This is a genomic window from Streptomyces sp. NPDC015346 (genome assembly GCF_043078785.1).
Classification (GTDB): Bacteria; Actinomycetota; Actinomycetes; order Streptomycetales; family Streptomycetaceae; genus Streptomyces.
In genome coordinates this window covers 114,856-230,198 of sequence record NZ_JBIBTW010000005.1, presented here as the reverse complement: position 1 = coordinate 230,198, position 115,343 = coordinate 114,856, and the positions used below count along the sequence as shown (strand labels likewise).

The 115,343-nt window shown below is 71.1% G+C and carries 104 protein-coding genes and 5 tRNA genes (1 of these 109 running past the window's edge); 76 read left to right on the top strand and 33 right to left on the bottom strand.

What is annotated here, in order from left to right; genetic code table 11:
* Together ACF06X_RS20090 and ACF06X_RS20085 are read right to left on the bottom strand one after the other, a co-directional pair.
* On the bottom strand, positions 1-1,044 hold the 5' portion of the coding sequence (locus ACF06X_RS20090; protein WP_392289026.1) for a PQQ-dependent sugar dehydrogenase. Its footprint begins 33 nt before the window's first position; only the first 1,044 of its 1,077 coding nucleotides appear in the window; its start codon is at positions 1,042-1,044; its stop codon lies off the left edge, out of view.
* A gap of 153 nt (positions 1,045-1,197) precedes the next feature.
* Positions 1,198-2,196 carry an aldo/keto reductase gene (locus ACF06X_RS20085; RefSeq protein ID WP_392288609.1) on the bottom strand — a complete coding sequence of 333 codons (999 nt, stop codon included), beginning with the start codon at positions 2,194-2,196 and terminating at the stop codon, positions 1,198-1,200.
* Between the two features lie 75 nt (positions 2,197-2,271).
* Between ACF06X_RS20085 and ACF06X_RS20080 the strand changes: the two genes are divergently transcribed.
* The 6 genes from ACF06X_RS20080 to serA all read left to right on the top strand — a co-directional run bounded on the left by ACF06X_RS20080 (position 2,272) and on the right by serA (position 12,197).
* Positions 2,272-3,234: a 2-hydroxyacid dehydrogenase gene (locus ACF06X_RS20080; RefSeq protein ID WP_392288608.1), complete on the top strand. Its 963-nt coding sequence runs from the start codon at positions 2,272-2,274 to the stop codon at positions 3,232-3,234.
* 493 nt (positions 3,235-3,727) lie between these two features.
* Complete coding sequence (locus tag ACF06X_RS20075) at positions 3,728-6,610, top strand: putative bifunctional diguanylate cyclase/phosphodiesterase (RefSeq protein ID WP_392289025.1); 2,883 nt, start codon at positions 3,728-3,730, stop codon at positions 6,608-6,610.
* A 222-nt stretch (positions 6,611-6,832) separates the two neighbouring features.
* A complete protein-coding gene (locus tag ACF06X_RS20070) occupies positions 6,833-8,683 on the top strand; it encodes an acetolactate synthase large subunit (protein WP_392288607.1) in 1,851 nt (616 codons plus the stop codon).
* A gap of 32 nt (positions 8,684-8,715) precedes the next feature.
* The gene (ilvN, locus tag ACF06X_RS20065; protein WP_158990801.1) at positions 8,716-9,240 is read left to right on the top strand and encodes an acetolactate synthase small subunit; all 525 of its coding nucleotides are present in this window, start codon (positions 8,716-8,718) and stop codon (positions 9,238-9,240) included.
* A 128-nt stretch (positions 9,241-9,368) separates the two neighbouring features.
* Positions 9,369-10,370, top strand: a complete 1,002-nt coding sequence (gene ilvC / locus ACF06X_RS20060; protein ID WP_392288606.1) for a ketol-acid reductoisomerase — start codon at positions 9,369-9,371, stop codon at positions 10,368-10,370.
* Positions 10,371-10,607: 237 nt separating this feature from the next.
* Positions 10,608-12,197 carry a phosphoglycerate dehydrogenase gene (gene serA / locus ACF06X_RS20055; protein ID WP_383226580.1) on the top strand — a complete coding sequence of 530 codons (1,590 nt, stop codon included), beginning with the start codon at positions 10,608-10,610 and terminating at the stop codon, positions 12,195-12,197.
* A gap of 209 nt (positions 12,198-12,406) precedes the next feature.
* Here serA and ACF06X_RS20050 read toward each other — a convergent pair whose 3' ends face one another.
* Complete coding sequence (locus tag ACF06X_RS20050) at positions 12,407-13,519, bottom strand: PucR family transcriptional regulator (protein WP_392288605.1); 1,113 nt, start codon at positions 13,517-13,519, stop codon at positions 12,407-12,409.
* 181 nt (positions 13,520-13,700) lie between these two features.
* On the opposite strand from ACF06X_RS20050, the gene ACF06X_RS20045 reads away from it, so the two are divergent.
* Positions 13,701-14,627, top strand: coding sequence for a proline dehydrogenase family protein (locus ACF06X_RS20045; RefSeq protein WP_392288604.1), 927 nt, complete (start codon positions 13,701-13,703; stop codon positions 14,625-14,627).
* A gap of 30 nt (positions 14,628-14,657) precedes the next feature.
* On the top strand, positions 14,658-16,289 hold the full coding sequence (gene pruA, locus ACF06X_RS20040; protein ID WP_392288603.1) for an L-glutamate gamma-semialdehyde dehydrogenase: 1,632 nt from the start codon (positions 14,658-14,660) through the stop codon (positions 16,287-16,289).
* Between the two features lie 94 nt (positions 16,290-16,383).
* Here the strand turns inward: pruA and ACF06X_RS20035 are convergent, their stop codons facing one another.
* The 4 genes from ACF06X_RS20035 to ACF06X_RS20020 are packed head-to-tail and all read right to left on the bottom strand — an operon-like array spanning position 16,384 to position 19,673.
* Positions 16,384-16,881 carry a hypothetical protein gene (locus ACF06X_RS20035; RefSeq protein ID WP_392288602.1) on the bottom strand — a complete coding sequence of 166 codons (498 nt, stop codon included), beginning with the start codon at positions 16,879-16,881 and terminating at the stop codon, positions 16,384-16,386.
* Positions 16,878-18,320, bottom strand: a complete 1,443-nt coding sequence (locus ACF06X_RS20030) for a hypothetical protein (RefSeq protein WP_392288601.1) — start codon at positions 18,318-18,320, stop codon at positions 16,878-16,880. Before ACF06X_RS20030 ends, ACF06X_RS20035 begins: the two co-directional genes overlap by 4 nt.
* A gap of 6 nt (positions 18,321-18,326) precedes the next feature.
* A complete protein-coding gene (locus tag ACF06X_RS20025; RefSeq protein WP_392288600.1) occupies positions 18,327-18,746 on the bottom strand; it encodes a hypothetical protein in 420 nt (139 codons plus the stop codon).
* A gap of 39 nt (positions 18,747-18,785) precedes the next feature.
* On the bottom strand, positions 18,786-19,673 hold the full coding sequence (locus ACF06X_RS20020) for an alpha/beta fold hydrolase (RefSeq protein WP_392288599.1): 888 nt from the start codon (positions 19,671-19,673) through the stop codon (positions 18,786-18,788).
* Between the two features lie 123 nt (positions 19,674-19,796).
* Here ACF06X_RS20020 and ACF06X_RS20015 point away from each other — a divergent pair, with 123 nt between their 5' ends.
* The 4 genes from ACF06X_RS20015 (at position 19,797) to ACF06X_RS20000 (ending at position 23,231) form a co-directional block, all read left to right on the top strand.
* On the top strand, positions 19,797-20,339 hold the full coding sequence (locus ACF06X_RS20015; RefSeq protein WP_392288598.1) for a GNAT family N-acetyltransferase: 543 nt from the start codon (positions 19,797-19,799) through the stop codon (positions 20,337-20,339).
* A 280-nt stretch (positions 20,340-20,619) separates the two neighbouring features.
* Complete coding sequence (locus tag ACF06X_RS20010; RefSeq protein ID WP_392288597.1) at positions 20,620-20,754, top strand: hypothetical protein; 135 nt, start codon at positions 20,620-20,622, stop codon at positions 20,752-20,754.
* Between the two features lie 103 nt (positions 20,755-20,857).
* A complete protein-coding gene (locus ACF06X_RS20005; protein ID WP_158990825.1) occupies positions 20,858-21,898 on the top strand; it encodes a 3-isopropylmalate dehydrogenase in 1,041 nt (346 codons plus the stop codon).
* Positions 21,899-22,142: 244 nt separating this feature from the next.
* Complete coding sequence (locus ACF06X_RS20000; protein WP_392288596.1) at positions 22,143-23,231, top strand: branched-chain amino acid aminotransferase; 1,089 nt, start codon at positions 22,143-22,145, stop codon at positions 23,229-23,231.
* Between the two features lie 77 nt (positions 23,232-23,308).
* On the opposite strand, the gene ACF06X_RS19995 is transcribed toward ACF06X_RS20000, so the two are convergent.
* Positions 23,309-24,760, bottom strand: a complete 1,452-nt coding sequence (locus tag ACF06X_RS19995; RefSeq protein WP_392288595.1) for a cytosine permease — start codon at positions 24,758-24,760, stop codon at positions 23,309-23,311.
* 138 nt (positions 24,761-24,898) lie between these two features.
* Here ACF06X_RS19995 and ureA point away from each other — a divergent pair, with 138 nt between their 5' ends.
* The 5 genes from ureA (at position 24,899) to ACF06X_RS19970 (ending at position 30,414) form a co-directional block, all read left to right on the top strand.
* Positions 24,899-25,597, top strand: coding sequence for an urease subunit gamma (gene ureA / locus ACF06X_RS19990; protein ID WP_392288594.1), 699 nt, complete (start codon positions 24,899-24,901; stop codon positions 25,595-25,597).
* Entirely contained in the window at positions 25,597-27,279 is a 1,683-nt protein-coding gene (locus ACF06X_RS19985; protein WP_392288593.1) for an urease subunit alpha, read from the top strand. Before ureA ends, ACF06X_RS19985 begins: the two co-directional genes overlap by 1 nt.
* A 10-nt stretch (positions 27,280-27,289) precedes the next feature.
* The gene (locus ACF06X_RS19980) at positions 27,290-28,306 is read left to right on the top strand and encodes an agmatine/peptidylarginine deiminase (protein ID WP_392288592.1); all 1,017 of its coding nucleotides are present in this window, start codon (positions 27,290-27,292) and stop codon (positions 28,304-28,306) included.
* An 89-nt stretch (positions 28,307-28,395) separates the two neighbouring features.
* On the top strand, positions 28,396-29,010 hold the full coding sequence (locus ACF06X_RS19975; protein ID WP_392289024.1) for a TetR/AcrR family transcriptional regulator: 615 nt from the start codon (positions 28,396-28,398) through the stop codon (positions 29,008-29,010).
* 75 nt (positions 29,011-29,085) lie between these two features.
* Positions 29,086-30,414 carry an MFS transporter gene (locus tag ACF06X_RS19970; RefSeq protein WP_392288591.1) on the top strand — a complete coding sequence of 443 codons (1,329 nt, stop codon included), beginning with the start codon at positions 29,086-29,088 and terminating at the stop codon, positions 30,412-30,414.
* Between the two features lie 39 nt (positions 30,415-30,453).
* Here ACF06X_RS19970 and ACF06X_RS19965 read toward each other — a convergent pair whose 3' ends face one another.
* Entirely contained in the window at positions 30,454-31,158 is a 705-nt protein-coding gene (locus tag ACF06X_RS19965) for a hypothetical protein (RefSeq protein ID WP_392288590.1), read from the bottom strand.
* A 561-nt stretch (positions 31,159-31,719) separates the two neighbouring features.
* On the opposite strand from ACF06X_RS19965, the gene cimA reads away from it, so the two are divergent.
* Both cimA and ACF06X_RS19955 read left to right on the top strand, forming a co-directional pair.
* The gene (cimA, locus tag ACF06X_RS19960; RefSeq protein ID WP_392288589.1) at positions 31,720-33,342 is read left to right on the top strand and encodes a citramalate synthase; all 1,623 of its coding nucleotides are present in this window, start codon (positions 31,720-31,722) and stop codon (positions 33,340-33,342) included.
* 59 nt (positions 33,343-33,401) lie between these two features.
* Positions 33,402-34,745 (top strand): hypothetical protein, encoded by a 1,344-nt coding sequence (locus ACF06X_RS19955; protein WP_392288588.1) that lies wholly within the window; start codon positions 33,402-33,404, stop codon positions 34,743-34,745.
* 25 nt (positions 34,746-34,770) lie between these two features.
* Here the strand turns inward: ACF06X_RS19955 and dnaN are convergent, their stop codons facing one another.
* Complete coding sequence (gene dnaN, locus ACF06X_RS19950) at positions 34,771-35,883, bottom strand: DNA polymerase III subunit beta (protein ID WP_392288587.1); 1,113 nt, start codon at positions 35,881-35,883, stop codon at positions 34,771-34,773.
* Between the two features lie 10 nt (positions 35,884-35,893).
* On the bottom strand, positions 35,894-36,481 hold the full coding sequence (locus tag ACF06X_RS19945) for a TetR/AcrR family transcriptional regulator (protein ID WP_392288586.1): 588 nt from the start codon (positions 36,479-36,481) through the stop codon (positions 35,894-35,896).
* Between the two features lie 94 nt (positions 36,482-36,575).
* Between ACF06X_RS19945 and ACF06X_RS19940 the strand changes: the two genes are divergently transcribed.
* Complete coding sequence (locus ACF06X_RS19940; protein WP_392288585.1) at positions 36,576-37,031, top strand: DUF4267 domain-containing protein; 456 nt, start codon at positions 36,576-36,578, stop codon at positions 37,029-37,031.
* A 118-nt stretch (positions 37,032-37,149) separates the two neighbouring features.
* Here ACF06X_RS19940 and ACF06X_RS19935 read toward each other — a convergent pair whose 3' ends face one another.
* On the bottom strand, positions 37,150-37,764 hold the full coding sequence (locus ACF06X_RS19935) for a YceI family protein (RefSeq protein WP_392288584.1): 615 nt from the start codon (positions 37,762-37,764) through the stop codon (positions 37,150-37,152).
* Between the two features lie 243 nt (positions 37,765-38,007).
* On the opposite strand from ACF06X_RS19935, the gene ACF06X_RS19930 reads away from it, so the two are divergent.
* The 5 genes from ACF06X_RS19930 (at position 38,008) to ACF06X_RS19910 (ending at position 46,962) form a co-directional block, all read left to right on the top strand.
* Positions 38,008-38,529: a hypothetical protein gene (locus ACF06X_RS19930; RefSeq protein ID WP_392288583.1), complete on the top strand. Its 522-nt coding sequence runs from the start codon at positions 38,008-38,010 to the stop codon at positions 38,527-38,529.
* A gap of 166 nt (positions 38,530-38,695) precedes the next feature.
* Positions 38,696-42,544, top strand: coding sequence for an endo-alpha-N-acetylgalactosaminidase family protein (locus tag ACF06X_RS19925; RefSeq protein ID WP_392288582.1), 3,849 nt, complete (start codon positions 38,696-38,698; stop codon positions 42,542-42,544).
* A 108-nt stretch (positions 42,545-42,652) separates the two neighbouring features.
* The gene (locus tag ACF06X_RS19920) at positions 42,653-45,010 is read left to right on the top strand and encodes a polysaccharide lyase 8 family protein (RefSeq protein ID WP_392288581.1); all 2,358 of its coding nucleotides are present in this window, start codon (positions 42,653-42,655) and stop codon (positions 45,008-45,010) included.
* A gap of 143 nt (positions 45,011-45,153) precedes the next feature.
* Complete coding sequence (locus ACF06X_RS19915) at positions 45,154-46,737, top strand: acyl-CoA carboxylase subunit beta (RefSeq protein WP_392288580.1); 1,584 nt, start codon at positions 45,154-45,156, stop codon at positions 46,735-46,737.
* Between the two features lie 15 nt (positions 46,738-46,752).
* Complete coding sequence (locus tag ACF06X_RS19910; RefSeq protein ID WP_392288579.1) at positions 46,753-46,962, top strand: acyl-CoA carboxylase subunit epsilon; 210 nt, start codon at positions 46,753-46,755, stop codon at positions 46,960-46,962.
* A gap of 133 nt (positions 46,963-47,095) precedes the next feature.
* Here ACF06X_RS19910 and ACF06X_RS19905 read toward each other — a convergent pair whose 3' ends face one another.
* The 8 genes from ACF06X_RS19905 to ACF06X_RS19870 form a co-directional block, all read right to left on the bottom strand.
* On the bottom strand, positions 47,096-47,677 hold the full coding sequence (locus ACF06X_RS19905; RefSeq protein WP_050791473.1) for an ATP/GTP-binding protein: 582 nt from the start codon (positions 47,675-47,677) through the stop codon (positions 47,096-47,098).
* On the bottom strand, positions 47,658-48,227 hold the full coding sequence (locus ACF06X_RS19900) for a DUF742 domain-containing protein (RefSeq protein ID WP_392288578.1): 570 nt from the start codon (positions 48,225-48,227) through the stop codon (positions 47,658-47,660). The genes ACF06X_RS19905 and ACF06X_RS19900 overlap by 20 nt, the downstream gene beginning before the upstream one ends.
* A gap of 93 nt (positions 48,228-48,320) precedes the next feature.
* Positions 48,321-48,734 (bottom strand): roadblock/LC7 domain-containing protein, encoded by a 414-nt coding sequence (locus tag ACF06X_RS19895; protein ID WP_005311461.1) that lies wholly within the window; start codon positions 48,732-48,734, stop codon positions 48,321-48,323.
* Positions 48,735-48,741: 7 nt separating this feature from the next.
* Complete coding sequence (locus ACF06X_RS19890; protein ID WP_392288577.1) at positions 48,742-51,951, bottom strand: nitrate- and nitrite sensing domain-containing protein; 3,210 nt, start codon at positions 51,949-51,951, stop codon at positions 48,742-48,744.
* Between the two features lie 339 nt (positions 51,952-52,290).
* The gene (locus tag ACF06X_RS19885) at positions 52,291-52,875 is read right to left on the bottom strand and encodes an ATP/GTP-binding protein (RefSeq protein WP_392288576.1); all 585 of its coding nucleotides are present in this window, start codon (positions 52,873-52,875) and stop codon (positions 52,291-52,293) included.
* A complete protein-coding gene (locus ACF06X_RS19880) occupies positions 52,856-53,263 on the bottom strand; it encodes a DUF742 domain-containing protein (RefSeq protein ID WP_356894192.1) in 408 nt (135 codons plus the stop codon). The genes ACF06X_RS19885 and ACF06X_RS19880 overlap by 20 nt, the downstream gene beginning before the upstream one ends.
* 130 nt (positions 53,264-53,393) lie before the next feature.
* Complete coding sequence (locus tag ACF06X_RS19875) at positions 53,394-53,807, bottom strand: roadblock/LC7 domain-containing protein (protein ID WP_030325548.1); 414 nt, start codon at positions 53,805-53,807, stop codon at positions 53,394-53,396.
* 9 nt (positions 53,808-53,816) lie between these two features.
* Positions 53,817-57,587 carry a nitrate- and nitrite sensing domain-containing protein gene (locus tag ACF06X_RS19870; RefSeq protein WP_392288575.1) on the bottom strand — a complete coding sequence of 1,257 codons (3,771 nt, stop codon included), beginning with the start codon at positions 57,585-57,587 and terminating at the stop codon, positions 53,817-53,819.
* Between the two features lie 548 nt (positions 57,588-58,135).
* On the opposite strand from ACF06X_RS19870, the gene ACF06X_RS19865 reads away from it, so the two are divergent.
* The 10 genes from ACF06X_RS19865 to ACF06X_RS19820 all read left to right on the top strand — a co-directional run bounded on the left by ACF06X_RS19865 (position 58,136) and on the right by ACF06X_RS19820 (position 62,872).
* A complete protein-coding gene (locus tag ACF06X_RS19865) occupies positions 58,136-58,324 on the top strand; it encodes a hypothetical protein (RefSeq protein ID WP_392288574.1) in 189 nt (62 codons plus the stop codon).
* A 122-nt stretch (positions 58,325-58,446) separates the two neighbouring features.
* Positions 58,447-59,232: a fumarylacetoacetate hydrolase family protein gene (locus tag ACF06X_RS19860; RefSeq protein WP_392288573.1), complete on the top strand. Its 786-nt coding sequence runs from the start codon at positions 58,447-58,449 to the stop codon at positions 59,230-59,232.
* Positions 59,225-60,703, top strand: a complete 1,479-nt coding sequence (gltX, locus tag ACF06X_RS19855) for a glutamate--tRNA ligase (protein WP_392288572.1) — start codon at positions 59,225-59,227, stop codon at positions 60,701-60,703. The genes ACF06X_RS19860 and gltX overlap by 8 nt, the downstream gene beginning before the upstream one ends.
* A 131-nt stretch (positions 60,704-60,834) precedes the next feature.
* A complete protein-coding gene (locus ACF06X_RS19850; protein WP_392288571.1) occupies positions 60,835-61,506 on the top strand; it encodes a DUF4241 domain-containing protein in 672 nt (223 codons plus the stop codon).
* Between the two features lie 22 nt (positions 61,507-61,528).
* Positions 61,529-62,251 (top strand): HAD family hydrolase, encoded by a 723-nt coding sequence (locus tag ACF06X_RS19845; protein ID WP_392288570.1) that lies wholly within the window; start codon positions 61,529-61,531, stop codon positions 62,249-62,251.
* Between the two features lie 92 nt (positions 62,252-62,343).
* Positions 62,344-62,415, top strand: a tRNA-Gln gene (locus ACF06X_RS19840).
* Between the two features lie 41 nt (positions 62,416-62,456).
* Positions 62,457-62,529 (top strand) — tRNA-Glu (locus tag ACF06X_RS19835).
* Positions 62,530-62,617: 88 nt separating this feature from the next.
* Positions 62,618-62,690 (top strand) — tRNA-Glu (locus tag ACF06X_RS19830).
* Positions 62,691-62,706: 16 nt separating this feature from the next.
* A tRNA-Gln gene (locus ACF06X_RS19825) sits at positions 62,707-62,778 on the top strand.
* 21 nt (positions 62,779-62,799) lie between these two features.
* Positions 62,800-62,872: transfer RNA gene (locus ACF06X_RS19820), tRNA-Glu, on the top strand.
* A gap of 164 nt (positions 62,873-63,036) precedes the next feature.
* Here the strand turns inward: ACF06X_RS19820 and ndgR are convergent.
* The gene (ndgR, locus tag ACF06X_RS19815) at positions 63,037-63,753 is read right to left on the bottom strand and encodes an IclR family transcriptional regulator NdgR (RefSeq protein ID WP_005311436.1); all 717 of its coding nucleotides are present in this window, start codon (positions 63,751-63,753) and stop codon (positions 63,037-63,039) included.
* A 140-nt stretch (positions 63,754-63,893) separates the two neighbouring features.
* Between ndgR and leuC the strand changes: the two genes are divergently transcribed.
* The 4 genes from leuC to ACF06X_RS19795 all read left to right on the top strand — a co-directional run bounded on the left by leuC (position 63,894) and on the right by ACF06X_RS19795 (position 67,068).
* The gene (gene leuC / locus ACF06X_RS19810) at positions 63,894-65,318 is read left to right on the top strand and encodes a 3-isopropylmalate dehydratase large subunit (protein WP_392288569.1); all 1,425 of its coding nucleotides are present in this window, start codon (positions 63,894-63,896) and stop codon (positions 65,316-65,318) included.
* A 6-nt stretch (positions 65,319-65,324) separates the two neighbouring features.
* Positions 65,325-65,918, top strand: coding sequence for a 3-isopropylmalate dehydratase small subunit (gene leuD / locus ACF06X_RS19805; protein WP_392288568.1), 594 nt, complete (start codon positions 65,325-65,327; stop codon positions 65,916-65,918).
* A 104-nt stretch (positions 65,919-66,022) separates the two neighbouring features.
* Positions 66,023-66,250, top strand: coding sequence for a hypothetical protein (locus tag ACF06X_RS19800; RefSeq protein WP_215066552.1), 228 nt, complete (start codon positions 66,023-66,025; stop codon positions 66,248-66,250).
* Positions 66,251-66,393: 143 nt separating this feature from the next.
* Entirely contained in the window at positions 66,394-67,068 is a 675-nt protein-coding gene (locus ACF06X_RS19795; RefSeq protein ID WP_392288567.1) for an HU family DNA-binding protein, read from the top strand.
* A 189-nt stretch (positions 67,069-67,257) separates the two neighbouring features.
* Here the strand turns inward: ACF06X_RS19795 and ACF06X_RS19790 are convergent, their stop codons facing one another.
* Positions 67,258-67,467 carry a hypothetical protein gene (locus ACF06X_RS19790; RefSeq protein WP_392288566.1) on the bottom strand — a complete coding sequence of 70 codons (210 nt, stop codon included), beginning with the start codon at positions 67,465-67,467 and terminating at the stop codon, positions 67,258-67,260.
* Positions 67,468-67,477: 10 nt separating this feature from the next.
* Entirely contained in the window at positions 67,478-68,125 is a 648-nt protein-coding gene (gene cofC, locus ACF06X_RS19785) for a 2-phospho-L-lactate guanylyltransferase (protein WP_392288565.1), read from the bottom strand.
* A 161-nt stretch (positions 68,126-68,286) separates the two neighbouring features.
* Between cofC and ACF06X_RS19780 the strand changes: the two genes are divergently transcribed.
* The 3 genes from ACF06X_RS19780 to ACF06X_RS19770 all read left to right on the top strand — a co-directional run bounded on the left by ACF06X_RS19780 (position 68,287) and on the right by ACF06X_RS19770 (position 71,289).
* A complete protein-coding gene (locus ACF06X_RS19780) occupies positions 68,287-69,039 on the top strand; it encodes a lysophospholipid acyltransferase family protein (protein ID WP_392288564.1) in 753 nt (250 codons plus the stop codon).
* Positions 69,036-70,037, top strand: coding sequence for an NAD(P)H-dependent glycerol-3-phosphate dehydrogenase (locus tag ACF06X_RS19775; RefSeq protein WP_392288563.1), 1,002 nt, complete (start codon positions 69,036-69,038; stop codon positions 70,035-70,037). Before ACF06X_RS19780 ends, ACF06X_RS19775 begins: the two co-directional genes overlap by 4 nt.
* Positions 70,038-70,149: 112 nt before the next feature.
* Positions 70,150-71,289 carry a D-alanine--D-alanine ligase family protein gene (locus ACF06X_RS19770; RefSeq protein WP_392288562.1) on the top strand — a complete coding sequence of 380 codons (1,140 nt, stop codon included), beginning with the start codon at positions 70,150-70,152 and terminating at the stop codon, positions 71,287-71,289.
* A gap of 60 nt (positions 71,290-71,349) precedes the next feature.
* On the opposite strand, the gene ACF06X_RS19765 is transcribed toward ACF06X_RS19770, so the two are convergent.
* Positions 71,350-71,841, bottom strand: coding sequence for a DUF3515 domain-containing protein (locus tag ACF06X_RS19765; RefSeq protein WP_392289023.1), 492 nt, complete (start codon positions 71,839-71,841; stop codon positions 71,350-71,352).
* Positions 71,842-71,864: 23 nt separating this feature from the next.
* Positions 71,865-72,098, bottom strand: a complete 234-nt coding sequence (locus ACF06X_RS19760) for an Lrp/AsnC family transcriptional regulator (protein WP_158990895.1) — start codon at positions 72,096-72,098, stop codon at positions 71,865-71,867.
* Positions 72,099-72,328: 230 nt separating this feature from the next.
* On the opposite strand from ACF06X_RS19760, the gene ACF06X_RS19755 reads away from it, so the two are divergent.
* Together ACF06X_RS19755 and thiD are read left to right on the top strand one after the other, a co-directional pair.
* Positions 72,329-73,291: a thiamine-phosphate kinase gene (locus ACF06X_RS19755; RefSeq protein WP_392288561.1), complete on the top strand. Its 963-nt coding sequence runs from the start codon at positions 72,329-72,331 to the stop codon at positions 73,289-73,291.
* Positions 73,288-74,085: a bifunctional hydroxymethylpyrimidine kinase/phosphomethylpyrimidine kinase gene (gene thiD, locus ACF06X_RS19750; RefSeq protein WP_392288560.1), complete on the top strand. Its 798-nt coding sequence runs from the start codon at positions 73,288-73,290 to the stop codon at positions 74,083-74,085. Before ACF06X_RS19755 ends, thiD begins: the two co-directional genes overlap by 4 nt.
* 151 nt (positions 74,086-74,236) lie before the next feature.
* Here the strand turns inward: thiD and rpmB are convergent, their stop codons facing one another.
* Positions 74,237-74,422, bottom strand: coding sequence for a 50S ribosomal protein L28 (gene rpmB, locus ACF06X_RS19745; RefSeq protein ID WP_003957616.1), 186 nt, complete (start codon positions 74,420-74,422; stop codon positions 74,237-74,239).
* 229 nt (positions 74,423-74,651) lie between these two features.
* On the opposite strand from rpmB, the gene ACF06X_RS19740 reads away from it, so the two are divergent.
* The 9 genes from ACF06X_RS19740 to mutM all read left to right on the top strand — a co-directional run bounded on the left by ACF06X_RS19740 (position 74,652) and on the right by mutM (position 83,902).
* Positions 74,652-76,241 carry a DAK2 domain-containing protein gene (locus ACF06X_RS19740; protein WP_392288559.1) on the top strand — a complete coding sequence of 530 codons (1,590 nt, stop codon included), beginning with the start codon at positions 74,652-74,654 and terminating at the stop codon, positions 76,239-76,241.
* A gap of 141 nt (positions 76,242-76,382) precedes the next feature.
* Positions 76,383-78,587, top strand: coding sequence for an ATP-dependent DNA helicase RecG (gene recG, locus ACF06X_RS19735; RefSeq protein WP_392288558.1), 2,205 nt, complete (start codon positions 76,383-76,385; stop codon positions 78,585-78,587).
* A 74-nt stretch (positions 78,588-78,661) separates the two neighbouring features.
* Positions 78,662-79,246: a 16S rRNA (guanine(966)-N(2))-methyltransferase RsmD gene (gene rsmD / locus ACF06X_RS19730; protein ID WP_392288557.1), complete on the top strand. Its 585-nt coding sequence runs from the start codon at positions 78,662-78,664 to the stop codon at positions 79,244-79,246.
* A gap of 26 nt (positions 79,247-79,272) precedes the next feature.
* Positions 79,273-79,764: a pantetheine-phosphate adenylyltransferase gene (gene coaD / locus ACF06X_RS19725; RefSeq protein ID WP_392289022.1), complete on the top strand. Its 492-nt coding sequence runs from the start codon at positions 79,273-79,275 to the stop codon at positions 79,762-79,764.
* A gap of 109 nt (positions 79,765-79,873) precedes the next feature.
* Positions 79,874-80,959, top strand: a complete 1,086-nt coding sequence (locus ACF06X_RS19720; protein WP_392288556.1) for an ATP synthase F0 subunit B — start codon at positions 79,874-79,876, stop codon at positions 80,957-80,959.
* Between the two features lie 71 nt (positions 80,960-81,030).
* The gene (locus ACF06X_RS19715) at positions 81,031-81,750 is read left to right on the top strand and encodes a YceD family protein (RefSeq protein ID WP_392288555.1); all 720 of its coding nucleotides are present in this window, start codon (positions 81,031-81,033) and stop codon (positions 81,748-81,750) included.
* 2 nt (positions 81,751-81,752) lie between these two features.
* Complete coding sequence (rpmF, locus tag ACF06X_RS19710; RefSeq protein WP_030496967.1) at positions 81,753-81,926, top strand: 50S ribosomal protein L32; 174 nt, start codon at positions 81,753-81,755, stop codon at positions 81,924-81,926.
* A gap of 19 nt (positions 81,927-81,945) precedes the next feature.
* Entirely contained in the window at positions 81,946-82,842 is an 897-nt protein-coding gene (gene rnc, locus ACF06X_RS19705; RefSeq protein WP_392288554.1) for a ribonuclease III, read from the top strand.
* Between the two features lie 181 nt (positions 82,843-83,023).
* Positions 83,024-83,902 (top strand): bifunctional DNA-formamidopyrimidine glycosylase/DNA-(apurinic or apyrimidinic site) lyase, encoded by an 879-nt coding sequence (gene mutM / locus ACF06X_RS19700; RefSeq protein ID WP_392288553.1) that lies wholly within the window; start codon positions 83,024-83,026, stop codon positions 83,900-83,902.
* Between the two features lie 13 nt (positions 83,903-83,915).
* Here the strand turns inward: mutM and ACF06X_RS19695 are convergent, their stop codons facing one another.
* Positions 83,916-84,299, bottom strand: a complete 384-nt coding sequence (locus ACF06X_RS19695; RefSeq protein ID WP_392288552.1) for a winged helix-turn-helix transcriptional regulator — start codon at positions 84,297-84,299, stop codon at positions 83,916-83,918.
* 184 nt (positions 84,300-84,483) lie between these two features.
* Between ACF06X_RS19695 and ACF06X_RS19690 the strand changes: the two genes are divergently transcribed.
* On the top strand, positions 84,484-84,705 hold the full coding sequence (locus ACF06X_RS19690; protein ID WP_392288551.1) for a hypothetical protein: 222 nt from the start codon (positions 84,484-84,486) through the stop codon (positions 84,703-84,705).
* A 43-nt stretch (positions 84,706-84,748) separates the two neighbouring features.
* Here ACF06X_RS19690 and ACF06X_RS19685 read toward each other — a convergent pair whose 3' ends face one another.
* A complete protein-coding gene (locus ACF06X_RS19685) occupies positions 84,749-85,006 on the bottom strand; it encodes a hypothetical protein (protein WP_392288550.1) in 258 nt (85 codons plus the stop codon).
* Between the two features lie 126 nt (positions 85,007-85,132).
* Complete coding sequence (locus tag ACF06X_RS19680; protein ID WP_392288549.1) at positions 85,133-86,095, bottom strand: CAP domain-containing protein; 963 nt, start codon at positions 86,093-86,095, stop codon at positions 85,133-85,135.
* Positions 86,096-86,296: 201 nt separating this feature from the next.
* Here ACF06X_RS19680 and ACF06X_RS19675 point away from each other — a divergent pair, with 201 nt between their 5' ends.
* From ACF06X_RS19675 to ACF06X_RS19660, 4 genes are all read left to right on the top strand, one after another.
* The gene (locus ACF06X_RS19675; protein WP_392288548.1) at positions 86,297-86,578 is read left to right on the top strand and encodes an acylphosphatase; all 282 of its coding nucleotides are present in this window, start codon (positions 86,297-86,299) and stop codon (positions 86,576-86,578) included.
* A gap of 395 nt (positions 86,579-86,973) precedes the next feature.
* Complete coding sequence (locus ACF06X_RS19670) at positions 86,974-87,189, top strand: hypothetical protein (RefSeq protein ID WP_158990924.1); 216 nt, start codon at positions 86,974-86,976, stop codon at positions 87,187-87,189.
* A 194-nt stretch (positions 87,190-87,383) separates the two neighbouring features.
* On the top strand, positions 87,384-91,220 hold the full coding sequence (locus ACF06X_RS19665; RefSeq protein ID WP_392288547.1) for a chromosome segregation SMC family protein: 3,837 nt from the start codon (positions 87,384-87,386) through the stop codon (positions 91,218-91,220).
* A 215-nt stretch (positions 91,221-91,435) separates the two neighbouring features.
* Positions 91,436-92,869 carry a sugar porter family MFS transporter gene (locus tag ACF06X_RS19660; RefSeq protein WP_392288546.1) on the top strand — a complete coding sequence of 478 codons (1,434 nt, stop codon included), beginning with the start codon at positions 91,436-91,438 and terminating at the stop codon, positions 92,867-92,869.
* 49 nt (positions 92,870-92,918) lie between these two features.
* Here ACF06X_RS19660 and ACF06X_RS19655 read toward each other — a convergent pair whose 3' ends face one another.
* Entirely contained in the window at positions 92,919-93,890 is a 972-nt protein-coding gene (locus ACF06X_RS19655) for an LLM class flavin-dependent oxidoreductase (protein WP_392288545.1), read from the bottom strand.
* Between the two features lie 58 nt (positions 93,891-93,948).
* Positions 93,949-95,403: a cytosine permease gene (locus ACF06X_RS19650; RefSeq protein ID WP_392288544.1), complete on the bottom strand. Its 1,455-nt coding sequence runs from the start codon at positions 95,401-95,403 to the stop codon at positions 93,949-93,951.
* A 167-nt stretch (positions 95,404-95,570) separates the two neighbouring features.
* Here ACF06X_RS19650 and ftsY point away from each other — a divergent pair, with 167 nt between their 5' ends.
* Complete coding sequence (gene ftsY, locus ACF06X_RS19645; RefSeq protein ID WP_392288543.1) at positions 95,571-96,797, top strand: signal recognition particle-docking protein FtsY; 1,227 nt, start codon at positions 95,571-95,573, stop codon at positions 96,795-96,797.
* A gap of 182 nt (positions 96,798-96,979) precedes the next feature.
* Here ftsY and ACF06X_RS19640 read toward each other — a convergent pair whose 3' ends face one another.
* Entirely contained in the window at positions 96,980-97,633 is a 654-nt protein-coding gene (locus tag ACF06X_RS19640) for a bifunctional DNA primase/polymerase (protein WP_392288542.1), read from the bottom strand.
* Positions 97,634-98,051: 418 nt separating this feature from the next.
* Here ACF06X_RS19640 and ACF06X_RS19635 point away from each other — a divergent pair, with 418 nt between their 5' ends.
* From ACF06X_RS19635 to ffh, 5 genes are all read left to right on the top strand, one after another.
* A complete protein-coding gene (locus ACF06X_RS19635) occupies positions 98,052-99,527 on the top strand; it encodes a hypothetical protein (RefSeq protein ID WP_392289021.1) in 1,476 nt (491 codons plus the stop codon).
* 342 nt (positions 99,528-99,869) lie between these two features.
* Positions 99,870-101,213: an ammonium transporter gene (locus ACF06X_RS19630; protein WP_392288541.1), complete on the top strand. Its 1,344-nt coding sequence runs from the start codon at positions 99,870-99,872 to the stop codon at positions 101,211-101,213.
* The gene (locus ACF06X_RS19625; RefSeq protein WP_365720671.1) at positions 101,210-101,548 is read left to right on the top strand and encodes a P-II family nitrogen regulator; all 339 of its coding nucleotides are present in this window, start codon (positions 101,210-101,212) and stop codon (positions 101,546-101,548) included. The genes ACF06X_RS19630 and ACF06X_RS19625 overlap by 4 nt, the downstream gene beginning before the upstream one ends.
* A gap of 21 nt (positions 101,549-101,569) precedes the next feature.
* On the top strand, positions 101,570-104,098 hold the full coding sequence (locus ACF06X_RS19620; protein WP_392288540.1) for a [protein-PII] uridylyltransferase: 2,529 nt from the start codon (positions 101,570-101,572) through the stop codon (positions 104,096-104,098).
* A 131-nt stretch (positions 104,099-104,229) separates the two neighbouring features.
* Complete coding sequence (gene ffh / locus ACF06X_RS19615) at positions 104,230-105,765, top strand: signal recognition particle protein (protein WP_392288539.1); 1,536 nt, start codon at positions 104,230-104,232, stop codon at positions 105,763-105,765.
* An 80-nt stretch (positions 105,766-105,845) separates the two neighbouring features.
* Here ffh and ACF06X_RS19610 read toward each other — a convergent pair whose 3' ends face one another.
* Positions 105,846-106,634 carry a class I SAM-dependent methyltransferase gene (locus ACF06X_RS19610; protein ID WP_392288538.1) on the bottom strand — a complete coding sequence of 263 codons (789 nt, stop codon included), beginning with the start codon at positions 106,632-106,634 and terminating at the stop codon, positions 105,846-105,848.
* Positions 106,635-107,060: 426 nt separating this feature from the next.
* Here ACF06X_RS19610 and ACF06X_RS19605 point away from each other — a divergent pair, with 426 nt between their 5' ends.
* The 12 genes from ACF06X_RS19605 to ACF06X_RS19550 all read left to right on the top strand — a co-directional run bounded on the left by ACF06X_RS19605 (position 107,061) and on the right by ACF06X_RS19550 (position 115,160).
* Complete coding sequence (locus tag ACF06X_RS19605; RefSeq protein ID WP_030759473.1) at positions 107,061-107,654, top strand: hypothetical protein; 594 nt, start codon at positions 107,061-107,063, stop codon at positions 107,652-107,654.
* Between the two features lie 182 nt (positions 107,655-107,836).
* Complete coding sequence (gene rpsP, locus ACF06X_RS19600) at positions 107,837-108,277, top strand: 30S ribosomal protein S16 (RefSeq protein ID WP_158990950.1); 441 nt, start codon at positions 107,837-107,839, stop codon at positions 108,275-108,277.
* Between the two features lie 2 nt (positions 108,278-108,279).
* Positions 108,280-108,519 (top strand): RNA-binding protein, encoded by a 240-nt coding sequence (locus ACF06X_RS19595; RefSeq protein WP_005311361.1) that lies wholly within the window; start codon positions 108,280-108,282, stop codon positions 108,517-108,519.
* A gap of 99 nt (positions 108,520-108,618) precedes the next feature.
* Positions 108,619-109,203 (top strand): ribosome maturation factor RimM, encoded by a 585-nt coding sequence (rimM, locus tag ACF06X_RS19590; RefSeq protein WP_392288537.1) that lies wholly within the window; start codon positions 108,619-108,621, stop codon positions 109,201-109,203.
* The gene (gene trmD, locus ACF06X_RS19585; protein ID WP_392288536.1) at positions 109,200-110,021 is read left to right on the top strand and encodes a tRNA (guanosine(37)-N1)-methyltransferase TrmD; all 822 of its coding nucleotides are present in this window, start codon (positions 109,200-109,202) and stop codon (positions 110,019-110,021) included. Before rimM ends, trmD begins: the two co-directional genes overlap by 4 nt.
* Positions 110,022-110,150: 129 nt before the next feature.
* The gene (gene rplS / locus ACF06X_RS19580; RefSeq protein ID WP_158990956.1) at positions 110,151-110,501 is read left to right on the top strand and encodes a 50S ribosomal protein L19; all 351 of its coding nucleotides are present in this window, start codon (positions 110,151-110,153) and stop codon (positions 110,499-110,501) included.
* 71 nt (positions 110,502-110,572) lie between these two features.
* Positions 110,573-111,535, top strand: a complete 963-nt coding sequence (gene lepB / locus ACF06X_RS19575) for a signal peptidase I (protein WP_392288535.1) — start codon at positions 110,573-110,575, stop codon at positions 111,533-111,535.
* Positions 111,528-112,592 (top strand): signal peptidase I, encoded by a 1,065-nt coding sequence (lepB, locus tag ACF06X_RS19570; RefSeq protein ID WP_392288534.1) that lies wholly within the window; start codon positions 111,528-111,530, stop codon positions 112,590-112,592. The genes lepB (ACF06X_RS19575) and lepB (ACF06X_RS19570) overlap by 8 nt, the downstream gene beginning before the upstream one ends.
* Complete coding sequence (gene lepB, locus ACF06X_RS19565; RefSeq protein WP_392289020.1) at positions 112,507-113,424, top strand: signal peptidase I; 918 nt, start codon at positions 112,507-112,509, stop codon at positions 113,422-113,424. Before lepB (ACF06X_RS19570) ends, lepB (ACF06X_RS19565) begins: the two co-directional genes overlap by 86 nt.
* Positions 113,425-113,487: 63 nt before the next feature.
* Positions 113,488-114,240, top strand: coding sequence for a signal peptidase I (gene lepB / locus ACF06X_RS19560; protein ID WP_392288533.1), 753 nt, complete (start codon positions 113,488-113,490; stop codon positions 114,238-114,240).
* A 38-nt stretch (positions 114,241-114,278) separates the two neighbouring features.
* Positions 114,279-114,797 carry an NUDIX hydrolase gene (locus ACF06X_RS19555; protein WP_392289019.1) on the top strand — a complete coding sequence of 173 codons (519 nt, stop codon included), beginning with the start codon at positions 114,279-114,281 and terminating at the stop codon, positions 114,795-114,797.
* Positions 114,798-114,851: 54 nt separating this feature from the next.
* On the top strand, positions 114,852-115,160 hold the full coding sequence (locus ACF06X_RS19550) for a DUF2469 domain-containing protein (RefSeq protein WP_005311352.1): 309 nt from the start codon (positions 114,852-114,854) through the stop codon (positions 115,158-115,160).
* The last annotated feature ends 183 nt before the right edge of the window (positions 115,161-115,343 follow it).

The following is a 115,343-nucleotide window of genomic DNA, read 5'->3' as shown; positions in this document are numbered from 1 at the left end:
GCCCGCTTCCGGCGTGCCCCGGGTGTCCGTCTCGCTCGTGGTCAGCCAGAGCCGGCCGTCACCCGCCGCCAGGACCGTGCGCAGCCGGCCGTGCTCCTCCACCAGGAACGCCTCCGGCTCCCCGGAACGCTCCGCGCCCGACAGCGGAACGCGCCACAGCCGCTCGCCCCTCAGTCCGGCCATCCAGATGGCGCCCTCGGCATAGGCGATACCGCTCGGCGAGGCCTCCGACGTCCTCCACTGGGCCACCGGGTCCACGAAGTCGGAGACCCCGCCCCGCCCCTCCACCTTCGGCCAGCCGTAGTTCGCGCCCGGCCGGATCAGATTCAGCTCGTCCCAGGTGTTCTGGCCGAACTCGGCGGCCCACAGCCGCCCGTCCCCGTCCCAGGCCAGTCCCTGCACATTGCGGTGGCCGTACGAATAGACCACCGAGCCCGGGAAGGGATTGCCCGGCGCCGGTCTCCCCTCCGGTGTCATCCGCAGGATCTTCCCGCCCAGCGACTCCACGCTCTGCGCGAGACCCGTCTCGCCCCGCTCGCCCGTCCCCGCGTACAGCATCCCGTCCGGGCCGAACGCGATCCGCCCGCCGTTGTGCACGACCCCCTTCGGGATCCCGGAGAGGACCACCTCGGGCGGCCCCAGCCGGTCCCCGCCCCCGCCCCCGTACCGCATCCGGACGATGCGGTTGTCCGACTCGGCGGTCAGGTACGCGTACACCCAGCCGTCCCGCCAGGCGAGGCCCATGAGGCCGCCCTCGCCCCGGGGCACCACCCCCGGCACCTCTCCGACCCGCGTCTTCGCCCCCGTCCGCGCGTCCACCCGGGTGATCGTCCGCTCGTCGCGCGAGGAGACCAGCAGATCCCCGCCGGGCAGCGCGGCCAGGCCCCAGGGCGACTTCAGGTCCTCCGTGAGCGTGCCGGCGACGCGTACCGCCGGAGCCGCGGGCGAGGCGGCCGGGGACGTCGGGGACGCCGGGGACGAGGCGGTGGGGGAGGGCGTCCCGGCCGGCGGCCCTGGCTCACCCCCCGAGGAACACCCCGCCATCAGCACCAGCGCGGCGGCACCCCACAGGACCCTCACAGCACGTCGTCGGACCACGGCTCCGACCCCCTTCCCGGTCTCCGGCGGCTTCCCTCTCACCTCTAGTACACCGCCCGACCCGATCAGGTTCCCGCCCACGGCTCCACGCCGCGCGGATCAGTCCCACGACCCCCGCGGCGCCGGCAGCCTCGCGATCTCGGACAGATCCGCCGGCGTCAGCACCAGCTCGGCCGCCCGCGCGTTCTCCACCGCCCAGCGCTCCCGCTTCGCCCCCGGGATCGGCACCACCTGCGGGCCGCAGCCCAGCACCCACGCCAGCGCCACCTGCGCCGGCGTCACCGCCCGGCCGTGCCGGGCCGCCACCCGCCGCAGCCCCGCCACCAGCGGCTGGTTGGCCGCCATCATCTCCGCCGTGAAGCGCGGGTGCCGGGCCCGCGGATCGTCCGGCTCGAACCCGCCGCCCGGGGTCAGCGTCCCGGTCAGGAACCCGTTCCCCAGTGGCATCGCGGCCAGGAAACCGACGCCGCGCGCCTCGCACCACGGCAGCAGCCGCTCCAGAGCCTCCGGCGACCACACCGACAGCTCGGCCTCCACCGCGCTCACCGGGAAGACCTGCTGGACGCGTTCCAGCTGGCGGATCGTTCCCTCGTACGGATCGGCCCGGCCCCGTCGCGTCGCCGTGGCCCCCACCGCGCACAGTCCGAGCGCCCGCACCTTGCCCGCCGCGACCAGCTCGGCCATCGCGCCCCAGGTCTCCTCGACCGGCACCTCGGGATCCGCCCGGTGCAGCTGGTAGAGGTCGATCACATCCGTCTGCAGGCGCCGCAGCGAGGCGTCGCAGGCCCGCCGTACGTACCCGGGCCGGCCGTTGGCGACCACGTGCTGGTCGCCCACCAGCAGACCGCACTTCGTCGACACGAAGACATCGGCCCTGCGCTCCTTGAGGACCCGCCCCAGCAGCAGTTCGTTCGTGAACGGCCCGTACATGTCGGCGGTGTCGAGCAGGCTCACCCCGGCGTCCAGCGCCGCGTGCACCGTGCGCAGGGAGCGGTCGCCGCGCTGCTGCGAGGCGCTGTAGGCCCAGTTCATCGGCATACAGCCCAGGCCGACCGCGCCCACGTCGAGCGCCGCCGCCCCGATTGTCCTGCGCTCCACCTGCCGGTACCCCTCCCTGTGCCGTCCCCCAAAGTAACCAATGCGGTACGGGATTCTTCGCATAGCCTCCCGGTCATGAGACTCGATGACACGACCGCTGACGTGTGGCTTCCGATTCCCGCGGACGAGATAGAAGGGCTCCCCGAGCCGGGCGCGTCGGGCCTGGCCTACCGCTTCTGGGACGGCGGCCGCGACTTCCCCGCCGACCCGGCGCGCTGCGTCTTCTACGTGGTCCCGTACATGAAGGGCTCGGAGATCGCCGTCCGGCCGCTCTCCGCGATGACCTCGGTGCGCGCCGTCCAGACGCTCTCGGCGGGCATCGACCACGTGACGCCCGGACTCGGCCTGCTGCGCCCCGGCGTCGAACTGTGCAACGCCAAGGGCGTCCACGAGGCGAGCACCGCCGAGCTCACCCTCGCCCTGATCCTCGCCTCCCTGCGCGGCATTCCCGGCTTCGTCCGCGGCCAGGACGCCGAGGAGTGGCGCGCCGGTTTCTATCCGGCGCTCGCCGACAAGTCCGTACTGATCGTCGGGTACGGGTCGATCGGCGCCGCCATCGAGGACCGGCTCGCGCCGTTCGAGTGCGCGCGGGTGGTGCGGGTCGCACGCTCCGCACGCACCACGGAGCGCGGTCCGGTGCGGCCGCTGTCGGAACTGCCCGCCCTGCTGCCGCAGGCCGACGTGGTCGTCCTGTCCACTCCGCTCACGCCGGAGAGCCACCACCTCGCCGACGCGGCGTTTCTCGGCCGGATGAAGGACGGCGCCCTTCTGGTCAACGTCGCCCGCGGTCCGGTGGTGGACACCGCCGCGCTGCTCAAGGAGGTCGAGAGCGGCCGGATCCGCGCCGCGCTCGATGTCACCGACCCCGAACCGCTCCCGCCCGGCCACCCGTTGTGGCACGCTCCCGGTGTCCTGGTGACGCCCCATGTCGGCGGTTCCACTTCGGCGTTCATGCCCCGTGCCACCCGGCTGATCGCGGCCCAGCTGACCCGGTTCGCGGCGGGGGAGCGGCTGGCGAACGTGGTGCTCACCACCTGAGCCGCGTCCGCCGCTCCTCCCCGACGGCGTGCGCCCCTCGGTGCGCCCGCCGTGAGCCCCCGGACCGTCACGGAGAGTACAGCAGCCCTGTCGCTCTGTGACGGTCCTGGTGTATCGTCCCGGAGCGGGGGGCTGCGTCGAGCACGGGATGACGCCGGGGAGTGAAGTGACGGATCATCAGAGTCCGAGGGGGGCGACGGGTGAAGTACGGCCGATGGACCGACGATCCGACGCGGCGGGGCCGCCGTCGACGACCCTCGCGCGCGACGACGCCGCAGGGCCCGCGGCGCCCGCAGCGCCCCGCCCCCACCTCCGCCGCGGCCCCGCCGCCGCCCTCCCCGCCCAGGCCCACCGGCGTACTACCTCTGCGGACGACTCCGCCGACCCGGCGCACGCGCGCGGTGGTGACGACGCCCCCCGCGCGCGCGGCGAGCGCCCCGGCATGCCGGAGGGGACCGGCCGCGACGGTGCCGACGAGACCCCGGAGGCCGCGATGAGCACCCGCGGGGCGCTGATCGAGCGCGGTCCCGCCACCGGAGGCGCCGCCGCCCCGGAGACCCGCCCCGGGCCCCGAGGGCCCGCTCCCGCCCGCTCCGGGACCACCGCCGTCCTCGCCCAGATCGTCCTCGGCGTGATCTGCGCGGGCTACGCGACGGGAGCCGCGCTCGGCTGGGGATCCGAGCGGTTGGCTCTCGTGATGGGGGACTTCGGCCTCAGCGCCGCCGCCCTCGCCGCCTGCGTCTCCTGCTCCGTCTACGCCCGCGTCCGGGAGAGCCGCTTCCGTCCCGCCTGGCTGCTCTTCGCCTTCTCCTCCGCCATGGCGGCCGCCGGGAACGCCGTCTGGGGGTGGTACGAGGTCGTGCTCAGCCGGGACGTGCCCAGCCCGTCCGTCGCCGACCTCTTCTTCCTGCTCTTCGCGCCACCCGCGATCGTCGGCCTGCTGGTGCTCGCCAAGAAGCCCGTCACCCGGGCCGGCTGGGTCTGTCTCGCGCTCGACGCCTGGCTCATCGGCGGCTCGCTGCTGACCCTGTCGTGGAGCCTCGCCCTCGCCCACACCGCGCACTTCCAGGGCGAGAGCGTCGCCCGCGCCGCGCTCTCGCTGGCCTACCCGCTGCTGGACATCGTCCTCGTCAGCATGGTCCTCGCCCTGCACTTCCGCCGGTCCAACGTGAACCGCTCCGCGACCAACACCGCCATCGCCGCCCTCGCCCTCACCGTCCTGTGCGACGCCCTCTTCACCTCCCCGCTGCTGCGCGAGAACTACACCTCGGGCCAGCTGCTCGACGCCGGGTGGTTCGCGGGCTCGCTGCTCCTCGCGTACGCCCCCTGGGGCGCGCGCCGCAGCGTCGACGGAGCCGTCCCGCCGCGCGGTCAGCGCCTCCACAGCCGCCCGGTGGCCGGCTCGCTGGCCGCGCTCACCCCGTATCTCGCCGCGGCCGTCTGCACGCTCGGCATCCTGTACAACGTCGTCGAGGGACGCAGAGTGGACCGCGTGGTCGTCTTCACCGGCTGCACGGTCGTGCTCGCCCTCGTCGTACGGCAGGGCATCATGCTCCTCGACAACATCGCCCTCACCCACGAACTGGCCCAGAAGGAGAACCACTTCCGGTCCCTGGTGCAGGGCTCCAGCGACGTCATCATGATCGCCGCGCCCAGCGGCATACTCCGGTATGTGAGCCCCGCCGCCGCGGGGGTCTACGGGCGGGACGCCGAGGAGCTGATCGGCTCCGAACTGGCCTCCCTCATCCATCCCGAGGATCTCGGCGGCGTGGTCCACGAAGTGCGCCGGTTCCTGGCCGCCTCCCCCGCGGAGGAGCCCACGACCCGGATCGAATGCCGCTTCCGCTCCGGCCGCGGCGACTGGCTCAACGTCGAGTCCACGGTCAACCGCCACCAGGGCGGGCTCATCTTCAACAGCCGGGACGTCACCGAACGCGTGCGCCTCCAGGCGCAGTTGCAGCACAACGCGGAGCACGACCCGCTCACCGACCTGCCCAACCGGGCGCTGTTCACCCAGCGCGTCCGCCAGGCCCTCACCGGCCGCCGCTCCACCGACCCCGGCACCGCCGTGCTCTTCATCGACCTCGACGGCTTCAAGGGCGTCAACGACCGGCTCGGCCACCAGGCCGGCGACGAGCTCCTCGTCCAGGCCGCCCGTCGCCTCCAGGACTCGGTACGGTCCGGGGACACCGCGGCCCGACTCGGCGGGGACGAGTTCGCCGCGCTCATCCTCGGCGACGGCGGGCGGGACCAGTCCGACCGCGAGTGCCAGGTCCACGAGATCGCCGACCGGCTCCGGCTCACCCTCTCCCAGCCGTACCGCCTCGAAGGCGGGAACGAGGTGCGGGTCGCCGCCTCCATCGGCGTCGCCTTCGCCGAGCCCGGCATCACCGCCGGCGACCTGCTGCGCAACGCCGACCTCGCCATGTACCGGGCGAAGGCGGCCGGCAAGGACCGCGTCGAGATGTACGCCCCGCAGATGCAGGCGGAGGTCGTCCGCAGGACCGAAGTGGCCACCCGGCTGCGCACCGCGCTGCACGACGGAGAGTTCGCCCTGCTCCACCAGCCCGTGGTCGACCTCACCACCGGCCGGATCACCGCCGTCGCCGCCCAGGCCCGCTGGCGCTCCGCCCAGGGCATCCTCTTCACCCCCGCTGAGTTCCTGCGCGTCGCCGAGGACAGCGAGCGCACCGCCGAGCTCGGCCGCTGGCTCCTGGAGCAGGCCGTCGAGCAGGCCGCCGAACGGGCCGGAATCGGCCACCGCACGCCGGTCTCCATCCGGCTCTCCGCCCGCCGCCTCCTCGACCGCTCCCTGCCGCTCGGCTCCGTCGAGGCCCTGCTGACCCGGCACGCCCTCCCCTCCGGATCCCTGATGATCGAGCTCGCCGACAGCGACCCGAGGATCTCCTTCGACGAGCTCGAACAGCGTCTGGTGGCCCTGCGCCGGCTCGGCGTACGGATCGCCCTCGACGGCTTCGGCAGCGGATACGCGGCGATCAACGCCCTGCGGCGGCTCCCCGTGGACGTACTGAAACTGGACAGAGGCCTGGTCGAGGGCGTCGTCGAGTCCGCCCGGCTGCGCAAGATCACCAGCGGCCTGCTGCGGATCGCCGCCGACCTCGGGCTCCAGTCCGTCGCCGACGGCGTCGACGTCCCCGAGCAGGTGCTCGCCCTGCGTGCCATGGGCTGCACACACGGTCAGGGCATGGCCTTCTCCGGCCCGCTCGACGAGTACCGGCTGCGCCGCGCGCTCGTACGGGACGAGTACCCGCTCCCCGGCGCCGTCCCGGTCCCGGCCGGCGACCGCCCCCCGATCCGTCCCGCGATCCATCCCCCGATCCGCTCAAATAATGAGACGCCTGTCCCACCCACTTGACACTGACAGTGCGTCGGGGGGAGGGTCAGTGCCATGCGCACCCGAATTCTCGTACTTGGAAAGCGCGTCGGCTGAAGCGGGGCCATGAACGGCCCGGCTTGAACGCTACCGACGCGCTCCCCTCGCTTGCCTCCCGGCACGAGGGGTTTTTTGTTGCACCGGCTCCCGCCAAACCCTCGCAAAACCCTCGCAAAAACCCTCTGCTTCGAGAAGAGAATGCTGATGACCGAGCAGGCCACCGGGCACCATCCGCAGCCGCGGGCCCGTAGCGGCGGACAGTCCGCCACCATCGTCGAGCACGTCACGGGTGCGCAGTCCCTCATCCGTTCTCTCGAGGAAGTGGGGGCCGACACCGTCTTCGGTATTCCGGGCGGCGCCATCCTCCCCGCGTACGACCCGATGATGGACTCCAAGAAGGTCCGCCACATCCTGGTCCGCCACGAGCAGGGCGCGGGCCACGCCGCCACCGGCTACGCGCAGGCCACCGGCAAGGTCGGCGTCTGCATGGCGACCTCCGGACCGGGCGCCACCAACCTGGTCACCCCGATCGCCGACGCGCACATGGACTCCGTCCCGCTGGTCGCGATCACCGGCCAGGTCGCCTCGAAGGCCATCGGCACGGACGCCTTCCAGGAGGCGGACATCTGCGGCATCACGATGCCGATCACGAAGCACAATTTCCTGGTCACCAAGGCCGAGGACATCCCGCGGACGATCGCCGAGGCGTTCCACATCGCCTCCACCGGCCGCCCCGGCCCGGTCCTGGTCGACATCGCCAAGGACGCCCTCCAGGCGAAGACCGTCTTCAGCTGGCCGCCGCAGACCGACCTGCCCGGCTACCGCCCGGTGACCAAGCCGCACGCCAAGCAGATCCGCGAGGCCGCCAAGCTCATCACCGCCGCCAAGCGGCCCGTCCTGTACGTCGGCGGCGGCGTCCTGAAGGCCGGCGCCACCACCGAGCTGAAGGTCCTGGCCGAGCTCACCGGCGCCCCCGTCACCACCACCCTGATGGCGCTGGGCGCGTTCCCCGACAGCCACCCGCTGCACGTGGGGATGCCCGGCATGCACGGCGCGGTCACCGCCGTCACCGCGCTGCAGAAGGCCGACCTGATCGTCGCCCTCGGCGCCCGCTTCGACGACCGCGTCACCGGCAAGCTGGACAGCTTCGCCCCGTTCGCCAAGATCGTCCACGCCGACATCGACCCGGCGGAGATCGGCAAGAACCGCGCCGCCGACGTCCCGATCGTCGGTGACGCCCGCGAGGTCATCGCCGACCTGGTCCAGGCCGTCCAGGCCGAGTACAGCGAGGGCAACAAGGGCGACTACACCGCCTGGTGGAGCGACCTCAACCGCTGGCGCGAGACGTACCCGCTCGGCTACGACCAGCCGGAGGACGGCAGCCTCTCGCCGCAGCAGGTCATCCAGCGCATCGGCCAGCTCGCCCCGGCCGACACCATCTACGCGGCCGGCGTCGGCCAGCACCAGATGTGGGCCGCCCACTTCATCAACTACGAGAAGCCGGCCACCTGGCTGAACTCCGGCGGCGCCGGAACGATGGGGTACGCGGTCCCGGCCGCCATGGGCGCCAAGGCCGGCATGCCGGACCGCCCGGTCTGGGCGATCGACGGCGACGGCTGCTTCCAGATGACCAACCAGGAGCTCGTCACCTGCGCGCTCAACAACATCCCGATCAAGGTCGCCATCATCAACAACGGCGCCCTCGGGATGGTCCGCCAGTGGCAGACCCTCTTCTACAACCAGCGCTACTCCAACACCGTGCTGCACTCCGGCCCGGAGGCCACCGGCCTGGAGCCCTCCAAGGGCACCCGCATCCCGGACTTCGTCAAGCTGTCCGAGGCCATGGGCTGTGTCGCGCTGCGCTGTGAGGACCCGGCCGACCTGGACAGGGTCATCGCCGAGGCCAACGCCATCAACGACCGCCCGGTCGTCATCGACTTCATCGTCCACGAGGACGCCCAGGTCTGGCCGATGGTCGCCGCCGGCACCTCCAACGACGAGGTCATGGCCGCCCGGGGCGTGCGCCCCGACTTCGGCGACAACGAAGACGACTGAGACGAAGAGCCGTAGGAAGAGGAACGACGCACATGACTAGGCACACGCTCTCCGTCCTGGTGGAGAACACCCCCGGCATCCTCGCTCGGATCGCCGCGCTGTTCTCCCGCCGCGGCTTCAACATCGACTCGCTCGCCGTCGGTGTCACCGAGCACCCCGACATCTCCCGCATCACCATCGTGGTCAATGTCGAGGACCTGCCCCTGGAGCAGGTGACCAAGCAGCTCAACAAGCTGGTCAACGTCCTGAAGATCGTCGAACTCGAGCCCAGCGCCGCGATCCAGCGCGAGCTCGTCCTGGTGAAGGTCCGTGCCGACAACGAGACCCGCTCCCAGATCGTCGAGATCGTCCAGCTGTTCCGCGCCAAGACCGTGGACGTCTCCCCCGAGGCGGTCACCATCGAGGCCACCGGTTCGAGTGACAAGCTGGACGCGATGCTCAAGATGCTGGAGCAGTTCGGCATCAAGGAGCTCGTGCAGTCCGGCACGATCGCCATAGGGCGTGGTGCCCGGTCCATCACGGACCGGTCCCTGCGCTCCCTCGACCGCAGCGCCTGACCCCTCACGGACCGCCGGGCGGTCAACCGCCGGTCCGTCCGGCGGTCCGCCTGGCGAGACCCGAAAACCTTCCTTCCGCTCCCCGCCGTACGGTGGGACGCAACACCAGCACATCAAGGAGATTCCCAGTGGCCGAGCTGTTCTACGACGACGACGCCGACCTGTCCATCATCCAGGGCCGCAAGGTCGCGGTGATCGGTTACGGCAGCCAGGGCCACGCCCACGCGCTGTCGCTCCGTGACTCGGGTGTCGACGTCCGCGTCGGTCTGCACGAGGGCTCCAAGTCCAAGGCCAAGGCCGAGGAGCAGGGCCTGCGCGTGGTCACGCCCGCCGAGGCGGCCGCCGAGGCCTCCGTCATCATGATCCTCATCCCGGACCCGATCCAGGCCACGGTCTACGAGGAGTCCATCAAGGACAACCTGAAGGACGGCGACGCGCTGTTCTTCGCCCACGGCTTCAACGTCCGCTTCGGCTTCATCAAGCCCCCGGCCAACGTGGACGTCGCCCTGGTCGCCCCGAAGGGCCCGGGCCACCTGGTCCGCCGCCAGTACGAGGAGGGCCGCGGCGTCCCCGCGATCGCCGCCGTCGAGCAGGACGCGACCGGCAACGCCTTCGCCCTGGCGCTCTCGTACGCCAAGGCCATCGGCGGCACCCGCGCCGGCGTCATCAAGACGACCTTCACCGAGGAGACCGAGACCGACCTGTTCGGTGAGCAGGCCGTCCTCTGCGGTGGCGCCTCCGCGCTGGTGAAGGCGGGCTTCGAGACCCTGGTCGAGGCCGGCTACCAGCCGGAGATCGCCTACTTCGAGTGCCTGCACGAGCTGAAGCTCATCGTCGACCTCATGTACGAGGGCGGCCTGGAGAAGATGCGCTGGTCGGTCTCCGAGACCGCCGAGTGGGGCGACTACATCACCGGCCCGCGCATCATCACCGACGCCACCAAGGCCGAGATGAAGAAGGTGCTCACCGAGATCCAGGACGGCACGTTCGCCAAGAACTGGATGGACGAGTACCACGGCGGTCTGAAGAAGTACAACGAGTACAAGACCCAGGACGAGAAGCACCTCCTGGAGACCACCGGCAAGGAGCTGCGCAAGCTCATGAGCTGGGTGAACGACGAGGAGGCGTAAGCCTCTCGGCACGGGGCCGGACACAGTGTCCGGCCCCGTGCCGCATCGTTGGACACGCCGTCCAACCACGGACGGGTGATCCTTCCAACGAGGCGCAGGGAGTGCGCCGAAGCGGCACTACACTTTCAACCACATTCGCGTTCAGGCCCACAGCGTCGTGCGCTTTCACGCGGCAAGCCCCCTCCACCGCCTGCGGCCGTCGGGACGGCCGTCCGCACTGGACTTGTGAGGACTCACGTGAGCTCGAAACCTGTCGTACTCATCGCTGAAGAGCTGTCGCCCGCCACCGTCGACGCACTGGGCCCGGACTTCGAGATCCGGCACTGCAACGGCGCGGACCGCGCCGAGCTGCTCCCCGCCATCGCCGATGTGGACGCGATCCTGGTCCGCTCCGCGACCAAGGTCGACGCGGAGGCCATCGCCGCCGCCAACAAGCTCCGGGTCGTCGCCCGTGCCGGTGTCGGCCTGGACAATGTCGACGTCTCCGCCGCCACCAAGGCCGGCGTCATGGTCGTGAACGCCCCGACCTCCAACATCGTCACCGCCGCCGAGCTCGCCTGCGGCCTGCTCGTCGCCACCGCCCGCAACATCCCGCAGGCCAACACCGCCCTGAAGAACGGCGAGTGGAAGCGCTCGAAGTACACGGGCGTCGAGCTGAGCGAGAAGACGCTCGGCGTCGTCGGCCTCGGCCGCATCGGCGTCCTGGTCGCCCAGCGGATGTCCGCGTTCGGCATGAAGATCGTCGCGTACGACCCCTACGTGCAGCCGGCCCGCGCCGCCCAGATGGGGGTGAAGCTGCTGGCCCTGGACGAGCTCCTGGAGGTCGCCGACTTCATCACCGTCCACCTGCCGAAGACCCCGGAGACCCTCGGTCTCATCGGCGACGAGGCGCTGCACAAGGTCAAGCCGAGCGTCCGCATCGTCAACGCCGCGCGCGGCGGGATCGTCGACGAGGCGGCGCTGTTCTCCGCCCTCAAGGAGGGCCGGGTCGCCGGCGCCGGTCTCGACGTGTACGCGAAGGAGCCCTGCACGGACTCCCCGCTCTTCGAGCTCGACCAGGTCGTCTGCACCCCGCACCTCGGCGCGTCCACGGACGAGGCCCAGGAGAAGGCCGGTATCGCGGTCGCCCGCTCGGTGCGCCTCGCGCTCGCCGGCGAGCTGGTCCCGGACGCGGTCAACGTCCAGGGCGGTGTCATCGCCGAGGACGTCAAGCCGGGTCTGCCGCTCGCCGAAAAGCTCGGCCGGATCTTCACCGCGCTCGCGGGCGAGGTCGCGGCGCGCCTCGATGTCGAGGTGTACGGCGAGATCACCCAGCACGACGTGAAGGTGCTCGAACTCTCGGCGCTCAAGGGCGTGTTCGAGGACGTGGTCGACGAGACCGTGTCGTACGTCAACGCCCCGCTGTTCGCGCAGGAGCGCGGTGTCGAGGTCCGTCTGACGACGAGCTCGGAGTCGCCCGACCACCGCAACGTGGTCACCGTGCGCGGCACGCTCTCGAGCGGCGAGGAGGTCGCGGTCTCCGGCACGCTGGCCGGCCCCAAGCACCTCCAGAAGATCGTCGCGGTCGGCGACTACGACGTGGACGTCGCCCTCGCCGACCACATGGTCGTCCTGCGCTACGAGGACCGTCCGGGCGTCGTCGGCACGGTCGGCCGGATCCTCGGCGAGGCCGGTCTGAACATCGCGGGCATGCAGGTGGCCCGTGCCGAGGAGGGCGGCGAGGCGCTCGTCGTCCTCACCGTGGACGACACCGTCCCGCCGGCGGTGCTCGCGGAGATCTCCGAGGAGATCGGCGCCGCCTCGGCCCGCTCGGTGAACCTCGTCTGACAGATGTGCCACCCGTACCCGGGTGCTGGACGATCGTCTTACACGCTCGTCCAGCACCCGGGTACGGTGCTGTCATGGGACATCGCGAAGATCTGCTCGAGGGCGCCAAGTAGATGGTGGACCCGGAGACGGCCCCGACGGCGGACGACCTGACGGAGGGGCTCAAGGTCCTGATGGGGGAGCGGGGCTGAGGGGGGAGCGGGGCTCGGCTACAGCTTGGCGGACTTCAGGGACATGTGGAGCAGCAGACGGTCCTCGCCGTCGTCCAGGTCCAGGCCGGTGAGCTGTTCGACCCGGGACAGCCGGTAGTAGAGGGTCTGACGGTGGACGCCGAGTGCGGCCGCCGTGCGGCCCGCCTGGCCCGCGTTGTCGAGGAACACCTCGGCCGTGCGCGCCAGTTCGGCGTGGGCGGGGGCGAGCAGCGGCGCGACGGCGGGGTCGATCTCCGGGTGGTAGAGCGCCGCGAGGAGGCGGTACGGGCCGATCCGGGCCCACTCCGCGACCGGGCCGAGCTTCGGCTGCGCCGTGGCCGCCCGGGCCGCCGTGCTCGCCTCGCGCCAGGCCGCCGGGAGCTCCGCGAGACCCCGGCGGGGCGTCGCGACACCGGCCGGGGAGCCGGCGCGCAGTCGGTCCGCCGCCGCATGGGCCGGAGTGAGGTCCTCGGGCGAGCGCAGCCGTACGAGGAGCGCCAGGGACTCGCTCTCCGGGAGTGTGGCGACCGCCGCCGCGCTCGCGACCGTGCCCGCCGAGGGGGCGTCGCCACGCCAGGGGGTCACGCAGACGACGGTGTGCAGGCCGTCCGCGTTGGGGCCCAGGGCCGTCCGCAGGGCCGCGAGGGCCATGTCGCTCTGCCAGCCGCGCTCGGCGGTCAGTACGGCGGCGAACGCGCGGGAGAGGTCGGCGCCCGCCCGTTCCTCGTCCGCGAGCAGCCCGCCGATCCGGGTCGCGACCTCCATCGCCGCCGTGAGCTGCTCGTGCGTCGGCCCCGGCTCGGCGTCCAGCAGCCAGACGTAACCGAGGACGACGCCCCGGTGCCGTACCGGCAGACAGATCCGGTCACGGAGCACCCCCGCGTCCGGCGCCGCCGGGATCCGCACCGGGCCGGTCGCCCGGGTGATCCCGAACCCCTCGAACCAGGCGCGGACCGCCGGGGTCGACCTCCTGGTCAGGATCGACCGGGTCCGGACGGGGTCCATCGCCGTGTCGTCCTCGCTGTCGTGCGCGCCGAAGGCGATCAGGCCGAAATCGCGGTTCTCCAGGGTCGCCGGGGCGCCGAGGAGCGCCGAGATCTCGTCCACGAGGTCCTGGTAGTCGCCCTTCACGGCCCTATTCTCGCACCCCCTCAGACATATGTATGAGAGGCGGCTCGCGGATGCGTGACAGCTGTCGATGGCCGAGGATCGGAGCGATCCTTAGGTTTCACGGTGGTTATCCGTGCTGTTCCCGGTAGATCACGAAGATCGGGTACGGCACCTTTCGTCACCTTGCCCTCTGGAGGTCCCCGTGCTGGGTCCCGTGATCCTCGCCGCGTCCCGCAGCGACAAGATGCGCCGCTTCGTGTCGGCCGCCCCCGGGACCAAGCAGGTCGTCGACCGGTTCATCGCGGGCGAGACGGTCGACGACGTCATCCCGATCGTCCGGGACATCACCGGCCGGGGCCTGGAGGTCACCCTCGACGTCGTCGGCGAGGACATCACCACCGTCGAGCAGTCCCACGCCGCCCGGGACGCGTACCTGGAGCTCATCGGCCGCCTGAAGGAGCTGGGCCTCGGCGAGCGCGCCGAGATGTCGGTGAAGCTGTCGATGTTCGGCCAGGCGCTGGAGGAGGGGCACGAGCTGGCCCTCGCGAACGTCCGGCCGGTCGTCGAGGCCGCCGCCGAGATCGGCACGACGGTCACCCTCGACGCCGAGGACCACACCACCCTCGACTCGATGTTCGCCATCCACCAGGAGCTGCGGAAGGACTTCCCGCAGACCGGCTGCGTCATCCAGGCGTACCTCTTCCGCACCGAGGAGGACGCCCGCCGCCTCGCCGCCGACGGCTCCCGAGTCCGGATCGTGAAGGGCGCCTACAAGGAGCCCGCCTCCGTCGCCCTCCAGGACAAGCCCGAGATCGACAAGGCGTACGTCCGGATCATGAAGATCCTGATGGAGGGCAAGGGCTACCCCATGATCGGCTCGCACGACCCGCGGCTCATCTCCATCGGCCAGGAGCTCGCCCGCCGCGCCGGGCGCAAACTGGACGAGTACGAGTTCCAGATGCTCTACGGCATCCGCGGCGACGAGCAGAACCGTCTCGCCGCCGAAGGACACCGCATGCGCGTCTACACCGCCTACGGCACGGACTGGTACGGCTACTTCATGCGCCGCCTCGCGGAGAAGCCGGCCAACCTCCTCTTCTTCGCCCGCTCCATCCTCACCAAGGGCTGAGCCCACCTCTCACAAGGAGTTACGAGACTCATGGACGCTGTCACCCAGGTCCCCGCTCCGGTCAACGAGCCGGTGCACAGCTACGCCCCCGGTTCCGCCGAGCGCCTCCGTCTGGAGGCCAAGCTCAAGGAGCTGGCCGAGAACCCGCGCGAGCTGCCGATGACCATCGGCGGCGTCAAGCGCATGGGCGGTGGCGAGCGCTTCGACGTCGTCCAGCCGCACAACCACAAGGCCGTCATCGGCACCTTCGCCGCGGCCACGCAGGCGGACGCCCAGGACGCGATCGACGCGGCCCTGGCCGCCGCCCCGGCCTGGCGCGCGATGTCCTTCGACGACCGCGCCGCGATCATCCTGCGCGCCGCCGAGCTGCTGGCCGGCCCATGGCGCGAGACGCTGGCCGCCTCCACCATGCTGGGCCAGTCCAAGACCGCCCAGCAGGCCGAGATCGACACCCCCTGCGAGCTCGTCGACTTCTGGCGCTTCAACGTGGCGTACGCCCGCCAGATCCTGGCCGAGCAGCCGCCGGCGAACTCCCCGGGTGTGTGGAACCGTCTGGACCACCGCCCGCTGGAGGGCTTCGTCTACGCGATCACGCCGTTCAACTTCACGGCCATCGCGGGCAACCTGCCCACCGCCCCCGCGCTGATGGGCAACGTGGTGGTCTGGAAGCCGTCCCCGACGCAGACCCACTCCGCCGTGCTCCTCATGGAGCTCCTGGAGGAGGCCGGGCTGCCGAAGGGCGTCATCAACCTGGTGACGGGCGACGGCATCGCCGTCTCCGAGGTGGCCCTGAACCACCGCGACCTGGCCGGTATCCACTTCACCGGTTCGACCAGGACCTTCCAGCACCTGTGGAAGACGGTCGGCAACAACATCGAGAAGTACCGCTCGTACCCGCGGATCGTCGGCGAGACCGGCGGCAAGGACTTCGTCGTCGCGCACCCGAGCGCCGACCGCGCCGTCCTGAAGACCGCGCTGACCCGCGGCTCCTTCGAGTTCCAGGGCCAGAAGTGCTCCGCGTCCTCGCGCGCCTACGTTCCGGCCTCCATCTGGAACGACGGCTTCAAGGAGGAGTTCGCGGCCGAGGTCGACGGCATCAAGATGGGTGACGTCACCGACCTGTCGAACTTCATCGGCGCCGTGATCGACGAGCGCGCGTTCGCCAAGAACAAGGCCGCGATCGACCGCGCGAAGGCCGACCCGACCTGCACGATCGTGGCCGGCGGCACGTACGACGACTCCGAGGGCTACTTCGTCCGCCCGACCGTCATCGAGTGCTCGGACCCGGAGAACGAGGTCTTCACGACCGAGTACTTCGGCCCGATCCTCGCGGTCCACGTCTACGAGGACGACCGGTACGACGAGATGCTGACCCAGATGGAGTCGGTCTCGGACTACGCGCTGACGGGCTCGGTGATCTCGGGCGACCGCGCGGCCGCCGCGTACACGATGGAGAAGCTCCGCTTCGCCGCGGGCAACTTCTACATCAACGACAAGTCGACCGGCGCCGTCGTCGGCCAGCAGCCCTTCGGCGGCGGCCGCGCGTCCGGCACGAACGACAAGGCGGGCGCCCCGCAGAACCTGATGCGCTGGACGCTGACCCGCGCGATCAAGGAGACCCTGGTCCCGCCGACCGACTACGGCTACCCCCACATGGGCTGACACCCCCGGCCCTCCCTGAGGCCCACCCCCTGACACCGCCCCCCTCCTGGGTCCCCCAACCGAGGACGGGGGCGGTTCTCATGTACGGGCACGCTCACCAGGCGCGCAGGAAGACCCTGGTGCGCTCGGGGTCGAGCTTCTGGAGGTAGATCTCGATCCACTCGATGTGCCGGCGTGGCTTGTCCTTGACACAGGGCGGACAGACACCAGCCCAGCGCAGGCCGTCCACGGCTTGCGGTTCGGGCAGATTGAGATGGGCGAAATCTGGCTGATCCACGGGCGGTGGGCTCTGGGACGGCCGCACCTTCAGCGGCTCCTGCCCCTCGAACTGCCGGCCGATCTCCTCCGCCGCCTTCGGCGTGGTGACGAACGACAGCAGATGGATCGCGTCCTGCGGTACGAGCTTCACCGCCCCCTTCACCTCGGTCGCCGTGGCGGGGACGTCGATCTTCATGAACGCCGCTGCCTCGGGCGCCCCCGCCTCCTTGTCCCACTCCCACCCGCGCCCCTCGCCCGACCCCGACGAACAGGCGCCGAGCATCCCCACGAGAGCGACCGTCCCCAGCACCCGCCCCAGACGTGCTCCGGTCATCGATTCTCCTCCCGGCCGCGCTCCGGATCCTGCCGCGTGCCGTCACGTCCCGGGTCGGCCTCGGGCACCACGCCCGGCCCAGGGCCGTCGGTCAGGTCCTGATGGCGCACGGAACTGGAACCTCGCATGTCGAACTCCTGGGCGAGGCCGGTCTTGTGCAGCCGAGCCATGTCCTCGTCGGGGATGTTCCAGGGGCCGATGTCGATGGACTTCCCCTTGTCGAAGTTGTACCGGTCCCAGACGTTGACCTGGTAGTCGAGGGACACCTTGGGCTTGCCGTCCGGACCGGGAGTCACGGTGACCACGCCCGAGACATTCTGCTGGTGCGCGTTGATCGCGTGGAACCACTCGGTGCCTGGCTTGAGCTGCTGCCCGAAGGCACCGCTCTCCACGGGGATCGCCACCGGCTTGCCGCCAGACTTCTCGAAGGCGTCCAGACCCTGCTGGCGCCAGGCCGCCTGGTTGGGGACGAGATGGTTGTCCCTCACCGAGTCCCGAAGCTGCTTCTCGTCGTGAAGGAAGCGGTCCACGTCCACGTTCAGGGGGTCTCCTGTCGCCCCGAGGTAGTGAGACATGTTGCGGCTCGCGGCGTTCTGCCCGAAGGCGTCACCGCCGCCCTCGATCAACTTGGCCTGGGAGAGGATCCAGTAGTCGTTCGCCGTGGGCTCTTCGGCTCCGAACGGCCCCGCGCCCGGGTCAGGCGTTTCCCACTGGTACTTGAAGGCGTCCAGGATCCCCGCCTTCTTCAGTTCCTCCCCCCGCTCCTCCAGCAGGATGGCCCGCGTCACCGGGTCAAGCCTGCTCCACCACTCCGCGACCTTCGCCCGGTCCTTCGGCATGTTCTCCGCCGCGGCCGCCTCCTTGAGCGAGGCGTACGGGCGGCTGCCGTTGAATCCGCCGAACGTGCCGTCCTGGAAGTTCGTGTCCGTCACCGCGTCGATCAGGGCGAGCTTCACCCCGCTGTCGGCCTCCTCGAAGGCGTCCACCGCCTGCTGGATCCTCCGCGTCCAGGAGCGCTCCACCTCGGCGAGGTCAGGGTCGTGGCGGATCGCGCCGGCTTCCTGCGGGTCGACCTTGGAGAAGTCGAACGACGCCACGCCGCCGTCACTGACCTTCATCCCGGCACCAAGGGCCTCGTCGACCGCCGCCTTTACTTTGCTCCGCAGTTCGGTGAAGAGCGTGACCGCTTCCCGCAGCAGCATGGCCACCGTCCGCGCCTGTATCTGGGCACTGTTGTACTCGTTGCGGGTGACGGCGAAGTTGGGAGCCGCCACTTGCTGCGCCTGGCCCAGCCAGACACCACTCGTGGCGGTCGACTGCACCTTCTTCTCGTACGTCGTCTCCAGCGTCTCGAACTTGTCGGCCATGCCGTCCCAGGCGGCGGCCGCGGTGGTCAGCCTGCCGAAGTCGGTCGTCATGACCTCGTGGTACGTGAGCATGACCGGCTACTCCTTCGGGCGGGGGAGCAAGGGCACGAAACCGTCGCGGGTTCGCAACTCCTGTGCCTGGTAGGAGAGTCCGGAGCCGCTGAGCGCGGCCTTCTCGCCGCCGAGCCGGCCGAGCAGCATCTTCACCTGGCCGGTCCAGGTCTCCTCGACGGTCTTCAGGGCGGACGCCGTCTGCCAGCCCGCGAACTCGGTCTTCGCGGCTGTGGTCGAGGCGTCCGCGTGGCCCCCGGCCGTCTTCGTGTCCGGCTCCAGGATCTCCCGGATCGCCTGGGCCGCCGCCCTCTTCTCGGCCGGTGCCGTCTTCAGGTCGGGTGCCCCCGCACCGCCACCGCCGCCTGAGCCGCCACCGTCGAGTTGGTTGAGCCGCGTGTTCGTCGTGTCGGCCTTGATCTGCGACCACTCGTCGTCGAACGCCATATCCACCCCCGTTGAGATTGGCGCCAATCCGTTTTCACCCTACACAGCGGGTCCGACAGCGCGTTCGAGGAAATCGCCGATCAGGGCGGCGATGTGGGGGGCGTGGGTCTCCAGGGCGAAGTGGCCCGTGGGGAGGAGGTGGATCTCCGCGTTCGGGAGGTCGCGCTGGAAGGCCTTGGCGCCGGCGGGGACGAAGATCTCGTCGCCCTCGCCCCAGACGGCGAGGAGGGGGACCTGGGTCGTGCGGAAGTAGTGCTGGAAGGCGGGGTAGAGGGCGAAGTTCGAGCCGTAGTCGGCGATCAGGTTCAGCTGGATGGCGTCCTGGCCCTCGCGGGACATCAGGGTGGCGTCGTGGTGCCAGGCGTCGGGGCTGAGGAGGTCTCGGTACTCGGGTGGGACGCCCGTTTCGTACTGCCACCTGATGCCGTCCAGTGAGCGGATCGCGCGGACCGGGGCCTCTGTCTCCGGGGTGCGGTCGGCGATCAGGGCCAGGACCGGGGCCCAGGCGTCGGCGCCGAGGCCCTCCTTGTACGCGTTGCCGTTCTGGGTGATGATCGCCGTGATCCGCTCGGGGTGGGCGAGGGCCAGGCGGAGGCCGATCGGGGCGCCGTAGTCCTGGACGTAGAGGGCGAACCGGTCGAGGCCGAGCAGCTCGGTGAACTCGCCGGTCACGGCGGCCAGTTCGGCGAAGGTGTAGTCGAACTCGTCGGCCGGCGGCGCCGCGCTCCGGCCGAAGCCCAGGTGGTCGGGGGCGATCAGCCGGAAGCAGTCGGCGAGCAGCGGGATCAGGTCGCGGAACATGTGCGAGCTGGTGGGGAAGCCGTGGAGCAGGAGCAGCGCCGGGGCATCGGCCGGGCCGGCCTCGCGGTAGTGGATCGCGTGGCCGCGGACGGAGACGGTGCGGTGGTGGACCTGGTAGCCGGTCATCGGAAAACTAACCCCTCAGAGTTGTTTTGGCGGTCAGGGGTGGAGTCAAACGGGCATCTCCTCACCTGTCAAGAGGAGTTAGGAGGTTAGAGCGGGAGGGGGCTCAGGTGGCAGACTGGTTCCGTGACCGACTCTCCCCGCATCGCTCCCACCCATGAACTCGGTGCCCAACGGCTCCGCGCCGTACGGGAGATGCTCGACGCCGCCTTCGGCGGCGGATTCTCCGACGAGGACTGGGACCACGCCCTCGGTGGCATCCACGCCTGGATCGAGGACGACCGCGGCATCGCGGCCCACGGCAGCGTCATCATGCGCCGCGCCCTTCACCGGGGCCGCTCCTACCGCGTGGGGTACGTCGAAGGCGTCGGCGTCCGCGCCGACCGGCGGCGCGAGGGGCTCGCGGGACAGCTCATGGCCGAGTTGGAGCGGGTGATCGACGGGGCGTACGCCTTCGGGGCCCTGTCCGCGTCCGACGACGGTGCCACGCTCTACGCGGCGCGCGGCTGGCGCGTCTGGCAGGGGCGGATCGAGGTGCTCGGGCCCGAGGGGCCCGTCCGCCTCCCGGAGGAGGAGGGTTCGACCTTCCTGAAGCCGGCCGGCGGCCGGGACCTGCCCGATCCCGCCGCCCCGCTCGCCTTCGACTGGCGTGACGGCGACGTGATGTGACGGATCACCGCCTGAGCCGGCCCGATCCCTCGTCGTGCGGGCTCTGATCCGGGAGCCGCACGCCTCGGCCCGGTGATCGCCGTCTCAGATAGTAGGAAGTCCGAGTAATTGTGGAGACAGATGCGGCGACCTGTCCTAGCTTTGTAGGAGCCGAACGTCTCGCTCCATCAGCGAATGGCGGTCGTGAGCGCGGTGCCCCCGTGCAGGCAACCCCTGCGGGCCCCGCTCCCCGCCCCTTCCGGCGCCTTCGATCACCACTGATCTCAAGGAGTCGATCCCCATGGCCGCAGAGACCGCCGTCCGCCGTGTCCGCCACTCCGTCACCCGCCCCAGCGACGACGCTCGCAAGAACGCCGCCGCCGCCCTCCAGCGGGCCCTCGACCGCCGTGACAACGGCGGGTCGACAGGTCACTGACCGCGTCCCACCTCGAGCACCGGCACCGCGCCGGTCACCGGCACACGCGTCCGCATGGTGGACGATGAGTGTCAAGCCATGGGACGAGGAGTAGGGTGCCGACATGTCTCACAGCATCAATCTCGCAGTCATTCCCGGCGACGGTATCGGCCAGGAGGTCGTGGCCCAGGGCCTCAAGGTCCTCGCCGCCGCCCTTCCGCAGGATGTGAAGCTGGAGACGAAGGAGTACGACTTCGGCGCCAAGCGCTACCACGCGACCGGTGAGACGCTCACCGACGCCGACGTCGAGGCCCTCAAGCAGCACGACGCCATCCTGCTCGGCGCGATCGGCGACCCCTCCGTCCCGTCCGGCGTGCTGGAGCGCGGCTTCCTGCTGAAGCTCCGTTTCCTCTTCGACCACCACGTCAACCTGCGTCCGTCGAAGCTGCTCCCCGGCGTGTCGACCCCGCTCAAGGGCCAGCCCGAGATCGACTTCATCGTGGTCCGCGAGGGCACCGAAGGCCCGTACACCGGCAACGGCGGCTCCATCCGCACCGGCACCCCGCACGAGGTCGCCACCGAGGTCTCCGTCAACACGGCCTTCGGTGTCGAGCGCGTCGTCCGTGACGCCTTCGCCCGCGCCCAGGCCCGCCCGCGCAAGAAGCTGACGCTGGTCCACAAGAACAACGTCCTGGCGTACGCGGGTCACCTGTGGACCAACATCTTCAACAAGGTGGCCGAGGAGTTCCCCGAGGTCACCACGGACTACCTGCACGTGGACGCGGCGACGATCTTCCTCGTCACGCAGCCCGAGCGGTTCGACGTGATCGTCACCGACAACCTCTTCGGCGACATCATCACCGACCTCGCCGCGGCCGTCTCCGGCGGCATCGGCGTCGCCGCCTCGGGCAACATCAACCCGAGCGGCGAGTTCCCGTCCATGTTCGAGCCCGTCCACGGCTCCGCGCCCGACATCGCGGGCCAGGGCAAGGCCGACCCGACGGCCACCGTTCTCTCCGTCGCGCTCCTGCTGCGCCACCTCGGCTACGAGACCCAGGCCGGCCGCATCGAGCAGGCCGTCGCCGCCGACCTGACCGAGCGCGGCGACTCGGTCCGTACGACGGACGAGATCGGCGACGCGCTCGCGGTACGAGTAGCGAGCTGACCCGCCGACTGACGCCACACACAGCCGCCGGGTCGCATTCCGCACCCGGCGGCTGTACCTATGCGGTCGCAGGGTGCCACCATCACATCCTGGACCGTATGCACACCGTTTCCGTGCACCGGTTCCCACGGGCGATAATCGAACGTGGGGCCGCGGCATGCGGGAAAGCTCGGACGTCCTAGCAGAGCACTGATAGCGGCGTGAGCGCGGTCCGTCACACACAACCGGTGAAGGACAAGCACTCATGACGACGCCCACGATCGAGCTCAAGCCCTCCTCCAGCCCGCTGTCCGAAGCGGAGCGCGAGGCGATCCTGGCCAGCCCCGGATTCGGCCGCCACTTCACCGACCACATGGTGACGATCCGGTGGACCGAGGGCCGCGGCTGGCACGACGGCGAGCTCGTGCCGTACGGCCCGCTCTCCCTCGACCCGGCCACGAACGTCCTGCACTACGCCCAGGAGATCTTCGAGGGTCTCAAGGCGTACCGCAGGCCCGACGGCTCCGTCGCCACCTTCCGCCCCGACGCCAATGCCCGGCGCTTCCAGGCGTCCGCGCGCCGGCTCGCCATGCCGGAGCTGCCCGTCGAGACCTTCATCGAGGCCTGTGACGTGCTGGTCCAGCAGGACAAGGCGTGGGTTCCGGCGCACGGCGGCGAGGACTCCCTCTACCTGCGCCCGTTCATGATCGCGACCGAGGTCGGCCTCGGGGTGCGCCCGGCCAACGAGTACCTCTTCGTCGTCATCGCCTCGCCCGCCGGACCGTACTTCCCCGGCGGCGTGAAGCCCGTCTCCATCTGGCTCTCGGAGGACCGCGTCCGCGCCGTCCCCGGCGGCGTGGGCGACGCCAAGACCGGCGGCAACTACGCGGCCTCCCTGCTGGCCCAGGCAGAGGCGGCGGCGAAGGGCTGCGACCAGGTCGCCTACCTCGACGCGGTGGAGCACAAGTGGGTCGAGGAACTCGGCGGCATGAACCTGTACTTCGTGTACGGCAACAAGATCGTGACGCCGACGCTCACCGGCTCCCTCCTCGCCGGCATCACCCGCGACTCGCTGCTGCAGCTCGCCAAGGACCTCGGTTACGAGTCCGAGGAGGGCCGGGTCTCCATCGACCAGTGGCAGGCCGACTCCGAGAACGGCACCCTGACCGAGGTCTTCGCCTGCGGCACGGCCGCGGTGATCACCCCGGTCGGCACGGTGAAGTCGACGCGCGGCGAGTGGCGGCAGTCGGGCGGCGAGCCCGGCGAGGTCACGATGCGCCTGCGTGACACGCTGCTCGCCATCCAGACGGGCAAGGCCGAGGACGTCCACGGCTGGACGCACGAGCTGGCCTGACCCGCTTTCCGGCCGATCGACAGATGGGGCGCCCCTCGGGGCGCCCCATCTTCGTGTCCGAAGGACACCGTCGTCGCTCAGGAGACGGCGACCTCGGCGTCCGGCTCGCGCGCCGGCACCGAATCCCGAGCCGGCGCCGACTTCGGGATCAGTGCCGACTTCGGGGTCAGCGCCGCGTACAGCGTGCCGCCCACCACACCCGACAGAATGAAGCTGCAGTCGATCCCGCCCGTCAGGGCCAGCAGCGGACCCTCGTAGAGCGGTGTCGACACCGCCGCGAGACCCACACCGGCGCCCAGCGTCCAGGAGGCGACGGCCCGGGGGTGCCAGCCCGCCCGGTACCAGTACGCCCCGCCCTTCGCGCGGCGGTTGTAGACCTGCAGCGCCTCCGGGTCGTACGCGCCGCCGCAGCGCGCGTGGCCTATCAGCGTGATCACCGCCCACGGCGTGCCGATCGCGGTCAGCAGCAGGACGAACGACGTCATCGCGGACTGGGCGTCCGAGGCGAAGTGGCCCAGGAAGACGAAGGCCGTCGCCACCACCGCGACCACCAGGGTCGCCCGGGCCCGGGTCGCGCGCGGCAGGATCGCGTCGAGGTCGAGACCCATCGAGTAGAGCATCAGCCCCGCGTTGCCGACCGAGCCCGCGGTCGCCGCGAGGAGCAGCGGCACGAGGTACCAGGCGGGGGAGGCGTCGACGAGCGGGCCCGCGTAGTCCAGGCCGCCGCGCGCCGCCAACGCCGTGAACGTACCGAAGAGCTGCGGGATCAGCAGACCGGCGAGCAGGCCCAGGCAGGTGGTCCGCCACACGGTCTTCGCGCTGTGCCGCTCGGGCGAGATGTAGCGGGTGTAGTCGCCGAGCAGCGTGATGAAGGCGACCGGTCCGCTGAGCCCGGCCGCCACCGCGGACAGCACCCAGGTCGGCCAGAACGAGCCGAGCAGGTACGGGGTCTCGGGCACCGCCGCCGTGGTGAAGTCGCCCGCGTACGCGACGAGGCCGAGGGCGAGCAGCAGGGTCATGCCGATGGCGAGCGCCTTGCTGAGCCGGAGCAGCAGGCGGTAGCCGTAGACCGCGGCGACGACGGTGCAGGCGGCGAGCACCGCGTACACGACGGTGTGGGTGAGGCCGCCGGTCGGCAGGCCGGTCAGCCGGGCGAGCGTGCCCACCATCACGTCCCCGCCGATCCACAGCGTCAGCGCGGTGTAGCCGAGGGAGAGCAGCAGACCGACGACCGAGCCGACGAGCCGTCCGCGGACGCCGAAGAAGGCGCCGCTGGAGGTGGAGAGGTTGGTCGCGGTACGCAGCGAGACGAGCGCGAGCGGGGCGGTCACGGCGACGCCGACGAGCGTGCCGGCGACGACGGAGGTCACCGAGGCCCACAGCCCGAGGCCGAAGGAGACCGGCAGCCAGCCGAAGACGATCACACCCAGGCAGAGGTTCGAACCGAGAAGGATCGACAGGAGATCACGCGGGCCGCTGGTGCGTTCCGCTTCGGGGATGGTGTCGACTCCGCGCTGTTCGATCGGCATGGGGCCTCCTGCGGGGACAAGCGGGTGGACAGGTTTTTGAGTGACGCTCAATGTGACCCACTGCTCCCGCGTACGTCAATGCTTGGATCCAGCGGCTTCACCGTTTAGAGTGTCGCTCAAACAGGAGGTGTTTTCCAGGTGCGACTGACCCCCACGGAGCGGGACCGGCTGCTGCTCTTCGGTGCCGCGGAGCTCGCCAGGGCCCGCCGGGCACGAGGCCTGCGGCTGAACGTGCCCGAGGCGACCGCCCTCATCGCGGACACGGTCTGCGAGGCGGCCCGCGACGGCAGGCGACTCGCCGAGGCCATCGCCGAGGCCCGATCCGTCCTCGGCCCGGACGACGTGCTGCCGGGTGTGGCCGACGTCGTCACCGAAGTACATGTCGAGGCCGTCTTCGACGACGGCTCGCGGCTCGCGGTCGTCTCCGACCCGATCGGGGGAGGCGGCCTGGGCGACGGCGCCCCCGGCGCCCTGCTCCCGGCCCCCGCCGACGCCGAGCAGGAGCCCGCGCTGCGCCTCAGGGTCCGCAACACCGCGACCGTCCCGGTGAGCGTCACCTCCCACTTCCACTTCTTCGAGGCCAATCCGCGTCTCGACTTCGACCGAGCCGCCGCCTACGGCATGCGCCTCGCCGTCCCCGCGGGCTCCTCGTTCCGCTTCGACCCGGGCGGCGAGGCCGAGGTCGGGCTCGTCCCGATCGGCGGCGCCCGCGTCGCCATCGGCTTCGCGGGCCTGGTCGACGGCCCGCTCGACGAGCCGGGTGCGAAGGAAGAGGCGCTGCGCAGGGCGGCGGCCTGTGGCTACCTGGGAGCCGAGTCCCCGAAGGAGGGCAACTGATGGACCCGTACGAGTACGCGTCGGTGCACGGCCCCCGTGCGGGCGACCGGGTCGTCCTCGGCGACTCCGGACTCGTCGTCCGGGTCGAGTCGGACTCCCAGAAGCCCGGGGATGAGTTCCTCGCCGGCTTCGGCAAGACCGCCCGCGACGGACTGCACCTCAAGGCCGCCGCCGTCCGTGACACCTGCGACGTCGTGATCAGCAACGTCCTGCTGATCGACGCCGTCCAGGGCATCCGCAAGGTGTCCATCGGCATCCGCGAGGGCCGCATCCACGCCATCGGCCGGGCCGGCAACCCCGACACCCTCGACGGCGTCGACGTCGTCGTCGGCACCGGCACGTCGATCGTCTCCGGCGAGGGGCTCATCGCCACCGCCGGCGCCGTCGACACCCATGTCCACCTGCTCTCGCCGCGGATCATGGAGGCCTCGCTGGCCTCCGGCGTCACCACGATCATCGGCCAGGAGTTCGGCCCCGTGTGGGGCGTCGGCGTCAACTCGCCCTGGGCCCTGAAGCACGCCTTCAACGCCTTCGACGCCTGGCCCGTCAACATCGGCTTCCTCGGCCGCGGCTCGTCCTCGGACCCCGCCCCGCTGGTCGAGGCGCTCGCCGAGGGCGGCGCGTCCGGCTTCAAGGTCCACGAGGACATGGGCGCCCACACCCGCGCCCTCGACACCGCGCTGCGGGTCGCCGAGGAGCACGACGTCCAGGTCGCCCTGCACAGCGACGGCCTGAACGAGTGCCTCTCCGTCGAGGACACCCTGCGCGTCCTGGACGGCCGGACGATCCACGCCTTCCACATCGAGGGCTGCGGCGGCGGACACGTACCCAACGTCCTGAAGATGGCGGGCGTGCCGAACGTCATCGGCTCGTCCACCAACCCCACGCTGCCCTTCGGCCGCGACGCGGTCGCCGAGCACTACGGGATGATCGTCTCCGTCCACGACCTGAAGACCGACCTGCCCGGCGACGCCGCCATGGCGCGGGACCGGATCCGGGCCGGGACGATGGGCGCGGAGGACGTCCTGCACGACCTCGGCGCGATCGGGATCACCTCCTCCGACGCGCAGGGGATGGGGAGGGCCGGCGAGACCGTACGCCGGACCTTCGCCATGGCCGGGAAGATGAAGGCCGAGCTGGGCCCGCTGGAGGGCGACGGCGCGCACGACGACAACGCGCGCGTGCTGCGCTACATGGCCAAGCTGACCATCAACCCGGCGATCGCCCACGGCCTCGCCCACGAGATCGGCTCGATCGAGGTCGGCAAGATGGCCGACATCGTGCTGTGGCGGCCCCAGTACTTCGGCGCCAAGCCCCAGATGGTGCTGAAGGCCGGCTTCCCGGCGTGGGGGGTCGTGGGCGATCCGAACGCCGCCACCGACACCTGCGAACCGCTCGTCCTCGGACCGCTGTTCGGAGCCCACGGAGCGACCCCGGCCGACATCTCCGTCGCCTTCGTCGCCCGGGCCGCCGTCGAGCTCGGCTCGGACTCGCTGCCGACCCGGCGCCGGCGCGTGGCCGTCCGCGGGACGCGGGGCATCGGCCCCGGAAACCTGCTGCTGAACTCCCGTATCGGAGACGTCTCGGTCGACGGCCGGACGGGCCTCGTGTCGCTGGACGGCGACCCGATCCGCTCCGAACCGGCCGAATCGATCTCCCTGAACCGTCTCTACTTCCTCTGAGGACACCCGAATGACCTTCCGTATGCCGCCCGAGTGGGCCCCGCACGAGCGCACGTGGATGGCCTGGCCCGGCCCCAACCCCACCTTCACCAACGAGGAGGAGCTGGCCGAGGCCCGCGCCGCGTGGGCCTCGGTGGCCCGCGCCGTACGCCGCTTCGAGCCGGTGACGATGGTGGTCGGCCCCGGCCAGCTCGACTCGGCGCGCGCCCTCCTCGGGCCGGACGTCGAGCTGGTGGAGCGCGAACTGGACGACGCCTGGATGCGGGACATCGGCCCCACCTTCGTCACGAACGGCTCCGAACTCGCCGCCGTGGACTGGGTGTTCAACGGCTGGGGTGCGCAGGACTGGGCCCGCTGGGAGCACGACTCCAAGATCGCCCGCCATGTCGCCGACCTGGCCGGCGTGCCGGTGCTGCCCTCCCCGCTCGTGAACGAGGGCGGTGCGATCCACGTCGACGGCGAGGGTACGGTCCTGCTGACCGACACCGTCCAGCTCGGCGCGGGCCGCAACCCGGAGTGGACGCGCGAGCAGGTCGAGGCCGAGATCCACGCCAAGCTCGGCACGAAGAAGGCGATCTGGCTCCCGCACGGCCTGGCGGGCGACTACGGCCTGTACGGCACCCAGGGCCACGTGGACATCGTCGCCGCCTTCGCCAAGCCCGGCGTCGTGGTGGTCCACAGCCAGCAGGACCCGGCCCACCCCGACCACGAGCGCTCGCGCCTGTACGTCGACCTCCTGCGCGGCCAGACGGACGCGAAGGGCCGCACCCTGGAGGTCGTGGAGATCCCGGCCCCGACCGTCCTGAAGGACGAGGAGGGCGACTGGGTCGACTACTCGTACATCAACCACTACCTCTGCAACGGCGGCGTGGTGCTCTGCGGCTTCGACGACCCGAACGACGAGCTCGCGGCGGGCATCTTCCGCCGGCTGTTCCCGGAGCGGATCGTGACGCTCGTGGACGCGCGGGCGATCTTCGCGGGCGGCGGCGGCATCCACTGCATCACCCAGCAGCAGCCGAAGGTCTGACCCACCCCACGGGCGGGCCGCGGGCTGTACGACAGTCCGCGGCCACGCCCCCCTACGGGAGCGTGAGGTAGAACATACGAGTGACCCGCATCAACCCCGCCGGCCCCCGGCGTCGTAACAACGCCGCCCCGCCCCGCGAGGAACTCCTGGCCGCCGCCATGGACACCATCGCCGAGCGCGGGCTCGACGGGCTGACCATGGCCGGGCTCGGGCGTGAGGTCGGGATGAGCAGCGGGCACCTGCTCTACTACTTCCGCACCAAGGACGAGCTGCTCCTGCAGACCCTGGAGTGGAGCGAGGGACGGCTCGGCGCCGAGCGCAGCGCGCTGCTCTCGCGGCCCGGGACCGCCCGCGAGCGGCTCGAAGGCTACATCGACGTCTACGTCCCCGACGGCCCCCGCGACCCCCACTGGACCCTCTGGCTGGAGGTCTGGAACCGGTCCCAGAACGCCGACGACGACGCCCGCGCCCGGCAGGCCGCCATCGAGGGCGCCTGGCACCGCGACCTGGTCGCGCTGATCGCCGAAGGCGTCTCGCGCGGGGAGTTCCGGACGGTCGACCCGGACCGGTACGCCGCCCGGATGCGCGCCCTGCTCGACGGATTCAGCGTCCATGTCGCGGTCGGCATCCCCGGCACCGGGCGCGATCAAGTCCTCGCCCACGTACGGGAGTTCGTCGCCGACACGCTGCTCCCGCGACCGTAACGCACGTAAGTACTCCTGATCGTTGCGCGCTACAGCCTTGTTACGCCCCCGTCACCTCCGGCACGGTTCGGGTCCATGGGACGAGAGCACTGGAAGAAGATCTGGGTCGGTTCGGCCGGCAACATGGTCGAGTGGTTCGACTGGTTCGTGTACGCGAGTTTCGCGACCTACTTCGCGGGGGCGTTCTTCCCCGAGGGCAATGACACCGCCAAGCTCATGAACACCGCCGGCATCTTCGCCGTCGGCTTCTTCATGCGCCCCGTCGGCGGCTGGCTGCTCGGCCGGGTCGGCGACCGCAAGGGCCGCAAGGCGGCGCTGACGCTCACCGTGACACTGATGTCCGCCTCCGCCGTGCTGATCGCCGTCGCCCCGACCTACTCCGTCGCCGGCTACGGCGGCGCCGCCGTCCTGCTGATCGCGCGCCTGCTCCAGGGCCTCTCGGTCGGCGGCGAGTACGCGGCCAGCGCCACCTACCTCACCGAGGCCTCCGCCCCGCAGCACCGCGGCTTCGCCTCCAGCTTCCAGTACGTGTCGATGACCGCGGGCCAGATCCTCGGCCTCGGCCTGCAGATCGTCCTCCAGCGCACAATGTCGTCGGAGGCGCTGCACAGCTGGGGCTGGCGCATCCCGTTCATCATCGGCGCGCTCGGCGCCGCCGTCGTCTTCTACCTGCGGCGCAACATGCTGGAGACGGAGGTGTACGAGGAGACCGCCGACGACGGTGTCGGCAGCGGCGAGAAGGGCACGATGAAGGCGCTGTGGGCGCACCGGCGCGAGGCCTTCCTCGTCATCGCGCTCACCATGGGCGGGACCGTGGCGTACTACACGTACACCACCTATCTGACGAAGTACCTCTCCAACTCCGCCGGACTGCCGAAGCAGACCGCGACCCTGGTCTCCTTCTGCGCGCTGATCGTCTTCGCCTGCCTGCAGCCGCTCGCGGGCCGGCTGTCCGACCGCATCGGACGCCGCCCGCTCCTGATCACCTTCGCGGTCGGCTCCACCTTCCTCACCGTGCCGATCATGACGATGCTCCAACACGCGGGCTCGTTCTGGCCGGCGCTCGGCCTGTCGCTCCTCGCGCTGGTCGTCATCACCGGCTACACGTCGATCAACGCCTGCGTGAAGGCGGAGCTCTTCCCGACCGGCATCCGCGCGCTGGGTGTGGCGCTCCCGTACGCCATCGCCAACGCGCTCTTCGGCGGCACGGCGGAGTACGTGGCGCTGTGGTTCAAGGACTCCGGGATCGAGTCCGGCTACTACTGGTACGTGGCCGGATGCGCGGCCGTCTCCCTGGTCGTCTACCTCTCGATGCGCGAGACCCGGGACATCGACCTGGGCCGGGTGGGGCGGCCGGCGGCGGAGAAGGAGCCCCGCGTCAAGGAGGGCGTGAGCCAGGTCTGACCAGGGCGGGCGCGTGGGGGGCCGCGTGGGGGGCCGCGCTTACCGAGGGGCGTTCTCCAGCCGCTCGCGGAGCTTCTTCAGGACGCCCGTCGCACGCTCGGTCAGTCGCGCCGGGACGCTGCCGCCGGCGGCCTCGTCGTAGTCGAGGACAGAGAGCGTGATCGCGCCGGAGCGGCCCGTGTACACCACGTACGGGTAGTCCGTCCGCGCCCCCTCGGAGTCGGCGACCTGCCGGCCGTCCTCGGCGACGATCTCGTCGAACCCCGTCACCGAGGGCGCCGTCGCCTGCCGCACCCCGGCGAACCTGACCTTGCCGCTGCGCTGCTCCGGGCAGCGCCGGGTGCCGCTCTCGACGTCGTTCACATAGGACTCCGCCGTCGCCGCGTCCCTGAACACCCGGACCTCCGTGAAGCCGCTCAGGCCGGTCGTCGGGTGCGTGACCCAGCGCCTGATCGCCGCCAGGGTGCCGGCCCGGCTGCTCTGGTCGTACAGCTCGCAGGTGCTCCTCACATCCCACTCGGGCGCCGGGTCGATCTCGTACGGGTCGGAGCGCTTGTAGCCGGAGCCCCAGTCGGGAGCGTCCATGGCGACCGCGGCCGCGAGCGCGCGGGCCTCGGTGCGGGCGGGTTCGTCGTTCGCCGGACCCGAGACGGCCGGGGACGCGGTCGCCGCCGCCCCGCCGTCGTCGTCACCGCCGCGCAGCAGCGCGACCAGCGCCACCGCCAGGCCCAGGGCGACGACCACGCCGGCCCCGGCGATCGCGAGCGTGCGGCGGCGCCGGCCGCCCGGGGGAGAGGGCTCCGGCGCACCGGGAACACCGCCGCCACCCGAATCCGACCCCGCCCCCGACCCGGATCCGTACCCCGGGCCGGAGTCGCGATCGGAGCCGCCGCCCGGCTCCGGGCCCGGCTCGCCGCCGGATGGTGGTTCGAGCGGTCCGCGAGGTGGTCCCGTCGGTGGGCCGGAAGGGGGGCGAGTGCTCATACAGGGACGCCTACCACCGGAGCCCCGCCCGCATCCTGAGACCGCGGTCCCGTCACCCGTACAGATGTGGCAGACTTCCGGCGTGCCTGCTACCACGATGATTACCGGCAGCAGCGTGCCGGTCCGCAGTGACCGCTGACCCGCGACTCGACCCCCGCGGCAGTGGACACCGTGCCCCAGACCCGCGCGCAGACCTCTCGCACCCGCGAGAGGTTTTTTCGTTTTCCGGCCCCACCACCGCCGGAAACGGACGACGCGTGAGAATGGGGGCAAGTGGATCCAGACCTTCCGGAGCCACATCCGACAGGAGCCATCACAGCCATGACCACGGAGACCGACGAGAGCCCGCGCCCGCGCCTCGACGACAGCTTCCATGTCTTCGACACGACGCTGCGCGACGGGGCGCAGCGCGAAGGCATCAACCTCACCGTCGCCGACAAGCTGACGATCGCGCGGCACCTCGACGAGTTCGGAGTGGGGTTCATCGAGGGCGGCTGGCCCGGTGCCAACCCGCGTGACACGGAGTTCTTCGCCCGTGCCCGGCAGGAGATCTCCTTCAAGAACGCGCAGCTCGTCGCGTTCGGCGCGACCCGCAGGGCGGGCGGCAACGCGGCCGACGACCCGCAGGTCAAGGCGCTCCTCGACTCCGGCGCCCCGGTCGTCACGCTGGTGGCCAAGTCCCACGACCGGCACGTCGAGCTGGCCCTGCGCACCACCCTGGACGAGAACCTGGAGATGGTCCGCGACACCGTCTCCTACCTGCGGTCCCAGGGCCGCCGGGTCTTCGTCGACTGCGAGCACTTCTTCGACGGCTACAAGGCCAACCCGCAGTACGCCAAGGACGTCGTCCGCGCCGCCGCCGAGGCCGGCGCCGACGTCGTGATCCTCTGCGACACCAACGGCGGCATGCTCCCCGCCCAGATCCAGGCCGTCGTCGCCACCGTCATCGCCGACACCGGCGCCCGGCTCGGCATCCACGCCCAGGACGACACCGGCTGCGCGGTCGCCAACACCCTGGCCGCCGTCGACGCGGGCGCCACCCACGTCCAGTGCACCGCCAACGGCTACGGCGAGCGGGTCGGCAACGCCAACCTCTTCCCGGTCGTCGCGGCGCTGGAACTCAAGTACGGCAAGAAGGTGCTGCCCGAGGGCGCCCTCGCCGAGATGACCCGCATCTCGCACGCGATCGCCGAGGTCGTCAACCTGACGCCCTCCACCCACCAGCCGTACGTGGGCGTCTCCGCCTTCGCCCACAAGGCCGGACTGCACGCCTCCGCGATCAAGGTCGACCCCGACCTCTACCAGCACATCGACCCCGAGCTGGTCGGCAACACCATGCGGATGCTCGTCTCCGACATGGCCGGGCGCGCCTCCATCGAGCTCAAGGGCAAGGAGCTCGGCGTCGACCTCGGCGGCGACCGCGCCCTGATCGCACGGGTCGTCGAGCGGGTCAAGGAGCGCGAGCTCCAGGGCTACACGTACGAAGCAGCCGACGCCTCCTTCGAACTGCTGCTGCGCGAGGAGGCCGAGGGGCGCCCGCGCCGCTACTTCCGTACGGAGTCCTGGCGCGCGATCGTCGAGGACCGGCCCGACGGCACCCACGCCAACGAGGCGACCGTGAAGCTCTGGGCCAAGGGCGAGCGGATCGTCGCGACGGCCGAGGGCAACGGCCCGGTCAACGCCCTCGACCGGGCGATGCGGGTGGGCCTGGAGCGGATCTACCCGCAGCTGGCCAAGTTCGAGCTGGTGGACTACAAGGTCCGGATCCTGGAAGGCCGCCACGGCACGGAGTCCACGACCCGCGTCCTGATCACCACCAGCGACGGCAACGCCGAGTGGTCGACGGTCGGCGTCGGCGAGAACGTGATCGCCGCCTCCTGGCAGGCGCTGGAGGACGCCTACACCTTCGGGCTGCTGCGGGTGGGAATCGACCCCGCCGAGTAGACCGAACAGCGCTCTACTCCGTTCGGGTAGTTTTACGCCATTTCGGGTAGTTTCGAGGTATGAGGACCCGGCCCTTTTACCTTCTGTCGGCCCTCACGGGGCTGATATTGACGCTGCTCCTCGCCCTGGCCCCGTCCGCGGGAGCCAGGGCGGGGATCCCCGACGTGGCCGCGGCCCTGAAACAGGGGCCGGTGTACGTCGATCCGGGCGCCGCCGATCAGCTGTCGAAGGCCGACGCGGACGCCCTCGCCCAGAAGATCAAGGATGCGGACAAGCCGCTCTTCGTCGCCGTCCTGCCCGCGACCGCGGAGTATCCGCCCGAGAACCTGCTGCGCAATCTGCGGACCCAGACCGGCGTGACCGGGCTCTACGCGGTCCGGCTCGGTGACGGCTTCGACGCCGCCGCCGACCGCTCCGTGATGTCCGCGAACGCCGTGGACAACCTGGTGACCTCGGTGCGCCAGCCCGGCGTCGACGCCAGGACCGAACTGAACAACTTCGTCGACCAGGCCCTGCCCACCCTGCGCGGCTCCGCCCCCGCCTCCTGGGGAACCGTCGGCGGCGACAGCGGTGTCCCGGTCGGCGGGCTGATCACACTCGGCGCGGTCGCGGCCGCCGGAGGCGCCGGCGCGTACGCGGTCGTCCGCCGCAACCGGCTCCGCAAGGAGGCCGAGGAGCGCGAGGCCCTGGAGAAGCTGCGGGTCGTCGTCGACGAGGACATCACCGCCTTCGGCGAGGAGCTCGAACGCCTCGACTTCCACCCGGCCGAGCCCCGCGCCGACGACGCCATGCGCGCCGACTACGAACGCGCGCTGGACTCCTACGACAAGGCCAAGTCCCTGATGGGCTCGGCGACGCATCCGCACGACGTCAAGGCGGTGACCCAGGCGCTGGAGGACGGCCGCTGGTCCCTCGCCGTCCTGGCCGCCCGCCGCGAGTCGCGTCCCCTGCCGGAGCGCCGCCCGCCCTGCTTCTTCGACCCGCGCCACGGCCCGGCGACCACGGACCGCAGCTGGACCCCGGCGGGTGGCGCCACCCGCGAGGTCCCCGTCTGCGCCGCCGACGCCACCCGCCTGGACGAGGGCCGGGACCCGATGGCCCGCACCGTGGACACGGTCGACGGCCGCCGCCCGTACTGGGAGGCGGGACCCGCCTACGGCCCCTGGGCCGGCGGCTACTTCGGCGGCGGCATGCTCCCCGGGCTGCTCGTCGGCACCATGCTCGGCTCGATGCTCGCCACCCCGGCCTACGCCTCCGAGTACGGCGGCGGAGAGTTCGAGGGCGGCGACTTCTCCGGAGGCGAGTTCAGCTCCGGTGACTTCGGGTCGGGCGACTTCGGCGGCGGGGGCGGCGGCTTCGGAGACTTCGGCGGAGGCGGCGGCGACTTCGGCGGCGGGTTCTAGAGCCTGAGCCCCCGCCGTTCTCGGCTCACACCAGGGGCTTCACCGACATCAGGAGGTGCCGGTACGTCTCTCCCTCCCCGTCCGTGAGGAGGGCGCGCTGCCCCGGGCCGAGCAGGTGGAAGGCGACGGCGCCGGTGGTGAAGGAGCCGAGCGCGTCCAGGAGATAGCCCGGGTTGAATGCGACCGTCATCGACTCCGCCCCCGTCAGGGTCGCCGCCAGCCGCTGGGAGGCCACGTCGTCCTCGTACCCGGCCTGGAGATGGACGGCGTCGCCGGTGAAGGCCAGCTGCACCGGGCTGTCGCCCTCCGCGACCACGGCGACCCGCTTTACTGCCTCGACCAGCGGGGCCCGCTCCGTCACGGCGACCGCGTGCTCGCCGAGCGCGAAGAGCTTGTCGTGACGGGGAAGCCGCCCGTCGAGCAGCCGGGTGGTGGTGCGCACGCCGTCGCTCTCGAAGCCGATCGAGCCCCCGTCCAGCGCCAGCCGGACCGGCCCCGCGCCGGAGAGGGACCGGGCGATCTCGGTCAGCCGCCGGGCCGGGACCACGACGTCGATGCCCTCCGCCGCCTCTGAGCCCTCCTCCGCCTCCGGCTTCCACTCCAGCGTCCGGACCGCGTAGCGGTAGCGGTCGGTCGCGGCCAGCGTCATCGTCGTACCGTCCAGTGCCAGCCGTACCCCGGTCAGGACCGGAAGCGAGTCGTCCCGGCCGGCCGCCACCGCCACCTGCCCGACCGCCGCCGCGAAGGCCGCCGCGTCCACCACACCCCGGAAGGCCGGCAGCCCCGGCTGCGCCGGATAGTCGTCCAGCGGCAGCAGAGAGAGCCCGAACCGGGCGTCACCGCCCGTCACCGACAGCCGCGCCCCCTCCACCCCGCACGCCACCCGACCGCCGGGCAGCACCTTGCAGATGTCGAGCAGCCGCCGCCCGAGGACGAGCGCCCGGCCCTCCCGTACGGTGTCCGCCTCGACCTCGATGCGCGCCGATGCTTCGTAGTCGAGGCCGGAGACGCGCAGCCGGCCGTCCCTCGCCTCCAGGAGCAGCCCGCCGAGCACCGGCACCGGCGACCTGGCGGGCAGCACCCGGGCCGCCCAGGCCACCGCTTCGGTCAACACACCGCTGTCGATACGGAATTCCATGGGCCCGACGCTAGCGGCCCCCACTGACAACGGCGTCGACCAGCAATTCCAGCCTCCCCTCGGCGAGGTCGGGGCGGAGCCGGTCGGTCCGGTCGAGGGTGGCGAGCCCGTGCAGGGCGCTCCATGTGAGTTCGGCGAGGGTGTCGGTGTCGCGCCCGCCCGCGAGCGGCCCGACGGTCAGAAGGAACTCGGCGAAGGCGGTCCTCAGGGCCTCCGGGGTGTTCTCGGTGGCGAACTCGAGCGCGCTGCGCCGCACGAACATCGCCTCGTAGAGGGCGGGATGGGCCCCGGCGAAGTCGAGGTAGGCGTCGGCGAGGGCCGCGAGCGCGGCGGCCGGATCGGCGCCGGCGCCGGTGCGTGCGGCGCGCAGGGCCCCGGTCAGCTCCTCGAAGCCGTCCGTGGCCACCGCGGCGACGATCGCGTCCTTGCCCTTGAAGTGGCTGTAGAGGACGGGCTGGCTGTAGGCGACGGCCTCGGAGAGGCGCCGGGTGGTGACGGCCGCCCAGCCCTCGGCCTCGGCCAGTTCACGAGCGGCCTTGACGATCAGTCGGTGGCGGTCGGCTCGTTCGCGCTCTCGGCGCTGCTGCTGTACGGACATGAAAGAACGCTAGCACCGCTAGACAAGAGAGCGAGGCTAGGTCTAGCGTTGCTATCAGTCCTAGCGCCGCTAGGCCGCTTCCGAAGGGGTTCCCGTGTCCGTGCAGCCCGTGCAGTCCGTGCCGTCCGCGAAGTCGTCGAACGCCCACCGTGCCGCCACCGTCCTGTCCGTGCTCGGCGGCCTCGCCTGCTTCTGGTTCGGCCTGACCTTCCTGCTGACCCCCGAGACCGCGGCCTCCGGCTTCGGCATCCCCTCCTGGCCCGACGGGCAGGCAGCCGGCTACTTCGGCGTCAAGGCGGCCCGCGACTTCGCCAACGGGGCCGTCATCCTCACTCTGTTGGCCCTCGGACGCCGCCGCTCGCTCGCGTGGGTGATGGCGCTCGTCGCGATCGTTCCGTTCGGCGACGCGATCGCCGTGCTCACCCACGGCGGCACATACGCGGCCGCCCTCGGCATCCACGCGGCCACCGGTGTGGTCGTCCTGCTGACCGCCGGTCTCCTGTTCCTCACCAGCGGCCGGGAGGCCGCCCGCGGATCCGCGGGCTCCTGATCGTTCTGCGGCCCGGCCGATCCCGGCCCGCACGCCGAGCGCCCGCCCTTCCGCTGTGGCGGAGGGCGGGCGCGCTCGTTGTCGCAGGCCCCGGAGGGGCCGGTGACGCCGGGATCGGTCAGGCGGCGTTCTTGATGGCGGAGATGTCGAAGGTCAGCTTCACCTTGTCGCTGACCATGACACCGCCGGTCTCCAGCGCCGCGTTCCACTTCAGGCCCCAGTCGGACCGCAGGATCTCGGCCGAGCCCTCGAAGCCGACGCGCTCGTTGCCGTAGACGTCGGTGGCCGCGCCGTTGAACTCCAGGTCGATGGAGAGCGGGCGGGTGACGTCCTTGATGGTGAGGTCGCCGGTGATCCGGTAGGTGTCCCCGCCGAGCCGCGCGGCCTCCGTGGAGCGGAAGGTCATCAGCGGGAACTGCTCGGCGTCGAAGAAGTCGCCGCTGCGCAGGTGGCCGTCGCGGTCCGCGATGCCGGTGTCGATGGAGGCGATCTTGACGTCGATCGACGCGGTGGAGGCGGCCGGGTTCGCGCCGTCCAGGCTCAGCGTGCCCTCGTGCTCGGCGAACGTGCCGCGGACGTTGGTGACCATGGCGTGACGGACGGTGAAGCCGATGCTGCTGTGGGCCGGGTCGATGGTGTAGTCGCCGGTCAGCGCGGCCAGGGCCGGGTCGACGGGGAGGGTGGCGACGGCGGTGGCGGCGGTGGTCTCGTTCTTGCGGCCGAAGATGCCCATGACGTGCTCCTTGGGGGACGAAGCGGGAGGTTCACCGGATGTTGTTGAACCTTCAACAAGAACGACGATAACCCCGTTCCGTTCAATATTCAACATCTCGCCGAGATGTTCACCCGGAAGACCCCGAGGCCCTCTGGCGGACGCGCGTAGAGCTACGGCACGATCTCCTTGCTCACCCAGCACGGTCTGCTCCACCTGCACCGCCGTCCCACCCGTCACGGTCATCAGCAGGAGGCACTCCAGATGAAGCTCCGCATGAAGCTCCGCTCGGTCCTCACCGCCTTCGCCCTCGTCCTCGGCGCACTCTTCGCCCCCGGCGTCGGCGTCCTCACCGGCGCCACCGACGCCCACGCGGTCACCAAGATCAGCCACGCCACCGCGACCTCGATGTTCCGCAGCTCCGGGATCACCTGGTCCTCGTCCGGCGGCTGCTCCGACCGCAACAACCCGACCTGTACCTCCTTCGAGCAGCTCAACCTCGCCACGGCGAAGGGCGCCCAGACCCTCAAGAGCGCCAGCGGCTGCGCCCTCAACATCACCGGCGGCACCGAGACCGGCCACGCGGGCGGCACGTACTCGCACTGGAACGGCTACAAGCTCGACTACAGCAAGTACACGTGCGTCGGGAACTACATCAAGAACACCTTCACCTACATCGGCCCGCGCGGTGACGGCGCCCCGCAGTGGAAGTCCGGCTCCGGCAACATCTACGCCGACGAGGGCAACCACTGGGACGTGACGTACTACAACTGCGGCGGCTGCTGACCGGTCGTTCCCGCACCCAAAGCCCTTCCGCACCCCGAAGACCTTCCCGCACCAAGAAGCCCCTTCGGCGGTCACTTGGACTAACCGAAGGGGGTTCTTGGACTGGAGGGGCCGCCCTCGGGCGATCTCGTTGACGGTGCCCCGGGGGCAGGGCCAACTAGTGCGCATGTCCCTCCCCAGCTCACGCAGACTCCGTGCGGTCGGTGCGCTCGCGGCCGCCTCAGCCACCCTGCTCGCCCTCTCCGGACCGTCCCTCGCCGAGGCCGCCCCGCGCGCCGCCGCCGCTCAGGAGACCGGCGCCGTCATCGGCTCCGAGCAGCTCTCCGTCGCCGTCGCCGAGGACTTCCCGCGCGTCCTTTCGTACACCGACCGGGCCGGCGGCGCCCGCCTCCTCGGCAGTACGGCCCCGGTCACGCAGGTCGTCCTCAACGGCGCCGGGTACGCCGTCCAGGCCAAGGGCGCCCCCGTCCTGACCGCCACCAGCGCCGCGTACACCCTGACCTTCCCCGCTCTGCCCGGGGTCGAGATCGACGCGACCCTCAGCGTCAGCGGCCGGGCGGTGACCTTCAAGGTCACCGCCGTCCGTGACACCGAGGCTTTCCGCGTCGGGACGCTCGACATACCCGGCCACGACCTCGTCTCCGTCGGATCCGCCGACGGCGGCGCCGAGACCGCCTTCACCCGGCTCGACCCCGACTCCACCCGGACCGCCGACGTCTTCGCCCGGATCACCGACGCCACCCCGGCCGAGAGCGCCCCCGTCGGCGCGAGCTACGCGATCGTCAACACCGGGGCCCTCGCCGCCGCCGTCGAGTCCAACTCCAGCTACGACAAGCCCTCCGGCGCCTCCGCCCGCGACGGCGCCCGCTTCTGGCACCAGGCCCGCAAGAGCGGCACCGAGACCCGGGTCGGCGTCTGGTCCGGCCAGTGGACCTACCGCGGGGCCGGAGCCCCCGCCCCCGAGAGCGGCGAGAACCTCCCCTGGGCCAAGGTCGTCGTCACCCCCGACGCCAACGCCGACGGGAAGACCGACTGGCAAGACGGCGCCCTCGCCTTCCGCACCATCGGGATCAAGGCGCCGGGCTTTGACCAGACCCCCGGCCGGGTCATCGCCCACATCCCGTTCAACTTCGCCAGCAACGCCACCCACCCCTTCCTGCGCACCCTCGACGACATCAAGCGGATCTCGCTCGCCACCGACGGACTCGGCCAGTTCGCCCTGCTCAAGGGGTACGGCTCCGAGGGCCACGACTCCGCCCACCCCGACTACGGCGGCAACTACAACAAGCGCGCCGGCGGGCTCGCCGACCTCAACACCCTCCTCAGGGAAGGCAAGAAGTGGGGCGCCGGCTTCGGCGTCCACGTCAACGCCACCGAGTCGTACCCCGAGGCGAAGAACTTCAGCGAGACCCTCGTCGACAAGACCAAGCCCGGGTGGAACTGGCTCAACCAGAGCTACTACATCGACCAGCGCCGGGACATCAACAGCGGCGACCTCGCCCGCCGCTTCCAGCAGCTGCGCGACGAGACCGACCCGAACCTGTCCATGCTCTACATCGACGTCTACTACACGCACGGCTGGATCGCCGACAAGACGGCGCAGGCCGTCCAGTCGCAGGGCTGGAACATCGCCACCGAGTGGTCGGAGAAGTTCGAGCGCGCCTCGCTCTGGTCCCACTGGGCCAACGACCTCGACTACGGCGGCGCCACCAACAAGGGCCTCAACTCCCAGATCATCCGCTTCATCCGCAACGGCGAGAAGGACATCTGGAACAACCACCCGGTCCTCGGCCAGACCGCCCTCGAGGACTTCGAGGGCTGGACCGGCGAGACCGACTGGAACCACTTCTACGCCAACATCTGGCAGAAGAACCTGCCCGCCAAGTACCTCCAGCAGCAGAAGATCACCCGCTGGAACGGCAACGACCTCACCTTCACCGGCGGCGTCCGCGGCACCGTCGAGAACGGCCGCCGCACCTTCTACGAGAACGGCCGCAAGGTCCTCGACGGCGAGAACTACCTGCTCCCCTGGGACGGCGGGAAGAAGCTCTACCACTACAACAAGACCGGCGGGAAGACCACGTGGGCGGTCCCGGGCACCGGCTCGTACTCCGTCCACAGACTCACCGACAACGGCCGGGTGAAGACCGGGACCGTGCGGCCCGTGGGCGGCAGGATCACCCTCGACGCCGTCGCCGGACAGCCCTACGTCCTCCACCCCGACCCGGCCCCCGAGCCGCGTGACCCGCGCTGGGGCGAGGGCACCCCGGTCAAGGACCCCGGCTTCAACGACAGCCGGCTCGCCGCCTGGACCAAGGCCGGCACCGTCGTCCGCGACACCGACACGCAGGGCCGCAACAGCGCGAAGCTCACCGGCTCCGCCACCGCCTCCCTCACCCAGCAGATCACCGGCCTCACCCCCGGCACGCGCTACACCGCCTCCGCCCTGATCGAGATCGAGCCCGGGAAGACCCGCCCGACCACCCTCTCGGTCGGCGGCAGGTCCGTCACCGTCGAACGCTCCACGCTGGAGGACCGGGTCGCGGCCTCCGACTGGAACGGCACCCGGTTCCAGCGCGCCAAGGTGAACTTCACCGCGCCCGGCAGCGGCACCGTCACCCTGAAGATCCAGGCGGCGGCCGGCAGCACCGCCACCGTCCGGACCGACGACGTCCGGATCGTCGCCAACGCCCCCGCCGGCAAGACCGGCGCGGCGGTGTACGAGGACTTCGAGGCCGTGGACCAGGGCTGGGGCCCCTTCCTCAAGGGCGACTCCGGCGGTACGACCGACCCGCGCACCCACATCGCCCAGCTGCACGCCCCGTACACCCAGGCCGGCTGGAACGGAAAGCTCGTCGACGACGTCATCGGCGGCGCCGAGTCGCTGAAGTCGCACGACGAGAACAGCGGCCTGGTCTACCGGACCGCCCCCTGGACGGTCCCGATGAAGGACGGGCACAGCTACCGCGTCACGTACGACTACCAGTCCAGCCACGCCGGGGCCTACGAGTGGGTCACCGGATACGACCGCAGGGGCGCGGCCGGCGGCTCCGTCGAGACCCGGCGCACCCCGATCGGCCAGCAGCGGACCACCGGCCACTTCTCCGAGACGGTGACCGCCGGGTGCGGCGACACCTGGACCGGGCTGCGGAAGCGTGGCGACGCCCCCGACGGCGCCGACTTCGTCCTCGACTCCTTCACCGTCACCGACCTGGGCCCGGCCGCCGAGAAGGCCGCCTGCGGCACGCTCTCGGTCACCGCCCCCGACACCCTGGAGCCCGGCCGCCCGAACGAGGTCACGGCCACCTTCACCAACGACGAGGCGAGCGCGGTCGGCTCGGTCCGCGCGGCCCTCACGCTCCCCGAGGGCTGGACCGCGGAGCCGGCCGCCCCGATCGCCTTCGAGACGGTCGCCGCCGGGGCCAGGGCCACCGCCACCTGGAAGGTGACACCGCCGGTGGACGCGGCCTACCAGGCGTACCCGCTGGGCTCCACCGTCACGTACACCGTCGGGGGAGAGCCCCGGCGGCTGACCGCCGCCACCTCCGTACGGACGCTGCCCCCGCCGCCCGTCACGGACAGCTGGGCGAGCGACCTGGACTGGACCTCCGCCGCCAACGGCTGGGGACCGGTCGAGCGCGACCTCTCCAACGGCGAGACGGGCACCGGCGACGGCGGCCCCCTGCGGATCGGCGGAGTGACGTACGCGAAGGGCCTGGGCACCCACGCCCCGGCCAAGGTCCGCTACTACCTGGGCGGCCGGTGCACCTCGCTCACCGCCGAGGTCGGCGTGGACGACGTCCAGACCACGCGCGGGACCGTGCGGTTCAGCGTCCTGGCCGACGGTACGGAGAAGGCGAAGTCGCCGGTCCTCAAGGCGACGGACGCGCCCTGGTCGCTGACCGCCGACCTCACCGGGGCCTCCTACGTCGACCTGGTGGTCGGCGACGGCGGAGACGGGAACGGCAACGACCATGCCGATTGGGGGAACGCCCGCTTCCACTGCGGAGGCTGATCGCGTGGAAAGCGCTTTCGATGGATCGTGTCCTACCCATTGATCGCGATGGAAAGCGCGTGCTACACCGGGCGCCAACCGGTCTACACCACTTCCCCGGGAGGCCCCGTGCCCGTCTGGTCCCGACGTACGTTCCTCGTCACCGCCACAGCCGCCACCACAGCCACCGTCGCAGCCACGTCCGCAACCACGTCCGTGGCCGCGGCCCTCGAACCCGCCCCCCAATCCCACGCCATGGAGGGCGAGTTCGAGGCGCTGCGGCTGCGCTGGCTCGACATCCAGCTCGGCACCGGCTTCAACGCCGGCGCCGAGCCCTACGCCTCACGCCTCGCCGAGACCGGCGCCCTCGCCCGCACCTTCCGGGCGTCGATGGCCCCCACCGCCACCTCCCTGTGGCCCGGACACCCCTTCGACCCGCCCGCCGGTATCACCCAGAGCTACAGCCGGCTGTGGACAATGACCCAGGCGTACGCCCAGCCCGGCACCGGCCTCACCGGCGACGCCGGCCTCCTGGCCGACATCCTGCGCGGCCTCGACCATCTCTCCGAGCGGATCTACCACCCCGGCACCGTCCGTTACGGCAACTGGTGGGAGTGGCAGATCGGCAGCCCCCGCCTCCTCATGGACATCGTCGCCGCGCTCCACCCGCACCTCGGCGCCGAACGGACAGCCGCCGCCTGCGCCGCCGTCGACCACTTCGTCCCCGACTCCATGCTGACCGGCTACAGCGGCACCTCCACCGGTGCCAACCGCGTCGACCTCTGCCGCTCCGTCGCCCTGCGCGGCATCCTCGGCGCGAACCCCGCCAAGGTCGCCCTCGCCCGCGACGCCCTCTCGCCCGTCTTCCCGTACGTGACCAAGGGCGACGGCCTCTACGCCGACGGCTCGTTCGTCCAGCACACCTGGGTCGCCTACTCCGGCACGTACGGACAGGTCATGCTCGACGGCCTCGGCCGCCTCTTCACCCTGCTCGCCGGCTCGGCCTGGGCCGTGACCGACCCCAACCGGCAGATCGTCCTCGACAGCGTCGAGAAGGCCTACGCGCCCCTCATCTACGACGGACTGATGATGGACAGCGTCAACGGCCGCGCGATCAGCCGGGGTTACCTCAAGAGCGACGACCGGCGGGTCATGCGCTCGGACCACTTCCACGGCCAGGGCGTCATCGCCGCCATCGCCCTCCTCGCGGGCGGCGCGAGCGCGGCCGAACGCGAGCGGTGGCACGCGCGCGTGAAGGGGTGGATCGAGCGGGACACGGTCAGTCCGATCCTCTCCGCCCGCCAGTTCGGCGTCGCCGACCTCGCCCGGCTGCACGCCGTCGCCGCCGCGCCCGTACCCGCCGCCCCCGAGCCGACCGGACACCGGCTGTTCGCCGCCATGGACCGGGCCGTCCACCGCCGCCCCGGCTGGGCCGCCAACCTCTCGATGTCCTCGGAGCGCATCTCGTCCTACGAGTGCGGCAACGGCGAGAACCCGCGCGGCTGGCACACCGGCGCCGGGATGCTCTACTGGTGGACCCCCGACCAGGGCGGCCAGTACACCGACTGGTTCTGGCCCACCGTCGACCCCTACCGGCTGCCCGGCACCACCGTCTCCACCAAGCGGCTCGCGGACCGGGCGGGCGGCGAGTGGGGGGCGCACCGGCCGGCCGTGCGGTGGGTCGGCGGAACCACCGACGGCGAGTTCGCCGCCATCGGCCAGCACGTCAAGGGCCTCGGCTCCACCCTGGAGGCCCGCACGTCCTGGTTCTGCGCCGCCGACACGGTCATCTGCCTCGGCGCCGGCATCACCGCCGCCGACGGCGTCCCCGTCGAGACCGTCGTCGACAACCGCAACCTGGGAGAGGGCGGCAGGCACGCGTTCACCACGGGGGAGGGCTGGGCGCATCTGGAGGGCCACGGCGGCTGGGTGTTCCCGGCGGGGTCCGACAACCTCCGCACCCTGCGCGAGGACCGGACCGGGGCCTGGAGCGACATCAACACCGGCAGCTCCACCGAGCGCCGGACCCGCACCTACCAGACGCTCTGGTTCGACCACGGCACGGACCCGGCCGGCGCCTCGTACGCCTACCTCCTCATGCCGGGCGCCTCCCCCCGTACCCTGGCCGCCCGCGCCGCCGACGACGGCTGGCTGCACGTCCTCGACAACAGCGCCGACCGGCAGGCCGTCGCCGTCCCGTCCCTGGGGCTCACGACCGCGAACTTCTGGCGGGCGGGTACGGTGGGGCACCTGGCGGTCACGGCCCCGGCGAGCGTGCTCGTACGGCGGCGGCGTTCCGTCCTCGATCTGCGGGTCGCCGAGCCGCCGCGCACCGGCGGGCCGCTGGAGCTCGTCTGGGACCGGCCGGTCCGCCGGGTGATCTCCCACGACCCCTCCGTGGAGGTCCTCGCGACGGGCCGCTCGCTCCGGCTGCGGATCACTCCCGGAACGGCGGGGGCCACACACCGCTGTCAGGTGGCTATGTGAGAACCCCACAAAGGGGAGGGGTGTCCCGCTGTTCACTCGATACCCCCGAGTGGCGGTTCTGTCTTACTCCACTAGGAATCGACGCGGGAGACTGTACGGAGTCAACGGCGGGATTTGCTTGGTCGGCTTCGTAGGGTCGGTACATGACCGTTGTGGACCAGATCCCGAGCGAGCCGACTGACGCCCGTGGCCGAGTGGCCGAGCTGCACGCCCTGCGCGAGGAGGCCCGGCGCGGCCCCAGTGACCGGGCGACCGAGGCACAGCACGCCAAGGGCAAGCTGACCGCTCGCGAGCGGATCGAGCTGCTGCTCGACCCCGGTTCCTTCAACGAGGTCGAGCAGCTGCGCCGGCACCGTGCCCAGGGCTTCGGCCTGGAGGCGAAGAAGCCGTACACCGACGGTGTCGTCACCGGCTGGGGCACGGTCGAGGGCCGTACGGTCTTCGTCTACGCGCACGACTTCCGGATCTTCGGCGGCGCGCTGGGCGAGGCCCACGCGACGAAGATCCACAAGATCATGGACATGGCCATCGCGGCGGGGGCGCCCCTGGTGTCCCTGAACGACGGCGCGGGCGCCCGGATCCAGGAGGGCGTCTCCGCCCTCGCGGGTTACGGCGGCATCTTCCAGCGCAACACCCGCGCCTCGGGCGTGATCCCGCAGATCTCGGTGATGCTCGGCCCGTGCGCCGGCGGCGCGGCCTACAGCCCCGCCCTGACCGACTTCGTCTTCATGGTCCGCGAGACCTCGCAGATGTTCATCACCGGACCGGACGTCGTCAAGGCCGTCACCGGTGAGGAGATCTCCCAGAACGGGCTGGGCGGCGCGGACGTGCACGCCGAGACCTCGGGCGTGGCGCACTTCGCGTACGACGACGAGGAGACCTGCCTCGCCGAGGTCCGCTACCTCCTGTCGATGCTGCCGCAGAACAACCGCGAGAACCCGCCGACCGTCACCTCCGGGGACCCGGCGGACCGCCGCTCGGACGTCCTGCTCGACCTGGTGCCGGCGGACGGCAACCGTCCGTACGACATGCACAAGGTGATCGAGGAGCTCGTCGACGACGGCGACTACCTGGAGATCCACGAGCGCTGGGCCCGCAACATCATCTGCGCGCTGGCCCGCCTGGACGGCCAGGTCGTCGGCATCGTCGCCAACCAGCCGCAGTCCCTGGCCGGTGTCCTGGACATCGAGGCCTCGGAGAAGGCAGCCCGCTTCGTCCAGATGTGCGATGCTTTCAATATTCCGATCGTCACTCTTTTGGACGTCCCCGGCTTCCTGCCGGGCGTCGACCAGGAGCACGGTGGAATCATCCGGCACGGCGCGAAGCTGCTGTACGCGTACTGCAACGCGACCGTGCCCCGGATCTCACTGATCCTGCGCAAGGCGTACGGCGGCGCGTACATCGTCATGGACTCCCAGTCCATCGGCGCCGACCTGACGTACGCCTGGCCCACCAACGAAATCGCGGTGATGGGCGCCGAAGGTGCCGCCAACGTCATCTTCCGCAAGCAGATCGCCGAGGCGGAGGACTCCGAGGCCATGCGAGCCCGCATGGTCAAGGAGTACAAGGCCGAGCTGATGCACCCCTACTACGCGGCGGAGCGCGGCCTCGTCGACGACGTGATCGACCCCGCGGAAACGCGGGAGGTCCTCGTCCGGTCCCTCGCCATGCTCCGCACCAAGCACGCCGACCTGCCGTCCCGCAAGCACGGCAACCCGCCTCAGTAAGAGGAGCCCACCGAAGTGACCACACCTGCCACAGCCGGCCTTCTCCGCGTCGAGAAGGGCCACGCCGACCCCGAGGAACTGGCCGCGATCACCGCGGTCCTCCTCGCCCGCGCGTCCGCCAAGACCACCGACACGGCGCCGTCCACCCACGTCCGCTCGACGGCCGGCTGGCGCCGCCTGGAGCGCCAGTCGGGCTTCCGCCCCTCCCACTCCTGGCAGGGCTGACCCCCGCACCCCCGAAGGCCCCCGGCTCCTCCGAGCCGGGGGCCTTCGGCCGTCCAGGCCCACGTCCGGGTACGCCAAAGGCCCCGCGCACCGGAAGCGGTGAGCGGGGCCTTTTGGCAGTGCGGGAGGACGGCTAGCGGAGGCGGGCCATCAGAGCGTGCTCGACCAGGGTGATGAGCGCGCTCTTGGCGTCCGCGCGGTGGCGGGCGTCGGTGGTGATGATCGGAGTGTCGGGGCCGATCTGCAGCGCCTCGCGGACCTCCTCGGGGTTGTACGGCTGGTGGCCGTCGAACCCGTTGAGCGCGATGACGAAGGGGAGGCCGCTGTTCTCGAAGTAGTCGACCGCGGGGAAGCAGTCGGCGAGACGGCGGGTGTCCACGAGCACGACGGCGCCGATGGCGCCGCGGACCAGGTCGTCCCACATGAACCAGAAGCGGTCCTGACCGGGCGTACCGAAGAGGTACAGGATCAGGTCCTGGTCCAGGGTGATACGGCCGAAGTCCATCGCGACAGTCGTCGTCGTCTTGTCGCCGGTGTGCGTGAGGTCGTCGATGCCCGCGGACGCAGACGTCATGACGGCCTCGGTACGCAGCGGGTTGATCTCCGAGACGGCGCCGACGAACGTGGTCTTGCCCACGCCGAAGCCACCCGCCACCACGATCTTCGCGCTGGTGGTTGAACGGGCCGCGCCGCCGCTAGAGCTTGCGAAGTCCACTGAGCACCCTTTCGAGCAGTGTCACGTCTGGCTGACCGCCGGCGGCTTCGTCGCCGCCGGGCTGGTGGATGGCGACAAGTCCGGCCTCGGCCAGGTCGGCGACGAGAATCCGGGCAACGCCGAGGGGAATGGAGAGAAGTGCCGAGATCTCGGCCACCGACTTGATCTCGAAGCACAGTCGGCAGATCCGCTGGTGCTCGGGCAACTGCCCCTGCAGCCGGGACGGATCGGCCGTCGTACTGACCAGCGCCTCGATGGCGAGCTGGTAACGCGGCCGGGTACGGCCGCCGGTCATCGCGTACGGACGCACCAGCGGGTTGTGGTGCGCGCCGGAACTCCCGGAACCACTACCGGAACCGCCCGCGCCACGCGACGCGCGCTGCGGCGCCGCCGCGGGTGCCGGCTGCGCTGCCTGAGGCTGCTGATAGGGCTGCTGTACACCCTGTCTGCTCGGCGCGGAGGGAAAGTTGAACCGGTTCTGCGTGGTGTCGCCGTGCGGCTGCTGTCCGTCAAAACCGTTGTAGGGGCGTCCGCCCGGGGGTGTTCCCACGTCTCCTCCTCCGACTGCCTCGCGGTCCATGTCCCTGTGGAACCGCGCCACCGCACCTTACGGTGCGGTGGCGTGTAAACGCACGTCTGTCTGTTAGTTGAGAAGACTTCCCTGAAGTTCCGCCCGCAGGTCGGGAGTCAGGACGCTTCCCGCCCGGTCGACGAGGAGAGCCATCTCGTAACCCACCAGGCCGATGTCGGCCTCCGGGTGCGCGAGCACGGCCAGCGAGGAGCCGTCCGAGATCGACATGATGAAGAGGAAGCCGCGCTCCATCTCCACGACGGTCTGGTTGACCGCACCGCCCTCGAAGATCCGGGACGCGCCCGCGGTCAGCGAGGTCAGTCCGGAGGCGACGGCCGCCAGCTGGTCGGCTCGGTCACGGGGGAAACCCTCGGACATCGCCAGCAGGAGTCCGTCGGCGGAGACCACCACCGTGTGGGACACCCCAGGGGTGTTGTCCACGAAGTTGGTGATCAACCAGTTCAGATTCTGCGCCGCCTGGCTCATGCTCACACTAACGCTCCTGGTTGTAGGTACTGCCCGGGCCGAGGCCCGATCCGTTCGTGTCCGTTCCCGCGGTACGTCCCTGCTGGACACCGCGGCGCAGGTTGCTCAACCTGCCCCGCACGTCCTCGGGCGCGCGGGAGACCTGGGGGCCGCCCTGCGGGGTCTGCTCCGCCGTTCCCTCGACCAGATTGGCCTTCGGGACCCGCCGCGGGAGACCGGAGGGGGTGACCCCGCCGGCCTTCGGCTCGCGGAGCTTCTCGGCCCGCTGCCAGCGCTCGTCGTTGGTCGAGCGCCAGTCCTCGGAACCGTCGGCTTCGTTCTGCACCGGCACCGGCTGCTGCACGGACTGCTGCTGCCCGGGCTGCTGCACCGACTGCGGCGCGGCCTGCTGTGCGGACCGCGGGGCCGCCTGCGAGGAGGAGCCGCCACGGCGCGGCAGACCGGCGTCCGTCAGAGCGTGGCCGGCGTCCGGGGTGGGGTTCGGCGTGGGACCCGGACGGTCGAAGCCTACGCGCTCCGAAGCCGCTTCGGGAGCCGCCTGAGCAGATTCCGCTTCGGCTCCGTACTGCTGCTCGAAGCCGCCCTGGTACGCACCCTGGTCAGCCCACTCGCCCTGCTGTCCCTGGTGGTCGTACGTGTTGTCGTACTGCGCCTGGCCGTTGTCCTGGCCCTGGTAACCGGCTTCCGCATAGCTCGGCTCGGAGTAGCCGCCGACGGGCTGGCCATAGCTGTCGTAACCCTGCTGCGGGTAGGCGTAACCGTCGTGCTGCGGAGCCTGCGCGCCGAAGTCGGGCGCGTACTCCTGTCCGTACTCCTGCTGCTGCTCCTGCGGTACGTACTGCTGCTGCGAGGAGTCGATCTCGTCCCGGAAGAGCGGACGCTCCTCGCCGTGCGCCTGGGCCTCCAGGGCGGCACGGCGCTCCTCCCGCATCAGCGAGCGGTTCACCGGGTCGAGCTGGCGGTCGTCGCCGGGCTGCTCGTAGCGGGAGTCGTCGAAGCCGAGCTCCGCCGCGGTCCGCATCGGCTGCTGCACGGGCTCGTAGGACTGCCCCTGCTGCTGCGGAATGATCTGCGAGACGGTGAAGTCGTCCTCGGGCAGCGACTCGCCGCCACCACCGTGGGTGATCGCGTCCGGGAGCATGACCAGCGAGGTCGTGCCGGCCTGCTCGCCCGAGGGGCGCAGCTGGACCCGGATGCCGTGGCGGTCGGCGAGCCGGCCGACCACGAACAGGCCCATGCGCTGCGAGACGGCGGCGTCCACCGTCGGCGGGTTGGCGAGCTTGTGGTTGATGTCCGCGAAGTCCTCGGCGGTCAGGCCGATGCCCTTGTCGTGGATCTCGACCATCACGCGGCCGTCGGGCAGCCGGGTCGCGGTGACGCGGACCTTGGTCTGCGGGGAGGAGAACGTGGTGGCGTTCTCGAGCAGCTCGGCGAGCAGGTGCACGAGGTCGGTCACGGCCTGGCCGTGGATCTCGGCCTCCGGGACACCGGCCAGCTCGATGCGCTCGTACTGCTCCACCTCGGAGGAGGCGGCGCGCATCACGTCGACCAGCGGGACCGGCTGGTCCCAGCGGCGGCCCGGCTCCTCGCCGGCGAGGACGAGGAGGTTCTCGCCGTTGCGGCGCATACGGGTGGCCAGGTGGTCCAGCTTGAAGAGGTTCTCCAGCTGGTCCGGGTCGGCCTCGTTGTTCTCCAGGTCGGTGATGAGGGTCAGCTGGCCCTCGATCAGCGACTGGTTGCGGCGCGAGAGGTTGGTGAAGATCGCGTTCACGTTGCCCCGGAGCATGGCCTGCTCGGCGGCGAGCCGGACGGCCTCGCGGTGGACCTGGTCGAAGGCGCGGGCGACCTCGCCGATCTCGTCCTGGGAGTCGATCGGGATGGGCTGCACACGGGTGTCGACCCGGCCCGGCTCGGTACGGGAGAGCTGGTCGACCAGCATCGGCAGACGCTGCTCGGCGACGGCGAAGGCGGCGGTGCGCAGCTCACGCATCGAGCGGCTCATCTGCCGGGCCATCATCCCGGCCAGGATGAACGCGGTGAGCAGCGCGATCACGACGATGCCACCGTTGAGGAAGGCGTCCGTCCTGGCGTCGTCGGAGATCGAGGCGGCCTCGTTCACGGCCTTGTCGACGAGCTCCTTCTCGACCTCGGTGTACCCGTCGAACTTGCCGGTGGCCACGGCCATCCAGGTCTCGGCGGTGATGCCCTTCGCCTTCAGGGCGGCGAGCGCGTCGGGGTCCTCGGCCGAGCCGATCTCCTTGGCCATGCCGGTGAAGACGGAGCCGTCGGGGCCCTTGGGCAGCTCGATGCCGGCCGCCTGCATCCGCTTGGCGCCCTCGGTGGCCTTCTCCGTCATGACCTGCTTCAGCCGGTCGACGTCCGCCTGGGTGCCACCGGAGTTGAACTCGCCGAGGGCGATCTGCTCCAGGTAGTTGTACGAGTTGAACGCCACCGACTGCTGGGCGAAGACCGCGTCCTTCTGGCTCGGCCGGACCAGCAGCTGGGTGCCGATCGAGCGCTGCAGCGACGCGGCCGCCTTGGCGAGCTGGATCGCGTAGACCGTACGGCCGTAGGCGGTGACGTTGCCGGTGCCGAGCCCGAGCTCGTTGGAGAACTCCATCAGGTAGTGCTGGACGCCGACGTACCCGAGCTGGGTGTTCACCGGGTCCAGGGCCTGCGTGTACGCGGCCTGGCGGAGCTTCTCGAGCTTGGGCTCCTCGTCCTGGAACAGCTTCAGGCGGCGCTCCAGGCCCTCGCCCTCCGGCATGTCCTTGATGGCCTCGTCGAACTTGGCCGCGGCGGCGTCGGTGGCGGCGTACGTCCGCGTCACCTCGTCGCTCTTGCGGTCCGCGGCGGAGCGTGCCGTCAGCAGGGGAACCGCGGTGAGGTCACGCTCGTTGAGCAGCGCCTGGCTGTACTCCGAGGCGGCGCGGATGATCAGCGCCGTCTTCTCGGCGTTCTGCGCCTCCTGCCAGGTGTCGATCGACCCCTTCACCTGGAAGCCGCCCATGACCAGGCCGACGAGCACGGGTATGAGGAGGATCGCGTTCAGCCGGGTGGGCACCCGCCAGTTGCGCGGGGACAGCTTGCTCTGACTGCCCTTTCCGCTGCCGGTCTGGGGCGCGGGCGCCTCGACGGGCGATGCCACGGTACGTGCGGGCGGCGTGAAGTTGCCTCGCGCCTGCTGCTCCGCGGAGCTTTCCTTGCTTCGCCTCACTCGACCAACAACCTCTCGGCGTCGGCACCTACGTTGTGCCGGTGTTTCGTTCAGGGCCGTACTACTCGGGAGTTCATGAATTGCAGCACGTGAAGGGGGTCCCATCCAAACAGCGGTAAGCGCTCGCTTTCACCGGTCCAGACCGGAGATAAAACGGGCATAAAGAACGAGCCCCGTCAAAAGGCGGGGCTCATGTGAGCACAGCGGTACCGGTTGGATGCGTCGGGTGTCCGTCACGGCGCAATTCTCATTCGAAACGTTATGAACACGGGGGCGGACCGTGTCGCACGACACAGGCCGCCCCCACGGGGGCGTACGACAACTTCCGTAGGTCTCCGCCTACTTGAGTCGTGCCATCAGCGCATGCTCGACCAGGGTGATGAGCGCGCTCTTGGCGTCCGCGCGGTGGCGGGCGTCGGTGGTGATGATCGGAGTGCCCGGACCGATCTGCAGCGCCTCGCGCACCTCGTCCGGGGTGTACGGCTGATGGCCCTCGAAGCCGTTCAGCGCGATGACGAACGGCAGGCCGCTGTTCTCGAAGTAGTCGACCGCCGGGAAGCAGTCGGCGAGACGGCGGGTGTCCACGAGCACGACGGCGCCGATGGCGCCCCGCACCAGGTCGTCCCACATGAACCAGAAACGGTCCTGACCCGGCGTACCGAAGAGGTACAGGATCAGGTCCTGGTCCAGGGTGATACGGCCGAAGTCCATCGCCACCGTCGTGGTGGTCTTGCCCCCGGTGTGCGTCAGATCGTCGATACCGGCCGACGCCGAGGTCATCACGGCCTCGGTACGCAGCGGGTCGATCTCCGAGACGGCGCCCACGAACGTGGTCTTGCCCACGCCGAAGCCACCCGCCACCACGATCTTCGCGCTGGTGGTCGACCGGGCCGCGCCCCCGTCGCTAGATCTTGCGAAGTCCACTGAGCACCCTTTCGAGCAGTGTCACATCCGGCGTGCCGCCGGTCTCTCCGTTGCCCGGCTGGTGGATCGCCACCATGCCCGCCTCCGCCAGGTCGGCGACCAGGATCCGGGCGACACCGAGCGGCATCGACAGCAGCGCCGACACCTCCGCCACCGACTTGACCTCACGGCACAGGTGGCAGATCCGCTGGTGCTCGGGAAGCAGACTGGCGAGATGCGCCGGGTCGGCCGTGGTGCTCACCAGCGCCTCGATGGCGAGCTGGTACCGCGGCCGGGTCCGGCCGCCGGTCATCGCGTACGGACGTACCAGCGGCTGGTCGCCCTCATATCCGTACGACTCGTCGAGTGAGGCGCCGTACGGATCGTGAGAGGCGGGGGGCGGGGTCATGAATCCTCCGGGCGTGACGGCAAAAGGTCATCTGCCGTCTGATGGGGCCGGTGGGGGGCCGGATGGGGCGGCCGAACGGTTGTGATGCCCAGGGTGGCACGGAGGGGCGTACCACCCTGTCGGTACGGGTCTAGTGCAGCAGGCTTCCCTGGAGCTCGGCACGGAGGTCCGGGGTGAGGACACTGCCGGCCCGGTCGACCAGCAGCGTCATCTCGTAGCCCACGAGGCCGATGTCGCACTCCGGGTGCGCGAGCACGGCCAGCGAGGAACCGTCGGAGACCGACATCAGGAAGAGGAACCCACGCTCCATCTCCACGACCGTCTGTGCGACGGGTCCTCCCTCGAAGATCCGGGACGCGCCCGCGGTCAGCGAGGTAAGTCCGGATGCGACCGCCGCCAGCTGGTCGGCGCGGTCCCGGGGGAATCCTTCCGACATGGCCAGCAGCAGGCCGTCGGCGGAGACCACCACCGTGTGGGACACCCCAGGGGTGTTGTCCACGAAGTTGGTGATCAACCAGTTCAGATTCTGCGCCGCCTGGCTCATCGCGCTCAACTAACGCTCCTGCTGGTGGGTCGGGCCGAGGTGGTGGTTACCCGTGGTCGAGTTACCCGCCTGGCGGCCCTGTTGGATACCGCGGCGCAGATTGGTGAGCCGGCCGCGGACGTCGTCGGGTGCACGCGAGACCTGGGGGCCGGCCGTGTGGGCCTGCTCCTGCGCGGTCCCGGGTACGAGGTTGGCGCGCGGCACCCGCCGCGGCAGCCCCGAGGTGGTGACGCCGCCGGCCGCGGGCTTGCGGACCCGCTCGGCCTGGCGCACCAGCTCGTCGTTGGGGGAGGTCCGCCAGGAGGCGGTCCCGGCCTGCTGCTGACCGGCGTCGCCGCCGGCCTGCCCCGCGGGGCGGCGCGGAGCGGCGGGCGCGGGCGGCAGCGGAAGCGCCGGGGTCTGCGCCGTCTGCTCGACGTCGGCGACCCGGCCGCTGTCCTGCCGGCCCTGGCTCTGGTCCTGAACCTGGCCCTGCGCCTGACCGTGGAACCAGTTGGTCTCCAGCGTGTCGTACAGCGGGGTACGGCCGTCACCGGAACCGCTCGCCGGGGGCAGGGCCTCGGGCTGACGGGGCTGCTGCGGGCGGGACTGCGCCTGCGGCTGCTGCGGCAGGCTGCCCGCCGGGCGGGGCGCCCCGTAGTCTCCGCCGCCGCGCCGGGCCGGCGCCTGGCCCTGCTGAGGGCCCTGCTGCTGCGGGGCCTGCTGCTGGTAGCCCTGGGGCGCCTGCTGCGGCTGACCGAAGTCGGGGCGGGCGAACTGGGCGGTGGACGCCGGGTCCTGCGGCGCGGGCTGATAGCCCTGCGGCGCCTGCGGAGCCGGCCGGCCCTGCTCCGGACGACCGAGGTCCGGCCGCGGGAACTGACCCGTGGAACCAGGACCCTGAGGGGCCGTCGGCCGGGCGTACTGGCCCGTCGTCTCCGGCTCCTCGTGACCGCGCGGGGCGTCCAGCGGCGTCGTCTCCTGCTGAGTGCGGCGGGCCGGCTGGGCCTGCTCGCTGCCCCAGCTGGCGGCCTGCGGACGCTGCTGCTGCGGGCTGCCGCCGGGCAGCTCGGCGCGGGCGAAGCCGTTCGGGGCCTGGCGGCCGCCCTGCGGGGCCTGACCCTGCGGACCCTGGTTCTGGCCGCCCTGGTTCTGACCGGACTGGTTGCCCTGTCCGCCCCAGACGTCGGTACGGGACGGGATGGCGCTCTGCGCGCCGCCGAAGCCGCCGGCACCGAGGCCCGGACGCTGCGGCTCCGGGGAGATCTGCGGCAGCTGCGCGGTCTGGTCGCCCTGCGGGGACTGCTGGACCTGAGGAGACTGCTGCTGGGCGTGCTGGGGCTGCGACTGCGGCTGCGAACCCTGGCCGCCCCGGTGCTGGCCCTGACCCTGGCCCTGGCCCTGACCCTGGCCCTGCGGTGCGCCCTGCGGACCGTTCGGGCGGGAAGCGCCGTTGCCGGGGAGCGCGGCCCGCGGGCCGCCGCCGGCACCGACCTGGCCACGGGGAGCACCGGCACCGCCGAGACCCGGACGGCCGCCACCGGCGGCGCCGGGCCCACCGGCCGCGCCGGGACCGCCCGGCAGACGGCCCGCGTTGGCGGACGGACCCTGCGGCATCGCACCCTGACCGCCGGCGCCCGCCTTCGGCGCGGGCTTCTTGCCGCCCTGGGCGACGTCGACGGGGAGCATGACGAGCGCGGTGGTGCCGCCGGAGTCCGAGGGACGCAGCTGGATGCGGATGCCGTGTCGCAGGGACAGGCGGCCGACCACGAACAGGCCCATGCGGCGGGAGACGGAGACGTCCACGGTGGGCGGCGAGGCGAGCCGCTCGTTGATCGCGGCGAGGTCCTCGGGGGAGAGGCCGATGCCGGTGTCGTGGATCTCGACGAGGACGCGCCCGTCGGGCAGCGCGTGACCGGTGACCCGGACCTTCGTCTGCGGGGAGGAGAAGGAGGTGGCGTTCTCGAGCAGCTCGGCGAGGAGGTGCACGAGGTCGTTGACGACGCGGCCGGCGACCTCGGTCGCCGGGACGGCGGACAGTTCGATGCGCTCGTACTGCTCCACCTCGGAGGCGGCGGCACGGAGCACGTCGACCAGCGGCACCGGACGCGTCCAGCGACGGCCCGGCTCCTCACCGGCGAGGACGAGGAGGTTCTCACCGTTACGCCGCATGCGGGTGGCGAGGTGGTCGAGCTTGAAGAGCGAGGACAGCTGGTCCGGGTCGGCCTCGCGCGACTCCAGCTCGGAGATGAGCGAGAGCTGACGCTGGATGAGACCCTGCGAGCGGCGCGAGAGGTTGGTGAACATCGCGTTGACGTTGCCCCGCAGCAGGGCCTGCTCGGCGGCGAGGCGGACGGCCTCGCGGTGCACGTCGTCGAAGGCCGCGGCCACCTTGCCGATCTCGTCCCGGGAGTGCACACCGACGGACTCGACGGAGGTGTCCACGTCCTGGGGGTCGGCCTCGGAGAGCTGCTTGACCAGCTCGGGCAGACGTTCCTGGGCGACCTTGGTCGCGGTGTCCTGCAGCCGGCGCAGCGACCGGATCATGGACCGGGCCACGACGAAGGCGCCGACGAGGGAGACGCCGAGGACGAGCAGGATCAGCGCACCGTTGATGATCGCGTCGCGCTGGGACTCCGCCCGCAGCTCACGGGCCTTGGTGTCCATCTTGCCGAGCAGGTCGGCCTCGATGCGGTTCATCGCCGCGATCTTGGTGCCGTACTCGTCCGTGAAGTTCAGGTGACCGCGCGGGGGGCGGCCCTCCATGCCGGAGTCGTAGCTCAGTACCCGGTCCGCGTACTTGTCGGCCGCGTCGATCGACGGGTTGCCGGTGGTCAGCGAGGCGGTCAGCTGGTCGGCGTCGCCGCCGGCGGACTCGAAGATGGTCTGGAAGGCCTTGAGCTCGACCTTCTCGCCCTGCTGTGCGGCGTAGCCGTAGAGCCGGTCGCCCTGCTGCAGCTTGCCGCGCCGGCTGTCGTTCGACGGCAGCGCCGCGGCGATGATCGCCTGCTGGACGGAGGCGTACTCCTTGGCGGAGGAGAACGCGGCGAGCGCCCGGGTCCGCTTGATCATCTCGGGGTTGCTGGTCGCCTGTGCCATGTCCTGGGACAGGCTGAGCAGCGAGCGGATCAGACGGCTGTACGCCTCGACCGTCACCGAGTTGGAGACGCCCTTCTTGTACGCCTCCTGGCGGATGCCGCCGATCTGGACGACCTGGGACGCGATCTGGCTGACGTTCTGCCGGATGCTCTGCAGCGCCTCGTCGCCCTCGGTGGCGGGGATCTCGGCGGTGGCGTCCATGAACGCCTTCTGGGCCCGGTCCGTCGCCTTGCGGGGGTTGGAGACCTGGTAGTCGCTGGCCGGCTTGCCGTTGGCCAGGGGACCGGCGGAGAGGTCACGCTCGGTCTGGAGGGCCTTGGCGAGGTCGGTGGCCTCTTCGGTCAGCTTGGTCAGCAGCTGCATGTGGTCCAGCTGCTCCATGTCCTGGAGCGACTCGCTGATACGGATGCCGCCGAGGCTGGTGGCGGCGACCACGGGCAGGGTCAGCAGGGCGACCAGACGCGTCGAGATGCGCCAGTTGCGCAGGGCTATTCGAGAGCCGACCTCGTTCTCGGCCTTGGGCTTCTTGGCGGCCGGAGGCTCGGCGGAAGTGGAGGCGGCACCGCCACGCGCGGCGCTGTCACCGCCGTCGCCGTGCGGGCCCTGGCCTGTGTTCCGGGCGTGCTGGGCCGAGGAACCGCGGTCGGTCCCGGCCGCGTGCTCCTGCTCCGCCGCGGCTTCCCTCTTGAATCGTCCCTGCACTAGCGTCGCAACCTCTGGACCAGGCGTCCTTCCGCGTGAGCGGAGTGGACGGTGTCGGCGTCGTGGGACGCGAGTGCGCCCCATGGTGGTCGTCGATGACCGGCGCAGTTCCCCCTTCCCCGCCGCTCACCCGGCGCTGCGTTGCGCCCCCTGCGCGCCGGCTTGAAACCCGCGGCGGTGCGTGGAATTCCAGCACAGTGCCGGATCTCCAACAAGGGCGGTGTCGCGGGCGTCGGCACGTATAACAACCCGTGAACATCGTGTCACCCCATGTAGAACATGATCATGGAGGAATCGGACTTATTAATCCCAAAGAGTCACGTGGGCCGAGTGTCCCAGTCGCGATGATCAGGAGCGGAATAGAGCATTCAGTGGCGCAATGTCCGTTTCCGTGACCCTCGATCGCGGTCCGTAATGCCGGGATTGTCAGGCTGTAGGTGAGCAAACTCACACCTAGATCGTTGTCTACTCCATGCATTCGAAGGGAATTGCACGTTTAGCCTGACGCTTTACAAGAGACCCCGCTCTGCAAAGGCCTGACACTCGTGATGAAGACGACGATGCTGCTCCGCTCCACGGCCAACCCCCGCCGCACCACGCTCGCCCACCTCGAGGACGCCGAGCAGCTCGGCCGCGGCGCACAGCCGGAGCACGGCCTCGAGCTCCCCACGCAGACGGCCAACCCCCGCCGCACGGTCCTCATGACCGCCCCCGAGGCCGCGCAGCCCGTGCAGTAGGGCCCGTCGGTCCGCACAGTAATACGGCGGGAGCCGCTTTTTTGGCTCGGTTCGCCGCCCCTCACCGCGTTAGCCTGGAGCGTCAGACTCCAGCCAGTACCAAGTGAGGGGCGACAGCACTCGTGCGCATCGCCAGATTCTCCATCGACGGCAATGTCGCCTTCGGCGCCGTCGAGGGCGAGGGAACCGTCGAGTCCGGCGGCCTGGTCCTCGACATCATCAAGGGCATCCCGTACACCGACTTCGAGCTGAGCGGTACCAAGGTCCCGCTGAGCAAGGTACGGCTCCTGCCCCCCGTGCTCCCCAACAAGGTCGTGGCCATCGGCCGCAACTACGCGGAGCACGCCGCCGAACTGGGCAACGAGGTCCCCGAGGTGCCCGTCGCCTTCTTCAAGCCGACCACCTCCGTGATCGGCTCCGGCGACGCCATCGAGTACCCCTCCTTCTCCGACGAGCTGCACCACGAGGCCGAACTGGCCGTGGTCATCGGCCGCATGTGCCGCGAGGTCCCGCGCGAGCGCGTCAAGGACGTCGTCTTCGGCTACACCTGCGCCAATGACGTCACCGCCCGCGACGTCCAGCGGCGCGAGAAGCAGTGGGCCCGCGCCAAGGGCTTCGACACCAGCTGCCCGCTCGGCCCCTGGGTGGAGACGGAGCTCGACCCGAGCGACCTCACCATCCAGGCCACCGTCAACGGCGAACAGCGGCAGCTCGGTCGTACGAGCGACATGATCCGCTCGATCGAGGACCTGGTCGTCCACATCACCGAGGCCATGACACTGCTCCCGGGCGACGTCATCCTCACCGGCACCCCCGCCGGGGTCGGACCGCTCAACGTCGGCGACGAGGTCGCCGTCACCATCGAAGGCATCGGCACTCTCACCAACAAGGTGATCAAGCGTGGCTAACGCGAACGTCCGCGTACGTTTCTGTCCCTCCCCGACCGGCAACCCCCACGTGGGCCTGGTCCGCACCGCCCTGTTCAACTGGGCCTTCGCCCGGCACCACGGCGGTACGTTCGTCTTCCGCATCGAGGACACCGACGCGGCGCGCGACTCCGAGGAGTCGTACCAGCAGCTGCTCGACTCGCTGCGCTGGCTCGGCTTCACCTGGGACGAGGGCCCCGACGAGGTCGGCGGCCCGCACGCCCCGTACCGCCAGTCCCAGCGGATGGACATCTACCAGGACGTCGCCGAGAAGCTGCTCGCGGGCGGCTACGCCTACCACTGCTTCTGCACCGCCGTGGAGCTCGAGGCCCGCCGCGACGCCGCCCGCCTGGCCGGCAAGCCCTCCGGCTACGACGGCACCTGCCGCAACCTGAGCGCCGAGCGCATCGAGCGCTACCGCGCCGAGGGCCGCGAGTCGATCGTCCGCTTCAAGATGCCCGACGAGCCGATCACCTTCACCGACCTGGTCCGCGGCGAGCTCACCTTCACCCCGGACAACGTCCCGGACTACGGCATCGTGCGCGCCAACGGCGCCCCGCTGTACACCCTGGTCAACCCGGTCGACGACGCGCTCATGGAGATCACCCACGTCCTGCGCGGCGAGGACCTGCTCTCCTCCACCCCGCGCCAGATCGCGCTCTACAAGGCGCTGATCGAGCTGGGCATCGCCAAGGAGATCCCCGCTTTCGGCCACCTGCCGTACGTGATGGGCGAGGGCAACAAGAAGCTCTCCAAGCGCGACCCGCAGGCCTCCCTCAACCTCTACCGGGAGCGCGGCTTCCTCCCCGAGGGCCTGCTCAACTACCTGTCGCTGCTCGGCTGGTCCTTCTCGGCCGACCAGGACATCTTCACGATCGAGCAGATGGTCGAGAAGTTCGACATCGCCGACGTCAACGCCAACCCGGCCCGCTTCGACCTCAAGAAGGCCGAGGCGATCAACGCCGACCACATCCGCATGCTGGACGTGAAGGCGTTCGCCGAGGCCTGCGAGCCCTGGCTGCGCGCCCCGCACGCCACCTGGGCGCCGGAGGACTTCGACCGAGCGGCCTGGGAGGCCATCGCCCCGCACGCGCAGACCCGCGTCACGGTCCTCTCCGACATCACGCAGAACGTGGACTTCCTGTTCCTCCCCGAGCCGGTCTTCGACCAGCCCTCCTGGGACAAGGCCATGAAGGGCGAGCCCGCCGCGCTGCTCACCACCGCCCGCGCGAAGCTGGAGACCGCCGACTGGAGCGACCCGGAGTCCCTCAAGAACGCGGTCCTGGCCGCCGGCGAGGAGCACGGCCTGAAGCTCGGCAAGGCCCAGGCCCCGGTCCGCGTCGCGGTCACCGGCCGCACGGTCGGCCTGCCGCTCTTCGAGTCCCTGGAGATCCTGGGCAAGGAGCGGACTCTGGCCCGTATCGACGCGGCGCTGGCGAAGCTGGCCGCGTAGCGGTCCACCCGCACACGGCATGGCGGCGACCGGCACCCCCGGCCGCCGCCACGCCGCGTTGTCACACCCCTTCCCTAGGGTCGGCCCGTCGAGATCCCCTCCCGGGATCCCCGCTGAAAGGCTCGCCCGCCATGCCGATGACCGCCCCCGACTACGCCCGGTATTTCACCTCCGGCACCTCCTTCTCGTACGAGGACGGCCTGACCGGGACCTTGTCCGTGGCCGAGGTCGGCGAGCTGGCCCTGCCCACCGGTCGCGTCGTGGCCTGCGATCCCTTCGTGTACCTGGGCAGCGGCGACATCGAGGCGTTCACCGTCGGGGTCGCCCCCGGGCGGTACCCGGTCCAGGCGTCCGTGGCCACGCTCGTGCGCCCCGGGGTCGAGCCCGGACCGCACCCGCACACCAGGATCGCCGCCGTCCGGCTCACCGTCCGGGACACCCCGCCGGTCTCCTGGGAGCTCGCCCTGCGCCCCGGCCAGGACCTCGCGGAACTCGGGGAGGACGAGTTCTTCGGGTACGGCGTGGACGCCGGGACCGGCTGCTTCTACGACGCCTCCGCCGATGGTGCCTTCCCCGGCACCGAGGACGAGGAGGGCGCGGTGTGGGCGGCCATGGAGAGCATCGGACACGGACCCGCGGTGTTCATGGCGGAGGGGGACGACGGTCACAACCTGGCCGGCTTCACCTCCGGCTGGGGCGACGGTGCCTACCCCACCTGGATCGGACGGGACGTCTCCGGCGAGGTCGCCTGCTTCGTCACCGACTTCCTCGTCGTCCCCTCCGAACGGGTCGATCCCGCCTGACCACGCGCGCTACGGTCGTCGTATGGCCATCCGCGCGGTCCTGTGGGACATCGACGACACGATCTTCGACTACGCCCGCGCCGACGTGACCGGCATGCGCGAGCACCTCACGGCCGAGGGCCTGGTGGACGGATTCGACTCCGTCGACCAGGCCCTTCGTCGGTGGCAGGAGCTCACCGTCATCCACTGGCGGCGCTTCGAGGCCGGCGGGGTGGACTTCCTGGAGCAGCGGCGCGAGCGGGTGCGCGACTTCCTGGACGCGCCCTCGCTCACCGCCGACGAGGCCGACGGCTGGTTCGAGCGGTACCTCACGCACTACGAGGCCGCCTGGGAGCTCTTCCCCGACGCCGTCCCCGTCCTCGACGTCCTGGCCGCCGACTACCGGCACGCCGTCCTGTCGAACTCCAGCATCCACAACCAGGAGCGCAAGCTGCGGATGCTCGGCGTACGGGACCGGTTCGAGGCCGTCGTCTGCGCCGCCGAGCTCGGGTTCGCCAAGCCGGCCGCCGAGGCCTTCCACGCCGCCTGCGCGGCACTGGGTCTTGCGCCCGCCGAGGTGGCGTACGTGGGTGATCAGCCGGACATCGACGCCCGCGGGGCGGTCCTGGCCGGGCTCACGGGCATCTGGCTGGACCGCGGCGGGCGGGGCGGGCGGCCCGAGCTGACCCGGATCACCGACCTCCACCAGCTCCCCGCGCTGCTGCGGGGCGATACCCGTTTTGGAGCGTCGGACACCTTCGGGTAATGTTCTTCCTGCGCCGAGGGGAGCAAGCCGAAAGGCCGAAACCCACGGAGCACTACCCGAGCAAGATCCCCACAACGGGGGTTGCGTTTTGGTGGCCTATGGTGTAATTGGCAGCACGACTGATTCTGGTTCAGTTAGTCTAGGTTCGAGTCCTGGTAGGCCAGCTCGCAGAGCTCATCTGCACCACGCGGATCTGATCCGCAAAGCCCCCGTTGTGTAGCGGCCTAGCACGCTGCCCTCTCAAGGCAGTAGCGCCGGTTCGAATCCGGTCGGGGGTACGGATCCATCCCGCGGATCACCAGGGTCGCACCCGGTGAACACGCGGTGACATCGTCCGGCACTTTCGTGCCGGGCGGGATCGCTAGGGCCCCCGTTGTGTAGCGGCCTAGCACGCCGCCCTCTCAAGGCGGTAGCGCCGGTTCGAATCCGGTCGGGGGTACTGGTCTAAACCACCATGGCCTATGGTGTAATTGGCAACACTACGGTTTCTGGTACCGTCATTCTAGGTTCGAGTCCTGGTAGGCCAGCTCGCGGAGCTCATCCGCAAGGCCCCCGTTGTGTAGCGGCCTAGCACGCCGCCCTCTCAAGGCGGTAGCGCCGGTTCGAATCCGGTCGGGGGTACGCATCGAGGAAGCCCTTCCCTTCGGGGGAGGGCTTCTTCGCGTTGCCGGAGAACCGAAGACGGACAACTGAAGATCGCCAGAAGGGGCCGGGGCACAACTCCGGCCCACCGCTGCGGCGTTGAAGCGGTGGGCCGGGGACGGACGGGGAAGGGGTACGGCGGGTCAGCCGTTGCGGCGCAACGCCTCGGAGAGGCGCGCGGCCGCGTCGATGACCGCCTGCGCGTGCATACGGCCCGGGTGCCGGGTCAGGCGCTCGATCGGACCGGAGACCGACACGGCGGCCACCACGCGGTTCGAGGGGCCGCGCACGGGCGCGGAGACGGACGCCACGCCCGGCTCCCGCTCGCCGATCGACTGGGCCCAGCCGCGGCGCCGTACGCCCGACAGGGCCGTCGCCGTGAAGCGGGCGCCCTGCAGGCCGCGGTGGAGCCGCTCCGGCTCCTCCCAGGCCATCAGGATCTGCGCCGAGGAGCCGGCCTTCATCGTCAGCGTCGAGCCGACCGGGACGGTGTCCCGCAGGCCGGACAGCCGCTCGGCCGCCGCCACGCAGATGCGCATGTCGCCCTGCCGGCGGTAGAGCTGGGCGCTCTCGCCGGTGACGTCGCGCAGATGCGTCAGTACCGGGCCCGCGGTCGCGAGCAGGCGGTCCTCGCCGGCCGCGGCGGCGAGCTCCGCCAGCCGCGGTCCGAGGATGAACCGGCCCTGCATGTCGCGGGCCACCATCCGGTGGTGTTCCAGTGCCACGGCGAGTCGATGTGCCGTGGGTCGTGCGAGTCCCGTCGCCGCGACCAGACCTGCGAGGGTGGCCGGACCGGACTCCAGGGCGCTCAGGACAAGGGCTGCCTTGTCGAGAACGCCTACGCCGCTAGAGTTGTCCATGCAACGATATTCACGTCTCACTCTGTGAAACGCAAGTTCAATTTTCCGGGGAACCTGTGACCCTGGTGAGGCGGCCGCACAACGGCCCGCGAAACGGGTCTCTAGTTGTGCCGGCGTAGACGTCGGCCGGAGGGAAAGCGATGGGTAGGACACTCGCGGAGAAGGTCTGGGACGACCACGTCGTCCGGCGCGCCGAGGGCGAGCCCGACCTCCTCTTCATCGATCTGCACCTGCTGCACGAGGTGACCAGCCCCCAGGCTTTCGACGGCCTGCGCCAGAACGGCCGGCCGGTGCGGCGACTCGACCTCACCATCGCCACCGAGGACCACAACACCCCGACCCTCGACATCGACAAGCCGATCGCGGACCCCGTCTCGCGCGCGCAGTTGGAGACGCTGCGCAAGAACTGCGCCGAGTTCGGCGTACGACTGCACCCGCTGGGCGACGTCGAGCAGGGCGTCGTCCACGTCGTGGGCCCCCAGCTGGGCCTGACCCAGCCCGGCACCACCGTGGTCTGCGGCGACTCGCACACCTCCACCCACGGCGCCTTCGGCGCGCTGGCCTTCGGTATCGGCACCAGCCAGGTCGAGCACGTCCTGGCCACCCAGACGCTGCCGCTGGCCCGCCCCAAGACCATGGCGATCACCGTCGACGGCGAGCTGCCCGAGGACGTCACCGCCAAGGACCTGATCCTGGCGATCATCGCCAAGATCGGCACCGGCGGCGGCCAGGGCTACATCCTGGAGTACCGCGGCTCCGCCATCGAGAAGCTCTCGATGGAGGCCCGGATGACCATCTGCAACATGTCGATCGAGGCCGGTGCGCGCGCGGGCATGATCGCCCCCGACGAGACCACCTTCGCCTACCTCAAGGGCCGCGCCCACGCCCCCGAGGGCGAGGACTGGGACGCCGCCGTCGCGTACTGGAAGACGCTGCGGACCGACGACGACGCCGTCTTCGACGCCGAGGTCGTCATCGACGCCACCGAACTGGCGCCGTTCGTCACCTGGGGCACCAACCCCGGCCAGGGCGCTCCGCTTTCGGCGCACGTCCCCGACCCGGCTTCGTACGAAGACGCTTCGGAGCGCAACGCCGCCGAAAAGGCCCTGGAGTACATGGGGTTGACCGCCGGGCAGCCGCTGCGGGACATCAGGGTCGACACCGTCTTCGTAGGCTCCTGCACCAACGGCCGCATCGAGGACCTGCGCGCCGTGGCCGGCATCATCGAGGGCCGCAAGGTCGCCGACGGCGTCCGCATGCTGGTCGTCCCCGGCTCCGTCCGGGTCGCCCTGCAGGCCGTCGAGGAGGGCCTGGACAAGGTCTTCAAGGAGGCGGGCGCCGAATGGCGGCACGCCGGCTGCTCGATGTGTCTGGGCATGAACCCCGACCAACTGGCTCCCGGTGAGCGCTCCGCGTCCACCTCCAACCGCAACTTCGAAGGCCGGCAGGGCAAGGGCGGCCGGACCCACCTGGTCTCGCCCCAGGTCGCCGCCGCCACCGCCGTACTGGGCCATCTGGCCTCCCCGGCCGATCTGTCCGACGTCGCTACGCCCGCGGGGGTCTGAGGAACCATGGAAGCTTTCACCACGCACACCGGCCGGGCCGTCCCGCTGCGCCGCAGCAACGTCGACACCGACCAGATCATCCCCGCGCACTGGCTCAAGAAGGTCACCCGCGACGGCTTCGAGGACGGCCTCTTCGAGGCCTGGCGCAAGGACGAGCAGTTCGTCCTCAACCGCCCCGAGCGCAAGGGCGCCACGGTCCTGGTCGCCGGCCCCGACTTCGGCACCGGCTCCTCCCGTGAGCACGCCGTCTGGGCGCTGCAGAACTACGGCTTCAAGACCGTCATCTCCTCCCGGTTCGCCGACATCTTCCGCGGCAACTCGCTGAAGAACGGTCTGCTGACCGTGGTCCTGGACCAGCCGACCGTCGACGCGCTCTGGGAGCTGACCGAAGCCGACCCTACGGCCGAAATCACTGTTGACTTGGAGCGGCGGAAGGTCCTCGCCGCCGGGATCGACGCCGACTTCGAGCTCGACGAGAACGCCCGCTGGCGTCTGCTGAACGGCCTCGACGACATCAGCCTCACCCTTCAGAACGAAGCCGACATCGCGGCTTACGAGGCGGCGAGGCCGTCCTTCAAACCCCGTACAATTACTGTCTGAGCAGCGCTTTTCCATGACTGCGCCCCCCACCTCACGGTGGGGGGCGCAGTCGCTTGTTGAGACCCTGTCGGGCGACAACTCGCCCCAGATGGCACAATCGGTGCATGGAACGCGACAGCCAACTCGAGCTCTACGAGGCAGTCGCCGCCCGATTGAAGGAAGCGCACACAAGGGTGCGCGAACTGCAAGTCCCGGAGGGCGTAAGGATGGCGCTGTCCCGGAAGCTGCTGGTCGTGACGGCCGCGGCGAAGCACGATCTCACGGACGCCGCAGCGCGTCTGGACCGGTTGATGAAGGACCTCGACGAGGGCCGATTCCCTGAAGACGACTGACACCAGGAACTCCGCAACGGCACTTCACCGTTGCGGCACTAGGGTGATTAGCCCGTTTCGTGTTTGATTTGCGGTATATACATGCCTAACGTGCGAAAAAGCTTGAACACTTTCGTTCTGGCAATGTCTCCGAAGGGGAAGACGTGAACAAGGCGCAGCTCGTAGAAGCGATTGCCGACAAGATGGGCGGCCGCCAGCAGGCCGCCGATGCTGTCGACGCGGTGCTGGACGCGATCGTGCGTGCCGTGGTCGGCGGGGACCGAGTTTCGGTCACCGGCTTCGGCTCGTTCGAGAAGGTCGACCGCCCGGCCCGGTACGCCCGCAACCCGCAGACGGGTGAGCGCGTCCGGGTCAAGAAGACCTCCGTGCCCCGCTTCCGTGCCGGTCAGGGCTTCAAGGACCTGGTCAGCGGCTCGAAGAAGCTCCCCAAGGGCGGCGAGGTCGCCGTCAAGAAGGCGCCCAAGGGCAGCCTTTCCGGCCCGCCCCCCACCATCGCCAAGGCCGCCGGCAAGAAGGCCGCCGCCAAGAAGACCTCCGCCGCCGCGGCGAAGAAGGCCGCCGCCAAGAAGACCACTCCGGCGAAGAAGACCACCGCCGCGGCGAAGAAGACCACCGCCACCAAGACCGCGAGCGCCGCCAAGAAGACGACGACCGCCAAGAAGGCGACGCCGGCGAAGACCACCGCCGCCGCCAAGAAGACCACCGCGAAGAAGACCGCCCCGGCGAAGAAGGCCACGGCGAAGAAGGCGCCGGCGAAGAAGACCACCGCGCGCAAGACCTCCCCCGCCAAGAAGACCACCACCGCCCGCAAGAAGTAAGCGGCGCAGGGTCACAGGGCCACTCACACGCCGGGCCGGGCTCCCCCTCGGGGAGCCCGGCCCGCGGCGCGTCCGGCATCCGTCGCCGCCCTGTCCGGCCCAGCGCCGACCCGCCGTCGCCGCCCTGTCCGGCCCAGCGCCGACCCCGAGCCGACCCGGCGTCGTCGCCCCGTCCGGCCCGGCGTCGGCTCAGAGGGTCTGCAGCGTCACCAGCGTGATCCGCGGGCCCGCGCCCTCGGCGCCCGGCTCCGTCTCGATCCGCACCCGCTGCCCGGGCCGCAGCAACCGCAGCCCGCCCGCGTCGAACGCCTCGGCCCCGAACTCCACCGGGGTGCCGTCGTCGAGCAGCACACTGCCGCTGCGGGTCTCGGGGTCGTACGTGTACGCGGTCGCCTGCATGGACCGCAGCCTATCCGGCCGCACGATCCCAGTGGGCCGCCGTCCGCGGACCGACACCCAGGGCGAGCGCCGCCGCCAGATCCTCCCCGGTGTCGACGTCCCGGCGTACGGAATCCACCCCCGCCAGCCGGATTTCCACCGCTCCGGAAGACAAATGCCGACGGCGCGAAGCACCTCCGAAAGCAGGTGCCAATTCCACTCCCGGACCGGCCGAGAGGAATGTCGTACCGATTTCCGCGGCATCCGCCAGAAATGCCCGGGGGAATTGCGCCGCGGCCTGGAGGACCCGGGCCAGCTCCGCGGAGCGCAGCGCCGGCAGGTCCGCGTTCAGCGCCGCCACCCGCGCCGCGGGGCGCGCGTCCCGCACGGAACGCGCCCCGTGCGCCAGCGCCGCGTTGAGCCCGGCCCCCGGGGAGTCGGCCACGATCCGCGCCCCGAGCGCCGAAAGCGCCCGCCCCGCCGCCTGATCGTCCGTGACGACCGCCACATCCCGCACCCGCGGGCACGCCAGCGCCGCGACCACCGTGTCCTGCGCGAACGCCAGCGCGAGCCGGGGACGTAACAGCGCCCCGGTGGCCGCGGCGAGCCTGCTCTTCGCCCGCGCAAGGGGCTTCAGGGGGACGACCAGGGACCAGCCGTCGTCCGGATCGGTGTTCATCGCGGCCCATTGTGACCCGACACCCCCCGCCGGTGTCCGACGGGCCGGGGGAGCGGTGCCCGGCGACCCCGGGATCCCGGGGCGTACGGTGTTCTCGACAGACCAGGAGCATGGGGCGACACTTGACCCCCTGCATGCCAGTCCCAGAGGAAGGTGTCCGAGTGCCCCGCCGCAGAATCGGCTTCTGGTACCGCCTGGCGGCGGTCATCGCTAAACCGCCGCTGGTGGTTCTGTTCAAGCGGGACTGGCGCGGAGCGGAACACATTCCGGCCGACGGCGGATTCCTCACCGCCGTGAATCACAACTCGTATCTGGACCCGTTGTCCTACGCGCACTTCCAGTACAACACCGGACGGGTCCCGCGCTTTCTCGCCAAGGCCGGCCTCTTCAAGGGCTCGTTCGTCGGCATGATGCTCCGCGGCACCGGACAGATCCCCGTCTACCGCGAGACGACCGACGCGCTGGACGCCTTCCGCGCCGCCGTCGAGGCCATCGAGCGCGGCGAATGCGTCGCCTTCTACCCCGAGGGCACCCTCACCCGCGACCCCGACATGTGGCCCATGGCCGGCAAGACCGGCGCCGCGCGCGTCGCGCTGCTCACCAAGGCCCCCGTCATCCCGGTCGCCCAGTGGGGCGCCAACCTCGCGATGCCGCCGTACGCCAAGGAGAACAAGCTCCGGCTGTTCCCGCGCAAGACGCTCATCGTGCAGGCCGGCCCGCCCGTCGACCTCTCCCGCTTCTACGACCGGGAGCCGACGCCCGAGGTGCTGCGCGAGGCGACCGAGGTCATCATGGCCGCGATCACCGCGATCCTGGAGGAGGTCCGCGGCGAGAAGGCCCCGCCCGAGCCGTACGACCACCGCAGGGCACGGCTGGAACAGCGGCGCAAGGCCGCCGGGGAGGGCAAGAAGTGACCAAGGCAGCCGTCTTCGGTACGGGATCGTGGGGCACCGCCTTCGGCATGGTGCTGGCCGACGCGGGCTGCGAGGTGACCCTGTGGGGCCGCCGCGCCGAACTCGTCGACGCCGTCAACACCACCCGTACCAACCCCGACTATCTCCCGGGCGTCGAACTCCCGGCGGCCGTCCGGGCCACCACCGACCCCGCCGAGGCCGCCCGCGACGCCGAGTTCACCGTGCTCGCCGTCCCCTCGCAGACCCTGCGCGGCAACCTCGCCGCATGGGCCCCCGCGCTCGCCCCCGACACCGTCCTCGTCTCCCTCATGAAGGGCGTCGAACTGGGCACCGCCAAGCGGATGAGCGAGGTCATCGAGGAGGTCGCCAAGGTCCCGGCCGAGCGCGTCGCCGTCCTCACCGGGCCCAACCTGGCCAAGGAGATCGCCGCCCGGCAGCCCGCCGCCGCCGTCGTCGCCTGCGCCGACGAGTCGGTCGCCCAGCGGCTCCAGGCCGCCTGCATGACCCCGTACTTCCGCCCGTACACCAACACCGACGTCGTCGGCTGCGAGCTCGGCGGAGCGGTCAAGAACGTCATCGGGCTCGCCGTCGGCATCGCCGACGGCATGGGGCTCGGCGACAACTCCAAGGCCACGCTCATCACCCGCGGACTGGCCGAGACCACCCGGCTCGGCCTCGCCATGGGCGCCGACCCGCTCACCTTCTCCGGCCTCGCCGGCCTCGGCGACCTGGTCGCCACCTGCTCATCGCCGCTCTCCCGGAACCACACCTTCGGCACCAACCTGGGCCGCGGGATGACGCTCCAGGAGACCATCGCGGCCACCAAGCAGACCGCCGAGGGCGTCAAGTCCTGCGAGTCCGTGCTCGATCTGGCGCGCCGCCACGGCGTCGACATGCCGATCACCGAGATGGTCGTCTCCATCGTCCACGAGGGCAAGCCGCCGATCGTCGCCCTCAAGGAACTGATGTCGCGCAGCGCGAAGCCCGAGCGGGGCTGAGCACGGCCGATCCTCTCCGCCGGGCCCGCCGCCAAGGGCCCGTTGGGCCGGACGCGCGCGGCGGACCGGGGCTCTTAAGCACGCCGGAGACGCAGGGTACGCTCAACGCGTTATGAGCGAGAACACCCAGAGCCCCCGCAAGCCGCGCGTGGCCGTCGTCTTCGGCGGCCGCAGCTCCGAGCACGCCATCTCCGTCGTCACGGCCGGCGCCGTCCTGCGCGCCATCGACCGGACCAAGTACGACGTGCTGCCCATCGGCATCACCACCGACGGGCGCTGGGCGCTGACGGCCGACGCCCCCGAGCGGATGGCCATCGCCGACCGCTCCCTGCCGAACGTCTCCGACCTCGTCGAGTCCCGGGAGGGCGGCGTCGTCCTCTCCGTCGACCCGGCCAACCGCGAGGTCGTCCACACCGAGCCCGGCTCCGTGCCCAAGGCGCTCGGCGAGGTCGACGTCGTCTTCCCGATGCTGCACGGCCCGTACGGCGAGGACGGCACCCTCCAGGGCCTCCTGGAGCTCTCCGGCGTCCCCTACGTCGGCGCGGGCGTCCTCGCCTCCGCCGTCGGCCAGGACAAGGAGTACATGAAGCGGGTGTTCACCTCCTTCGGGCTGCCCGTCGGCCCGTACGAGGTCATCCGGCCCCGGGAGTGGGAGCAGAACCCCGCCGCCGCCCGCAAGAAGATCGTCGAGTTCGCCGCCGACCACGGCTGGCCGCTCTTCGTGAAGCCCGCCCGCGGCGGTTCCTCCATGGGCATCACCAAGGTCGACGACCTCTCGGGCCTGGACGAGGCCATCGAGGAGGCCCGGCGCCACGACCCCAAGATCCTCGTCGAGTCGCTGCTGCGCGGCCGCGAGATCGAGTGCGGCGTGCTGGAGTTCGAGGACGGCCCGCGCGCCAGCGTGCCGGCCGAGATCCCGCCCGTCACCGACCACGACTTCTACGACTTCGAGGCCAAGTACATCGACTCGGCCTCCGGGATCGTGCCCGCGCCGATCGGCGACGAGGCCACCGCCGAGGTCCAGCGCCTGGCGGTCGCCGCCTACGAGGCCGTCTCCTGTGAGGGCCTGGTCCGCGCCGACTTCTTCCTCACCGAGGACGGCGACTTCGTCATCAACGAGATCAACACCATGCCCGGCTTCACCCCCATCTCCATGTACCCGCGGATGTGGCAGGAGAGCGGCGTGAGCTACCCCGAGCTCGTCGACCGGCTGATCCAGGCGGCGCTGAACCGCTCGACGGGCCTGCGCTAGGCAGGCCCCGGTTCGCGGACGCTCCGGTTCGTGCGCGTTCCGGTTCGTGCACGCTCCGGTTCAGTCGCACTCCGGGTCCAGGGCGCACGGCACCGTCTGCTTCACCGGGGCGGCGAGATCCACGAGGGGGGCGGCGTCCTGCGCGTACCGCTCGTCCAGCGTCACCTCGATGTACGCCTCGCGGTACACCGAGGTGAAGCGGGGCCCGTCGCCCTCCCGCTGCTCCACCATCCAGCGCACGCCGTCGACGGAGACACCCTGCGCCTGCGGATCGGTCATCTTTTCGGGCCGGGGGACGCCGCAGCGCAGTACGATCGCCGCGTCCCCCCAGCCGGCGGTCAGCTCGGAGTCAGGCTCCGGATCGTTCCGTTCCAGCCCCGCCACGGTGTCGGGAAGCTCCTTCGCCAGCGCCTGGCAGAAGGCGGCTTCCTCCGCCGGAGGGCTGGGAACCGGGACCGACGCCTTCGCGTTCGTGGAGGAGCAGCCCGCGGCGGTCAGCAGCGCCAGCGCTGCGGCGGCGACGGGCAGGCCGAAGGGCCGGTGGGAAGACATCACCGGCCAAGGGTAGACGGGGGCTAGAGATGGACGACCGGGCAGGTGAGGGTTCGCGTGATGCCGTCCACTTGCTGGACCTTGGCGACCACCATGCGGCCGAGATCGTCGACGGTGTCCGCCTGCGCGCGGACGATCACGTCGTACGGTCCGGTCACGTCCTCCGCCTGGATCACGCCCGGGATCTTGGCGATGGTCTCGGCGACGGTCGACGCCTTACCCACCTCGGTCTGAATAAGGATGTACGCCTGTACCACGGAACCTCCAGGGCGGCCACGAGGATCATTGGGAGAAAGAACCCGATGAAAGGTTCGCCACGGTACCGCGTCGCCGTGGGCCACGGGGAGACCCGCACGCCCGGAGGCGTCCACAGTGTGGCGTACGCACGACAGAAGTTGACGGTCTACTTGACGGTACCCAGCGCAATGACGGCTCGCGACCCGCAGAGCGACCCGCGCGCCGGCATGACAACACGAGGTGAGACGCGGTGAAGGGCACAGTCGGCGAGTTGGGGGAGTTCGGGCTCATCAGGGAGCTCACCTCACGGCTCACCTCCACCCCGGCGGTACGGGTCGGGCCCGGCGACGACGCCGCGGTCGTCTCCGCACCGGACCGGCGCGTGGTGGCCAGCACGGACATCCTGCTCGAAGGACGTCACTTCCGCCGCGACTGGTCGACGGCGTACGACGTGGGCCGCAAGGCGGCGGCGCAGAACCTCGCCGACATCGCCGCCATGGGCGCCGTCCCCACCGCGCTCCTGCTCGGCCTCGTCGTCCCCGCCGAACTCCCGGTCACCTGGCCCACCGAACTCATGGACGGGCTGCGCGACGAGTGCCAGGTCGCCGGCGCCGCCGTCGTCGGCGGCGACGTCGTCCGCGGTGACACCATCACCGTCGCCATCACCGCCCTCGGCGATCTGCGCAACCACGACCCGGTGACCCGGGGCGGCGCCCAGCCCGGCGACGTCGTCGCGTACACCGGCTGGCTCGGCTGGTCCGCCGCCGGCTACGCCGTCCTCTCCCGCGGCTTCCGCTCCCCGCGCGCCTTCGTCGAGGCCCACCGGCGGCCGGAACCGCCGTACCACGCGGGCCCCGCGGCCGCCGGGCTCGGCGCCACCGCCATGTGCGACGTCAGCGACGGCCTCATCGCCGACCTCGGCCACATCGCCGAGGCCAGCAAGGTCCGCATCGACCTGCGGTCCGGCAGCATCGACATCCCCACGCAGATGAACGACATCGGCCAGGCCGTCGGCGTCGACCCGCTCCAGTGGGTGCTCACCGGGGGAGAGGACCACGCCATCGTGGCCACCTTCCCGCCGGACGTGAAGCTGCCTGCCCGCTGGAAGGTCATCGGCGAGGTTCTCAACCCCTCCGCCCTGCCCCAGGTGACCGTGGACGGGGCACCCTGGCACACCACGGGCGGCTGGGACCACTTCGGAGGGGCCGAGTGAGCCTCCCCCCGCCCCTCGTCCTCACCGTCGCCGGGTCCGACTCCGGCGGCGGCGCCGGCATCCAGGCCGACCTGAAGACGATGCTCGCCCTCGGGACCCACGGGATGAGCGTGGTCACCGCCGTCACCGCCCAGAACTCGCGCGGCGTCCACGGCGTCTGGGAGCTTCCCGAGGAGGCGGTACGCGCCCAGTACCGCGCCGTCGTCGACGACATCGGCGTCCAGGCGGTCAAGACCGGGATGCTCTCCTCGGCCTCGCTCGTGGAGACCGTGGCGGAGCTGCTCGCGGGAACGGACGCGCCGGTGGTCGTCGACCCCGTGGGGGTCTCCAAGCACGGCGACCCGCTGCTCGCGGCCTCCGCGCTGGACTCCGTACGGACGAAGCTGCTGCCCGCGGCGACGGTGGCCACACCCAACCTGGACGAGGTGGCGCAGCTCACCGGCGTCCACGTCGTGTACGAGAGCGACATGCGGGTGGCCGCCGAGGCGATCCTGTCGTACGGACCGCGCTGGGCGCTGATCAAGGGCGGACACCTGCCCACCGGCGACAGCGCGGTGGACCTGCTCACCGACGGCACCGAGGAGCACTGGCTGCGGGCGCCGCGGCACGACAACCGGCACACGCACGGGACGGGCTGCACGCTCGCCTCGGCCGTGGCGGCGGGGCTCGCGAAGGGGCTGCCGGTGGTGCGGGCGGTGCGGGAGGCGAAGGAGTACGTCACGGGGGCGATCGCCGCCGGATTCGCGCTGGGCGCGGGGATCGGCCCGGTGGACCACGGCTGGCGGACGCGCTAGGCCGAGGGCCCGGGCTCAGGCCCGGGTGGCCTGCCTCCGGGCATGGCAAAAGGCCGGTTCACCAAGGTGAACCGGCCTTTCAAGGCAACCGCAGGGCTGCGCTACGACAAAACGTCGGCGGGATCATCCCCGCTTGCGCGGGGAGCATCACTTAGCGCGAGACCTTGCCGGCCTTGATGCACGAGGTGCAGACGTTGAGCCGCTTCGGCGTCCGACCGACCACGGCACGCACACGCTGGATGTTCGGGTTCCAGCGACGAGACGTACGGCGGTGCGAGTGCGAAATGTTGTTGCCGAAGCCCGGCCCCTTGCCGCAGACGTCGCAGTTGGCAGCCACGGGTCACTCCAAAGACTTCAGATTTACAGTGAAATCCGGCGCACCGGAATCAGAGATCTGAAGTGGCTTGCCGGGGGAATGGCCCGACTCTCGCCGGGCAACCGAAGCAGCATACAACGGCTGCTCCCGTAGAACGAAACTACCATGGCGAGCGCCGCCCCCCGCCCCGGCCCAGGTCGCGAGCGGGGCTAACCTGCGGTGCGACCGCCATCTACAGGAGGATCCCCCGTTGCCGCAGACCGCGCAGACCCTCGACGCCGCGGCGGTCCGATCCTGGTGCGTACGGGCCCTGGACGCGCTCGGCCGGGAGCGCGAGGAGATCGACGCGATCAACGTCTATCCGGTCGCCGACGGGGACACCGGCACCAACCTCTACCTGACCGTGGAATCCGCCGCCCAGGCCGTCGAGGCCGTCTTCGCAGCCGACGAGCCCGACGCCACCGACGCCATACGGGCCATGGCGCACGGCGCCCTGATCGGCGCCCGCGGCAACTCCGGGACGATCCTCTCGCAGCTCCTTCGGGGGATGGCCTCCGTGCTCGCCGACGGTCGTGACGGGGATCACCTCGCCCGGTCGCTGGCGGCGGCGGCCCGCGCGGCCCGCGAGGCCGTGGCCCACCCCGTCGAAGGAACGATCCTCACGGTGGCGGGCGCCGCCGCCGAGGCGTGCGTCGGGGGCGGAGACCTCGTGACGGTGGCCAAGGGGGCGTACGACGGAGCCAGGAGCGCGCTGGAGGCGACCCCCGGACAACTCGCCGTGCTCCGACGCGCCGGGGTCGTGGACGCCGGCGGGCGCGGTCTGGTCGCCGTCCTCGGCGCGCTGGTCGAGGCCGTCTCCGGCGAGGCGCAGGTGCGGCCCGCCGGAGCGCACCGGCCGGCCGTGGCCGTCGAGGAGTGCGACGCGGAGACCGGCCCGGCGGGCCCCGCCTTCGAGGTGATCTACCTCCTGGAGGCCGAGGACGCGGCCGTGGAGCGGCTACGGGCCCGGCTCGACGCGCTGGGCGACTCCCTGGTCGTCGTCGGCGGCGACGGGCTGTGGAACGTCCACGTCCATGTCGACGACGCCGGCGCGGCGGTCGAGGCGGGCGTGGAGGCGGGACGGCCGCACCGGATCCGTATCACCCACTTCTCGGGCGTCTCCGAGGTACGGGAGCAGGCCCAGCGCGCCGTCGTCGCGGTGGTTCCCGGCGAGGGCCTCGCCGGCCTGTGCGAGGAGGCCGGCGCGACGACGCTCCTGGCCAGGCCCGGCGAGCCGCCGGCCAGCGGCGAGCTCGTCGACGCGATCCGGCGGGCCCACGCGCGCGAGGTCGTGCTCCTGCCCAACGACACGGACCTGCGGCACACGGCGGGCGCGGCGGCCGAGCAGGCCCGCGCCGAGGGCATCCGGGTCGCCCTGATCCCCACCCGGGCGGCCGTCCAGGGCATCGCGGCCCTCGCCGTCCACGAACCGGAGCGGCGCTTCGACGAGGACGTGGTGGCGATGACGGCGGCGGCGGGCGCGACGCGCTACGCCGAACTCGCCGTCGCCGAACACCAGTCCTTCACCTCCGCCGGCGTCTGCCAGGCCGGCGACGTCCTCGGCCTGATCGAGGGCGACGTGGCGGTCATCGGCCAGGACCTGACGACGACGGCCCGCACGGTCCTGGACCGCATGCTGTCGGCGGGCGGCGAGTTGGTGACCCTGATCGTCGCGGACGAGACCCCGCCGGCACTGGCGGCCGAGCTCGAACGCCATGTCCGCGAGACGTACCTGGCGGTGGACACGGCGACGTACCACGCGGGCGTCGGGGCGCCGCCGCTGCTGATCGGCGTGGAGTAGCGGGACGGTTGTCGGTGCCGTGGTGTGCAATGGATCGTGTGCCCGCGCTCGACGAACCACCGAAGAACGAACCACCGAAGAACGAACCACCGAAGAACGAACCACTGCGAACATTGACGGATCTGTCCGAGGGGAGCGGCCGTGCTGCTCGGTGACCCGCTGAAGAACCTGCTCGGCGCCGCCACCGCGAAGGTGATGGCCGACCACCTCGACCTGCACACGGTCGGCGATCTGCTCCACCACTACCCGCGGCGGTACGCCGAGCGCGGCGAGCTCACCGCCCTCGCCGAGCTGCCCCTCGACGAGCACGTGACGGTCGTGGCGCAGGTGGCCGACGCGCGTGTGCTCACCTTCAACAAGGGCGGCCGGGGCAAGGGCCAGCGGCTCGAGGTCACCATCACCGACGGCAGCGGGCGGATGCAGCTGGTCTTCTTCGGCCGGTCGGTCTTCTTCCACCAGAAGGAACTCCTGCCGGGCCGCCGAGGGATGTTCGCCGGCAAGGTCGGCGTCTTCAACCGCAAGCTCCAGCTCTCCCACCCCGAGTACAAACTCCTGGACGCCGACAGCAGCGACGAGACGGTCAAGGCCTTCGCGAGCGAACTGCTGCCGATCTACCCCGCCTGCAAGCAGCTGGAGTCCTGGACCATCGAGCAGTCCGTCTCCATCGCCCTGGACTCCCTGGAGGCCACCGGCTGGGCCGGGCTCGCCGACCCGCTGCCGCCCGCCCTGCGGGAGGGACGCGGCCTCGCCGACCTGCCAGAGGCGCTCATGAAGGTCCACCGCCCCCGTACCAGGGCGGACATCGAGGACGCCCGGCAGCGGCTCAAGTGGGACGAGGCGTTCGTCCTCCAGGTCGCCCTCGCCCGCCGCAGGTACGCGGACACCCAACTGCCCGCCGTCGCCCGGAGACCCGCACCAGGCGGACTCCTCGACGCCTTCGACGCCAAGCTGCCCTTCACCCTCACCGACGGCCAGAAGAAGGTCTCCCAGGAGATCTTCGACGACCTCGCCACCGAACACCCCATGCACCGCCTCCTCCAGGGCGAGGTCGGATCGGGCAAGACGATGGTGGCCCTGCGGGCCATGCTCGCCGTCGTCGACGCGGGCGGACAGGCCGCGATGCTGGCGCCCACGGAGGTCCTCGCCCAGCAGCACCACCGCTCGGTCACCGAGATGATGGGCGAGCTCGCCCAGGGCGGGATGCTGGGCGGAGCGGAGAACGCCACCAAGGTCGTCCTGCTCACCGGTTCCATGGGCGCCGCGGGCCGCCGCCAGGCGCTCCTCGACCTCGTCACGGGCGAGGCGGGGATCGTCATCGGCACGCACGCGCTGATCGAGGACAAGGTGAAGTTCCACGACCTCGGCCTGGTCGTCGTCGACGAACAGCACCGCTTCGGCGTGGAGCAGCGCGACGCCCTGCGCGGCAAGGGGAAGCAGCCCCCTCACCTGCTCGTCATGACCGCGACGCCCATCCCGCGCACGGTCGCCATGACCGTCTTCGGCGACCTGGAGACCTCCGTCCTGGACCAGCTGCCCGCCGGCCGCTCGCCGATCGCCAGCCATGTCGTCCCTGCCGCCGACAAGCCGCACTTCCTCACGCGCGCGTGGGAGCGCGTGCGCGAGGAAGTGGAGAAGGGGCACCAGGCGTACGTCGTCTGCCCGCGCATCGGCGACGGCGAGGACGACCCCAAGGCGAAGAAGAAGCCCTCCGCCGAGGACGAGGCCGAGAAACGCCCGCCGCTCGCCGTCCTGGAGGTCGCCGAGAAGCTGAAGGTCGGCCCGCTCGCCGGGCTCCGTATCGAGGTCCTGCACGGCCGGATGCACCCGGACGACAAGGACGACGTCATGCGCCGCTTCGCCGCCGGCGAGGTCGACGTCCTCGTCGCCACCACCGTCATCGAGGTCGGCGTGAACGTCCCCAACGCCACCGCCATGGTGATCATGGACGCCGACCGCTTCGGCGTCTCCCAGCTCCACCAGCTGCGCGGCCGCGTCGGCCGCGGCTCCGCGCCCGGCCTCTGCCTCCTGGTGACCGAGATGCCCGAGGCGAGCCCGGCCCGCCAGCGCCTCGGCGCCGTCGCCTCGACCCTCGACGGCTTCGAACTCTCCCGGATCGACCTCGAACAGCGCAGGGAGGGCGACGTCCTCGGCCAGGCCCAGTCCGGCGTCCGCTCCTCCCTCCGGATGCTCACCGTCATCGACGACGAGGAGGTCATCGCCGCCGCCCGCGAGGAGGCCACCGCCGTCGTTCTCGCCGACCCCGACCTCACCGACCACCCGGAGCTGCGCACCGCCCTCGACGCGCTCCTGGACAAGGAGCGGGAGGAGTTCCTGGAGAAGGGGTGACCACGGGTGCGTCACACCCCCCTCACCGGCCATATCGTGGAGACACCGATCTCAGCGAAGGACGAGGACCTCAGATGACCCGCGTGATCGCCGGTACGGCCGGCGGACGCCGACTGGCCGTGCCCCCCGGCAACGGCACCCGCCCCACCTCCGACCGGGCGCGCGAGGGCCTCTTCTCGACCTGGGAGTCGCTCCTCGGCACCCTCGACGGGGCCAGGGTCGCCGACCTCTACGCGGGTTCGGGCGCCGTCGGTCTGGAGGCGCTCTCCCGGGGCGCCTCGCACACCCTGCTGGTCGAGGCCGACCCCCGCGCCGCGAAGACCGTCCGCGAGAACATCCGCGTGCTCGGGCTGCCCGGCGCCGAACTCCGTACCGGCAAAGCGGAACAGATCGTGACGGGTCCGGCCCCCGCCGCCCCCTACGACGTGGTCTTCCTCGACCCGCCGTACGCCGTCTCGGACGACGATCTTCGCGAGATCCTCCTCACACTCCGCTCCGGGGGCTGGCTCAGCGACGACGCCCTCGTCACCGTGGAGCGCAGCACCCGAGGCGGGGAATTCGGCTGGCCGGCCGGTTTCGAGCCACTGCGGGCCCGTCGCTACGGCGAGGGAACGTTTTGGTACGGTCGCGCCGCCTCTACGTGCGAAGACGCACGATGACCGGACCGGAGAGCGAGGGACCCAAGTTGCGCCGCGCCGTCTGTCCGGGGTCATTCGACCCCATCACCAACGGACATCTCGACATCATCGCCCGCGCCTCCAAGCTGTACGACGTCGTACACGTCGCGGTGATGATCAACCAGTCCAAGAAGGGCCTGTTCACCGTCGACGAGCGGATCGAGCTGATCCGCGAGGTGACGGCCGACTTCGGCAACGTGGAGGTCGAGTCCTTCCACGGCCTCCTCGTCGACTTCTGCAAGCAGCGTGACATCCCCGCCATCGTGAAGGGTCTGCGGGCCGTCAGCGACTTTGACTACGAACTGCAGATGGCGCAGATGAACAACGGGCTCTCGGGCGTCGAGACCCTCTTCGTCCCCACCAACCCCACCTACAGCTTCCTGTCGTCCTCCCTGGTCAAGGAGGTCGCCGCCTGGGGCGGCGACGTCTCCCACCTGGTGCCGGAGGCCGTCCTCGGCAGGCTCAACGAGCGCCTCGCCCAGCAGCGCGCTCAACAGTGACGCTCGGCCACACCTCCTGACAGACCGTCACCCGGTGTCGGGCGGCGCCGACTGCCCTTACAGTCGTCCCGTCCGTCTCCATCCAGCTGTAGAGAGTGGCGAGCACCCGGTGGACGTGCAGAAGAAGCTCGACGAGATCGTTTCGACGGTCACAAACGCCCGCTCCATGCCCATGTCGGCGTCCTGCGTGGTCAACCGCGCCGAGCTGCTCGCCATGCTCGAAGAGGTACGGGAGGCCCTGCCGGGCTCCCTCGCCCAGGCCCAGGAGCTCCTCGGCGGCCGGGAGCAGATGGTCGAGCAGGCCCGGCAGGAGGCCGAGCGGATCATCGCGGCCGCCCACGCGGAGCGCGGCTCGCTGATCTCCGACACCCAGGTCGCCCGCCAGTCCCAGGACGAGGCGGACCGGATCCTCGCCGAGGCCCGCCGCGAGGCCGAGGAGATCCGCGCCGAGGCCGACGACTACGTCGACTCCAAGCTCGCCAACTTCGAGGTCGTCCTCAACAAGACCATCGGCTCCGTCGACCGCGGTCGTGAGAAGCTCCTCGGCCGCGGCCCGGGGCTCGACCAGAACGGCTACGCGGACGAGGACGCCCCCGAGTACAGCGCCGACCCGCAGACCCTGATCCACCGGGCCGACGAGTACGTCGACGCCAAGCTGGGCGCGTTCGAGGCCGTCCTCTCCAAGACCCTGGAGGCGGTCGGCCGCGGCCGGCAGAAGCTGCACGGACGCACCACCAGCGACGCCCTCGGCGAGCACATGGCGGCCCAGGACGCGGCCGGCGGCGGCGCGGTGCACACCAGCGACGCGGACTACCTGGCCGGGCTCGCGGAGCTGGCCGACCCGGAGCCGGTGCGCCGGCAGGCCGCGCAGCCCGCCCCGCAACACGTCCCGCAGATCCCCGCCCAGCAGCCTGACCCGTACGCCTACCAGCAGCCCCAGCCCCAGCCGCAGGACGCGTACGGCTACCAGCACCAGGACCCGTACGCGTACCAGCAGCCCCAGACGGCCGACCCGTACGCCTACCAGCAGCAGTACGGCTACGAGCAGCAGGCGCAGGTCCCGCAGGCGCAGGCCCCGCAGCCGCAGGGCGCCGCCCTGGACGAGACCAGCTTCTTCGACACGAGCATGATCGACCTGGAGCAGCTGCGCCGGTACGAGCAGGGGCACGGTCAGGGCCACGGTCAGGGGCACTGAGCCGGGTCTTGGCCAAGGCCGGATTGGGCCCTGGGCGAAGCGTCCAGTATCCTGGCTCTTCGGTCGCGCGTATGTCCGCGATCCAGGCTGCCCGCTTCGTCTCTCGATTCGAACACGGCAGCCCCTCTCTCGATCCGAAAGCAGGAAGAGCCCTGAGCACGCGCCTCGACCACCGCAACCCCCTCGTGTTCGACACGCACGAGCTGGGGCGGCGTCCTGGTGCCCTGCAGCGGCTCTCCCGCTCGGTATCGGCCCCCGCGGATTTCGGTGTCGTCGGGGTCGTCGGTGTGCCGGAAGGCGCGCCCGTGGAGATTGATCTCCGTCTCGAGTCGGTCATGGAAGGGGTGCTTGTCACAGGCACCGCCCGTGCATCGGCCGAGGGGGAGTGCGTAAGGTGTCTGGAGCCCGTCGAGCTCGAGCTCGACGTGGACTTCCAGGAGATGTTCTCGTACCCCGACTCCGACGACCGGGGCCGCTCCAAGGCGGCCGCGGACGACGAAGCCGAGGACGACGAGGACATGATCCCCCTCGAGGACGGCATGTTCGACCTCGAACCCGTGCTGCGTGATGCGGTGGTGCTCGCACTGCCGATGCAGCCGGTGTGCCGGGAGGACTGTGCGGGTCTGTGTTCCGAATGCGGAATCAACCTGAACGACCACCCGGACCACCACCATGACGCCGTCGACATGCGTTGGGCGGCACTGCAGGGACTCGCCGGTTCGCTGGGAACCGATGAGAAGGACAACATGAGCGGCGCCGAAGCGGGCGTCGACGAGAAGCAGGAGAAGTAGCCGTGGCTGTTCCGAAGCGGAAGATGTCGCGCAGCAACACGCGCCACCGCCGGTCGCAGTGGAAGGCTGCGGTCCCCACCCTGGTTTCGTGTGAGCGTTGCCAGGAGCCGAAGCAGCAGCACATCGCGTGCCCGAGCTGCGGCACCTACAACAAGCGCCAGGTCCTCTCGGTCTGAGTGGCTGGTGAGAGGCGCAATGTCTGAGTCCCCCAAGACGGACAACAAGACGGACAATGCCTCGTCCCACACGCTTCTGGAAGGGCGGCTCGGGTATCAGCTCGAGTCCGCCCTTCTGGTGCGTGCGCTGACGCATCGCTCGTACGCGTACGAGAACGGCGGCCTGCCCACCAACGAGCGGCTGGAGTTCCTCGGGGACTCCGTGCTCGGCCTGGTGGTCACGGACACGCTGTACCGCACCCACCCCGACCTGCCGGAAGGCCAGCTGGCCAAACTGCGGGCCGCGGTGGTCAACTCGCGTGCGCTGGCGGAGGTCGGCCGCGGCCTCGAACTCGGCTCCTTCATCCGGCTCGGCCGGGGTGAAGAGGGCACGGGCGGCCGGGACAAGGCGTCCATCCTCGCCGACACCCTGGAAGCGGTGATCGGTGCGGTCTATCTCGACCAGGGCCTCGACGCGGCATCGGAGCTGGTGCACCGGCTCTTCGACCCGCTGATCGAGAAGTCCTCGAACCTCGGTGCCGGACTGGACTGGAAGACCAGCCTCCAGGAACTCACCGCGGCCGAGGGCCTGGGTGTCCCGGAGTACCTCGTCTCCGAGACGGGCCCGGACCACGAGAAGACCTTCACTGCTGCCGCCCGCGTCGGTGGTGTCTCGTACGGCACCGGCACCGGCCGCAGCAAGAAGGAAGCGGAGCAGCAGGCCGCCGAGTCCGCGTGGCGTGCGATCCGCGCGGCGGCGGACGAGCGCCTGGCGGCGGCGAAGGCCGCCGTGGCAGCGGGTACGGAAGAGGTCGCCGACCTCTCTTCCGCCACGGACACAGCCGCGGCCCGAGCCGCGGACGAACCCACGGACTCCTCCACGGACGTCTCCGTGGACCGGCCCACGGAGCACCCCGCGGACCAGGCTTCGACCTGACGCCCACCGTTTCCTGACGACCCCGCCCCGGCGGGGTCGTCGCCTTTTCCAGGGGCTTGACCGGCTTCCCAGGCTTCCCGGGCTTGACCGTTTCCCGGGCTTCCCGGGCCGGGCGATAGGCTTCGAAGGTCGTCCGAAGCTTTCCGAAGCTCTCTTTTCCCTACCTCCGTGGAGGAGTCCCGTGCCCGAGTTGCCCGAGGTCGAGGTCGTACGGCGCGGTCTTGAGCGCTGGGTCGACGGGCGGACCGTGGGCGAGGTCGAGGTCCTCCACCCGCGCGCCGTACGCAGGCATCCGGCCGGCGGCGCGGACTTCGCCGCCCGGCTCATGGGCCACCGCCTGGGCACCGCCCGGCGGCGCGGCAAGTACCTCTGGATCCCGCTCGCGGACTCCGACTCCTCCGTCCTCGGGCACCTCGGCATGAGCGGCCAGCTGCTCGTCCAGCCCGAGAGCGCCCCGGACGAGAAGCACCTGCGCATCCGTGTCCGCTTCGACGACGCCCTCGGCACCGAGCTGCGCTTCGTCGACCAGCGCACCTTCGGCGGGCTCTCCCTGCACGAGAACACCCCCGACGGTCTGCCCGACGTGATCGGGCACATCGCGCGCGACCCGCTGGACCCGGAGTTCGACGACGCCGCCTTCCAGGCGGCCCTGCGCCAGCGCCGTACGACCATCAAGCGGGCGCTGCTCGACCAGTCGCTGATCAGCGGGGTCGGCAACATCTACGCCGACGAGGCGCTCTGGCGCGCCCGACTGCACTACGAACGGCCCACCGCGAGCCTCACCCGGCCGCGCTCCGCCGAACTCCTCGGCCATGTACGGGACGTCATGAACGCGGCCCTCGCGGCCGGCGGCACCAGCTTCGACAGCCTCTACGTCAACGTGAACGGAGAGTCCGGTTACTTCGACCGGTCGCTGGACGCCTACGGGCGCGAGGACGAACCGTGCCACCGCTGCGGTACGCCGATGCGCCGCCGCCCCTGGATGAACCGGTCCAGCTACTTCTGCCCGCGCTGCCAGCGCCCGCCCCGCGCCACGGCCGCCGTCACCATCGGGGCCTGACGGAGCCCGCTCGTCAGGGTGCGGCGGGCGCGCGCCCGGCGTCGTAGCTCTCGCGCGCGGCCAGCACCTTGGGCATCCGGCCCTCGACCAGGTCGATCAGGCCGCGCAGCTGCTCCGCGATCTCGTATCCCAGGGGCGTCAGCCGGTAGTCGACGCGCGGCGGATTGGTCGGCTGCGCCTCACGATGGACGAGCCCGTCGCGCTCCAGCGCGTGCAGCGTCTGCGACAGCATCTTCTCGCTCACGCCGTCGACCCGGCGGCGCAGCTCGTTGAAGCGGAACGAGCCCTCGTACAGCGCCCCCAGGGTGAGCGAGCCCCAGCGCCCCGTCACATGCTCCAGCGTCTCGCGCGAGGCACAGGCCCGGGCGAACACGTCGAAAACGAGGTCGTCACTCATGCCTTCTACCCTACGCGGGCGCAGCGCCGCCCATGAGGTTGCGCTGTCGAGCGGATAGCCGTACGGCTCAGAAGCCGAAGAAGTGCCGCACCGGTTCTCTGACCTGCGAACCAACCGCTACTCGCTCCCTTGAGCCGCAAAGGGCCGGTGCGCTGTTGTCATCGTCTACAGGAGAGGGGTGGGCATGGACATCGTGGAACTCATGGAATGGCTGACCGAGCAGGGGTGCTGCGCAGTTTTCAAAGCTGACGGCGAGCGCACGCCGGGAACACGATGGATGGTGATCGTCTCGGGCGGAGTCCTGGGCAAGGATTCGTTCTTTCGTACTGACCAGCCTTCGCCGGACGCGTGTCTTCAAGACCTGCTTGATCACCTTGAGACTGCTGGAGTCTCTCCCTTCGCCTGAGGCCAAGGGCTGCACCGATCTTGAAAACCGTCGTGGCATTCACTCACTCGTACATAGCGGCGGCCCGCAGAGCGTTGCCGATGAACTCCCAGTCCGGTCCGGGGGGCTCCTCGCCCCGAGAGCGGTGGTAGCCCGCTGAATCGTTGATCCATGCGGCCATGGACTCGAGGTAACGCTCCAGGCTCGGGTTCTCCCAGCCGTCGCCGTTGGCGAGCAGATCCTCGCGAAGCTGCTGGATGTGGTGGATCAGGGCTTCTCGCGAGGTGACTGGGGCGTCTGATCCATACGTGGGCTGAGGCATGGCCGCACCGTACAACGAGGTCGGTGGCACGCGGGCCGCCGTAGACGCAGTATGGGCCGCTCCGGTCGCCGATGACGGCCCCGAGACGGCCCACGCCAGCTCATAGGTCGCTGACCTGCGGAAATCTCAGAAGCCGAAGTCCTGGGTCCACCACGGGCCGCCGTCGGCGAAGTGCACGCCGACGCCCATCGTCGTGTAGTCGCAGTTCAGGATGTTCGCGCGATGGCCGTCGCTGGTCATCCACGCCGCCATCACGGCCGCCGCGTCCACCTGGCCGCGGGCGATGTTCTCGCCGGCCATGCCCGATATGCCCGCCCTGGCGGCGCGCTCCCACGGGGTCGCCCCGTCGGGGTCGGTGTGGTCGAAGAAACCGCGCCGCGCCATGTCCTCGCTGAAGGCGTCGGCAAGCGCCGCCAGCTGGGCGTCGGAGCGCACCGCGGAGCAGCCCACCTTGGCCCGCTCCACGTTGACCAGCCGGACGACTTCCGCCTCGGCGGCCGCGTCGCGGGAGACCCTCGGCGGGGCCGGGGCGCGCACGACGGGCTTCTCGGTCGTCGGGGCCGGCTTGGGCGGGGTCGGCTTCGGCGTGGCGGTGCGGGTGCGCGTCGGCGTCGGCTTGGGGAGCGTCGGCTTCTTCGGCGTGACGGTGGCGACCGTCTTCGACGGCTTCGGCGCGGGGGTCTTCGCGGCGGTCTTCGACGGGGTCGCGGAAGGGGAGGGCTTGGCGGAAGGCGTGGCGGAGGGGGAGGACGTCCTGCCGGGCGCCTTGCCGGAGCCCTTGGCCGGGGTCGGGGACCCGCTCGTCGGGGTCGCCGAGGAACCGCCCTGCGTCGTCAGCTCCGGGGCCTGCCGGGACTCGGCCTGCCGCTGCCTGTCGGAGCCGGCGCTCCCGACGGTGGAGGTGTCCCCGCCGGGCAGCAGGCCCGCGGCGACGGCGACCGCGCCGACCGCCACGGCGGCCGAGGCGCCGAGCAGACCGGTGCGCACAGGCACGCCCCACCTCTTGCGGGCACCGGGGTGCAGGCGGTCCGTGCCGGCCGCGTACTCTTCTGCGGCGGGCGCGGCGCCGGAGCGACGATGGCGTCCCATTGCTCTGCCTTCCTGACGACCTCTGCTGTGCGCTTTGCTGATCTTTGCTTCTGTGGAGCCCGCGACGGGCCCGTCGCGACCCGTGCCGGGGTACGTCTCCGGGGCGCGTCCGAACGGGTGAGCCTCGTCCGGTCGGGACTGTACGCCATGACGCGCGGGGCTGGTGTGCTGCTCGGGCGATCGGCCCGTTAGCGTGCAGCCATGAACGATGACGTACGGCTGACCGCCTGGGTGCGCGGCCGAGTACAGGGAGTGGGCTTCCGCTGGTTCACCAGGGCAAACGCCCTGGAGATCGGAGGCCTTGTTGGCTTCGCCCTCAACCTCGACGACGGACGTGTCCAGGTCGTGGCCGAGGGACCGAGTGAGAATTGCCACCGTCTGCTCGACTGGCTCCGCTCCGACGACACTCCCGGGCGCGTGGACGGAGTCACTGAGATCTGGGACACCCCGCGCGGCGGCTACGACGGCTTCGCGATCCGCTGACGGTCCTGTCGGCAGAGCTCCGCCCGGTGCCCGCCGGAACCCCCGGGCGGACGTTCGAAGAAGCTCCGCTGAAGCGAGAACGACCTGGTGGTTGCCGAGAAGGTCTTGCCTTGCGGAGCGTGGCGCGCAAGGATGATCTCCATAGCCCCCGAGGCACCGTGTCGAGAGGCGCCGCCGGCCGTTCCGCCGGCCGCAGCCCCCCGGTCTCCCTTGGATACGGGGCGTGATCGTGTTGACCGTCAAACTTTTTGGTGAGACTCTGGAAGCCCCGCGCACCTTAGCTGTTTGGCAGTAAATCCGGCACGACAAGAAGCACTGCCGAACACCGCGGGTGCGAAAATCTCTCACGACCCACACCGCTTCGGTCGGTCACTCAGTGTGGAGGACCATCCATCATGGCAAAGGCGCTTCTCGGTTACGTCGGCGGCTCCGACCCGCGACTCCTCGCCGAGATGCGACGGCTTCAGCAGCGCGTCCAGGACCTCGAGTCCGAGCTTGTACGGATTCAGTCCGAGAACGACGCGCTCAACGCCGCCGCCGCTCAGCACGGAGAGTCGCTGCTGAACAGCATTGACCTCGACGTTCCCCAGGCGGAGCCTGCGCTCACCTGAGCCTCGAGCCCACAGGGCCGGGTGAGAAACACTCTCGCTAGCACAGCTAGACATGCAAGGGACGCTTCGGCGTCCCTTCTTTCTTGAGCCCCCAGGTGGTCCCCGCCCCGTGCGCACGTCCGTCGTGCCTTGATGGAGGGTGTGCCCTGCGCCTTCATGGGTGAAACGCACGCGCCCCGGTAGAGTCAGGATGCGTGCATCTCAAGGCCCTGACCCTCCGCGGTTTCAAATCGTTCGCCTCCGCCACCACCCTGCGGTTCGAACCCGGAATCACCTGTGTCGTGGGCCCGAACGGATCCGGCAAGTCCAACGTCGTGGACGCGCTCTCCTGGGTCATGGGGGAGCAGGGCGCCAAGTCGCTGCGCGGCGGCAAGATGGAGGACGTCATCTTCGCCGGCACCACCGGGCGCCCGCCGCTCGGCCGCGCCGAGGTCTCGCTCACCATCGACAACTCCGACGGCGCGCTGCCCATCGACTACGCCGAGGTCACCCTCACCCGGATCATGTTCCGGGGCGGCAGCAGCGAGTACCAGATCAACGGCGACACCTGCCGGCTCCTCGACATCCAGGACCTGCTCTCCGACTCCGGCATCGGCCGCGAGATGCACGTCATCGTCGGCCAGGGCCAGCTCGACTCCGTCCTGCACGCCGACCCGATGGGCCGCCGCGCCTTCATCGAGGAGGCGGCCGGCGTCCTCAAGCACCGCAAGCGCAAGGAGAAGGCGCTGCGGAAGCTGGACGCGATGCAGGCCAACCTCGCGCGCGTGCAGGACCTCACCGACGAGCTGCGGCGGCAGCTCAAACCGCTCGGCCGGCAGGCCGCGGTCGCCCGCCGGGCCGCCGTCATCCAGGCCGACCTGCGTGACGCCCGGCTGCGGCTGCTCTCCGACGATCTCGTACGGCTCCAGGAGGCGTTGAAGGCCGAGGTCGCCGACGAGGCCGCCCTCAAGGAGCGCAAGGAGAGCACCGAGCGCGAGCTGAAGGCGGCGCTGGCCACCGAGGCGGAGCTGGAGGACGAGGTGCGCCGTCTCGCCCCGCGCCTCCAGCGCGGACAGCAGACCTGGTACGAGCTCTCCCAGCTCGCCGAGCGCGTGCGCGGCACCGTCTCGCTGGCCGACGCGCGCGTGAAGAGCGCGACCGCCCAGCCGCCCGAGGAGCGGCGCGGACGCGATCCGGAGGACATGGAACGCGAGGCCGCCCGTATCCGCGAGCAGGAGGCGGAGCTCGCGGCCGCGCTGGAGGCCGCCGAGCGCGCCCTGGAGGACACGGTCGCCCACCGCGCCGAGCTGGAACGCGAGCTGGCGGCCGAGGAGCGCCGGCTCAAGGACGTGGCCCGCGCCATCGCCGACCGGCGCGAGGGGCTTGCCCGGCTCCACGGCCAGGTCAACGCGGCTCGTTCGCGCGCCGCCTCCGCCCAGGCCGAGATCGACCGCCTCGCCGCAGCCAGGGACGAGGCCCAGGAGCGGGCGGTCGCCGCGCAGGAGGAGTACGAGCAGCTCAAGGCGGAGGTCGACGGGCTCGACGCGGACGACACGGAGCTGGGGGAGCGGTACGAGGCCGCCCGCCGGGACCTCGCCGAGTCGGAGACCGCCCTCACGGCCGCCCGCGAGGCCGCGACCGAGGCCGACCGCCGCCGGGCGGCGACCCGGGCACGGCACGAGGCGCTCTCCCTGGGGCTGCGCCGCAAGGACGGTACGGGCGCGCTGCTGGGCGCGCGCGACAGCCTGGGCGGACTGCTCGGTCCGGCCGCGGAACTGCTCACGGTCGCCCCCGGGTACGAGATCCCCGTCGCCGCCGCCCTCGGCGCGGCGGCGGACGCCCTCGCCGTCTCCGGCCCCGCCTCGGCGGTCGAGGCCCTGCGCCTCCTGCGCAAGCAGGACGCGGGCCGCGCGGCGCTGCTCCTGACGGGAGCGGACCCGTACGAGCCCGCCGCCGGCGAGGCCGCTCCGGATCCGGGCGCCTCACCCTCGCCCCAGACCCCCGCCGCGCCCCGCACACCGGCCGTCCACCCGGACGGGCCGGCGCCAGCCGCCGCGCCGGCCGAAAGCCGTACCGCCCTGCCCGCCGCCGAGCCGGCGCCGGACGCCGCGCCCGCCGCCCTGCCCGCGCCGGACGCCCCACCCGCCGCCCGCCGTGCCGCCCTGCCCGCCGACGGGCCCCCGCCCGCCGCCCTGCCCGCGCCGGACGCCCCACCCGCCGCCCGCCGTGCCGCCCTGCCCGCCGCCCACCCCTACCCCTCCGCCGTCTCTCTCGTCCGCGGGCCCGACGAACTCATGGGCGCCGTGCGCCGGTTGCTCGACGGGATGGTCGTCGTCGGGACGCTGGAGGAGGCCGAGGAGCTCGTTCGCGCGCACCCGCGCCTCACCGCCGTGACCGCCGAAGGGGACCTGCTCGGGGCGCACTTCGCCCACGGCGGCTCCGCCGGCGTGCCCAGCCTCCTGGAGGTGCGGGCGTCCGTCGACGAGGCGGCGGCCGAGCTGGCGGAGCTGGCCGTACGGTGCGAGGAGCTGGCCGCCGCCGAGCGGGAGGCGAGCGAGCGCCGCCGCGCCGCCGCCGCGTTCGTCGAGGAGCTGGCCGAGCGCCGCCGGGCCGCGGACCGCGAGAAGTCGGCCGTCGCCAAGGAGTTCGGCCGGCTCGCCGGGCAGGCCCGGGGCGCCGCGGGCGAGGCCGAGCGGACCGCCGCCGCCGTCGCCCGCGCCGAGGAGGCGCTGGAAAAGGCGCTCCACGAGGCCGAGGAGCTGACCGAGCGCCTGCTCGTGGCCGAGGAGACCCCGGCCGAGGAGGAGCCCGACACCTCCGTCCGTGACCGGCTCGCCGCCGACGGCGCGAACGCCCGCCAGACCGAGATGGAGGCCCGGCTCCAGCTCCGTACCCACGAGGAGCGCGTCAAGGGCCTCGCGGGCCGCGCCGACTCCCTCGACCGGGCGGCCCGCGCCGAACGCGAGGCACGCGCGCGTGCCGAACAGCGCCGCGCCCGGATGCGCCACGAGGCCGAGGTCGCCACCGCCGTCGCCGCCGGAGCGCGCGGGCTCCTGGCCCACATCGAGGTGTCCCTGGTCCGCGCCGAACAGGAGCGCGCCCTCGCCGAGGCCGCCAAGAACGCCCGCGAGCAGGGCCTTGCCGCCGCTCGCGGCCGGGGCCGGGAGCTGAAGGCGGAGCTCGACAAGCTCACGGACTCGGTCCACCGGGGCGAGGTCCTCGGCGCGGAGAAGCGCCTGCGGATCGAGCAGCTGGAGACCAAGGCCCTGGAGGAGCTCGGGGTCGAGCCGGCCGGCCTCGTCTCCGAGTACGGCCCCCATCAGCTCGTACCGCCGTCACCGCCCGCCGAGGGGGAGGAGCTCCCCGAGGACCCGGAGCACCCGCGCAACCAGCCCCGGCCCTTCGTACGGGCGGAGCAGGAGAAGCGGCTCAAGGCCGCCGAACGGGCGTACCAGCAGCTCGGCAAGGTGAATCCGCTCGCGCTCGAGGAGTTCGCGGCGCTGGAGGAGCGCCACCAGTTCCTCTCCGAGCAGCTGGAAGACCTGAAGAAGACCAGGGCCGACCTCCTGCAGGTGGTGAAGGAGGTCGACGTGCGCGTCGAGCAGGTCTTCACGGAGGCGTACCGGGACACCGCTCGCGAGTTCGAGGGGGTCTTCTCGCGTCTCTTCCCCGGCGGCGAGGGGCGGCTGATCCTGACCGACCCCGACAATATGCTCACCACCGGCGTCGACGTGGAGGCCCGCCCGCCGGGCAAAAAGGTCAAGCGCCTCTCGCTGCTCTCCGGCGGCGAGCGTTCGCTGACCGCCGTCGCGCTCCTCGTCTCCATCTTCAAGGCCCGCCCCAGCCCCTTCTACGTGATGGACGAGGTGGAGGCGGCCCTCGACGACACCAATCTCCAGCGGCTGATCCGGATCATGCAGGAGCTGCAGGAGTCCTCCCAGCTCATCGTCATCACGCACCAGAAGCGGACGATGGAGGTCGCGGACGCGCTCTACGGCGTTTCCATGCAGGGCGACGGGGTATCCAAGGTCATCAGCCAACGCCTGCGGTAGGCCTGCCCACCCCGGTGATGTTCAAACCTTGAACGCAAGGCGACACGCCGTCTCCTGGAGTTCGCCAACCCCCACCTCTTGACTTCGAAACTTGAACGAATAGTCTCTGCAACGTTGCTTTTACCTTCAAGTGGTGGGCGGCGTGAAGTTGTGCGCCACTGGAAGGGCTCGCCCCCCACGCCCCGGCGACGCTGCCGGAGCCTCCAGGAGTCCATGTGACCAGCACCGCGCAGGCGCCTACGCCGCCGCCTTCCGAAGGCCGAGCCGCCCACCCGGACCACCTCGGCCACGTCATCTTCATCACGGCGTCCGCCGCGATGGGCGGTTTCCTCTTCGGCTACGACAGCTCCGTCATCAACGGCGCCGTCGAGGCCATCCGGGACCGTTACGACATCGGCTCGGGCACGCTGGCCCAGGTCATCGCCATCGCCCTGATCGGCTGCGCCATCGGTGCCGCGACCGCGGGCCGGATGGCCGACAAGATCGGCCGCATCCGCTGCGTGCAGATCGCCGCCGCGCTGTTCTCCGTCAGCGCCGTCGGCTCGGCCCTGCCCTTCGCCCTCTGGGACCTCGCCTTCTGGCGGATCGTCGGCGGCTTCGCCATCGGCATGGCCTCCGTCATCGGCCCCGCGTACATCGCGGAAGTCGCCCCCGCCGCCTACCGGGGCCGCCTCGGCTCCTTCCAGCAGGCCGCCATCGTCATCGGCATCGCCATCTCCCAGCTGGTCAACTACGGCATCCTGCAGCTCGCCGACGGCGACCAGCGCGGCGAGATCGGCGGCCTCGAAGCCTGGCAGTGGATGCTCGGCGTGATGGTCGTCCCCGCGGTGCTCTACGGTCTGCTCTCCTTCGCGATCCCCGAGTCCCCGCGCTTCCTGATCTCCGTCGGCAAGGTCGACAAGGCCAAGGAGGTCCTCGCCGAGGTCGAGGGCCACACCGTCAATCTCGACCACCGCGTCGCCGAGATCGAGCAGGCCATGCGCCGCGAGCACAAGTCCACCTTCAGGGACCTGCTCGTCATCGGCAGCCGCTTCAAGCTGCTCCCCATCGTCTGGGTCGGCATCGGACTCTCGGTCTTCCAGCAGCTCGTCGGCATCAACGTCGCCTTCTACTACTCCGCGACGCTCTGGCAGTCGGTCGGCATCAACCCGTCCAGCTCGTTCTTCTACTCGTTCACCACGTCGATCATCAACATCGTCGGCACCGTGATCGCGATGGTCCTGGTCGACCGGGTGGGCCGCAAGCCGCTCGCGCTCGTCGGCTCCATCGGCATGGCCGTCGCCCTCGCCTTCGAGGCCTGGGCGTTCTCCGCCGACCTCGTCGACGGCAAGCTGCCCGAGACCCAGGGCGTCGTGGCGCTCGTCGCCGCCCACGTCTTCGTGCTCTTCTTCGCCCTCTCCTGGGGCGTGGTGGTCTGGGTCTTCCTCGGCGAGATGTTCCCCAACCGGATCCGCGCCGCCGCCCTCGGCGTCGCCGCCTCCGCCCAGTGGATCGCCAACTGGGCCATCACCGCGAGCTTCCCGTCCCTGGCGGACTGGAACCTCTCCGGCACCTACGTGATCTACACGATCTTCGCCGTGCTCTCCGTCCCCTTCGTGCTCAGGTACGTCAAGGAGACCAAGGGCAAGGCGTTGGAGGAGATGGGCTAAACCCCGCTGCCCCTCTCCTCGGCCACGAGAACTGCCCCGGCTCAGGCACCTACGCCTTGAGCCGGGGCAGTACGTCCTCCCCGAACAGCCGCAGACTGCGCCAGCCCTCCTCCAGGGGCATCCCGCCGCACAGCGGATGCAGCACCAGAGTCTCCAGACCGAGCGCGAGACACTCCCGCGGCGTCACGATCCGGTACACCCCCTCGGCGCGCAGCTCCGCCACCGTCGTCGCCGTCGAGCGCACCGCCGAGCGGATGTCCTTCGACTGCCAGGAGGCGTACGTCCGCGCCTCGTGCAGGAAATGCTCCCCGTACAGCTCCCAGCACCGGTCCGGGTCCTCCGAGAGATGCAGCAGCGAGGTCTCCTTCGCCGGCATCATCGTCCAGCCCTCGGTGCCGTACTCCGCGCACCGCTCCCGGTAGTACGTCTCCAGCTCCGGCAGGTGCGCGCTCGGGAAGAACGGCAGACCCAGCCGGGCCGCCCGCCGCGCCGCCGCCCGCGATGACCCGCCCACCAGCAGGAGCGGATGGGGCCGACTGACCGGCCGCGGAGTGACCCGTACCGTACGGCCCTGATACGTGAAGGGCTCGCCGGACCACGCCGTCAGCAGCGTCTCCAGGAGCAGGTCCTGCAGCTTGCCGCGCCGGCCCCAGTCGACCCCGCGCTCCTCGTACTCCTCCGGCCGGTAGCCGATCCCCGCCACCGTCACCAGACGGCCCCCGCTCAGCAGGTCGAGGACCGCGATCTCCTCGGCGAGCCGCAGCGGGTCGTGCAGCGGGCCGATGATCGCGGAGACGGTCACGGCGATCCTCTCCGTCGCGCCGAACACCGCGCCCGCGAAGGCGAAGGGGGAGGGGAGCCAGTTGTTCGCGGCCCCGTGGTGCTCCTCGGTCTGCACCGTGTCGATCCCGTGCTCGTCGGCGTAGGCCGCCATGGCGAGCGCGGCGCGATAGCGCTCCGAGAGCGACGCGGGGGTGGCGTGGGGATCGACCAGGTTGAACCGTACGACGGTGAACGGCATGGGAAGTCCCCCTCCGCGGGTGGGAAGCCGGCGAAGGGGGACCGTATCTGACGTGGCGTCAGATGGAAACAGTCTCGCGGACCCCGGCCGGCTCCACGGGCGCCGGGTCGGCGGTCCTCGGCAGCGCCGCGTACAGCACGCCCGCGACCACGATCGTCGCCGCCCAGCCGAGCCCGTTCTCACCGATCCAGGAGGAGGCCAGCGGACCGGAGAACCAGTCGACCCCGGTGAACAGCAGACCCGCCACCAGCGCCACGGCCCAGGCCGTCATCGCCTGCCAGGCGAAACCGCCCCGGTACCAGTAGGCGCTCGTCCGCGTGGTGTCCATCAGCGCCACCCCGTCGTACGACCGGCGGCGCAGCATGTCGACGCCGAAGACGCCGATCCACGCGGAGAACGCCACCGCGAGCAGCGTCAGGAAGGAGATGAACGAGCCGATGAAGCTGGTCGCCACCACCATCAGCAGGAAGCCGAAGACCAGGCTGATCACGGCGTTCACGCTCACCGCCGCCGCGCGCGACACCTTGATGCCGAGCGTCTGCGCGGTGAACCCGGCCGAGTACATCGACATCGAGTTGATCAGCAGCATCCCGATCAGCGCGATCAGCAGGTACGGGACGGAGATCCAGGCCGGCAGCAGCTCACCGATGAAGGACACCGGGTCCTGTGCCGAGGCCAGACCGGGCGTCGCCACCGCCATGACCGCGCCCATCAGGACCATCGGCAGCACGACGATCCCCGCGCCGCCGACCGTGGAGCCGACCATCGCCCTGGACGAGGAGGTACGGGGGAGGTAGCGGGTGAAGTCGGGGCCCGAGGGGACCCAGCTGATGCCGCCCGCCGCGATGGTGCCGATGCCCGCGATCATCATCGCCGTCGAACCGGCCGGCTTGTCGAAGACCGCCGACCACTCCGTGTTCGCCACCAGATACACCAGCACGAGGACGGAGAAGGCGCCGAAGAGATACGTCGACCACTTGCTGCAGACCCGCAGCGCGTTGATGCCGAGCCCGGACACCAGGAACGTGCAGGCAACGAAGAGCAGCAGCGTGACGACGATCAGCGCGGTGTTCGACTCGATGCCGAAGAGCAGATCGAGGACGGTCAGCACGGCATAGGCGCCGGTGACCGCGTTGATGGTCTCCCACCCCCAGCGGGCCACCCAGATCAGCGAGCCCGGAAAAAGGTTTCCGCGCTGCCCGAACACGGCCCGCGACAGCGCCATGCCCGGCGAACCGCCGCGCTTCCCGGCGATCGATATCAGGCCGACGATGCCGTACGAGAGGACCGGCGCGGCCGTCGCGACCACCAGGACCTGCCAGAAGTTCAGGCCGTTGAAGACGACCAGTCCGGCACCCATCGTGAGAAGAAGCACACTGATGTTGGCCGCGACCCAGGTCGGGAACAGCTCGCGTACGTGCCCGGTGCGCTCGGCGTCGGGAACGGGTTCGAGGCCACGGGTCTCGACGGCGCTTTCGGACGTCGCGCCCTCGGTGTCGGAGGCAAGAGGCATGGGTGGGCTCCGGGCAGAGGTGTGGGGGATGCCCACATCGTACATTTCGCCCCAAGGGCGTGCCGAGGCCGAGCGGTGCGGTGCTCCCCGCCGGAGGCGGACACACCCCAGGAAGACGCCCGGCACACCCGATCGGCCCGCACGGCGTCGCGCATACTGGGTGGACCATGGAATTCCTCATCCTTGCCGTAGTCATCGCTCTGCTCGCGGTCGGCGTCGTCACCGGCCTCGTCGTCAGCGGCCGCAAGAAGAAGCGGCTGCCGTCGGCCGAGGCGCCGTCCACCCCGCCGACCATCACCGCTCCGCCCGCCGAACCGCACGTCGGTGACGAGGCGGAGACACCGCGGGAAGAACCACGCCGGACCATCGAAGAGGTCGACCTCCCGACGGCCGAAGAGGCCGTCGAGACGCCGGTCGCGGTCGAGGATCCCGTCGTCGCCGCGCCGCCCGCGCCCGAGATCGAGATTCCCGAGCCGACCGCGGGCCGTCTCGTACGGCTCCGGGCCCGGCTGGCCCGCTCCCAGAACTCGCTGGGCAAGGGTCTGCTGACCCTCCTGTCCCGCGAGCACCTCGACGAGGACACGTGGGAGGAGATCGAGGAGACCCTCCTCACCGCCGACGTCGGCGTCGCCCCCACCCAGGAGCTGGTCGACCGGCTGCGCGAGCGGGTACGGGTGCTCGGCACGCGCACCCCCGAGGAGCTCAAGAGCCTGCTCCGCGAGGAGCTCATCGCGCTCCTCGGCACCGACTTCGACCGCTCGGTCAAGACCGAGAGCGCCCCGGGCACCCCCGGCGTCGTCATGGTCGTCGGCGTCAACGGCACCGGCAAGACCACCACCACGGGCAAGCTGGCCCGGGTCCTGGTCGCCGACGGCCGCTCGGTCGTCCTCGGCGCCGCCGACACCTTCCGCGCCGCCGCCGCGGACCAGCTCCAGACCTGGGGCGAGCGGGTCGGCGCCCGGACCGTCCGCGGTCCGGAGGGCGGCGACCCGGCGTCGATCGCCTTCGACGCCGTCAAGGAGGGCATCGCGGAGGGCGCCGACGTCGTCCTCATCGACACCGCGGGCCGCCTGCACACCAAGACCGGCCTCATGGACGAGCTCGGCAAGGTCAAGCGCGTCGTCGAGAAGCACGGCCCGCTGGACGAGATCCTGCTCGTCCTCGACGCCACCACCGGTCAGAACGGCCTGGTCCAGGCCCGCGTCTTCGCCGAGGTCGTCGACATCACCGGCATCGTCCTGACCAAGCTCGACGGCACGGCCAAGGGCGGCATCGTGATCGCGGTCCAGCGCGAGCTGGGCGTCCCGGTCAAGCTGATCGGCCTCGGAGAGGGCCCGGACGACCTGGCGCCCTTCGAGCCGGCGGCCTTCGTCGACGCCCTGATCGGCGACTGACCCCGGTCCGGGGGCCGCGACGGCCTCGGACCACTTCGGGCCCCGCACGCGACAGCGCGTACGGGGCCCGAAGCTTTCGTGCGGAGGCGGGGCGGGTGGTGCAGGCGGTGCAGGCGGGGCGGGCGGCGCAGGCGGGGTGGGCGGTGCAGGCGGTGCGGGCCGTGAAGGCCCTGCAGCAGGCGTCAGGTGTGGCTGCGGTGGCAGATGTAGGCCAGCGTGCCGAGCAGCAGCCGCGCCTGGGGCGGTGAGCCCGCCGTGTCGAGCGTCGGAGGCCGCAGCCAGCGGACCGGGCCCAGACCGCCCAGGTCCGACGGCGGGGCCGTGATGTACGCGCCGGCGCCAAGCCCCCGCAGATCCAGGTCCGCGTCGTCCCAGCCCATCCGGTACAGCAGCTGAGGCAGCTCCGCCGCCGCGCCCGGCGCCACGAAGAACCGCGCCCGCCCCGTCGGCGTCACGCAGACCGGACCCAGTGGTAGGCCCATCCGCTCCAGGCGGACCAGCGCCAGGCGCCCCGCCGGCTCGGCGACCTCGATCACGTCGAAGGCCCGGCCCACCGGAAGCATCAGCGCCGCGCCCGGGTACCGCGACCACGTCTTCGTCGCGTCGTCGAGGCCCGCGCCCGCCGGGACCTCCTCGGCGAACGAGAGCGGATGCGCGCCCGGAGCCGTACAGTCGCGATCCCCGCAGGAGCACTGGCCGGAGGCGGCCCGCGCTCCCGGGATCACGTCCCAGCCCCACAGCCCTGTGTACTCGGCCACCGCTGTGCACTCCGTGGTGCGGACGCGGCGGCGCGAGCCGGACCGCATCTCACGAATGCCGCCGATCGTGAAGCCCATGCCCCCTCCAACGGGTCGAACGCGCCGGTGGTTACGAATCGGAGCTCCACCGTCACCCTCCGTCGCCCCGGCGGGCGCGCGGTGGCGGGCACGGTGGTGCGGCCCGTGGCGCACGCCTGCGCGCGCACCACTCCGCCGACCCTGGTTCGTCGCATGTCAAGTGAATCGTGTCCGACGGCAGGCGAGTTCATTCGAAGGGGTGGCGAATGGTGGCGATTCTTGAAACGGCCTCGCGGGACCGGTGATCGTAGGATTACTTTCGGTGCACGAACCGGGAACCGCATTGCGCGCGTGGGTATGCCGGAGGCAACCCGCTTTCCAGTTCGAGGGAGTGCAACCTCCGTACGGGGGCCGCGAGACACGGCATTCTGTTAGAGGTTCACGCAGCGAAGACATGGATGTGGATGGGGGCGTTCCAGTGGGCGGCAACGGCGCAGACGGTACGACTGCCGGCAAGCGCCCCAACGAGCAGCTGAGCTCGTGGTTCGTGCGCAGCGGCTGGTCGAAGGGCGAGCTGGCGCGCCAAGTGAACCGCAGGGCACGCCAGATGGGCGCGCACCACATCAGCACCGACACCTCCCGCGTACGGCGCTGGCTGGACGGCGAACAACCCCGCGAACCCATCCCGCGGATCCTCTCCGAACTGTTCTCCGAGCGGTTCGGCTCGGTCGTCGCCATCGAGGACCTCGGCCTGCGCACCGCCCACCAGGCACCCTCCGTCTCCGGAGTCGACCTGCCCTGGGCAGGACCCCAGACCGTCGCCCTGCTCAGCGAGTTCTCCCGCAGCGACCTGATGCTCGCCCGCCGCGGCTTCCTCGGCTCCGCCCTGTCGCTCGCCGCCGGCCCCGCCCTCATCGAGCCCATGCAGCGCTGGCTCGTGCCCACCCCGGTCACCGAACCCGACCGCCCCGAACCGGCCCTCGACACCCGGCGCCCAGGCCGCCTCTCCCCGGGCGAACTGGACCTCCTCGAATCCACCACCGCGATGTTCCGCCAGTGGGACGCCCAGTGCGGCGGCGGACTGCGCCGCAAGGCCGTCGTCGGCCAGCTCCACGAGGTCACCGACCTGCTCCAGGAGCCACAGCCCGCCGCCACCGCCCAGCGCCTCTTCACCTGCGCCGCCGAACTGGCCGAACTGGCCGGGTGGATGAGCTACGACGTGGGCCTGCAGCCCACCGCCCAGAAGTACTTCGTCCTCGCCCTGCACGCCGCCAAGGAAGCGGGCGACAAGCCGCTCGGCTCGTACATCCTCTCCTCCATGAGCCGCCAGATGATCCACCTCGGCCGGCCCGACGACGCCCTCGAACTCATCCACCTCGCCCAGTACGGCAGCCGCGACTGCGCCACCGCGCGCACCCAGGCCATGCTGTATGCGATGGAGGCCCGCGCCTACGCCAACATGGGCCAGCCCAGCAAGTGCAAGCGGGCCGTCCGGATGGCCGAGGACACCTTCGCCGACGTCGGCCTCGACGGCGAGCCCGAGCCCGACTGGATCCGGTTCTTCTCCGAGGCCGAGCTCAACGGCGAGAACTCCCACTCCTACCGCGACCTCGCCTACGTCGCCGGCCGCTCCCCGACCTACGCCTCCCTCGCCGAGCCCGTCATGCAGCGGGCCGTCCAGCTCTTCGAGAAGGACACCGAGCACCAGCGTTCGTACGCACTCAACCTCATCGGCATGGCCACCGTGCACCTCCTCAAGCGCGAACCCGAGCAGTCCGCCGCCCTCGTCGAGAAGGCGCTCGTCGTCGCCAAGCGCGTCCGCTCCGAGCGGGTCAACAACCGGCTCCGCAAGACCGTCGACACGGCGGCCCGCGACTTCCACGACGTCGCCGAGGTCGTCCAGCTCACCGACCGGCTCACCGCCCTGCTGCCCGAGACCGCCGAAGCGGTCTGAGCGCGGGGCGAGCCCCCCGGAACCCCGGCCGCGACAGACATCCCGTACCGCCCGACTCGGCTCCCCCGCCGCCAGGCCACAGGGATGACTGCCGCGGCCGGCCCATGTCCGCGGACCCGTACCCCCGACCGAGGACCCGCCCCCCGCGTTACACGTTCGTGACTCGGCCGTTCACAGTCGCGTAACACGTCCCACCCCTTCGTCACTGCGGCGAAACATCGTGCGGCATCGACGGAAACGGCGCTGCGCCAACCTCTGGCGCATAACCGGCCAACCCCTCACGGCCAAGCCGCTCTCCGGCCCCGCCCCCGCACAGGCCGTACCGACGACGAGGAGACGCCGATGGCACCAGCCATCACGACCCTGGCAGCAGCCCCCGAGCTCTCCGCTGCCAACACCGGGTTCATGCTCATCTGCTCCGCCCTGGTCATGCTGATGACCCCGGCACTCGCCTTCTTCTACGGAGGCATGGTCCGCGTCAAGTCCACCCTCAACATGCTGATGATGAGCTTCATCAGCCTCGGGATCGTCACGATCCTCTGGGTGCTCTACGGCTTCAGCCTCGCCTTCGGCACCGACTCCGGCTCGATCATCGGCTGGTCCTCCGACTACGTCGGCCTCAGCGGCATCGGCGTCACCGAGCTGTGGGACGGCTACACCATCCCGGTGTACGTCTTCGCCGTCTTCCAGCTGATGTTCGCGATCCTCACCCCGGCCCTGATCAGCGGCGCCCTCGCGGACCGCGTCAAGTTCACCGCCTGGGCCCTCTTCATCACCCTCTGGGTCACCGTCGTCTACTTCCCCGTCGCCCACTGGGTCTGGGGCGCCGGCGGCTGGCTCTTCGAGATGGGCGTCATCGACTTCGCCGGCGGCACGGCGGTCCACATCAACGCCGGTGCCGCGGCCCTCGGCGTGATCCTCGTGATCGGCAAGCGCGTCGGCTTCAAGAAGGACCCGATGCGCCCGCACAGCCTCCCGCTGGTCATGCTGGGCGCCGGTCTGCTCTGGTTCGGCTGGTTCGGCTTCAACGCCGGCTCCTGGCTCGGCAACGACGACGGCGTCGGCGCCGTCATGTTCGTCAACACCCAGGTCGCCACCGCCGCCGCCATGCTCGCCTGGCTCGCCTACGAGAAGATCCGCCACGGCTCCTTCACCACCCTCGGCGCCGCCTCCGGCGCGGTCGCCGGCCTCGTCGCCATCACCCCGGCCGGCGGCTCCGTCAGCCCGCTCGGCGCGATCGCCGTCGGCGCCATCGCCGGAATCGTCTGCGCCATGGCCGTCGGCCTGAAGTACAGGTTCGGCTACGACGACTCCCTCGACGTCATCGGCGTCCACCTCGTCGGCGGTGTCATCGGATCCCTCCTCGTCGGCTTCTTCGCCACCGGCGGAGTCCAGTCCGACGCCAAGGGCCTCTTCTACGGCGGCGGCCTCGACCAGCTCGGCAAGCAGGCCATCGGCGTCTTCGCCGTCCTCGCCTACTCTCTTGTCGCCTCCGCGATCCTCGCGCTGATCATCGACAAGACGATGGGCATGCGGGTCAGCGAGGACGTCGAGGTCTCCGGCATCGACCAGGTCGAGCACGCCGAGACCGCGTACGACTTCAGCGGAGCCGGCGGCGGCGCCTCCTCGCGCTCCACCGCCGCGCCCGCCCCCGCAGTTACGGAGACCAAGAAGGTGGACGCATGAAGCTCATCACCGCAGTCGTGAAGCCGCACCGGCTGGACGAGATCAAGGAAGCCCTCCAGGCTTTCGGAGTCCAGGGGCTCACGGTCACCGAGGCCAGCGGATACGGCCGCCAGCGCGGCCACACCGAGGTCTACCGCGGTGCCGAGTACACCGTCGACCTCGTCCCCAAGATCCGCATCGAGGTCCTGGTCGAGGACGAGGACGCCGAACAGCTCATCGACGTCGTCGTCAAGGCCGCCCGGACCGGCAAGATCGGTGACGGCAAGGTGTGGAGCGTGCCGGTCGACACCGCCGTCCGCGTCCGCACCGGCGAACGCGGCCCGGACGCACTGTAGGCACGGACAAGGAGCTGCTGGGTGACGAGCGTCGATGTGAGCACGCAAGCGGAAGACCCGGGACCCAGCGGCTACTCGGCGGCCCGGCTGCGCCTTCTCGGTGAGAAGGAGCGGCCCGGGCCGCCGCGCCGTACCGCCCTGGCCCGGCTGACCGACGACTGGCTGACCGGCCTGTTCGCCGCCGCCCGGCCGCCCCGAGGGGTGGCGCTCGTCGCCGTCGGCGGCTACGGACGCGGCGAACTCTCCCCCCGCAGCGATCTCGACCTGCTGCTGCTGCACGACGGCACCGCCGGCGCGCGCGAGATCGCCACCCTCGCCGACCGCGTCTGGTACCCCGTCTGGGACCTGGGCCTCGCCCTCGACCACTCCGTCCGCACCCCCGCCGAGGCCCGCAGGACCGCCGGGGAGGACCTGAAGGTCCAGCTCGGGCTCCTCGACGCCCGGCCCGTCGCCGGCGACCACGGACTCGTCGCGGGACTGCGCACCGCCGTCCTCGCCGACTGGCGCAACCAGGCGCCCCAGCGGCTCCCCGAGCTCGACGCGCTCTGCCGCGAGCGGGCCGAACGCATGGGGGAGCTGCGGTTCCTCCTCGAACCCGACCTGAAGGAGGCCCGCGGCGGACTGCGCGACGCCCAGGTCCTGCGCGCCGTCGCCGCCTCCTGGCTCGCCGACGCCCCCCGAGAGGGCCTCGACGCCGCCCGCCGCCGCCTCCTCGACGCCCGTGACGCCCTCCACCTGGCGACCGGACGGGCCACCGACCGCCTCGCGCTCCAGGAACAGGACGCGGTCGCCAGGGAACTCGGCCTCCTCGACGCCGACACCCTGCTGCGCGAGGTGTACGAGGCCGCGCGGATCATCTCGTACGCCACCGACGTCACCTGGCGCGAGGTGAACCGGGTCCTCAAGGCACGCTCCGCCCGGCCCCGGCTCCGCGCCCTCCTCGGCGGGCGCTCCGGTGGCGGGAAACCGCCCATCGAGCGCACCCCGCTCGCCGAGGGCGTCGTCGAGATGGACGGCGAGGTCGTCCTCGCCCTCAGCGCCAGGCCGGAACGCGACTCCGTACTGCCCCTGCGGGCCGCCGCGGCCGCCGCCCAGTCCGGACTGCCGATCTCCCCGCACGCCGTACGCCGGCTCACGGCCGCGGCCAAGCCGCTGCCCGTGCCCTGGCCGGCCGAAGCCCGCGAAGAACTGGTCACCCTGCTCGGAGCGGGGGAGTCCACCGTGCCCGTCTGGGAGGCGCTGGAGGCCGAAGGGCTCATCACCCGGCTCCTGCCCGACTGGGAACGGGTGCGCTGCCGGCCCCAGCGCAACCCCGTCCACACCTGGACCGTCGACCGGCACCTCGTCGAGACGGCCGTCCGCGCCTCCTCCCTGACCCGCCGCGTCGGCCGCCCCGACCTGCTGCTCGTCGCCGCCCTCCTCCACGACATCGGCAAGGGCTGGCCCGGCGACCACTCGGTCGCCGGCGAGACCATCGCCCGCGACATCGCGGCCCGGATCGGCTTCGACCGCGCCGACGTGGGCGTCATCGCCACCGTCGTACGCCACCACCTGCTGCTCGTCGAGACCGCGACCCGGCGCGACCTGGACGACCCCGCGACGGTCCAGGCGGTGGCGGCGGCCGTCGGGACACCGGGCGCCCTGGAGCTGCTGCACGCCCTCACCGAGGCCGACGCGCTCGCCACCGGACCCGCCGCCTGGTCCACCTGGCGCGCCTCGCTCGTGGCCGACCTGGTGAAGCGGGTCGGGGCCGTCCTCGCCGGCGAACCGGCGGCCGAACCGGAACCCGCCGCGCCCAGCGCGGAACAGGAACGGCTCGCGATCGAGGCGCTGCGGACCGGCGAGCCCGTCCTCGCCCTGCACACCCAGCCGGAGGCGTCGGACGATGCCTCGGCGGAGCCCGGGGAACGCGGGCAGGAGCGGGAACAGGGCCAGGAACAGGAGCGGGAACAGGGCCAGGAAACGGAACCACAACCGGAACCGGTCGGCGTCGAACTACTCCTCGCCCTGCCCGACCAGCCCGGCGTCCTGCCGGCCGCCGCCGGCGTCCTCGCCCTGCACCGCCTGACCGTACGCGCCGCCGACCTGCGCGCCGTCGAACTCCCCACGGAGCTCGGCCCCGGCACGGTCCTCGTCCTGAACTGGCGCGTCGCCGCCGAATACGGCTCCCTGCCGCAGGCCGCCCGGCTGCGCGCCGACCTCGTCCGGGCCCTGGACGGCACCCTGGACATTCCGGCGCGCCTGGCCGAACGCGAGGCCGCCTACCCCCGGCGCCGCGGCGTCACCGCCCCGCCACCGCGCGTCACGGTCGCCGCCGCCGACTCCCGCCTCGCCACCGTCATCGAGGTCCGCGCCCAGGACGCCCCCGGCCTCCTGCACCGCATCGGCCGCGCCCTGGAGGGCGCCGAGGTCCGGGTCAGAAGCGCCCATGTCTCCACCCTGGGCGCCAACGCCGTGGACACCCTCTACGTGACCCGCCCGGACGGCTCCCTGCTCGCCGACGAGGAGGCCGCGGACCTGGCACAGGCCCTGGAGAAGGCGCTGCGGTGAGTCGAACCCGCCCGTGACCCGCCCGCCGGTTCCGGCGCGTTCCGGCGGGCGGGGACACGCACTTCGAGCGGCCAGATACCCTGGAGGGCAATTCGTCCGCCCGCCCCCGACACCGAGGATCCGCGACCACCGTGTTCGATACCCTCTCCGACCGCCTTGCAGCGACATTCAAGAACCTCCGGGGCAAGGGCCGCCTGTCCGAGGCGGACATCGACGCCACCGCGCGCGAGATCCGTATCGCCCTCCTCGAGGCGGACGTCGCCCTCCCCGTCGTCCGGGCGTTCATCAAGCAGGTCAAGGAGCGGGCCACCGGCGCCGAGGTCTCCCAGGCGCTGAACCCCGCCCAGCAGGTCATCAAGATCGTCAACGAGGAGCTCATCGGCATCCTCGGCGGCGAGACCCGGCGCCTCCGGTTCGCCAAGACCGCCCCGACCGTGATCATGCTCGCGGGTCTGCAGGGCGCCGGTAAGACCACCCTGGCCGGAAAGCTCGGTCTCTGGCTCAAGGGCCAGGGTCACTCCCCGCTGCTCGTCGCCTGCGACCTCCAGCGCCCCAACGCCGTCACCCAGCTCGGCGTCGTCGCCGAGCGCGCCGGCGTGGCCTTCTACGGCCCGCAGCCGGGCAACGGCGTCGGCGACCCGGTCCAGGTCGCCAAGGACTCCATCGAGTACGCGCGGACCAAGCAGTACGACGTCGTCATCGTCGACACCGCCGGCCGCCTCGGCATCGACCAGGAGCTGATGCGGCAGGCCGCGGACATCCGCGACGCCGTCAGCCCCGACGAGGTCCTCTTCGTCGTCGACGCCATGATCGGTCAGGACGCGGTCAACACCGCCGAGGCCTTCCGCGACGGCGTCGGCTTCGACGGCGTCGTGCTCTCCAAGCTCGACGGCGACGCCCGCGGTGGTGCCGCGCTCTCCATCGCGCACGTCACCGGACGCCAGATCATGTTCGCCTCCAACGGCGAGAAGCTGGACGACTTCGACGCGTTCCACCCGGACCGCATGGCGTCCCGCATCCTCGGCATGGGCGACATGCTCTCGCTCATCGAGAAGGCCGAGCAGACCTTCAGCCAGGAAGAGGCCGCCAAGATGGCCTCCAAGCTGGCGTCCAAGAAGGGCCAGGAGTTCACGCTCGACGACTTCCTCGCCCAGATGGAGCAGGTCCGCAAGATGGGCTCCATCTCCAAGCTCCTCGGCATGCTCCCCGGCATGGCGCAGATGAAGGAGCAGATCAACAACATCGACGAGCGGGACGTCGACCGCACGGCCGCGATCATCAAGTCGATGACCCCCGGCGAGCGCCAGGACCCGACCATCATCAACGGCTCGCGCCGCGCCCGTATCGCCAAGGGCTCCGGCGTCGAGGTCAGCGCGGTCAAGGGCCTGGTCGAGCGGTTCTTCGAGGCCCGCAAGATGATGTCCCGCATGGCCCAGGGCGGCGGCATGCCGGGCATGGGCGGCGGCCCCGGCCGGCAGAAGAAGCAGATCAAGCAGGCCAAGGGCAAGCGCAAGAGCGGCAACCCGATGAAGCGCAAGGCCGAGGAGCAGGCGGCCGCGGCGCGGCGCGAGCAGGCCCAGGCGGGCGGCGCGTTCGGGCTTCCGGCGGCGGGTCAGGCTCCGCAGGACTTCGAACTGCCGGACGAGTTCAAGAAGTTCATGGGCTGAGCAGGTTCCATGGAGGGGCCCGGAGCGGTGTGAAACCGCCCGGGCCCTCTGTCTACGGCGCGGCGTTCACCGCGCGCCGGTCACGGCACCCGGGCGATCAGGTACCGGAAGACGTTCGGCATCCACACCGTCCCGTCCCCGCGGACGTACGGATCCAGGGCCTCCAGGATCTCCTTCTCCACCTGCGACGCCTCCGTCGCCCGGATCGCCGCGTCGAAGTCACCCGTCGAGAGCAGCCCCCGCACCGCGCTGTCCTGATCCGCGTATCCGAACGGGCACGAAACCCGGCCCGATCCGTCCGGCCGCAGACCCGCCCCCGCCACCACGTCCTCCAGCTCGTCCCGGGGCGCGGGCCGCCACCCCGTCAGCCGGGCCGCGACCCGCAGGACCGACCCCGTGGCGCACCGCTCCGGCGGACCCCAGCCCGCGAGCACGATCGCCGCGCCCGATTCGGCCAGCGGAGTGACCGCCGCCAGTTCCGCCCCAAGGCCCGCCGCCGTGTGGAACGCCGTCACCACGTCGTACCGGACGCCCGCGGGGCCACCGCCGAGCCCGCCCCCGGCCTCCGCGGGACCGCCCTCCACCACCGTGTGCCCCCCGCCCTCCGGCAGCCGCTCCCTGGCCAGCTCCACGCGCGCGTGGTCCCTGTCCACCCCGGCGACCCGCGCTCCTCGCGAGGCCGCCATCAGCAGCGCCAGGCCCGACCCGCAGCCGAGCCCGAGGACCCGGGAGCCGGGCCCCACGTCGAGACGGTCGTACACCGCCTCGTAGAGCGGCACGAGCATCCGCTCCTGGATCTCGGCCCAGTCGCGCGCGGCATCACGCCGGACGAGCCGTGCGGGGTCGTGCCGGACGAGCGTAGATGTCATGGAATGCGCCCCAATCAGTGCCTGGTCGACGGCCCCCGTGTCTGTGCGCCCGCATCCCCCTGTATGTCAGGGAACTGCGCATCCGTGCCCGCGTCCAGTGCTGGCACCGGACCACTTACCGGTTCGGGCCACAGTCGGGCCACGGGTCGGGCCACAGGTGAGGGAAGCCCCGGTGCGCCGCCTTGCGCCCGGACCCGGTACTGTCCCTGCGGCGGCCCTCCGGCGACGCTTCGGGGCGTACGACCGCTCTACGCGCCGGCGCGTATGCGCCGCTACGCACCACCTTGCCGTGAGCTGCGAGCCTTCTCCGCACATCGGCGCACTGGCCCTCGTCAGGACGCATCAACGGCAACTGACGGGTACGTGCAAAATATTTGGGATGCCCCGTAATGGAACCCGGGGGCGTCCCGGCTCGTTGTACGCGACGTGAGCACGACACCACCTGTTCTCGCCGCAGAGCTGGCACAGGCGTGGGCCGACATTCAGCGGCACCACCCCGAACTGCCGGATCTCGCCGCGCCCGAATCCCTGATCGGAGAGTCCTCGTCCGCCTGCGGCGCCGAGCTCTCCTTCGAGCGACTGCTCCACGAGGCAGTCCACGGCATCGCAGCCGCCCGAGGCGTCCGGGACACCTCGCGCGCCGGCCGCTACCACAACCGCAGATTCCTCGCGATCGCCGAGGAGATGGGGCTCGACCACCCCGAGGAGCCGCACGCCAGCAGCGGCTTCTCCCTGGTCACCCTCAACCCCGAGGCGAAGCGGCGCTACCGCCCCACGATCGAGCGGCTCCAGCGCGCCCTCAAGGCGCACACCGTCGCGACCGCCGCGGACACCAAGCGCTCCTTCCGGGGACCGGCCGCCCGCCACGGCTCCTCGGGCGGCGGCGTGCGCGTGAAGGCCGTCTGCGACTGCGGCCGAAACGTCCGCGTCGTCCCCTCGGTCCTCGCCCAGGCCCCCATCGTCTGCGGCGGCTGCGGCAAGCCCTTCCGTATCCCGGAGACGGTGGGCGCGGCGAGCTGACCGCCCCGGACCCCGCCAGGTCCGGGGCGCCACAGGCGTGTGGCACAATGGCTAGCTGTACTCGACAGCCGCACAGGACCCCTCTCTCCTCCGGCTGACGCGTCCATCGGGCACCCGAGTACCGCAACCCCACGTGGCATCTCATGTGCCCAACCACGTCAAGACCAGGAGACACCACTCCAGTGGCAGTCAAGATCAAGCTCAAGCGCCTCGGCAAGATTCGCCAGCCGCACTACCGCATCGTCGTCGCCGACTCCCGCACCCGCCGGGACGGTCGTGCGATCGAGGAGATCGGTCTGTACCACCCGACGTACAACCCGTCGAAGATCGAGGTCGACTCGGAGCGTGCGCAGTACTGGCTTTCCGTCGGCGCCCAGCCGACCGAGCCGGTCCTCGCCATCCTGAAGCTCACCGGCGACTGGCAGAAGCACAAGGGCCTGCCGGCCCCCGCGCCGCTGCTGCAGCCGGAGACCAAGGAAGACAAGCGCGCCTCGTTCGACGCGTTCGCCAAGACGCTCGAGGGCGACGACGCCAAGGGTGAGGCCATCACCCCGAAGGCGAAGAAGGCCGACAAGAAGGCGGACGAGGCCGAGGCCGCGTCCACCGAGTCGACCGAGGCCTGAGCATGCTCGAGGAGGCTCTCGAGCACCTCGTGAAGGGCATCGTCGACAACCCCGACGACGTGCAGGTCGCCTCGCGCAACCTGCGCCGTGGCCGCGTGCTGGAGGTCCGGGTCCACCCCGACGACCTCGGCAAGGTGATCGGCCGCAACGGCCGCACCGCGCGTGCGCTGCGTACCGTCGTGGGCGCCATCGGCGGCCGTGGCATCCGCGTCGACCTCGTCGACGTGGACCAGGTCCGCTGAAGAAGTTGACTGTTTCACCTTAGATGCGCCGGCAACGGGCCGGGGAGGGCATAGCGCCCGCCCCGGCCCGTCGTCGTCCGACAGGAGAGTGTGTAAGTCGTGCAGCTGGTAGTCGCGCGGATCGGCCGCGCCCACGGCATCAAGGGCGAAGTCACCGTCGAGGTGCGTACGGACGAGCCCGAGCTGAGGCTCGCGCCCGGAGCCGTCCTGACCACCGACCCGGCCTCCATCGGCCCCCTGACCATCGAGACCGGACGCGTGCACAGCGGCAGGCTGCTGCTCCGCTTCGAGGGCGTACGGGACCGCAACGCCGCGGAGGCCCTGCGCAACACCCTCCTGATCGCCGACGTCGACCCCGACGAGATGCCGGAGGCGGAGGACGAGTACTACGACCACCAGCTCATGGACCTCGACGTCGTGCTCACCGACGGCACCGAGGTCGGCCGCATCACCGAGATCTCCCACCTGCCCTCGCAGGACCTCTTCATCGTCGAGCGGCCCGACGGCACCGAGCTGATGATCCCGTTCGTCGAGGAGATCGTCACCGACATCGACCTGGAGCTGCAGCGGGCCGTCATCGACCCGCCGCCCGGGCTCATCGACGACCGCGCCGAGATCGTCTCCGCGCGGGACGCGGAACCGGACGCTGAACCGGGTGAAGCCGAACCGGGTGACGACGCATGAGACTCGACGTCGTCACCATCTTCCCCGAGTACCTGGAACCGCTGAACGTCTCCCTGGTGGGCAAGGCACGCGCGCGTGGGCAGCTCGACGTCCACGTCCACGACCTGCGGGAGTGGACGTACGACCGGCACAACACGGTCGACGACACGCCCTACGGCGGCGGTCCGGGCATGGTCATGAAGACGGATCCCTGGGGAGACGCCCTCGACCAGACCCTCGCCGACGGCTTCGAGGCGGGCGCGCACGGCCCCGTCCTCGTCGTCCCCACGCCCAGCGGACGCCCCTTCACCCAGGAACTGGCCGTCGAACTCTCCGAGCGGCCCTGGCTGATCTTCACCCCCGCCCGCTACGAGGGCATCGACCGCCGGGTCATGGACGAGTACGCCACCCGGATGCCGGTGTACGAAGTCTCCATCGGCGACTACGTCCTGGCCGGCGGCGAGGCCGCGGTACTCGTGATCACCGAGGCGGTGGCCCGGCTGCTGCCCGGCGTCCTGGGCAACGCCGAGTCCCATCGCGACGACTCCTTCGCCCCGGGCGCCATGGCCAACCTCCTGGAGGGGCCCGTCTACACCAAGCCCCCGGAGTGGCGTGGCCGCGCCATCCCCGACGTACTGCTCAGCGGGCACCACGGCAAGATCGCCCGCTGGCGGCGCGACGAGGCCCTGCGCCGTACGGCGGAGAACCGGCCGGACCTGATCGAACGCTGCGACCCCGCCGTCTTCGACAAGAAGGACCGGGAGACCCTCTCCATCCTGGGATGGGCCCCGGAGCCCGGCGGCCGATTTTGGCGCAGGCCGGACGCCGTGGAAGAATAGGCCGCTGTCGTCTGTACGGCGTGCGCCCCTGCCGCAGGGGGACGACGCGCGCCCGGTGCGGACGGCGCTCCATCTCCTCTTCGAACGTTCCGCTGATGACCTGTGGCATCAGCGAGGAAAGAGACCATCATGGCCTCCCTGCTCGACACGGTCACCGCGGCTTCGCTCCGCACCGACCTCCCCGCCTTCCGCCCCGGCGACACCGTGAACGTCCACGTGCGCGTCATCGAGGGCAACCGCTCCCGTATCCAGCAGTTCAAGGGCGTCGTCATCCGCCGCCAGGGCTCGGGCGTCAGCGAGACCTTCACGGTCCGCAAGGTCTCGTTCTCCGTCGGCGTCGAGCGCACCTTCCCGGTGAACAGCCCGATCTTCGAGAAGATCGAGCTCGTCAGCCGCGGTGACGTCCGTCGCGCCAAGCTCTACTACCTGCGTGAGCTGCGCGGCAAGGCTGCCAAGATCAAGGAGAAGCGCGACAACTGAGCTCCGGCTCACCGTTCGCGCGGGGCTTCCACTCCATGAGTCACAGGGCGGCCGGATAGGCTCAGCCCCCGATGGACACCGAAGCACAGCACACGGAGCGCGACCGCTCCTCCACGACGGAGGAGCGGTCGCGCTCCGCGCGCGTTTCCGGCCCCGACACGGGGCCTCGGACGGACGCGCTCCCGCGCCCGGAGCCCGAGGACGGGCCGCTGACGAAGCCCGAGGACGGGCCGCTGACGAAGCCCGAGGACGGGCCGCGGAGCGAGCCTGAGGGCGGGCCGGAGACGGAGCCTGAGGGCGGGCCGGAGACGGAGCCGCAGACGGTGTCGCAGGCCGAGCCCGAGGAGCGGCGTGACGGCGTCGGCGGGTGGTCCTGGCGCCGGACCGGATTCGTCGGCGGCGCCTGCGTGGCCTTCCTGCTGCTCCTCAGCCACTTCGTGATCCAGCCCTTCCTGATCCCCAGCGGCTCGATGGAGCCGACGCTCCAGGTCGCCGACCGGATCCTGGTGAACAAGCTGGCGTACCGTTTCGGCGACGCGCCGCGCCGCGGCGACGTCGTCGTCTTCGACGGCACCGGCTCCTTCCTCCAGGAAGCCCCCGAGCAGAACCCGGTCACCGGCCTCCTGCACGGCGCCGCCGCGGCCCTCGGCCTCGCCGAGCCCGCCGAGACCGACTTCGTGAAGCGCGTGGTGGGCGTCGGCGGCGACCGGGTCGTCTGCTGCGACAAGGACGGCCGGCTCACCGTCAACGGCGTCCCCGTCGAGGAGCGGTACGTCCTGCTCGGCGACGCGCCCTCGAAGGTGCCCTTCGACATCGTCGTACCGCAGGGCACCCTGTGGGTCATGGGCGACCACCGCAGCCAGTCCAGCGACTCCCGGGACCACCTGGGGCAGCCGGGCGGCGGAATGGTGCCCGTCGAGCAGGTCGTCGGACGCGCCGACTGGATCGCCTGGCCCTTCGGCCGCTGGTCCGCCGTGCCGCCGACCGGCGCCTTCGACGCCGTACCCGCGCCCGCGGCGGGTGGCCATGGGTAACCGCGGCAGACCGGCCGGACACCGCGGCGGCGACACACGGCTCCCCACCGGCACCCGGCCCACGGACGGGGCCCGACCGCTGCCCGGCCGGGCGGAACGGCGCAGGCTGGCCCGTAAGGTCAAGCGCCGCCGGCAGCGCTCGGCCGTCAAGGAGATCCCCCTCCTCATCACCGTCGCCGTGCTGATAGCCCTCGTCCTGAAGACCTTCCTCGTCCAGGCGTTCGTCATCCCGTCCGGCTCGATGGAGCAGACGATCCGGATCGACGACCGGGTCCTGGTCGACAAGCTGACGCCCTGGTTCGGCTCCAAGCCGCAGCGCGGCGACGTCGTCGTCTTCAAGGACCCCGGGAACTGGCTCCAGGAGGACACCGCGCCCCCCGCCGACGACCCGATCGGCGTCAAGCAGGTCAAGCAGGCCCTGACCTTCATCGGCCTGCTGCCCTCGGCCGACGAGCAGGACCTGATCAAGCGGGTCGTCGCGGTCGGCGGCGACACGGTGGTCTGCTGCGGCAAGGACGGCCGGATCACCGTCAACGGCGTGCCGCTGGACGAACCGTATCTGCACCCGGGGAACGAACCCTCGAAGATCAAGTTCGAGGTGAAGGTGCCACCGGGCCGGATCTTCGTGATGGGCGACCATCGCTCCGACTCGGCGGACTCGCGCTTCCACCTCGACGAGAAGGACCGGGGCACGGTCTCCGAGGAGGAGGTCGTGGGCCGCGCCGTCCTCATCGCCTGGCCCGTGAGCCACTGGCGCCGCCTGGAGGAGCGCCAGACGTACGCCGCCGTACCGGACGGGCCTTCGGCTCCGGCTTCGGCGCTCGGCGCGTCGCATAGTGTGTCCTCGCGGAATATGAACGGATTGCCCTGGCTCCCGACCCCTGCGGAACTCCCGCTCGTTATGGGAGTGATGGGCCTGTCCCTGTGCTGGGGCAGGCATATGCACGGACTGAGGAGTGGATGTGGGGGATGTGGCCGTCGGCGCACGATCCGGACACGACGAGCCCGAGGAGAGGCCCGAACAGCTCGCCGAGTCGTCGGTGGCCATGAGGGATGACTCCGCCGGCCGGCACGACGCCGACCCCGCGGACGCCGAGGGCGAGACCGGACAGAGTGACCAGGGCGCGAAGAAGCCCCGTTCCTTCTGGAAGGAACTGCCGCTCCTGATCGGTATCGCGCTGCTGCTCGCGCTGCTGATCAAGACCTTCCTGGTGCAGGCGTTCTCGATCCCCTCGGACTCGATGATGAACACGCTGCAGCGAGGCGACCGGGTTCTGGTGGACAAGCTGACCCCGTGGTTCGGCTCCGAGCCCGAGCGCGGCGAGGTCGTCGTCTTCCACGACCCGGGCGGCTGGCTGGAGGGCGAGCCGATCCCCGACCCGAACGTGGTGCAGGAGTTCCTGAGCTTCATCGGCCTGATGCCGTCCGCCGAGGACAAGGACCTGATCAAGCGGGTCATCGCCGTCGGCGGCGACACGGTCTCCTGCAAGGAGGGCGGCAAGGTCGTGCTCAACGGCAAGCCGCTCGACGAGACCGCGTACATCTACCCCGGCTCCACGCCCTGCGGCGACAAGCCCTTCGGGCCGATCAACGTCCCCGAGGGCAGCATCTGGGTGATGGGCGACAACCGGCAGAACTCCCTCGACTCCCGCTACCACCAGAACCTCTCCGGAGGCGGCACCGTCTCCAACGAGAAGGTCGTCGGACGCGCGATCGTGGTGGCCTGGCCGGTGACCCGCTGGGCGACCCTCCCCGTCCCCGACGTCTTCGACCAGCCGGGGCTCAGCCAGGCGCTGACCGTGGCCCCGGGCGCGGCCGGACTGGCCGGCGCGCTGCCGCTCGTCCTGTGGCGCAGGAAGAGGCGGACGTCTCGGCATACCGCCCGGTAGCAACGCGCGGGTAGGGTGCCGTCCCAGATCGTCGAACCGACCTTTGAGGTGGGGAGCGCTGGGATGAGCGGAACCATACGAACGGAAGGCGGCCGCGGCCGCCTCGGCAGCGTGCTGTCGGGGCTGGTCGTGGCCGTCGGCTGTGTGCTCTTCCTCGGCGGGTTCGCCTGGGGAGCCGTGCTCTACCAGCCGTACAGCGTGCCCACCGACTCGATGACCCCGACCCTCGACGTCGGATCCAAGGTCCTCGCGCAGCGGATCGACGGCGACGAGGTGCGCCGCGGCGACATCGTCGTCTTCAAGGACCCCCTGTGGGGCGGCGTACCCACGGTCAAGCGTGTCGTCGGCGTCGGCGGCGACACGGTCGCCTGCTGCGACGCGCAGCGGCGGCTCACCGTCAACGGCACACCCGTCGAGGAACCGTATCTGCGGCCCGGCGCCCCCGCCTCCGGACAGAAGTTCTCCGCCACCGTGCCGGAAGGGAACCTCTTCCTCCTCGGCGACGAACGCCACAACTCCCTGGACTCCCGCGTCCACCTCCAGGAGGCCGGCCAGGGCTCCGTACCGCGCTCCGCGGTCACCGCCAGGGTCGACGCCGTCGCCTGGCCCGACAACCGCGTCGTGGAGCGCCCGGCGGGCTTCGCGGCACTGCCGGGCGGCACCTCGCGCCCGGGGCCCGTGGAGCAACTCTTCTACGCGATCGTGGCCGGGTGTGTACTGATCCTGGCGGGAGCGGCGTACGGGCCCGTGGCGCGGCTGGTGAGCGGACGGAGCGGGTCCTCCGGCACGTCCGACAGGAAGTCGGTGAACGCGTGACCGAGCAGGAGACGGAGCGGGGGACGGCGACGCCGGGGATGGAGCGGGGGACGGAGGACGTGGCCGAGCGCGGGGTCGTGCTGCGGCGCGTGGCCCGGGTCGTCCTCCTCGACCCCGACGACCGCATCCTCCTCCTGCACGGATACGAACCGGACGACCCGGAGCAGACCTGGTGGTTCACCCCCGGCGGCGGCCTGGAGGGCGACGAGACCCGCGAGCAGGCCGCGCTGCGCGAACTCGCGGAGGAGACCGGGATCACCGACGTCGAACTGGGACCGGTCCTCTGGCGGCGCATCTGCTCCTTTCCCTTCGACGGACGACGCTGGGACCAGGACGAGTGGTACTACCTGGCACGAACCACCCAGACCGCGACCGCCCCCGCCGGCCTCACCGAGCTGGAGGCACGCAGCGTCGCGGGCCTGAGGTGGTGGACCTCCGCCGAACTGTCGGCGGCGCGTGAGACGGTGTACCCGACCAGACTCGCCGAACTGCTGCACAGGCTGCTCGACGAGGGACCTCCGAGTGCACCGGTGGTTCTCGCCCCGGAAATCGCCTAGGGGTGCGAGCACTGGCGCACAATGGTGGGACGCACGGCTGAAGGGGAACATGCCATGAGCGCCGAGGACCTCGAGAAGTACGAGACCGAGATGGAGCTGAAGCTCTACCGGGAGTACCGCGATGTCGTCGGGCTGTTCAAATACGTGATCGAGACCGAGCGGCGCTTCTACCTCACGAACGACTACGAGATGCAGGTGCACTCGGTCCAGGGTGAGGTCTTCTTCGAGGTCTCCATGGCCGACGCCTGGGTCTGGGACATGTACCGGCCGGCGAGGTTCGTCAAACAGGTACGGGTGCTCACCTTCAAGGACGTGAACATCGAGGAGCTCAACAAGAGCGACCTGGAGCTTCCCGGCAGCTGAAACCACCCGGACGGGTGAGCTCGTTTTCCACAGCCGCTCCTCCGTCCACAGCGCTCAGCGCGGAGCGTCGCGAGACGTCACAGTCGGTGCCGGAGGTGGTACCGATGACCACGACGAACAAGCGCGAGACAGACGCGACCGGCACGAACGGGCCGGGCGGGCCGGCCGGGGCGAACGAGCCGA

Coding starts and splice junctions, on each gene's coding strand:
- ACF06X_RS20080 (WP_392288608.1), top strand. CDS start 2,272: ATGAGACTCGATGACACGACCGCTGACGTGTGGCTTCCGATTCCCGCG.
- ACF06X_RS20075 (WP_392289025.1), top strand. CDS start 3,728: ATGAGCACCCGCGGGGCGCTGATCGAGCGCGGTCCCGCCACCGGAGGC.
- ACF06X_RS20070 (WP_392288607.1), top strand. CDS start 6,833: ATGACCGAGCAGGCCACCGGGCACCATCCGCAGCCGCGGGCCCGTAGC.
- ilvN (WP_158990801.1), top strand. CDS start 8,716: ATGACTAGGCACACGCTCTCCGTCCTGGTGGAGAACACCCCCGGCATC.
- pruA (WP_392288603.1), top strand. CDS start 14,658: ATGGACGCTGTCACCCAGGTCCCCGCTCCGGTCAACGAGCCGGTGCAC.
- ACF06X_RS20035 (WP_392288602.1), bottom strand. CDS start 16,881: ATGACCGGAGCACGTCTGGGGCGGGTGCTGGGGACGGTCGCTCTCGTG.
- ACF06X_RS20030 (WP_392288601.1), bottom strand. CDS start 18,320: ATGCTCACGTACCACGAGGTCATGACGACCGACTTCGGCAGGCTGACC.
- ACF06X_RS20025 (WP_392288600.1), bottom strand. CDS start 18,746: ATGGCGTTCGACGACGAGTGGTCGCAGATCAAGGCCGACACGACGAAC.
- ACF06X_RS20020 (WP_392288599.1), bottom strand. CDS start 19,673: ATGACCGGCTACCAGGTCCACCACCGCACCGTCTCCGTCCGCGGCCAC.
- ACF06X_RS20010 (WP_392288597.1), top strand. CDS start 20,620: ATGGCCGCAGAGACCGCCGTCCGCCGTGTCCGCCACTCCGTCACCCGC.
- ACF06X_RS20005 (WP_158990825.1), top strand. CDS start 20,858: ATGTCTCACAGCATCAATCTCGCAGTCATTCCCGGCGACGGTATCGGC.
- ACF06X_RS20000 (WP_392288596.1), top strand. CDS start 22,143: ATGACGACGCCCACGATCGAGCTCAAGCCCTCCTCCAGCCCGCTGTCC.
- ACF06X_RS19995 (WP_392288595.1), bottom strand. CDS start 24,760: ATGCCGATCGAACAGCGCGGAGTCGACACCATCCCCGAAGCGGAACGC.
- ACF06X_RS19985 (WP_392288593.1), top strand. CDS start 25,597: ATGGACCCGTACGAGTACGCGTCGGTGCACGGCCCCCGTGCGGGCGAC.
- ACF06X_RS19980 (WP_392288592.1), top strand. CDS start 27,290: ATGACCTTCCGTATGCCGCCCGAGTGGGCCCCGCACGAGCGCACGTGG.
- ACF06X_RS19970 (WP_392288591.1), top strand. CDS start 29,086: ATGGGACGAGAGCACTGGAAGAAGATCTGGGTCGGTTCGGCCGGCAAC.
- cimA (WP_392288589.1), top strand. CDS start 31,720: ATGACCACGGAGACCGACGAGAGCCCGCGCCCGCGCCTCGACGACAGC.
- ACF06X_RS19955 (WP_392288588.1), top strand. CDS start 33,402: ATGAGGACCCGGCCCTTTTACCTTCTGTCGGCCCTCACGGGGCTGATA.
- dnaN (WP_392288587.1), bottom strand. CDS start 35,883: ATGGAATTCCGTATCGACAGCGGTGTGTTGACCGAAGCGGTGGCCTGG.
- ACF06X_RS19945 (WP_392288586.1), bottom strand. CDS start 36,481: ATGTCCGTACAGCAGCAGCGCCGAGAGCGCGAACGAGCCGACCGCCAC.
- ACF06X_RS19935 (WP_392288584.1), bottom strand. CDS start 37,764: ATGGGCATCTTCGGCCGCAAGAACGAGACCACCGCCGCCACCGCCGTC.
- ACF06X_RS19930 (WP_392288583.1), top strand. CDS start 38,008: ATGAAGCTCCGCATGAAGCTCCGCTCGGTCCTCACCGCCTTCGCCCTC.
- ACF06X_RS19925 (WP_392288582.1), top strand. CDS start 38,696: ATGTCCCTCCCCAGCTCACGCAGACTCCGTGCGGTCGGTGCGCTCGCG.
- ACF06X_RS19915 (WP_392288580.1), top strand. CDS start 45,154: ATGACCGTTGTGGACCAGATCCCGAGCGAGCCGACTGACGCCCGTGGC.
- ACF06X_RS19895 (WP_005311461.1), bottom strand. CDS start 48,734: ATGAGCCAGGCGGCGCAGAATCTGAACTGGTTGATCACCAACTTCGTG.
- ACF06X_RS19880 (WP_356894192.1), bottom strand. CDS start 53,263: ATGACCCCGCCCCCCGCCTCTCACGATCCGTACGGCGCCTCACTCGAC.
- ACF06X_RS19875 (WP_030325548.1), bottom strand. CDS start 53,807: ATGAGCCAGGCGGCGCAGAATCTGAACTGGTTGATCACCAACTTCGTG.
- ACF06X_RS19865 (WP_392288574.1), top strand. CDS start 58,136: ATGAAGACGACGATGCTGCTCCGCTCCACGGCCAACCCCCGCCGCACC.
- ACF06X_RS19850 (WP_392288571.1), top strand. CDS start 60,835: ATGCCGATGACCGCCCCCGACTACGCCCGGTATTTCACCTCCGGCACC.
- ACF06X_RS19845 (WP_392288570.1), top strand. CDS start 61,529: ATGGCCATCCGCGCGGTCCTGTGGGACATCGACGACACGATCTTCGAC.
- ndgR (WP_005311436.1), bottom strand. CDS start 63,753: ATGGACAACTCTAGCGGCGTAGGCGTTCTCGACAAGGCAGCCCTTGTC.
- leuC (WP_392288569.1), top strand. CDS start 63,894: ATGGGTAGGACACTCGCGGAGAAGGTCTGGGACGACCACGTCGTCCGG.
- leuD (WP_392288568.1), top strand. CDS start 65,325: ATGGAAGCTTTCACCACGCACACCGGCCGGGCCGTCCCGCTGCGCCGC.
- ACF06X_RS19800 (WP_215066552.1), top strand. CDS start 66,023: ATGGAACGCGACAGCCAACTCGAGCTCTACGAGGCAGTCGCCGCCCGA.
- ACF06X_RS19790 (WP_392288566.1), bottom strand. CDS start 67,467: ATGCAGGCGACCGCGTACACGTACGACCCCGAGACCCGCAGCGGCAGT.
- cofC (WP_392288565.1), bottom strand. CDS start 68,125: ATGAACACCGATCCGGACGACGGCTGGTCCCTGGTCGTCCCCCTGAAG.
- ACF06X_RS19770 (WP_392288562.1), top strand. CDS start 70,150: ATGAGCGAGAACACCCAGAGCCCCCGCAAGCCGCGCGTGGCCGTCGTC.
- ACF06X_RS19765 (WP_392289023.1), bottom strand. CDS start 71,841: ATGTCTTCCCACCGGCCCTTCGGCCTGCCCGTCGCCGCCGCAGCGCTG.
- rsmD (WP_392288557.1), top strand. CDS start 78,662: ATGACCCGCGTGATCGCCGGTACGGCCGGCGGACGCCGACTGGCCGTG.
- ACF06X_RS19715 (WP_392288555.1), top strand. CDS start 81,031: ATGTCCGCGATCCAGGCTGCCCGCTTCGTCTCTCGATTCGAACACGGC.
- rnc (WP_392288554.1), top strand. CDS start 81,946: ATGTCTGAGTCCCCCAAGACGGACAACAAGACGGACAATGCCTCGTCC.
- ACF06X_RS19695 (WP_392288552.1), bottom strand. CDS start 84,299: ATGAGTGACGACCTCGTTTTCGACGTGTTCGCCCGGGCCTGTGCCTCG.
- ACF06X_RS19690 (WP_392288551.1), top strand. CDS start 84,484: ATGGACATCGTGGAACTCATGGAATGGCTGACCGAGCAGGGGTGCTGC.
- ACF06X_RS19685 (WP_392288550.1), bottom strand. CDS start 85,006: ATGCCTCAGCCCACGTATGGATCAGACGCCCCAGTCACCTCGCGAGAA.
- ACF06X_RS19680 (WP_392288549.1), bottom strand. CDS start 86,095: ATGGGACGCCATCGTCGCTCCGGCGCCGCGCCCGCCGCAGAAGAGTAC.
- ACF06X_RS19675 (WP_392288548.1), top strand. CDS start 86,297: ATGAACGATGACGTACGGCTGACCGCCTGGGTGCGCGGCCGAGTACAG.
- ACF06X_RS19670 (WP_158990924.1), top strand. CDS start 86,974: ATGGCAAAGGCGCTTCTCGGTTACGTCGGCGGCTCCGACCCGCGACTC.
- ACF06X_RS19655 (WP_392288545.1), bottom strand. CDS start 93,890: ATGCCGTTCACCGTCGTACGGTTCAACCTGGTCGATCCCCACGCCACC.
- ACF06X_RS19650 (WP_392288544.1), bottom strand. CDS start 95,403: ATGCCTCTTGCCTCCGACACCGAGGGCGCGACGTCCGAAAGCGCCGTC.
- ftsY (WP_392288543.1), top strand. CDS start 95,571: ATGGAATTCCTCATCCTTGCCGTAGTCATCGCTCTGCTCGCGGTCGGC.
- ACF06X_RS19640 (WP_392288542.1), bottom strand. CDS start 97,633: ATGGGCTTCACGATCGGCGGCATTCGTGAGATGCGGTCCGGCTCGCGC.
- ACF06X_RS19630 (WP_392288541.1), top strand. CDS start 99,870: ATGGCACCAGCCATCACGACCCTGGCAGCAGCCCCCGAGCTCTCCGCT.
- ACF06X_RS19625 (WP_365720671.1), top strand. CDS start 101,210: ATGAAGCTCATCACCGCAGTCGTGAAGCCGCACCGGCTGGACGAGATC.
- ACF06X_RS19610 (WP_392288538.1), bottom strand. CDS start 106,634: ATGACATCTACGCTCGTCCGGCACGACCCCGCACGGCTCGTCCGGCGT.
- ACF06X_RS19595 (WP_005311361.1), top strand. CDS start 108,280: ATGCTCGAGGAGGCTCTCGAGCACCTCGTGAAGGGCATCGTCGACAAC.
- trmD (WP_392288536.1), top strand. CDS start 109,200: ATGAGACTCGACGTCGTCACCATCTTCCCCGAGTACCTGGAACCGCTG.
- rplS (WP_158990956.1), top strand. CDS start 110,151: ATGGCCTCCCTGCTCGACACGGTCACCGCGGCTTCGCTCCGCACCGAC.
- lepB (WP_392288535.1), top strand. CDS start 110,573: ATGGACACCGAAGCACAGCACACGGAGCGCGACCGCTCCTCCACGACG.
- lepB (WP_392288534.1), top strand. CDS start 111,528: ATGGGTAACCGCGGCAGACCGGCCGGACACCGCGGCGGCGACACACGG.
- lepB (WP_392288533.1), top strand. CDS start 113,488: ATGAGCGGAACCATACGAACGGAAGGCGGCCGCGGCCGCCTCGGCAGC.
- ACF06X_RS19555 (WP_392289019.1), top strand. CDS start 114,279: ATGGAGCGGGGGACGGAGGACGTGGCCGAGCGCGGGGTCGTGCTGCGG.
- ACF06X_RS19550 (WP_005311352.1), top strand. CDS start 114,852: ATGAGCGCCGAGGACCTCGAGAAGTACGAGACCGAGATGGAGCTGAAG.